100 protein-coding genes and 3 pseudogenes (2 of these 103 running past the window's edge) are annotated in these 115,343 nt (G+C 50.1%); 50 read left to right on the top strand and 53 right to left on the bottom strand.

Annotated features, from left to right (window positions below; genetic code table 11):
• Window positions 1-807, bottom strand: partial view of a hydrogenase small subunit gene (locus EOS97_RS21690; RefSeq protein WP_001194448.1) — the 5' portion only. It extends 297 nt beyond the left edge of the window; the window shows 807 of its 1,104 coding nt (coding positions 1-807); its start codon is at window positions 805-807; its stop codon lies off the left edge, out of view.
• A 428-nt stretch (window positions 808-1,235) separates the two neighbouring features.
• Here EOS97_RS21690 and EOS97_RS21685 point away from each other — a divergent pair, with 428 nt between their 5' ends.
• Both EOS97_RS21685 and EOS97_RS21680 read left to right on the top strand, forming a co-directional pair.
• Window positions 1,236-2,327, top strand: a complete 1,092-nt coding sequence (locus EOS97_RS21685; protein WP_000976503.1) for a choloylglycine hydrolase family protein — start codon at window positions 1,236-1,238, stop codon at window positions 2,325-2,327.
• Between the two features lie 45 nt (window positions 2,328-2,372).
• Window positions 2,373-3,164, top strand: a complete 792-nt coding sequence (locus EOS97_RS21680) for a FadR/GntR family transcriptional regulator (RefSeq protein WP_001518759.1) — start codon at window positions 2,373-2,375, stop codon at window positions 3,162-3,164.
• 58 nt (window positions 3,165-3,222) lie between these two features.
• Here the strand turns inward: EOS97_RS21680 and EOS97_RS21675 are convergent, their stop codons facing one another.
• The 5 genes and pseudogenes from EOS97_RS21675 to EOS97_RS21655 form a co-directional block, all read right to left on the bottom strand.
• Window positions 3,223-4,248: a zinc-binding alcohol dehydrogenase family protein gene (locus EOS97_RS21675; protein ID WP_000864930.1), complete on the bottom strand. Its 1,026-nt coding sequence runs from the start codon at window positions 4,246-4,248 to the stop codon at window positions 3,223-3,225.
• Window positions 4,223-5,509, bottom strand: a complete 1,287-nt coding sequence (locus EOS97_RS21670; RefSeq protein ID WP_000824240.1) for an MFS transporter — start codon at window positions 5,507-5,509, stop codon at window positions 4,223-4,225. The genes EOS97_RS21675 and EOS97_RS21670 overlap by 26 nt, the downstream gene beginning before the upstream one ends.
• 176 nt (window positions 5,510-5,685) lie before the next feature.
• Window positions 5,686-7,241 (bottom strand): annotated as a pseudogene (locus EOS97_RS21665) (PhoPQ-activated pathogenicity-related family protein).
• 69 nt (window positions 7,242-7,310) lie between these two features.
• Window positions 7,311-8,552: an MFS transporter gene (locus EOS97_RS21660; protein WP_001095742.1), complete on the bottom strand. Its 1,242-nt coding sequence runs from the start codon at window positions 8,550-8,552 to the stop codon at window positions 7,311-7,313.
• The gene (locus EOS97_RS21655) at window positions 8,542-10,050 is read right to left on the bottom strand and encodes an FAD-dependent oxidoreductase (protein WP_000199412.1); all 1,509 of its coding nucleotides are present in this window, start codon (window positions 10,048-10,050) and stop codon (window positions 8,542-8,544) included. Before EOS97_RS21655 ends, EOS97_RS21660 begins: the two co-directional genes overlap by 11 nt.
• Window positions 10,051-10,094: 44 nt before the next feature.
• On the opposite strand from EOS97_RS21655, the gene EOS97_RS21650 reads away from it, so the two are divergent.
• Window positions 10,095-10,583 carry a MarR family winged helix-turn-helix transcriptional regulator gene (locus EOS97_RS21650; protein WP_001293634.1) on the top strand — a complete coding sequence of 163 codons (489 nt, stop codon included), beginning with the start codon at window positions 10,095-10,097 and terminating at the stop codon, window positions 10,581-10,583.
• Between the two features lie 192 nt (window positions 10,584-10,775).
• On the top strand, window positions 10,776-11,849 hold the full coding sequence (locus tag EOS97_RS21645; RefSeq protein WP_000954689.1) for an S-adenosylmethionine:tRNA ribosyltransferase-isomerase: 1,074 nt from the start codon (window positions 10,776-10,778) through the stop codon (window positions 11,847-11,849).
• A gap of 57 nt (window positions 11,850-11,906) precedes the next feature.
• Here EOS97_RS21645 and EOS97_RS21640 read toward each other — a convergent pair whose 3' ends face one another.
• The 5 genes from EOS97_RS21640 to EOS97_RS21620 form a co-directional block, all read right to left on the bottom strand.
• Window positions 11,907-12,296 (bottom strand): RidA family protein, encoded by a 390-nt coding sequence (locus EOS97_RS21640; RefSeq protein WP_000194089.1) that lies wholly within the window; start codon window positions 12,294-12,296, stop codon window positions 11,907-11,909.
• A gap of 170 nt (window positions 12,297-12,466) precedes the next feature.
• Window positions 12,467-12,751, bottom strand: a complete 285-nt coding sequence (locus tag EOS97_RS21635) for a type II toxin-antitoxin system RelE/ParE family toxin (RefSeq protein WP_000221347.1) — start codon at window positions 12,749-12,751, stop codon at window positions 12,467-12,469.
• Window positions 12,741-12,989, bottom strand: a complete 249-nt coding sequence (locus tag EOS97_RS21630) for a type II toxin-antitoxin system Phd/YefM family antitoxin (RefSeq protein ID WP_000885424.1) — start codon at window positions 12,987-12,989, stop codon at window positions 12,741-12,743. Before EOS97_RS21630 ends, EOS97_RS21635 begins: the two co-directional genes overlap by 11 nt.
• Before the next feature lie 412 nt (window positions 12,990-13,401).
• Complete coding sequence (locus EOS97_RS27285) at window positions 13,402-13,755, bottom strand: hypothetical protein (RefSeq protein ID WP_000418733.1); 354 nt, start codon at window positions 13,753-13,755, stop codon at window positions 13,402-13,404.
• A 2-nt stretch (window positions 13,756-13,757) separates the two neighbouring features.
• Window positions 13,758-14,147: a hypothetical protein gene (locus EOS97_RS21620; protein ID WP_001044696.1), complete on the bottom strand. Its 390-nt coding sequence runs from the start codon at window positions 14,145-14,147 to the stop codon at window positions 13,758-13,760.
• 861 nt (window positions 14,148-15,008) lie between these two features.
• On the opposite strand from EOS97_RS21620, the pseudogene EOS97_RS21610 reads away from it, so the two are divergent.
• Window positions 15,009-15,761, top strand: a pseudogene (locus EOS97_RS21610) (hypothetical protein); the annotation flags it as partial.
• Between the two features lies 1 nt (window position 15,762).
• Here the strand turns inward: EOS97_RS21610 and EOS97_RS21605 are convergent.
• Window positions 15,763-16,543 (bottom strand): annotated as a pseudogene (locus EOS97_RS21605) (helix-turn-helix domain-containing protein); the annotation flags it as partial.
• A 368-nt stretch (window positions 16,544-16,911) separates the two neighbouring features.
• Window positions 16,912-17,100 carry a DUF29 family protein gene (locus tag EOS97_RS21595; protein WP_001276026.1) on the bottom strand — a complete coding sequence of 63 codons (189 nt, stop codon included), beginning with the start codon at window positions 17,098-17,100 and terminating at the stop codon, window positions 16,912-16,914.
• A gap of 313 nt (window positions 17,101-17,413) precedes the next feature.
• Between EOS97_RS21595 and EOS97_RS21590 the strand changes: the two genes are divergently transcribed.
• Window positions 17,414-18,322, top strand: coding sequence for a LysR family transcriptional regulator (locus tag EOS97_RS21590; protein WP_001176641.1), 909 nt, complete (start codon window positions 17,414-17,416; stop codon window positions 18,320-18,322).
• A 173-nt stretch (window positions 18,323-18,495) separates the two neighbouring features.
• Window positions 18,496-19,476 carry a nitronate monooxygenase family protein gene (locus tag EOS97_RS21585; RefSeq protein ID WP_127836196.1) on the top strand — a complete coding sequence of 327 codons (981 nt, stop codon included), beginning with the start codon at window positions 18,496-18,498 and terminating at the stop codon, window positions 19,474-19,476.
• A 254-nt stretch (window positions 19,477-19,730) separates the two neighbouring features.
• On the opposite strand, the gene EOS97_RS21580 is transcribed toward EOS97_RS21585, so the two are convergent.
• Entirely contained in the window at window positions 19,731-21,197 is a 1,467-nt protein-coding gene (locus EOS97_RS21580) for a hypothetical protein (protein WP_127836195.1), read from the bottom strand.
• A 257-nt stretch (window positions 21,198-21,454) separates the two neighbouring features.
• Here EOS97_RS21580 and EOS97_RS21575 point away from each other — a divergent pair, with 257 nt between their 5' ends.
• The 3 genes from EOS97_RS21575 to EOS97_RS21565 all read left to right on the top strand — a co-directional run bounded on the left by EOS97_RS21575 (window position 21,455) and on the right by EOS97_RS21565 (window position 25,272).
• Window positions 21,455-22,462, top strand: coding sequence for a LacI family DNA-binding transcriptional regulator (locus tag EOS97_RS21575; RefSeq protein ID WP_000201071.1), 1,008 nt, complete (start codon window positions 21,455-21,457; stop codon window positions 22,460-22,462).
• A gap of 143 nt (window positions 22,463-22,605) precedes the next feature.
• Window positions 22,606-24,057 carry a Na+/H+ antiporter NhaC gene (gene nhaC / locus EOS97_RS21570; protein WP_001276629.1) on the top strand — a complete coding sequence of 484 codons (1,452 nt, stop codon included), beginning with the start codon at window positions 22,606-22,608 and terminating at the stop codon, window positions 24,055-24,057.
• Window positions 24,058-24,069: 12 nt separating this feature from the next.
• Window positions 24,070-25,272 (top strand): MalY/PatB family protein, encoded by a 1,203-nt coding sequence (locus EOS97_RS21565; RefSeq protein ID WP_000347163.1) that lies wholly within the window; start codon window positions 24,070-24,072, stop codon window positions 25,270-25,272.
• 113 nt (window positions 25,273-25,385) lie between these two features.
• On the opposite strand, the gene glgX is transcribed toward EOS97_RS21565, so the two are convergent.
• The 6 genes from glgX to EOS97_RS21535 form a co-directional block, all read right to left on the bottom strand.
• Entirely contained in the window at window positions 25,386-27,461 is a 2,076-nt protein-coding gene (gene glgX, locus EOS97_RS21560) for a glycogen debranching protein GlgX (RefSeq protein WP_127836194.1), read from the bottom strand.
• Between the two features lie 56 nt (window positions 27,462-27,517).
• Window positions 27,518-30,046, bottom strand: a complete 2,529-nt coding sequence (gene treY, locus EOS97_RS21555; protein WP_000613160.1) for a malto-oligosyltrehalose synthase — start codon at window positions 30,044-30,046, stop codon at window positions 27,518-27,520.
• Entirely contained in the window at window positions 30,043-31,827 is a 1,785-nt protein-coding gene (gene treZ / locus EOS97_RS21550; RefSeq protein ID WP_000095546.1) for a malto-oligosyltrehalose trehalohydrolase, read from the bottom strand. Before treZ ends, treY begins: the two co-directional genes overlap by 4 nt.
• A 128-nt stretch (window positions 31,828-31,955) precedes the next feature.
• A complete protein-coding gene (locus EOS97_RS21545) occupies window positions 31,956-32,741 on the bottom strand; it encodes an OBAP family protein (protein WP_000698601.1) in 786 nt (261 codons plus the stop codon).
• Between the two features lie 142 nt (window positions 32,742-32,883).
• On the bottom strand, window positions 32,884-33,213 hold the full coding sequence (hdeB, locus tag EOS97_RS21540) for an acid-activated periplasmic chaperone HdeB (protein WP_001032161.1): 330 nt from the start codon (window positions 33,211-33,213) through the stop codon (window positions 32,884-32,886).
• Window positions 33,214-33,564: 351 nt separating this feature from the next.
• Window positions 33,565-33,996 carry an OsmC family protein gene (locus tag EOS97_RS21535; protein ID WP_000152297.1) on the bottom strand — a complete coding sequence of 144 codons (432 nt, stop codon included), beginning with the start codon at window positions 33,994-33,996 and terminating at the stop codon, window positions 33,565-33,567.
• Window positions 33,997-34,507: 511 nt separating this feature from the next.
• Here EOS97_RS21535 and bdm point away from each other — a divergent pair.
• From bdm to adhP, 4 genes are all read left to right on the top strand, one after another.
• A complete protein-coding gene (gene bdm / locus EOS97_RS21530; protein ID WP_000495700.1) occupies window positions 34,508-34,723 on the top strand; it encodes a biofilm-dependent modulation protein in 216 nt (71 codons plus the stop codon).
• 94 nt (window positions 34,724-34,817) lie between these two features.
• Entirely contained in the window at window positions 34,818-34,961 is a 144-nt protein-coding gene (gene sra, locus EOS97_RS21525) for a stationary-phase-induced ribosome-associated protein (RefSeq protein ID WP_000841559.1), read from the top strand.
• 176 nt (window positions 34,962-35,137) lie between these two features.
• Entirely contained in the window at window positions 35,138-36,835 is a 1,698-nt protein-coding gene (locus EOS97_RS21520) for an NAD-dependent malic enzyme (protein WP_000450511.1), read from the top strand.
• A 285-nt stretch (window positions 36,836-37,120) separates the two neighbouring features.
• Window positions 37,121-38,131: an alcohol dehydrogenase AdhP gene (gene adhP, locus EOS97_RS21515; RefSeq protein WP_000642447.1), complete on the top strand. Its 1,011-nt coding sequence runs from the start codon at window positions 37,121-37,123 to the stop codon at window positions 38,129-38,131.
• Between the two features lie 90 nt (window positions 38,132-38,221).
• Here the strand turns inward: adhP and fdnI are convergent, their stop codons facing one another.
• The 3 genes from fdnI to fdnG are packed head-to-tail and all read right to left on the bottom strand — an operon-like array spanning window position 38,222 to window position 42,816.
• On the bottom strand, window positions 38,222-38,878 hold the full coding sequence (gene fdnI / locus EOS97_RS21510) for a formate dehydrogenase-N subunit gamma (RefSeq protein ID WP_000045658.1): 657 nt from the start codon (window positions 38,876-38,878) through the stop codon (window positions 38,222-38,224).
• A complete protein-coding gene (fdxH, locus tag EOS97_RS21505) occupies window positions 38,871-39,755 on the bottom strand; it encodes a formate dehydrogenase subunit beta (protein ID WP_000061599.1) in 885 nt (294 codons plus the stop codon). The genes fdnI and fdxH overlap by 8 nt, the downstream gene beginning before the upstream one ends.
• Before the next feature lie 13 nt (window positions 39,756-39,768).
• Window positions 39,769-42,816: a formate dehydrogenase-N subunit alpha gene (fdnG, locus tag EOS97_RS21500; protein ID WP_077684034.1), complete on the bottom strand. Its 3,048-nt coding sequence runs from the start codon at window positions 42,814-42,816 to the stop codon at window positions 39,769-39,771.
• A gap of 277 nt (window positions 42,817-43,093) precedes the next feature.
• Between fdnG and yddG the strand changes: the two genes are divergently transcribed.
• The 3 genes from yddG (at window position 43,094) to EOS97_RS21480 (ending at window position 46,102) form a co-directional block, all read left to right on the top strand.
• Window positions 43,094-43,975, top strand: a complete 882-nt coding sequence (yddG, locus tag EOS97_RS21490; protein WP_000203786.1) for an aromatic amino acid efflux DMT transporter YddG — start codon at window positions 43,094-43,096, stop codon at window positions 43,973-43,975.
• Window positions 43,976-44,495: 520 nt separating this feature from the next.
• Window positions 44,496-45,578, top strand: a complete 1,083-nt coding sequence (gene ompD, locus EOS97_RS21485; RefSeq protein WP_000769043.1) for a porin OmpD — start codon at window positions 44,496-44,498, stop codon at window positions 45,576-45,578.
• A 143-nt stretch (window positions 45,579-45,721) separates the two neighbouring features.
• Entirely contained in the window at window positions 45,722-46,102 is a 381-nt protein-coding gene (locus EOS97_RS21480) for a GFA family protein (protein WP_014343841.1), read from the top strand.
• A gap of 24 nt (window positions 46,103-46,126) precedes the next feature.
• Here the strand turns inward: EOS97_RS21480 and smvA are convergent, their stop codons facing one another.
• A complete protein-coding gene (smvA, locus tag EOS97_RS21475) occupies window positions 46,127-47,614 on the bottom strand; it encodes a methyl viologen efflux MFS transporter SmvA (RefSeq protein WP_000489743.1) in 1,488 nt (495 codons plus the stop codon).
• A gap of 117 nt (window positions 47,615-47,731) precedes the next feature.
• Between smvA and EOS97_RS21470 the strand changes: the two genes are divergently transcribed.
• From EOS97_RS21470 to EOS97_RS21440, 7 genes are all read left to right on the top strand, one after another.
• Complete coding sequence (locus EOS97_RS21470; protein WP_000121044.1) at window positions 47,732-48,310, top strand: TetR family transcriptional regulator; 579 nt, start codon at window positions 47,732-47,734, stop codon at window positions 48,308-48,310.
• 213 nt (window positions 48,311-48,523) lie between these two features.
• Window positions 48,524-49,912 carry a NarK family nitrate/nitrite MFS transporter gene (locus EOS97_RS21465; RefSeq protein ID WP_000198256.1) on the top strand — a complete coding sequence of 463 codons (1,389 nt, stop codon included), beginning with the start codon at window positions 48,524-48,526 and terminating at the stop codon, window positions 49,910-49,912.
• A gap of 91 nt (window positions 49,913-50,003) precedes the next feature.
• Window positions 50,004-53,744 carry a nitrate reductase subunit alpha gene (locus EOS97_RS21460; RefSeq protein ID WP_000040390.1) on the top strand — a complete coding sequence of 1,247 codons (3,741 nt, stop codon included), beginning with the start codon at window positions 50,004-50,006 and terminating at the stop codon, window positions 53,742-53,744.
• Window positions 53,741-55,285 (top strand): nitrate reductase subunit beta, encoded by a 1,545-nt coding sequence (narH, locus tag EOS97_RS21455; RefSeq protein ID WP_000702580.1) that lies wholly within the window; start codon window positions 53,741-53,743, stop codon window positions 55,283-55,285. Before EOS97_RS21460 ends, narH begins: the two co-directional genes overlap by 4 nt.
• Window positions 55,285-55,980, top strand: coding sequence for a nitrate reductase molybdenum cofactor assembly chaperone (gene narW / locus EOS97_RS21450; RefSeq protein WP_001166287.1), 696 nt, complete (start codon window positions 55,285-55,287; stop codon window positions 55,978-55,980). Before narH ends, narW begins: the two co-directional genes overlap by 1 nt.
• On the top strand, window positions 55,977-56,657 hold the full coding sequence (gene narI, locus EOS97_RS21445) for a respiratory nitrate reductase subunit gamma (protein ID WP_000617103.1): 681 nt from the start codon (window positions 55,977-55,979) through the stop codon (window positions 56,655-56,657). Before narW ends, narI begins: the two co-directional genes overlap by 4 nt.
• 104 nt (window positions 56,658-56,761) lie before the next feature.
• Window positions 56,762-57,655 (top strand): PhzF family isomerase, encoded by an 894-nt coding sequence (locus EOS97_RS21440; protein WP_000804286.1) that lies wholly within the window; start codon window positions 56,762-56,764, stop codon window positions 57,653-57,655.
• A gap of 35 nt (window positions 57,656-57,690) precedes the next feature.
• On the opposite strand, the gene nhoA is transcribed toward EOS97_RS21440, so the two are convergent.
• Complete coding sequence (nhoA, locus tag EOS97_RS21435) at window positions 57,691-58,536, bottom strand: N-hydroxyarylamine O-acetyltransferase (RefSeq protein WP_000200329.1); 846 nt, start codon at window positions 58,534-58,536, stop codon at window positions 57,691-57,693.
• Window positions 58,537-58,820: 284 nt separating this feature from the next.
• Window positions 58,821-59,453 carry a type III secretion system effector SteA gene (gene steA / locus EOS97_RS21430; RefSeq protein ID WP_001147142.1) on the bottom strand — a complete coding sequence of 211 codons (633 nt, stop codon included), beginning with the start codon at window positions 59,451-59,453 and terminating at the stop codon, window positions 58,821-58,823.
• A gap of 512 nt (window positions 59,454-59,965) precedes the next feature.
• Between steA and ansP the strand changes: the two genes are divergently transcribed.
• A complete protein-coding gene (gene ansP, locus EOS97_RS21420) occupies window positions 59,966-61,459 on the top strand; it encodes an L-asparagine permease (RefSeq protein WP_000857114.1) in 1,494 nt (497 codons plus the stop codon).
• 76 nt (window positions 61,460-61,535) lie between these two features.
• Here the strand turns inward: ansP and EOS97_RS21415 are convergent, their stop codons facing one another.
• Together EOS97_RS21415 and EOS97_RS21410 are read right to left on the bottom strand one after the other, a co-directional pair.
• The gene (locus tag EOS97_RS21415; protein ID WP_000732362.1) at window positions 61,536-61,757 is read right to left on the bottom strand and encodes a YgdI/YgdR family lipoprotein; all 222 of its coding nucleotides are present in this window, start codon (window positions 61,755-61,757) and stop codon (window positions 61,536-61,538) included.
• A 144-nt stretch (window positions 61,758-61,901) separates the two neighbouring features.
• Window positions 61,902-62,963 carry a YncE family protein gene (locus tag EOS97_RS21410; RefSeq protein ID WP_000550636.1) on the bottom strand — a complete coding sequence of 354 codons (1,062 nt, stop codon included), beginning with the start codon at window positions 62,961-62,963 and terminating at the stop codon, window positions 61,902-61,904.
• Window positions 62,964-63,226: 263 nt separating this feature from the next.
• Here EOS97_RS21410 and pqqU point away from each other — a divergent pair, with 263 nt between their 5' ends.
• Window positions 63,227-65,347 carry a TonB-dependent receptor PqqU gene (pqqU, locus tag EOS97_RS21405; RefSeq protein ID WP_000692033.1) on the top strand — a complete coding sequence of 707 codons (2,121 nt, stop codon included), beginning with the start codon at window positions 63,227-63,229 and terminating at the stop codon, window positions 65,345-65,347.
• 55 nt (window positions 65,348-65,402) lie between these two features.
• On the opposite strand, the gene mcbR is transcribed toward pqqU, so the two are convergent.
• Window positions 65,403-66,068 (bottom strand): colanic acid/biofilm transcriptional regulator McbR, encoded by a 666-nt coding sequence (mcbR, locus tag EOS97_RS21400; protein WP_001119592.1) that lies wholly within the window; start codon window positions 66,066-66,068, stop codon window positions 65,403-65,405.
• A 333-nt stretch (window positions 66,069-66,401) separates the two neighbouring features.
• Entirely contained in the window at window positions 66,402-67,439 is a 1,038-nt protein-coding gene (locus EOS97_RS21395; protein WP_001537891.1) for an NADP-dependent oxidoreductase, read from the bottom strand.
• Between the two features lie 223 nt (window positions 67,440-67,662).
• Between EOS97_RS21395 and mddA the strand changes: the two genes are divergently transcribed.
• Together mddA and EOS97_RS21385 are read left to right on the top strand one after the other, a co-directional pair.
• Window positions 67,663-68,178, top strand: a complete 516-nt coding sequence (gene mddA, locus EOS97_RS21390) for an L-methionine sulfoximine/L-methionine sulfone acetyltransferase (RefSeq protein ID WP_000155371.1) — start codon at window positions 67,663-67,665, stop codon at window positions 68,176-68,178.
• Window positions 68,178-68,627 carry a DMT family transporter gene (locus EOS97_RS21385; protein WP_001076571.1) on the top strand — a complete coding sequence of 150 codons (450 nt, stop codon included), beginning with the start codon at window positions 68,178-68,180 and terminating at the stop codon, window positions 68,625-68,627. The genes mddA and EOS97_RS21385 overlap by 1 nt, the downstream gene beginning before the upstream one ends.
• 4 nt (window positions 68,628-68,631) lie before the next feature.
• Here the strand turns inward: EOS97_RS21385 and EOS97_RS21380 are convergent, their stop codons facing one another.
• Entirely contained in the window at window positions 68,632-68,865 is a 234-nt protein-coding gene (locus EOS97_RS21380; protein WP_000018720.1) for a YdcY family protein, read from the bottom strand.
• Window positions 68,866-69,088: 223 nt separating this feature from the next.
• On the opposite strand from EOS97_RS21380, the gene srfA reads away from it, so the two are divergent.
• The 3 genes from srfA to srfC are packed head-to-tail and all read left to right on the top strand — an operon-like array spanning window position 69,089 to window position 75,535.
• Entirely contained in the window at window positions 69,089-70,408 is a 1,320-nt protein-coding gene (gene srfA, locus EOS97_RS21375; protein WP_001129950.1) for a virulence-associated effector SrfA, read from the top strand.
• A 4-nt stretch (window positions 70,409-70,412) separates the two neighbouring features.
• A complete protein-coding gene (locus EOS97_RS21370; RefSeq protein WP_000960823.1) occupies window positions 70,413-73,394 on the top strand; it encodes a virulence factor SrfB in 2,982 nt (993 codons plus the stop codon).
• Window positions 73,391-75,535, top strand: coding sequence for a virulence-associated effector SrfC (srfC, locus tag EOS97_RS21365; protein ID WP_000165632.1), 2,145 nt, complete (start codon window positions 73,391-73,393; stop codon window positions 75,533-75,535). Before EOS97_RS21370 ends, srfC begins: the two co-directional genes overlap by 4 nt.
• 44 nt (window positions 75,536-75,579) lie before the next feature.
• Here srfC and EOS97_RS21360 read toward each other — a convergent pair whose 3' ends face one another.
• Complete coding sequence (locus tag EOS97_RS21360; RefSeq protein ID WP_000171943.1) at window positions 75,580-75,753, bottom strand: GhoT/OrtT family toxin; 174 nt, start codon at window positions 75,751-75,753, stop codon at window positions 75,580-75,582.
• Window positions 75,754-75,951: 198 nt separating this feature from the next.
• Here EOS97_RS21360 and yncL point away from each other — a divergent pair, with 198 nt between their 5' ends.
• Window positions 75,952-76,047: a stress response membrane protein YncL gene (gene yncL / locus EOS97_RS21355; RefSeq protein ID WP_001103198.1), complete on the top strand. Its 96-nt coding sequence runs from the start codon at window positions 75,952-75,954 to the stop codon at window positions 76,045-76,047.
• Window positions 76,048-76,151: 104 nt separating this feature from the next.
• Here the strand turns inward: yncL and patD are convergent, their stop codons facing one another.
• The 5 genes from patD to EOS97_RS21330 form a co-directional block, all read right to left on the bottom strand.
• The gene (gene patD / locus EOS97_RS21350; protein WP_000158093.1) at window positions 76,152-77,597 is read right to left on the bottom strand and encodes an aminobutyraldehyde dehydrogenase; all 1,446 of its coding nucleotides are present in this window, start codon (window positions 77,595-77,597) and stop codon (window positions 76,152-76,154) included.
• A 114-nt stretch (window positions 77,598-77,711) separates the two neighbouring features.
• Entirely contained in the window at window positions 77,712-79,136 is a 1,425-nt protein-coding gene (ycdR, locus tag EOS97_RS21345) for a GntR family transcriptional regulator YdcR (protein WP_000760692.1), read from the bottom strand.
• A gap of 135 nt (window positions 79,137-79,271) precedes the next feature.
• Window positions 79,272-80,042: a M15 family metallopeptidase gene (locus EOS97_RS21340; protein WP_000237720.1), complete on the bottom strand. Its 771-nt coding sequence runs from the start codon at window positions 80,040-80,042 to the stop codon at window positions 79,272-79,274.
• A gap of 258 nt (window positions 80,043-80,300) precedes the next feature.
• Window positions 80,301-80,531, bottom strand: coding sequence for a hypothetical protein (locus EOS97_RS21335; RefSeq protein ID WP_001597849.1), 231 nt, complete (start codon window positions 80,529-80,531; stop codon window positions 80,301-80,303).
• 32 nt (window positions 80,532-80,563) lie between these two features.
• On the bottom strand, window positions 80,564-80,962 hold the full coding sequence (locus tag EOS97_RS21330; RefSeq protein ID WP_000747895.1) for a hypothetical protein: 399 nt from the start codon (window positions 80,960-80,962) through the stop codon (window positions 80,564-80,566).
• Between the two features lie 528 nt (window positions 80,963-81,490).
• On the opposite strand from EOS97_RS21330, the gene sifB reads away from it, so the two are divergent.
• Entirely contained in the window at window positions 81,491-82,441 is a 951-nt protein-coding gene (gene sifB / locus EOS97_RS21325; protein ID WP_001122938.1) for an SPI-2 type III secretion system effector SifB, read from the top strand.
• A 271-nt stretch (window positions 82,442-82,712) separates the two neighbouring features.
• Complete coding sequence (locus EOS97_RS21320; RefSeq protein WP_001537894.1) at window positions 82,713-82,943, top strand: YncJ family protein; 231 nt, start codon at window positions 82,713-82,715, stop codon at window positions 82,941-82,943.
• Here the strand turns inward: EOS97_RS21320 and EOS97_RS21315 are convergent, their stop codons facing one another.
• Window positions 82,944-84,908 carry a U32 family peptidase gene (locus EOS97_RS21315; RefSeq protein ID WP_001249753.1) on the bottom strand — a complete coding sequence of 655 codons (1,965 nt, stop codon included), beginning with the start codon at window positions 84,906-84,908 and terminating at the stop codon, window positions 82,944-82,946.
• Window positions 84,909-84,986: 78 nt separating this feature from the next.
• Window positions 84,987-85,523, bottom strand: a complete 537-nt coding sequence (locus EOS97_RS21310) for a helix-turn-helix domain-containing protein (protein ID WP_023165920.1) — start codon at window positions 85,521-85,523, stop codon at window positions 84,987-84,989.
• A gap of 91 nt (window positions 85,524-85,614) precedes the next feature.
• Between EOS97_RS21310 and EOS97_RS21305 the strand changes: the two genes are divergently transcribed.
• Window positions 85,615-86,793 (top strand): benzoate/H(+) symporter BenE family transporter, encoded by a 1,179-nt coding sequence (locus tag EOS97_RS21305; RefSeq protein ID WP_001238501.1) that lies wholly within the window; start codon window positions 85,615-85,617, stop codon window positions 86,791-86,793.
• Window positions 86,794-86,846: 53 nt separating this feature from the next.
• Here EOS97_RS21305 and EOS97_RS21300 read toward each other — a convergent pair whose 3' ends face one another.
• The 3 genes from EOS97_RS21300 to tehA form a co-directional block, all read right to left on the bottom strand.
• Window positions 86,847-87,515 (bottom strand): DUF3313 domain-containing protein, encoded by a 669-nt coding sequence (locus tag EOS97_RS21300; RefSeq protein WP_001259023.1) that lies wholly within the window; start codon window positions 87,513-87,515, stop codon window positions 86,847-86,849.
• Window positions 87,516-87,670: 155 nt separating this feature from the next.
• Window positions 87,671-88,267: a tellurite resistance methyltransferase TehB gene (gene tehB, locus EOS97_RS21295; protein ID WP_000218277.1), complete on the bottom strand. Its 597-nt coding sequence runs from the start codon at window positions 88,265-88,267 to the stop codon at window positions 87,671-87,673.
• The gene (gene tehA, locus EOS97_RS21290) at window positions 88,254-89,267 is read right to left on the bottom strand and encodes a dicarboxylate transporter/tellurite-resistance protein TehA (RefSeq protein ID WP_001243996.1); all 1,014 of its coding nucleotides are present in this window, start codon (window positions 89,265-89,267) and stop codon (window positions 88,254-88,256) included. The genes tehB and tehA overlap by 14 nt, the downstream gene beginning before the upstream one ends.
• A gap of 106 nt (window positions 89,268-89,373) precedes the next feature.
• Here tehA and ydcK point away from each other — a divergent pair, with 106 nt between their 5' ends.
• The gene (gene ydcK, locus EOS97_RS21285) at window positions 89,374-90,354 is read left to right on the top strand and encodes a YdcK family protein (RefSeq protein WP_000599081.1); all 981 of its coding nucleotides are present in this window, start codon (window positions 89,374-89,376) and stop codon (window positions 90,352-90,354) included.
• On the opposite strand, the gene rimL is transcribed toward ydcK, so the two are convergent.
• Complete coding sequence (gene rimL / locus EOS97_RS21280; RefSeq protein ID WP_000229311.1) at window positions 90,351-90,890, bottom strand: 50S ribosomal protein L7/L12-serine acetyltransferase; 540 nt, start codon at window positions 90,888-90,890, stop codon at window positions 90,351-90,353. The two genes, ydcK and rimL, sit on opposite strands and share 4 nt — an antisense overlap.
• Window positions 90,891-91,106: 216 nt before the next feature.
• Here rimL and EOS97_RS21275 point away from each other — a divergent pair, with 216 nt between their 5' ends.
• From EOS97_RS21275 to aac(6'), 8 genes are all read left to right on the top strand, one after another.
• On the top strand, window positions 91,107-92,225 hold the full coding sequence (locus tag EOS97_RS21275; protein ID WP_000144623.1) for a M42 family metallopeptidase: 1,119 nt from the start codon (window positions 91,107-91,109) through the stop codon (window positions 92,223-92,225).
• On the top strand, window positions 92,222-92,503 hold the full coding sequence (gene sgcB / locus EOS97_RS21270) for a PTS sugar transporter subunit IIB SgcB (protein ID WP_000976132.1): 282 nt from the start codon (window positions 92,222-92,224) through the stop codon (window positions 92,501-92,503). Before EOS97_RS21275 ends, sgcB begins: the two co-directional genes overlap by 4 nt.
• A gap of 10 nt (window positions 92,504-92,513) precedes the next feature.
• A complete protein-coding gene (gene sgcC, locus EOS97_RS21265) occupies window positions 92,514-93,827 on the top strand; it encodes a PTS sugar transporter subunit IIC SgcC (RefSeq protein WP_000460835.1) in 1,314 nt (437 codons plus the stop codon).
• A 13-nt stretch (window positions 93,828-93,840) separates the two neighbouring features.
• Entirely contained in the window at window positions 93,841-94,647 is an 807-nt protein-coding gene (sgcQ, locus tag EOS97_RS21260; protein ID WP_000118615.1) for a BtpA family protein SgcQ, read from the top strand.
• A gap of 131 nt (window positions 94,648-94,778) precedes the next feature.
• The gene (gene sgcA, locus EOS97_RS21255) at window positions 94,779-95,216 is read left to right on the top strand and encodes an SgcA family PTS sugar transporter subunit IIA (RefSeq protein ID WP_000606454.1); all 438 of its coding nucleotides are present in this window, start codon (window positions 94,779-94,781) and stop codon (window positions 95,214-95,216) included.
• 11 nt (window positions 95,217-95,227) lie between these two features.
• Window positions 95,228-95,860 carry a ribulose-phosphate 3 epimerase family protein gene (locus EOS97_RS21250; protein ID WP_000600607.1) on the top strand — a complete coding sequence of 211 codons (633 nt, stop codon included), beginning with the start codon at window positions 95,228-95,230 and terminating at the stop codon, window positions 95,858-95,860.
• Between the two features lie 15 nt (window positions 95,861-95,875).
• On the top strand, window positions 95,876-96,667 hold the full coding sequence (locus EOS97_RS21245) for a DeoR/GlpR family DNA-binding transcription regulator (RefSeq protein WP_023197658.1): 792 nt from the start codon (window positions 95,876-95,878) through the stop codon (window positions 96,665-96,667).
• Window positions 96,667-97,104: a cryptic aminoglycoside N-acetyltransferase AAC(6')-Iy/Iaa gene (gene aac(6') / locus EOS97_RS21240; protein WP_000354848.1), complete on the top strand. Its 438-nt coding sequence runs from the start codon at window positions 96,667-96,669 to the stop codon at window positions 97,102-97,104. The genes EOS97_RS21245 and aac(6') overlap by 1 nt, the downstream gene beginning before the upstream one ends.
• 46 nt (window positions 97,105-97,150) lie before the next feature.
• On the opposite strand, the gene EOS97_RS21235 is transcribed toward aac(6'), so the two are convergent.
• From EOS97_RS21235 to EOS97_RS21215, 5 genes are all read right to left on the bottom strand, one after another.
• Window positions 97,151-98,353, bottom strand: coding sequence for a lactate oxidase (locus EOS97_RS21235; protein ID WP_000848089.1), 1,203 nt, complete (start codon window positions 98,351-98,353; stop codon window positions 97,151-97,153).
• A gap of 11 nt (window positions 98,354-98,364) precedes the next feature.
• Window positions 98,365-98,940: a YceI family protein gene (locus tag EOS97_RS21230; protein WP_001024320.1), complete on the bottom strand. Its 576-nt coding sequence runs from the start codon at window positions 98,938-98,940 to the stop codon at window positions 98,365-98,367.
• A 195-nt stretch (window positions 98,941-99,135) separates the two neighbouring features.
• On the bottom strand, window positions 99,136-100,791 hold the full coding sequence (locus EOS97_RS21225) for a glucan biosynthesis protein D (protein ID WP_001081947.1): 1,656 nt from the start codon (window positions 100,789-100,791) through the stop codon (window positions 99,136-99,138).
• Between the two features lie 219 nt (window positions 100,792-101,010).
• The gene (locus EOS97_RS21220) at window positions 101,011-102,519 is read right to left on the bottom strand and encodes a carboxylesterase/lipase family protein (RefSeq protein ID WP_000934003.1); all 1,509 of its coding nucleotides are present in this window, start codon (window positions 102,517-102,519) and stop codon (window positions 101,011-101,013) included.
• A gap of 48 nt (window positions 102,520-102,567) precedes the next feature.
• Entirely contained in the window at window positions 102,568-103,911 is a 1,344-nt protein-coding gene (locus EOS97_RS21215) for a VOC family protein (RefSeq protein WP_000024092.1), read from the bottom strand.
• A gap of 292 nt (window positions 103,912-104,203) precedes the next feature.
• Between EOS97_RS21215 and EOS97_RS21210 the strand changes: the two genes are divergently transcribed.
• Window positions 104,204-105,127, top strand: a complete 924-nt coding sequence (locus tag EOS97_RS21210) for a LysR substrate-binding domain-containing protein (RefSeq protein ID WP_127836193.1) — start codon at window positions 104,204-104,206, stop codon at window positions 105,125-105,127.
• A gap of 60 nt (window positions 105,128-105,187) precedes the next feature.
• Here the strand turns inward: EOS97_RS21210 and EOS97_RS21205 are convergent, their stop codons facing one another.
• The 3 genes from EOS97_RS21205 to EOS97_RS21190 form a co-directional block, all read right to left on the bottom strand.
• Complete coding sequence (locus EOS97_RS21205) at window positions 105,188-106,813, bottom strand: methyl-accepting chemotaxis protein (protein WP_000528502.1); 1,626 nt, start codon at window positions 106,811-106,813, stop codon at window positions 105,188-105,190.
• A 168-nt stretch (window positions 106,814-106,981) separates the two neighbouring features.
• Window positions 106,982-108,100: an S-(hydroxymethyl)glutathione dehydrogenase/class III alcohol dehydrogenase gene (locus EOS97_RS21195; protein WP_000842140.1), complete on the bottom strand. Its 1,119-nt coding sequence runs from the start codon at window positions 108,098-108,100 to the stop codon at window positions 106,982-106,984.
• Window positions 108,101-108,131: 31 nt separating this feature from the next.
• Window positions 108,132-108,407, bottom strand: coding sequence for a metal/formaldehyde-sensitive transcriptional repressor (locus tag EOS97_RS21190; RefSeq protein ID WP_001120770.1), 276 nt, complete (start codon window positions 108,405-108,407; stop codon window positions 108,132-108,134).
• A gap of 518 nt (window positions 108,408-108,925) precedes the next feature.
• On the opposite strand from EOS97_RS21190, the gene EOS97_RS21185 reads away from it, so the two are divergent.
• Window positions 108,926-109,327, top strand: a complete 402-nt coding sequence (locus EOS97_RS21185; protein WP_077908703.1) for an effector protein — start codon at window positions 108,926-108,928, stop codon at window positions 109,325-109,327.
• Window positions 109,328-109,455: 128 nt separating this feature from the next.
• Here the strand turns inward: EOS97_RS21185 and EOS97_RS21180 are convergent, their stop codons facing one another.
• Window positions 109,456-110,172, bottom strand: coding sequence for a hypothetical protein (locus EOS97_RS21180; protein WP_001527697.1), 717 nt, complete (start codon window positions 110,170-110,172; stop codon window positions 109,456-109,458).
• Window positions 110,173-110,597: 425 nt separating this feature from the next.
• Here EOS97_RS21180 and sseJ point away from each other — a divergent pair, with 425 nt between their 5' ends.
• The gene (sseJ, locus tag EOS97_RS21175; protein WP_001131417.1) at window positions 110,598-111,824 is read left to right on the top strand and encodes an SPI-2 type III secretion system effector SseJ; all 1,227 of its coding nucleotides are present in this window, start codon (window positions 110,598-110,600) and stop codon (window positions 111,822-111,824) included.
• Window positions 111,825-111,944: 120 nt separating this feature from the next.
• Here sseJ and EOS97_RS21170 read toward each other — a convergent pair whose 3' ends face one another.
• Window positions 111,945-112,289 (bottom strand): DUF1294 domain-containing protein, encoded by a 345-nt coding sequence (locus tag EOS97_RS21170; protein WP_000281191.1) that lies wholly within the window; start codon window positions 112,287-112,289, stop codon window positions 111,945-111,947.
• 933 nt (window positions 112,290-113,222) lie between these two features.
• Between EOS97_RS21170 and EOS97_RS21165 the strand changes: the two genes are divergently transcribed.
• The 3 genes in view from EOS97_RS21165 to EOS97_RS21155 are tightly spaced (at most 24 nt apart) and all read left to right on the top strand, a layout consistent with a single transcriptional unit that may run on beyond the window.
• On the top strand, window positions 113,223-113,984 hold the full coding sequence (locus EOS97_RS21165; RefSeq protein ID WP_000949383.1) for a transporter substrate-binding domain-containing protein: 762 nt from the start codon (window positions 113,223-113,225) through the stop codon (window positions 113,982-113,984).
• A gap of 6 nt (window positions 113,985-113,990) precedes the next feature.
• Window positions 113,991-114,638: an amino acid ABC transporter permease gene (locus EOS97_RS21160; protein ID WP_000094449.1), complete on the top strand. Its 648-nt coding sequence runs from the start codon at window positions 113,991-113,993 to the stop codon at window positions 114,636-114,638.
• A 24-nt stretch (window positions 114,639-114,662) separates the two neighbouring features.
• Window positions 114,663-115,343, top strand: partial view of an amino acid ABC transporter ATP-binding protein gene (locus EOS97_RS21155; protein ID WP_001196336.1) — the 5' portion only. 51 nt of this gene lie beyond the right edge of the window; only the first 681 of its 732 coding nucleotides appear in the window; it begins with the start codon at window positions 114,663-114,665; its stop codon lies beyond the right edge, outside the window.

The following is a 115,343-nucleotide window of genomic DNA, read 5'->3' as shown; positions in this document are numbered from 1 at the left end:
CGGGCCTTTACAGCCCATCTTGTACAGGCAATACCCTTTTCTGGCGCCTTCGTCATCCCACGCTTCCACAAACTGACCGGCATCGAAATGCGCGCGTCGGTAGCATTTGTCATGAATTCGCTGGCCATAAAACATTTTTGGTCGTCCAAGACGATCAAGGGGAGGGATGCGATCAAATGCCAGCATATAGGTGATAACGGCGGACATCACTTCAGGTATAGGCGGGCAGCCAGGCACTTTAATAATGGGTTTATCGGTAATTAATTTGTGAACCGGCGTGGCTTTAGTTGGGTTGGGACGGGCTGCCTGCACGCAGCCCCATGATGCGCAGGACCCCCAGGCGATAATCGCTTTAGCATCCGCGCTGACGCGTTTTAACTTCTCCAGGAACGGCTCGCCAGCCAGTATGCAAAACATCCCATCTTCATTCAGCGGCGCGTTACCTTCCACGGCAACGATATAATTTCCTTTGTACTCACGCATCACATCCGCCAACGCCTGCTCGGCTTGTTGCCCTGCGGCGGCCATAATGGTGTCGTCATAATCCAGGGAAATGAGCGACAAAATGGCATCTTTTGCCAACGGGTGCGCAGAGCGAATGAAAGATTCGGTACAGCAGGTACATTCAAGACCATGCAGCCATATCACTGGCGTACGCGGTTTATTCTCCAGGGCATAAGCTATCTGAGGAATCATCGAACTGCTCAGGCCTAAAGACGTTGCGGTAAGGCTGCAAAACTTGAGGAAGCTACGCCTTGTCACGCCGTGTCTACGCATAACTTGATAAAATGTATCTTGTGTTTGCATAACGTTTATCCCAAACCACTATAGTTAGTGTGGGCATCATATGTTGCATTTCTTGTCTTTCTCAACGTGTTTTAGTAGCAATTATGTTTCTAATTCGTAACAACCGATTACATGTGTGCTACTCACATTACTCAAAAACATAAATTAATTTAATGTTATCGGTGTTCTAGAGTAAATATAGCGTTGTGATGGTATCTCTTAATGTTGATAAGAAACCGTGTTTTTTATTTATAACATGATGGGATTTTTTAAAATGGTCACACGAATAACGCGTTTTCATGTTAGTTCGCTGTGTTTAACTCTCCTTTAAACCCGTCAGTTAAATTTATTAGCTTGTAAAATAAGATCACAATTAATTACGTGCTGCATAACCATTGATAGGTTTAATTTAATATATTCATCCAATCCATTTTACAAACAAGGAGAGCATGATGAAAAAAAGTAAAGCAATGTTATTTATCGCTCCGGCGCTGTTTTCATACGCCCTGGCTGCACAGGCCTGCACAACCCTTGCTATTCAGGATAAACAAGGCGATATTTTTCATGGGCGTACGCTGGAATATATGCAGGATTTACCCTCATGGTTAACGTATTACCCGGCGGGAACACAGTTTGATAAAAAAACGCCGGATGGCAGCCAGGGAGTAAGCTATCAGGCGAAGTATCCGATACTGGCCATTACTTCCACCATTACTGATGGCGATAGCAGAGACATACTTGAAGGCATGAATAGCGCGGGATTGTCATTTAGTGAAAACATGATCATGAATGCGCAGTTGCCGCCATTGCCCGCGAGTGAATATAAACAGGCAATTCCTGTCACCTCGTTGGGAGAATGGGCGCTGGCCCGTTTTGCTACTGTCGGCGAGGTAAAACAGGCAATAAAAGAGGGCAAATTCTGGTCACCGGAACTGCATCGGTTTGGCGATCTGAAATCGCCATTTCATTACGCGTTTTACGACAAGAAAGGAGGAAGCATTGTCGTTGAAGTGGAAAATGGTAAATTCCATGTCTATGACAATCCCACTCGCGTGATGACAAATGGTCCCGCATTCCCCTGGCATCTGACAAATCTGAATAATTATACGCAATTAACCAATGTGGACCGCTCTTCAGGCACACTGGGCGGGATAAAAGTGATGCAGCCTGATAGCGGGATTGCTATTGCAGACTTGCCATCGTCCGATACGTCGGTTTCCCGTTTTATACGCGGCGTTTATTACACCACATATGCGCCGCAAGCGACATCCGCCCACGACGCAATGAATACGCTTGCACATATTATGAGCCGTTTCGATCGTCCGAAAAATATTACGGTTGATTATATGGGGAGTGAAGGGGAAGGCAACGCCACCCGCAAACCGGTCTCAGAATATACGGTCTGGACAACGCTGTCTGACTTAACGCACGGTGAGATGATGGTGCGCGGCTACAATGATATCAACTATAAAACCTGGTCTCTTTCTCAGTTTAAGAACGCGACAGCGCCCGTGTTCGAGAAAATCAACGTCAAAGGATAAATCGCTCGTCTCGGTTTAGTTTCCCCGGTAGGCTCGGCGAAGGTAATAGAGACTACCGGCGGTTGCTTCTCTTTATCATGCACGGTAATTAATTATCACGATCACCAGCGCCAGGATGGTATGCTAAATCCATTCAAAATCCCCTGGATATGGATTGGAGGGCGCATGGTTATACCTGAGGTCAGGCAGGAGAGGCTCTATCAGAAGATAGCCAACCTCATCATTAAGCTGATCAATGATAATATTTTCCCCCCGGGAACTTTTTTACCGCCAGAACGCGAACTGGCAAAACAGCTTGGCGTGAGCCGCGCCTCCTTGCGAGAAGCCCTTATTGTACTGGAGATCTCCGGATGGATCGTGATTCAGTCCGGTAATGGGGTTATCGTTTCAGATAAAAAACACCTTGCCAGCGACTATACCATCGAAGAAATTCTCTCTACTCGCGAGCTGGTCGATAGCCATTGTGCGCGCTTAGCCGCACAAAACGATAACGTTGACGTCATCAATCAAATAGAGGCGATTTATCATCGTATGGATCAAGCCATTAACGATAATAACGTCCACGGCTTTTACTCGCTGGATAAAGAGTTTCACCTTGCGATCTCTGAGGCCAGCCGTAACCGGGTGTTGTTCGATATGTCCCGTATGTTATGGGAACAACGGATTAATATCCCTTATGCTGGGCTTGATGAGCAGTCTGGAGACAGAAATGTTTTACTTAATCTCAACAAACAACATAAAGCGATAGTGGATGCGATGCGCCAGTCTGATGCTGACAGCGCCTATGAGGGATCTCTGGAACATTTACGCTATGTGAGAAAGATTGTCGGCGGCTAAGTTTGTCGGTAAATAACACCGCATGGCGGATATGCCATGCGGTAGAACTCGCCGTAAATCAATGGAAAACAGCATTAATCTTTAAGTAGCGCTCCGGATAGCGATCAAGTTCTTTAACTGCATCAGGGATCTCATCAAGATTGACGACCTTACTGACAACATCTTGCGGATTAATCTCCAGCGTTGACAGCATGCGTAATGCCTCATCAAATTCACCGGCACTGGTGCGGGAACCGCGTAAATCCAGTTCTTTGTAGGTGATCAGGTTCGTCGGCAGCGACGTTTCCTGTTTTGGCCATCCGGTAAACGAAATACGACCAGCAAACGATGCTAAATCAAGCGTATTTCGAATAGCGCTATTTGCGCCGGAGGCTTCTATCACGACCTGCGCCATGGTACCGTGGGTGATATTTTTAATAACGTCGATAACCTGATCGTCAGCGGCGTTCAGTACATAAGGAACGCCAAGCTTTTGCGCATAGCGTAACCTTTCTTCCACAATATCGATCAGAATAGGCGTTGCCTTGTAATGACGCGCGCTTAATGCCGCCATAAGACCAATGGCCCCCGCGCCGATGATGGCAACATACTCCCCAGCCTTAACGTTTGCCCGATGCAGCGCGTGCAGAGCGATAGTCAGCGGTTCTGCCAGCGGCGCCATTTCAGAAGGCACATTATCTGGTATTTTATGAATTAAATGTGCGGGATGAGTAACCACCTCCTGCATTGCGCCATCGACATGCACGCCAATGACGTTTAAATTTTCACAACAGTTAGTTCTGCCGACAGAGCAAGGGTAGCAGTGACCACAATAAATATAGGGGTCAACAATCACGCGGTCGCCTTTTTTAATATTGTCCGGCATTCCGGCGCCTTCCTGAAGAACAATTCCGGTCACTTCATGCCCGATAATTCTTGGATAAGTAACCAGTGGGTTCGTTCCACGAAAAGCCCCGATATCCGATCCGCAAATGCCTGCAGCATCAACCTTAATTAATACTTCATTTTCTTTCTTATGGGGATAATCCACCCAGCGGGTTTCAACTTCACCAGGCTTATTAATGAACACAGCTTTGACTTTCATTGGCTTTGAATCCTTTACTTTTTACAAACACGAAGACCAACAGGCTTGAAACGATAGCGATAGCACCAGCCAGATAGAACGCATAGTCATATTTACCGCTAAATTGAACGATAAAACCGGTGACAAGCGGACCGATAATGCCGGATATATTAGCCAGGCCATGCATGGCTCCGCCGACGCTCCCTACCTTATCTTTATGAACAACATCCTGAATAACCGCCCAATAAATTGGGCCCGTTAAATAGAGCAGGAAGAGTGAAACTGACATGAGCGTAATTGCGCTACCAATAGTGCTAACGGTACCGGAAACGGCAACACATACCGCCGCGCCTGCCAGACATACGCCCAGAATAAGTCGACGTGAGAGCAGAGCATTACCGGTAATCCGATAAATTACATCAGAACAGACGCCGCCGAGCACCATACCAATGGCGCCGATGACCCAGGGAATTACCGTGGCGATACTAATTTCTTTAATATCGAGATGTAACGAATGGTTCAGGTAACTTGGGAACCAGGTCAGGAAGAAAAAAAGAATATAGTTGTAGCTGAAAAAAGCCAGAGTTGTCGCCCATACCATTGGTTGTTTCATGTAATAGCCGAGTGAAGGCGTAGCCCGGCCATCATCAGATAAAATAACGTCCTCATGATTTTCAAAATCAATGCGTTCTTCCGGCGCCAGGCGTTTACTCATTGTTGGCTTATCGCTAACGATAAAGTACCACAGCAATACCCAGACCAGGCCAAATAAGAAAATAATGCCAAATGCGGGGCGCCAGCCTAAGGATAACGCCAACAGGCCCACAATCGGCCCGGACACCGCGCCGCCGAGCGGGGAACCGGCGCTAAAAATTCCGATCGCCGTGGCAGACTCCTTTCGGGAAATCCAGTTATTGATGATTTTATTTCCGGCAGCGCTGACCGGTCCTTCAGCCATACCGAAAAGAACGCGCACGATAAGCATTGTCCACAATCCGGTGACCAAACCAGTTAAGCCACAAAATACAGACCATAGTAACGCTGCGATGAGAAAAACCGTTTTTGGCCCAACTTTATCGCTGGCCCAGCCACCAATAAAATTAAACAGGGCGTATCCGATAAAAAATGCGCTGAAGATCATTCCCATCTCCGCGGCGTTAAATCCTAACTCCTTTTCGATCAAGGGGGCAGTTATCGACAATGCTGAACGATCCATATAGTTGAGCATGTAAACTATAAATAGAAGAAAAACGATAAGCCATCCCATTGTTTTTCTTTTCATGATTAATCCTCTTATTGTGGTCTAGCGGCCTGACCACAATATTTTAAGGTTATTTTCAAATCACCTCTCTTGTGGTTAGAACGTGATCAATATAACAAAAATTTATCGCAGAGGATTTTTATCCATCGCAAGCGTGATGGATAAAATTATTTAAAATCAGAGAATTACTTGAAAATTCAATCGGGGCTATCGTTTTCCCCTAATCCACGCCCCGGTAACGTTTGACATGCGGCGTTAACGGAAGGTGGTGCTGTCTGTGGGTATTTTTCATCGGGCGTAATATAAACCTGACTCGTGGCGACATAGCCATCATTAAAAGTTGCTTCGATATAGGTAGCTTCCCAACCTGTCTTCGGTTCATTTAGCGTAATACTGATCTTATTGTTGACGGGACTATCTATTGTAAGCGGCTGATAGCGGATACCACAGGCATAACGAAAATCACGCGCATTTGGATTGTTGGCTGTCCAGCGAACGACTTTTACCGGCGCTTCTGAGAAATAGACCGTAAGAAGGTGGTGGTGAATAAGGTCGATCAACTGTGGTAATGTTTTTTACTTTGAAACCGGTTAATAAATGGAACGAGGCTTTCTTCAGCGAACTGGTTAATTGAGTAGTGGTTCATATTAGGCACTATACGTAATGATTTTACGCCAGGAAGTTTGCTATAATAAAAGCGAGTATTGTCTGGTACGAAAAAATCATCGCCGCTTGCATTAATAATATATTTCGGTATTGCAAGGCGGGGTTGATAAATAGTGTTGAGATATCTTAGCGGATCTATTATTTGCCTTAGCTGGGTAAATGTGGGGGATTTTATTTTCTCATCTATGCCTTGCTGGTAGTAGGGGTAGAATGTAATGGGCCAATTTCCACCGTATGATTGATAAATATGCTCAAGTGAAGCATCAATATCAAGTAGATCAATGGCGAAGGGAACAATTGCTTCAACATCAGGATCGGAAATAGCTGACAACCAGGTGGTCCACCCACGCTTTGAAATACCTGTAATGATAAAGGAATTTATATTCCATTGCGTTAACTCCTTTTTTGCTAATCTCATCGCTTGCGATATGGCAGTGACCATAGGAATATTTAAAGGCATTAACTCACGTTTCTCCGGCGCTTCCATAAATAATGCCCAGCTTCGGGAAACGCTTTCGTCCTCTTTCAATGGCTTTTTATCATCCTGAAAGGTTAAATATTGGTTAGGTATATCACTCACTGATATTACGATGGTATTCGTATCACGGGCGATGCTTGCCAGTGTTTCCTGGGGGAAATCACCGGGTTTACCAGTGATTTGTACGCCTTTATCATAATTAATTCCGTTGTTTACAACCACCAAAGCATGGTGCTCTTTTGCCGTTTCAGGGATATAAATATCAACGTTATGTCGCCATTGCGCAGGGGTTACCATGTCATCTGGCGACCAGTGTTGCGATAGTAATTCATAGTGTCTGACTACCACCTGTGCTAATGGAGCTGTATTAATCAAGGTATATTTTAGCGGTGTGCCTGAAATCTGCTCCCGGTAGTCGGGGAGAACATGAGACAAATCACACTCCGGGCTGTTTTGACAAAAGAAGATGTTGTTATGAAGTAGTGTATAAACTTTTGTAGAAATAAAAAACAGTACGATAACAACGAGATATATTTTTTTCATGCTTTCCCCGCGCTTTACAAGGGCAAATGCCAGCCAGCATAATTTCCATAAATACCTCTTAAACATTCAATATAAGTACAATACTTTTGATAAATAACGGAAGAAGGGAACAATAATATTTGTGACGTTGTCACATTATTCTGTTTCTGGTTTCACTATTAGCGGTGAACTTTTTGAAAGGTAAATCATTGCCGTCACCAGACCAATAATGGCGACAGCGATAGCTATACCGATCCAGACGCCATACAGGGCATAACCCAGGACCAATCCGCCCAATACGGGGGATATAAAATCAGCGATTGCGATTAATGCCTGTGCCGTTCCGATGACGATACCTTGTCGGGCAGGCGATACATGGACGGACAAGGCGGCAAGATAAGTGGGTTTGGCTAGCGCATCAGCGATGCTAATACAAACGATAGCAAAAATAAGCACTGGTATGGTCGTGGCGATACCCGCAGTGAGAAATCCAGTACAAAGAAGGGCGAAGATGAGGATAATTAGCTTTCGCTCCGAAAAATATTGGCTCACCCAACCTAACAGAAATAGCTGAACGAAAATATTAATAACCCCGTCCGCCATTAACAGGTAGCTTAACGCTTTTGGCCCAAAGGGAAGCCCATTCCAGATGAAGGTGTCAGAAAGAAAAACAGGTAATTGTGAAGAGTACATGCCATAGGCGAAGAAATGACAAAGCATTACGATGATTAAGACGCGAAGGACTGGCATCTTTAAAATAGCGCGGGCAGAGAACGACGCTATTTTATCTGTGGTACGTGATGTTGTGGAAGGGTCTTTTAACCCCCAAATCGCGACCAGGGCAGCCCCAAGGACAAGTATAAAGGCGGCGTAGATCGGCGCACTCAGACTGATACGCGATAGCCACCCGGAAACGCCTGCCCCGACAATACCGCCTAAACCAATGCAGCCTGTGAGGATACCGATTGCCTGGCGCCGATTTCTGACGTGCGTACAATCGGCAATATAGGCTGCGGCGGCTGACAAATTCCCGGCGCTAATGCCAAAAAGCGTGCGGGCGAGCAGGATAAACAGGATACATTGCGCGTTGGCGAGTAATAGTAAACTTATCGCCGCAATAGCCAGCGTGACAATCAGTATTCGCTTGCGGCCAACGCGATCGGAAAGGTGGCCAATCAGGGGCGCCGCACAAAATTGGCTAAAAGCTTCAGTGGCGATGATGATTCCAATGATAAGCGGCGAACCGCCCATCTCGCGGATATAAAAAGGCAGTACCGACATTACAGCCGCTGTACTGGCGGCGTAAAGGCCGACAAGCAGGAAAACAGGCAAAATACGCCACTTGTTGAGCGGGGTGATAGTTTCGCTGTCGGTGTTCTCATAGACATTAGTATTCATCTTTAATCCCTATGGCAAAACGAGAGAGATAATTTTCAATATCGTTGCTCTGTTTGCCGTGAAAGAATGCGCCGACATAGCCATCGGGTCGGATCAGCACGCATTGACCCGGCGCCAGATGATAGGATTCCCGGAAGTGCCCCAGGGTATCGATGAGCTCGTCCTGCTCGCCAATGTGATGAATACGCAGTCCTCGCCGCGCATCGATGACCTTACCGTGGGTTTCGTAGGCCAACAGATTCCAGTCCGGACCTTGTAGTAACTGAAATAATCGTAATGATTGGCCGCCAGCGCCCAAAAGAGGAGCATCCGGAGCTCTTTCTCCCGCTTGTAACCCATGCTGACGTTCGGGCAACGTGTGGGCTAAGGGGGAGTTGGTATACTGGATGTCAAGTTGTTGAACGTCGCGTTCTCGTTTGATGCCACCCTGTTTTTGAGAGTCAAGTAATCGGGTAGAAAGGTGGAGCAGTGATTCGGCTACCGGGCGGCGTTCCTGTTCATAGCTATCGAGAAGCTCTTCTCCTGCGCCCCGCAGCGAGGCTGCCATTTTCCATCCCAGGTTATAGGCATCCTGGATGCTGGTATTTAACCCTTGCCCACCCGTCGGCGGATGCACATGAGCGGCATCACCGGCTAAAAATACCTTACCCACACGGTAATGTTCCGCTATGCGCGCATTCATCTGGTACTTCGATACCCAGGGAATCGAATGGATGCGAACATCCGTCCGCCCGATTCGTTCAGTAAGAAAAGCCGTGAGCACGTCGGCTGAGAAATTCTGCGAGTCATCCGGGGCCAACAATGCCTGGATTTGAAAGAGCTGCGTGCCGGCGAGAGGGCAAATCGTTATCATCCGCGCCATATCGCCATCGTTAAAATGGTGCCATACATCCCGGTTCAGACCGGAAAGTGAAGCGTCAGCCACAAGCGCATGGATTCCCAACGTACGACCGGGGAAGCTGACGCCTAATTTTTTTCTGACAAAGCTTCCGCCGCCATCCGCACCTATCAAATAATGCGCGATGATGACCTCTTCTCCAGCCGGCCCGGCAACATACGCGGTGACTGTGCGTGGGGTTTGCGCAAAATGTCGTAACTCGCAGCCGAACTCCACCCGATGTCCCCATGCTTTTAATTGCTCTCGCATAATCGTTTCTGTCACGTTCTGTGGAACCATCAATGGCAGATGGTAGGGTTCGGCATGGGTCGGTTTTGTATGATGCGCAATATCTGAATCTACATAGCTTCCGTCGTGACGGTAGGTTCGTAATCGGGGATAGAGCCCGCCGGCGGCGACCACTTTATTGAGTATTCCAAGATCCTCGAAGATTTCTTGCGTTCGCGGCTGAATACCTTTACCGCGAGAACCGATAAAAGGCGTCGTTCTTTTCTCAATCAGGCGAAATGAGACCCCGTGACGCGCCAGTTCGATGGCTAAAGTAAGCCCGGTAACGCCAGCGCCGCAGATCAGTACATCTGTAGTGGTGTATCTTGTCATCGTCTCTCCGATATGTGTATTATGCACATAAGAGGAGACATGCTATGTCAGAAAATAAAAATGTGCAAGATACACATATTTCCGAGCAAATGAAGGCGCTTCACGGTGCGTTGATTCGCGTGGTGAGCGCGCTTAACCGGCCTCGTAATGATGAGAAATTAATTGCAGAGGCGGGGATTCAACTCGATCGCGCGCTATTTTCGATCCTTATTAGTATCGAACGTTTAGGGCCGATTGGCGTTGTTGAGTTAGCCGAACGTGCCGGTCGTGATTATACGACGGTAAGCCGACAGGTCGCCAAACTGGAGAAGCTGGGGTTGATAATACGGCAGCATAATGCCATCGATCGTCGTATACGCGAGGCCGTTATCTCCCGGACAGGAAAGGCGATGACGGAGCGTATAGACGCCGCTCGAGAGCAAATGGGCAAAGTTGTTTTTAAAGACTGGCCTCAGGATGAACTTGATGTCTTTGTTCGGTTAATGCAAAAGTTTGCCGATGCAATGGATAGCGATGCTTCAATGCCGGAATAAGCAAAAGAAAAGGGCGGTCAAATCCGATCGTCCAGGCTAATATCGGTATCTGACATTGATTAAATATCCAGCAAAGTAAATATAACAACAACATTTATTGAGTTAATTTTCACCCTTTGAAAGGCCAACGTATACTGCAGAATACGGCTATATAACAATCGCCGTATCAATGGTTTTTCAAAGGGTAAATATATGCTTACCGAAAAATATGATTTTCGCATTACCGATCAGATGACTATCCCACTCAGACCTCATTGGATAGCCAATGATTCATACAGGGAAAAGTGTAAAATGCTTGTCCTCAACCGGAGTAAAGGGGAAATTCATAAGGTAGACTTTAGTAAATTAACAGATTATATCAAAGAAGGTGATGTAATCTGTTTTAACGACAGTACTATAATAAACCATATGTTTATCTGTAAAACAAGACAGAATAGGTTAATTAAAATTGTTTTAGAGGGATTTTTACCAAATAATAGAGTAATTATTTCCGGACTTTTAAAAGAAAGGCTTAACGCGAATGATGTTTTCTATTTGGTTGATAACCCTGAAATTTCCATTAAGATAGAACAAAGGTTTAGCGAGGAGAGCCAGTACCGGGCCGTCGTGGAAAATCATGAGGCCTTAATTTGCTATTTAGCCAGTCATGGTGAGCGTCTTGATGAGTATGTGGACTCCAGCTTGTTTTATAAATATCCAGATGCTTACCGTTCCGTTTTTTCTAAAAAGTATGGTTCTTTGGAAATACCTTCTGCCGGCATTCATTTTACCTGGGATCTTATCCAAAGAATCAAAGATAAAGGTGGGTTAATATCCTTCATCACTTTACATGTTGCATCAACAGAAATGTTGTCCAACAGAAAAATACAAACAAAATGTGTAGAGGAAGTGACTATCAACGAAGAATACTACGAGGTTCCACAAGCTACAGCGGATATCATTAATACTGCGAAGCAAAATGGCGGACGTATTTTTGCCGTAGGAACTACCGTTACACGATGTCTGGAATCTGCGTATTCGAGGGAACACAATTGCCTCAAAGCAAGTTCTGGCTGGACTGCGCTTTATATACATCCAGGTTATCAACTTAAAGTGGTTGACTGCCTGCTAACGAACTTACATCAGCCAAAAACGACGCATATGGTGTTAACTGGTCAGTTTGCTGGGGTTGATCTACTCATGAAGGCCTATGCCTCAGAAGATATCCAGTCATGTCAGTTCGATATGTTTGGTGATTGCATGTTAATCATACAGGATGTAGGGTAGGGATGAATAAAATAAAACCGGTACACATAATGCTACCGGTTTTACCGAGAATAAGCATCAGGGGATTCGGGCAATAACCTTTATTTCGAAATCAAAGCCAGCCAGCCAGGTAACGCCAACAGCGGTCCAGTTAGGATAAGGGGGATGGGCAAATATCTCCTGTTTCACCGCCATCACGTCGTTAAGTTGTTGCTCTGGATCGGTATGGAAGGTGGTGACATCCACTATGTCATCGAATGTGCATCCTGCTGCAGTCAGTGTTGCTTTCAGGTTTTCAAAAGCAAGCCTCACTTGTTTTTGAAAATCAGGCTCCGGCGTTCCGTCTGTGTGACTGCCTACCTGGCCTGAAACAAACAGTAAATCACCAGAACGGATGGCTGCGGAATACCCATGTTCCTCATACAGAGAATGGCGGTCAGCAGGAAAAACCGCGATACGTTGCGTCATAATGTTATCCTCAGATAGCGTAAACACTCCGGGCGGGAATAAAATGAATGTCACATACACAACGTAGGCCATAGTTTCATATACGTGGCATATGTCAAGGTGCCGTCACATAAAAGAACTGAGCCTGTTTGTCGTATCGCTTGACGGGAAAGAGAGCATTTCCTGAGTAATTAGCTTCTGTGTCGTGTCATTTTGTAGACGGCATCATTTTCACGCTTTCCAACACCAATGACAGTTACCGTGATAATTTCATCTTCGACGCTGTACACCAGTCTGTATCCTGCACCACGCAGCTTAATTTTGTACTGATTCTTTCTTCCATGTAATTGAGAAGCCGGAACCCGAGGGTTTTCAAGCCGTTCCCTTAGCTTTTTTTTAAACTGTTCCTGTATGGTATGACCCAGTTTTTTCCACTCTTTTAGTGCTGATTCGTTAAATGCCAGCTTATAAGTCATCAATGTTGACCTCAATGACGCGTTCATTCGCACGCTCATCGATAATACGACCGAGTTCTTCATCCTCAAGAATATCCATAAGATGAGCATAAAGTGCCGGAGGCACACAGTAGAAAGCCGGTTCATTGCGGTTAAGAATGGCAACTGGAGCGCCATCTCCGGCATTGAAAGTTCCCATTGGATCACGTTTCAGTTCTGTAATGCTTGCTGCAGTAGTCGTTAAAATTTGAAATGCCATAATTTACCTCCTGGTTGATGACTAAATATAGCATCTTTAATAGTACTAATAAAAGCATCCTTCACGAAGGGGATTCAGCTCCAGCCCGGTCAGTGATGCGGGCAGCTGACGGTTTTTTCAAGGCTAATTTCAGATGTCCAGAACCTCGCTTAGAGCGTCCACATTATGTGAGTAAGATCACACTCGGAAGTGACGGACAGAGATACCCAGGCGCAGCGCGGCCATCTGGGTGCTCAGGACACTGGTCGACAAACCTGGACAAAAATGGCTACAAATAGGCATTAGCATTGGGCCTCTACAATTTAAATGCGCATAATGTACGGCTGTTGAAAAGGCCGCTGCGAAAATCGGATCCCGCAACGGCCTTTTTAGCATAACGTCATTGGGCGAACCAATTGCTATTTTCCAATACCTAATCACCCCTGGAATGATAATAATAAAGATATGCCAATCCAACTGGAGCGATAAATATTGAAAATATCCAACATAAGCACATTGTGATGACCTTAGCCATTAACATCACTATCGCATTGATGAAGAAGACATTTTCACCCATTATGAACGAAACAACCTGCTCATATACGAATCTTGCATATGGATAAAGTAACGCATTGATAACAAAGAATATTACATTACCCACCTTCATCCCAGAAGGATTCTGCATAGAGATGTAAATAAAGAATGTTGAAATTATCGCGCCAAAAATGAAATGGCGAATATAATAACTTGCTTTTAAACCCCCTAAAGTTTTTCGGAATAACTCCATATTTAATAAGCTCCCTTTTCCTTTGCGAGGATTAAAACACCTTCGGTATAAGAGTAACCATATCCGTAACCATATCCACCTCTGCCGGTTCCATTGTTGATAGACCCTGAGTCATATTTAAATCCCCAGTTTCCGGACGTTACTGGCGTTATGCTAATAACTTCAAATCCGTCTTGGTTGAGCTTATCTACTGTGCGTGTAATATCTTCATTCAATCTTTCACCATCAACCTGGCAATCTGACCATCCTTCCTGTACTACCTCTTTTTTGCGGATTTTTTCCTCAATATCAATAAATCCAAGAAATCGTTTTGTATTTCCGGTGGGAACTTTGACCGTTACCTCTTTGTAGATAGGTTGGAAGTAGCTTGGTACATACACGGTTTTGTTCATAATTTACCCTTTCCTTGTGTTTAAAAATCACCCAACCAAGAACATTCAGTGTTGGTAATACTGCACGTTTGTCTCATTCCTGAGGCTGTTAATTTTTTTACACCTCTCCAGACATCGCTTTTTTCATAAATCTTTTGTACTAGTGGTGTATGATTCTCGTGTATCAGGTGCAGATTTACCAATAGCAGCAGGATGATATAGTGAAGTGGCGAATATAATAACTTGTTTTTAAACTCCCTAAGGTTTTTCGGAAAAACTCCATGTTTAATAGTTATCTACTGCGCGTGTAATATCTTCATTCAATCTTTCGCCATCAACCTGGCAATCTGACCATTCATCCTCAATATCAATAAATCCAGGAAATCATTTCGTTGCCATCAAAACAGTTGAGCAGTAGGATATGAAGGCTCTTCGAAGCACTCGTCAGTTGATGGTGGAGCAGCGGACTGCACTGGCAAACTTCAGAGGAGTGCGCGGAGTGGGAGGGGGCTAACATTTAAGGCTGGTTCTGAACTCTTCAGGATTCACTGGCCCAGGATTAATGGTTCTCAATTACTTCTGAAACACCTTTGGCGTACAGAGATAAAATCTGGCTGTCCATCTGCGTAAATTGCATCGTCCTGACCAGGATCGGTATCAAAGTAGTCATACGTATGACGAAGACATGTTAAAAGATCCTTTTTTGCCTTTTTTGGTCCTGCCGTAAAAAGAGAGAAGAAGGGATAGGTAACACATATCCATATGTCCTGCATCTGCTACATATATAATCTGCATATACTGACCCTATGCGGAAACGTATTGGCTGCAGAAAATAGCCGGCATCGGCACGGTGTCGGAAACACATCCGGAAGGGGTAACTTTCAGGCTAATGGCACGCTCTATTTTGATGGTTGCTATAAAACAGGGAAAGCAGATAACTCGTTGCTTTGTACCAATCTTGCTCTATGGAGTATCGAGCTAGCCTGCGATCATTTTGATATTCGGGAAGAACGGGGATATACCACGAAGTTTAGCCAGCAGGGAGAGAGTTGGTTAACACTATTCGCCTGCAATCAATTCTCTTTAGTTCCTTACTGCTATCCGGCCATTCAGCGCGGGTTTCAAAGCGGCGTATTGAAAGAAATTGTTCCGTTTTATCGTGAACAGAAATTGGGTATCCTGGCGATGGAGATAATGGCGCGTGAACGGGGGGATACAATCAACTGGGAAGCAATGCAAGTGCGTGTTGATCCTGTCTATCTGGACTTTTGCCAAAACATTTTATTGTCATCAGATGATGAACTAGTCCGCACCGGATTGATTACGCTATGCGATAAGCATCTTGAGTGGACTGATTTTCATAATAGCGATAAGCGTTGTTGCTTGACTGGCTATGAAATTCAGCGTCAGGATCTATTACTCTGGCCATTTGAATATCAGGCGGTAAAAAACTGGCGAGCACGTCAAGGGTTAAGTACACCAATGATTGAACATCCATTGATGAATAGTCCGATGACGACAGCGAATTGTCCTGACTTTTCGCAGTGGCAGCGTCCAGAGTGGTTCAATCCGTTAGTTGATTTTTTGGCGCAGCGCAGGCCTGAGCTGGCATTTTTACGACATCTCTTTATTTAAGTGAGCGATTATTGTCCCGTTTTCTCTGGACCTGGCGCGCAACTTCAAGCACATGACCCAGTCTTTTATTATCAATAATTGCGACGGGGTCCACCTCCGATAACAGGTCGAAGGTGGAATAGGGGAGCAGAACGTCATTCAGCCGCAGCTCCTTATGCTCGTCAGTATAATGCCAGACTTCGATATATTTACCGATGGCCCGGCGACTGTGCTCGCTGTCCTCAATCTGTGGATTCAGATTTCACAAACAGCAGGTGCATCAGGCGACTGGTGGCATCGTCAACATAGACAAGAGCAGTACAGGGTCGCCCCCGGTTTTCAAACCAGTGATGGTCACAGCCATCAATTTGTATCAGTTAGCCAGTACAAGACCGCCGGTAACGAGGCTGATGAATTTTCGGCGCACGTTGTCTGCGAGGGATCCAGATTCCGGCTTTTATCATGAGGCGTCGGATAGTTTCCTTGCCAAGAACCAGACCGTGAACTTCCTCCAGATTTTCCCGCGCCAGCGTGGGGTCAAAATCACGGTAGTGCTCCCGGATTATACGGAGTGCCTGATCTATCAGTGAAGTTGGCAACAGACGGTTACCAGCGCGGCCACGACTATGGTTGCTCATGCCAAGTGGTCCGAGTTGACGATAACGTTTCAGCAGCTGGCTGCAATGGCGTGGCGTAATGCCGGGCATCTCAGCAGCCTGACCGGGACGTAAATTGCGGTCGATGACATCCTGCAGGATTTTGAGGCGGTTGATTTCTTTCACTGGTGAACATCCCGGCGTCATGTATAGCCATAGAAAACGTCTCATCAGGAAAATGCGAGTCGTTGTTTAGACATACAGATCTGAGAACTATAGCCTGGACATTCCTATAAAATGAGCCACAAATAGACATTAGCATTGAGCCTCTACAAGATTAGTGCGCATAATGTATATTATGTTAAATGCACCAGAACATTTAAAAGACATGTTAAGGCGGCTGGATTCGTGCATGTCAAAAAACTTCTGGCCGATAAGTTTGATCCCTTCCCTGCCGTGACGCTGCGCGAATTCTGTTGATTTGCACCCGCTATCCTGCACACGATTTCACGCAGCACACGCCGCGCAGGCATAAAAAAACCGGCCATTGTGACCGATTCGTCACTGTCAGTGTGTCAGTCCGGGATGAAATCGTCGCGCAGCGCATCAGCGAGCACCCACGGCATTTCAGACGGAAAACTCTTTTCACGCGCTGCAGATAACATGGCATCGCCGTAGGACTCAACAGCCATTTCCGACAGTTCCCGTTTTAATGACGAGCTTTTTTCCAGACGACGGGCAATTTTCCTGCGCTGCGCTGACATGGACTAAAAAATCAATGGGAACCTCATTTCACGAGGTTTGATTATTCACTGTCTGCCAATGTCTCGCATTCACACTCGCCACCTACACTGGCGGCGGTCAAACATAATCGGCTCGTATTTTAGCGTCGCGCCTGGCATAGCGATTCTACAAATGACATGTCTTACCTCAACCACCCGGTAAAAGTCATATATCGATAGCAGTATGTTACTCCAGATGAAACAATCGGTTCAGAAAGGGATATGTTCCAGCAGACAGGAATGTTATAAGGAGCTTCCCCCTTCGACACAAATAATGGTTGAGGACTGAGAACAGATGCAGCTGAATATGCTGGAAGCCATGAATATTTATGTCAATGTGGTAGAGCAAGGGAGCTTTATCCGCGCGGCGGAGGTGCTTGAGCTGCACCGCCCTGCTGTTACCCGCGCCGTTCAGAATCTGGAACATGATCTGGGCGTTAAGCTCCTGCATCGTACAACACGACAGGTCAGTATGACGGATGAAGGGGAAGAGTTTTACCAGCGTTGCCTGTCGCTCTTAAGCGAGCTGGACGACGTCCGGCGATTATTTTCCAGCACGCAACCGCCGAAAGGCCGCCTGCGCCTTGACGTCCCTATTACGCTCGCCCGGGCAGTCATCATTCCGGCTCTTGGAGATTTTCAGAACCGATACCCGGATATTGAGATTGTACTTGGCACGTCCGATCGCAAGATTGATTTGATTGCCGAGCGTGTGGACTGCGTCATCCGACTTGGTGAGCTTAATGACTCCAGTTTTGTTGCCAGACGTCTGGGAACGGCAGCCATGGTGACCTGTGCTGCGCCATCTTATCTTGCGAAGCATGGCACGCCGCACTCTATCGATGAGCTGATGAAGTCCCACCGGGCTGTAAATTTTTTCAGTAATCACAGCCTGCAGATAATGGAGTGGAAATTCACGGTTGATGGCAGTATCGCGTCAATAAAAATTCCCTCCAGCATCCTGGTAGACAATTCAGAAGCGTTTCTTTCATGCGGGCTGGCGGGGTTGGGGGTTCTACACGGATTGCGTCCGTCTCTTGCACCCTTTATTGCCAGTGGAGAGCTGACAGAGATCCTCACTGATTTCCCGCCCCCGCCAAAACCGGTTTCACTGCTTTACCCGGATCGTCGGTATCTGGCACCTAAAGTTCGCGTATTCATCGACTGGCTGTGCGAGGTTTTTGGTCCGGATGCACATCTCTGATAACGCTCTTTCGTGCATACCCGACCTGAAGATTGTTACTTTATCAGTAATTCTGTTTTAAAGATTGGATGGTTTTTCGTAACAATAAAGAGGTTTAAGATCTTCTTCAGATTAATTAACTACCACAGTCGCCTAAAAGGCTGGCTGAAAATTTGTTCGAAGGAGATCACGTCATGAAGTACAACCGTATCTGCCAGATCCTGGGTATCGAAAAACCTGTTATACAAGGCCCACTGTCCTGGCTTACCGATGCAAGACTGGTTGCAGCCGTAAGCAACGCCGGTGGTTTGGGTGTGCTTGGCCCAAATGCGGGCTTAACAGCGGAAACTGCTGTATCAACGCCTGAAGAAACAGCAGAAAAAATGCGTGAAGAAATTCGTAAAACCAAAAAACTTACCGAAAAACCATTCGGGGTGAACCTTATTCCAACCCCTGAAAACGACATCTGGACTCCGCCTATCCTACAGGTAATAAAGGAAGAGGGAGTAAAAGCTGTTGTTTATACCGGTTACGGAGAGGGAGCTATTATCACTTCGCTGTTTAATGAACTAAAAGCGTCGGGTATTGCAATTATTTACCGCGATATTAATCCGACACCTGAAAATACACGTTTAGCGGAAAAAGCCGGCGCCGACATTATTGTTGCAACAGGTTTTGATGAAGGTGGCACATTGCCGGGCACCGCGCTTGGCACCTTTTCGATCGTGCCGCTGATTGCGGACTCGGTGAAGAGTGTTCCCGTCATGGCTGCAGGCGGGATTGCCGATAGCCGTACCGCCCGTGCTGCCCATGCGCTGGGAGCAGAGGGTGTCTTTGCTGGTTCGGTGTTTATTGGGACAGAAGAAAGCCGTGTGCCGCAGTCAGTAAAGGATAAAATCATTAATGCTAACGGCCTGGATTTGCTGCTTTTCCGTACCCTGCCAGATTACTACCGCTCACTTCCTGGCAAGCTGGCTGACAAGCTCGTGTCGATGGATAAAGCTGGTGCAAGCAATGAAGAACTGGCCCAGACGATGGGAGGTTTACGAGGGTTGCGTATCGGCATGCTGGAAGGTAATACAGATGAAGGATACATTGCGCTGGGCACGGGCATTGGAAATATCCGCAGCATCAAGAGCGTAGCTGAGGTCGTGAACGAGCTGGCTATTTGTTAAGGGCAGTACTGACTGCAAAAGCAATCGAACTTTGCGAAACGGCCTGGCGCGCAGCGGCCCTCTGACACAAGATGTGGTAGTGTTTTCAGACATTGAAACGCCATAGGATGTATTCCTCCCCTACCCTGTGACTACCGGCTCACCACCGGACAAGCCGCTGTGCTTATCAGCAAAGCCGAAATGATTGTTTGAGTAACTTTACGACAATTGCTTCAAAAACTGACTTCCGCTACCAGACGGTATACACAGTATGACTATTTCTTTTTATATGCCCCATACAAAAGCGATACGGGTGTTTTTTCTAATATCTGGATTTCATTTTTATGTGCTTTATGTTCACTAAAAATATCTGCCAGACTTTTACCTCCAAAGGCCAGGCCAATTCCCGTTGCTGCTGCTGAAAGTAATGTCAATTGCGGCATGGCAAGTGAAGCTATACCTAACGTGGCTGTTCCTGCAAAAATTAATCCAGATGAGATCTTTTTTTTCTTTGAATTCTTAATGGCTGATTCATGCGATTTTCCATACTCTTCGACCACATTGATTAAATGTTTTGAAAAATTATCTGCCGCATCTTGCATTTGATCTGGTGTTTTTCCTTGCAAGTCATGCCTTGAGATTCTTAGTTCATGCCTTAAGGATTCCAGTTGACCTCTTTCTCTAATCTTTTTTAATTCCAGATCGGAAAGCGCAGTAAGGAATTTTACTTCCGCGGCTGAAAGGCCCATTGTAATCGCTTGCTCTTCAGAAGAAAGAGGATTTAATTTACCATAATCCTTGACCAACTGCTCCGTAGTCCATTCATGTAAAAACATATGGTTACTATAAATAACCGGATCAATGCCTAATAGTGTTGCCGATAATTGAGTTGATCGTTGTGCATAAATTGCACCTTCAACCTTACCCAGTAAGGTTGCTATAGCTGACGGCAGATCGTAATCCAGAAGATCTACCTCTCTTGTTGTAAAACTCTTTAAATCTGTATCGTAAACCCAGACTTCTTTTTCGATGTTATTGAAATTATTAAGCAATGTTTTTAATAATTCTTTATTTGTTAGGAACTTCTGGAATGTTTCTTCATTTCTCCCAAAGTGCTCAAGAAACGCTAAATAAGTAGCGTAATCCATTTTTCTATCTTTAAAAAAGAGCTGGCTTAGAAAAGCGGCAGATTGTTCATGATTGCGTTCTTTATCAAAATCCAGTAATTCAGGAACGATTAGAAAAATTGGATAATCATCATCAATAGTCATAAACGGGATGGCGCGAAATAGATTAGAAACATGTTCAAGTAATACCAACCTGCGCATGCGGACATAACTATTATCTGGTGGCAATGACAAAAATGAATGCAGTGAGCTAAGAGAAGGAAAATGTAATGGATCAACCATTATGATGCTATCAAAATAAATCCCCAAAGATCTAAGGTGATTAGATATGTTATAACCAAAGCGTTGAATCGGAAGTAATAATCGATAACTTTTAGACGCCCGCACTTCTGTTATAAGCGCCGCGGCGTGAGTATCCCAAAATTTATTTAGCAACACGATTAGGTTTGTAAGTTGATTATCTAACTCGGGAGAGCTAATTAGCTCCTTCAGGATGAATCTACGTAATTCTTTCAGTTCTAAATTTCTAAACGCATATTTATATTTTTCAGAAAAAGCGTTTTCCATCAATAAAACATATTCATTCTGTATGCTTTTTGTAATACTACTCATCATCTATCTCCGAACCACCACGCAACGATTTCCCAGTGTAGTGGTTCTTATCATGTGTATATTGTTAGTCATGTTATCGTAGAAAATTCAGTGGTCAATAACTCATTGAGGTAGCTACTAAAATTTGCAGTTACCAGGATTTAGGATGATTTTAAAAATGTTTATAAATTCAGGCTGCGCCGCAGTGATTGCACTGATTTCCACGTAACATGATAATCAATGGCTTTGATACCCTTTAAACGAACAAATATGAGCTTAACATGGCGACAATAAAGGATGTTGCATCTTTGGCCGGTGTATCAACCGCGACTGTATCACGTGTCATTAACCAGACCGCGTGGGTTGAACCCGTCACGCGCGAACGTGTAGAGAAAGCCATGCGCGATCTCAATTATCGCCGGAATGCCGCCGCTATCGCGCTGGCGAAACGTAGCGGCGATATGCTCGGATTGTTAACCGGCAATCTGGCTGATCCTTTTTTTGCCCACCTTGCTCGCGGCGTAGAAGATGTTTCTCGTAAGCAGCAGTATCGCTTGATGGTATGTAGCGGCGGCCACGACGAAGAAATGGAAAAAGCGGGACTGGATTTTCTGGTTAATCAAGGTTGTGAGGCTATTGTTGTACACGCCAGCCGATTACCGGATAAAGAGCTGCTGCGCTACGCAGCCCACTTTCCAGCGCTGGTTGTTGTGAATCGTTATATCGCCGGTATGGCCAACCGGTGTATCTGGCTGGAAAATCGCAGCGCCGCCAGGGAAGCGACCCGATATCTCCTGGCGAACGGGCATCGGCGCATTGCCTGTGTGACATCTGACTTGCCAATTATCGATCGTCAGGAACGCCTTGATGGTTACCGTGAGGCGCTGGAAGAATATGGTATTTCTCCAGACCCTCGCTGGGTGATTAGCGTTCCGTTTAACGAAGAAGGCGGCGAGCGGGCCGCGCATCAACTTATTAATAGCGGGCTTCCCCTTACGGCAGCGGTCACGTTTAACGATGTGATGGCCGCTGGCATTATGCGTATTCTTCATCAACGCGGCGTTCAGCTTCCGCAACAGCTCTCTATTGTCGGCTTTGATGATGTGGTGCTGGCCCGGTATCTTTATCCGGCGTTAACAACAATGCATTATCCGGTCGAACAAATGGCGCGTTGTGCCGCGCAACTGGCGATACAGTTATACCAGGGCATTACGCCGCCGCCCAGCAGCAATCATTTCAATGCCGAACTGGTGATCCGCGATTCTGTCGCGCCCTATTTTTCACGGTGAATGCGTCGTCAACAGTAAAAACTGTGATGGCTATCAAATTAACCCCTCTCATGTAATCGGTTACATGGACGAAAGTAATGGATCACAGTAGTGGGAAGCGTATCCCCCTACCCTTGAGCTACCTTACTGACCGGAGCTCCATTATGAGTGCATCACAAAACAAGAAGAAAACGCTGTCATTGGGTTTAGCGCTAATCCCAGTCATCTCCATGTTGTTATTGTTGATTATCGGTTACGGCATCATGGGGCTACGTATCGAACCGCTCCTTCTGTGCTCTGCGGCGGTAGCGGCAGGCATTGCATGGTGGCAAGGATACTGTTGGGAAGACATCATCAACTCAGTGGTGGATAAGCTGGCTAAAGCAATGCCGGTTATCATGATCCTGATCTGCGTGGGCGGTTTGATTGGCACCTGGATGTTTAGCGGCACCATTCCCTACATGGTGTACTGGGGGCTAAAACTCATAAGCCCGGAATATATTTTGATTGCAGCCTTCTTTTTAACCAGCGTGGTCTCCGTCTGTACCGGTACATCGTGGGGGTCCGCAGGGACGGTTGGCGTTGCGTTAATGGGGGTTGCCGCCGGGCTGGACGTGTCTCTTGCAGCAGCAGCTGGCGCCGTCGTTTCTGGCGCTTATTTCGGCGACAAAATCTCACCGTTGTCCGACTCGACTAACTTTGCCGCGATTGTCGCAGACACTACTCTGTTTGAGCATATTCAGCATTTACTTTGGACGACCCTGCCAAGTTTCCTGCTTGCCGCCGTGGTTTATCTTATCGCCGGACACAGTAATATGCTGGGCGAGGTGGCCACGCCGCAGCGCGTTACGGACATCATCCACTCGCTGGAGTCGCTATACCATTTTAATATTGTTCTTATTTTGCCGCCGGTGATCGTACTGTGGGGCGCAATTCGCAAGAAGCCTGTCATCCCATTAATGTTAAGCGCCTGCGTACTTGCCTTGTTCCTCGGCGTCATCATGCAGGGACTGAGCATCAAACAGGGACTGGACGCTTTCATTGATGGATTTGATATCGCCATGTTCCCACAAGGCGCAGAAGGTGTCGTGGCCGATGTTCCGCGCCTGCTAAACCGGGGCGGAATGTTCTCGATGATGGGAACAATACTGTTAGTTTTCTGCGCTTTTTCATTTGCCGGAGCGCTAACGTTAACCGGCGCGTTAACGATCATCATTAACCGGCTGCTGACTATTATTCATAGCGTTGGTCAGCTCATTGCCGCCACTATCGGCACCACAATTTTGGTCACAGGAGCGACCAGCGACGGTAAACTGGCATTGTTAGTTCCCGCCGAACTGTTTAAAGATGCCTATCGTCGTATGGGGCTGGATACTAAAAACCTTTCACGGACGATAGAAGATGCCGGTACCGTTATCGAACCTCTCCTGCCGTGGACCTCGGCTGGCGTCTACATGGCAACCACGCTGGGCGTTAGCACGCTTGATCTTCTGCCCTGGGCTATCCAGTGCTATGCGGCAATCTTCTTCGCATTAATTTATGGTTTTAGCGGAATTGGTATTGCCAGAACCGCCCCCGCCTCAGAAAAGTCGCCGCAATCGTCAGTGACGGAATAATAAGGAAACAAGATGGATTTTAACCAGATTATCAATCGCAACAATACTGGTTCGGTAAAGTGGGATTTTATTGAGCGCCACTTTGGCGACGGCGCTGGAAAACTGCTGCCGATGTGGGTTTCTGATTTCGATTTTGCCTGCCCGCCTGAGGTTCAGGCGGCATTACATCAGCGAATCGAGCACGGCGTATTTGGCTATAGCGAACGCGATGAGGCCTATTTTAACGCCCTGCTTCACTGGTTTTCGTCACGCCACCAGCTCACGTTAAAACAGGAATGGGTATGCAGCGTGGAAGGCGTCGTACCAGGGTTGGCGCTCTTGGTGCAAATGTTGACGCATTCAGGCGACGGCGTAGTGGTACAGGGACCATACTATGGCTCCTTCGCCAAAATAATCACGCTTAATGGTAGAAAACTGCTGGAGAATCCCCTTAGCGAGTCGCCGGACGACGGCTACCAGATGGATTTTTGCCAACTGGAAAGGCTGTTTCGCCATGAGCGCCCTCCGCTGATGATTTTGTGTAATCCACATAATCCAACCGGGCGTTGCTGGTCGGCCAACGAGCTGGAGCAACTGCTTTTATTATGTGAAGCTTATGATGTCACTCTCATCTCGGATGAAATATGGGCCGATCTATTGCTGCCCGGCGAAACCTTTACCTCGGTACTGCATTTAGGGGAGCGCTGGCATAAACGGGTCATCTCCGCCACTGCGGCCAGCAAAACGTTTGGCTTATCGTCGTTGCGAATTTCTAATTTTCTCATTCCCGATCCTACGCTTCGCCAGCGTTTCCTGTCTCGTCTGGACGCTCATGGGTTGGACGTCTTTAACGCTCTCTCCGTTCAGGCGGCGACTACCGCATGGAATGAAAGCAGACAGTGGCTGGATTCGCTACTGGATTACCTGGCGGAAAACCGCCGCTGGTTTGTTGAACAGGCGACAGAGCATCTCCCCTGGGCAAGAATTGTCCCGGCGCAGGGAACCTATTTATTATGGATGGATTGTAAAAAACTGGGACTGGATGACGAACAGCTAAAATGGGTAATGGCGGATGTCGCGGGTATTGCTCCTTCAATGGGCAGCAGCTTTGGCCCGGCGGGCAGCGGATTTATCCGTTTAAATCTGGGATGTCCACGTACCTACCTTGAAATGGCAATAGACGGCCTGAAGCGAATATCGGTGAAGACAATCAAAGGAATACCAACAGGCGGATGAATTTTTCGGGCGGTAAACTGACACCGGTGTTATTTCTGCGGCATGATATCGCCTGAGCGCTAGTAAAAAAACCGGCCATCAAGGCCGGTTGGGTCCGGAGCGCAGTTTTACTATCAGGGGCGTCTGAATAATACGATGCTGCGCCCGGCCAGATCGAAATCCATTTCTTCGGTAATCCGCATTCCCTGCTGCGCGTTATCGGCAGTCGTCAGTTCAAGTACCCAGCCGCCTTCTCCCCACATCGGAATACGGAACGGTACGCTGCCTTCAAACGGATTGAAAAGCAGTAAGGCGTCATGCCCGATCTCCGCTTCCGGCTGGAGATCGGGACGACTAATGCATACGCCTATGGTCGATCCCTCATCCCATTGTTCGGATTGCTGCGCCCCTCCGCCGGCGTTAAACCAGCGGATCTCCAGACCGTCACGCCAGCTCTCTCGGCGCAGCAACGGTTGCGTGGCGCGCAGTTGAATCAGATGACGGGTAAACTCTCGTAGCGCATTGGCGGTTTCCGGCAAATTATCCCAGTGGACCCACGATATTTCACTGTCCTGACAGTAGCCATTGTTATTGCCCATCTGACTGCGGCCAAACTCATCGCCCGCTAATAACATCGGCGTGCCGTGCGAGAAAAGCAAGGTGGTCAGGAAATTGCGTTTCTGTTGCTCGCGTATCGCATTGATGCCTTCGTCGTCGGTTGGCCCTTCTGCGCCATAGTTACAGGAGCGGTTATCATTATGCCCGTCATTATTATCTTCGCCATTGGCTTCATTATGTTTGTCGTTATAAGACACCAGATCGTTCAGCGTGAAGCCGTCATGGGCAGTAATAAAGTTAACGCTTGACCAGGGGCGACGGCCGCGCAAATCATAGAGATCGCCGGAACCCAGCAGGCGTGCGGCGAAATCATTTGTGACGTTGTCACCTTTCCAGTATTCGCGTACCGTATCGCGGTATTTATCATTCCATTCGCCCCACCCTGGTGGAAAGCCGCCAACCTGATAGCCGCCCGGTCCGATATCCCAGGGTTCGCCAATCAGTTTCAGTTTTGCCAGCACCGGGTCTTGCGTTACCGCATCAAAAAAGCCGCCTCTCTGATCAAAGCCTTCCGGCTCACGACCAAGAATGGTGCCCAAATCAAAACGAAAGCCGTCGACATGCATTGACTCCGCCCAATAGCGAAGGGAATCCATCACCATTTGCAGTACCCGTGGATGAGAGGTATTGACGGTATTACCTGTCCCTGTATCGTTAATGTAATAGCGATGCTGATCGGGCATGGTGCGATAGTAAGAGAAGTTATCGATACCTTTAAATGACAGCGTGGGGCCAAGCTCATTCCCTTCTGCCGTATGGTTATAGACCACGTCCAGTATCACTTCGACGCCGGCATCATGGAAAGCGCGCACCATATCGCGGAATCCCTGAATACCTTTTGGACCATAGTAGCGCGTCGCCGGCGCAAAAAAGCCCAGCGAGTTGTATCCCCAGAAATTTTTCAGTCCTTTATCGAGCAGATGCTGATCGTCCGGGAACCAGTGAACGGGTAAAAGCTCGACGGAGGTAATGCCCAGGCTTTTAATGTAATCCACGCTGGCTTTATGCCCCATGCCCTCAAACGTACCGCGTAGAGGCTCAGGGATCGCGGAATTAAGCTGGGTAAAGCCTTTTACATGCGTTTCATAAATAATGGCGTTCGACCACGGTATGGAAGGCCGTTGTCTATCCTCCCAATTCGCCTCAGCCGGATCAATCACCCGGCATTTAGGCGTAAATGGCGCGCTATCCTGGTCATCAAAGGTCAAATCTTTATCGTCATGAAGTAATTGATACGCGAAATGCGCATCGTTCCACTGAATATCGCCCACCAGCTCACGGGCATAAGGGTCAATAAGCAGCTTGTTGGGGTTAAAACGATGACCATTTTCCGGGTCATAAGGACCGTAAACGCGGTACCCATACAGCGCGCCGGGCTGCAACTTCGGGACATAGCCGTGCCATATTTCGTCGGTATATTCCGGTAACTCCAGACGAGCGATTTCATGCTCCCCGCTCGGATCGTAAAGACAAAGCTCGACGCGTTCCGCATGGGCGGAAAAAATAGCGAAATTCACGCCTTCGCCGTCATAATTCGCGCCAAGCGTATGGCTGTATCCTGATCTGATTTCAAAAGCCCTGTTTGTTGTCATTCTCTTTCTCCACCCACGGTAAACGTTGTCCTGTCACGGCACATCAACACATAAACTCAGTCGCTCATTAAAACCAGTACGCCGCCCTGATGTGAGGCCAACGACAGGCGTTCACCAGGCATTAACCTCTCCTGGGTAAGCACATTGCGATAACGATGCTGATTAAGCTGTCCGGGTATAATAATGTCGGTTCCTGCCCAGAAACCGCTATGCGATTGTGACAATAAGCCGTCACATTCGGCGAACACCAGTCGGGGCGCAACAACAATCAGCGCATCATCATGATTGGCTCTGGCGTAAGCGATGACTTTGTCGGCACGCTGGCCAACAGCCCGCAGCGGTATATAGTCGCCAAAACGGAAGAGCTCATGATTCTGCTGACGCAGACGCAGTAATGCAGCGGTGACATACTGATTCACCTGCCCGTTCAGCCAACTCTCTTCGCGCGAGAAAACTCCCGGCGTTAGTTGGTCTAACTGCTGCGCCAGCGTGGCGAAATCCGGTTCGCGGCGGTTGTCGGGATCGACAAGACTAAAATTCAACGCCTCGCTCCCCTGATAGATATCAGGTACCCCCGGCGCGGTTAATTTGATAACGGTCTGCGTCAGGCTGTTAACCAGCCCTGCGCGGATGAAGGGTTGCAAGGAACGATAAAAATCCTGCAAAAATGTCTGATTATCCGGCGCCAGTAAATAACGGGCGTAATCAAGCATTGCCGTTTCGTAAGCCTCATTACTGTCCACCCAATCGGTACGTAGCTTCGCTTCGCGTAGCGCTTTCTCCACAAAGGCTTCAAAGCGTATTTTCAGCGCGTTTAAACCTGTTTCGTCCTGTGGTTGTAGCATCGGGGGCCAGACGCCGGTCAGCGCCTGATATAACATCCACGTATCCGCCGATTTTGGCGCAGTGCCATCATTCAAAAATTTGACATGGGTCTGGTTCATCTGCCGCCAGCGGGCAAGGCATTCGCTCCACTGTTCCGGCGCTTCGGTAAGCGTATACAGGCGTGCTCGCGCATCCTCGCCTCGCTTGGTATCGTGGGTCGACGTACCGGATAACGCATCAGGCTGTCGCGCCTGTCGGGTTTTCATCTCATGGTGAAAGCGTTCGATGGAGAAGTGATGCGTGACGGGCTCGGCGCCGACTTCATTTAACGCCAGTCCCATGTTTTGACGAAAGAAAAGCGTATCCTCTACCGATTTCGCCATCAGCGGACCGGTGAGTTGTTGGAACCGAACACGAAACTGTGTCGCCTCCTCCTGGCTGGAGGTGGGAACATCGCCGGTAAGAAGACGGCTCAGAAATGTAAGCGCTTCTGGCTGCGGAGGGTTTTCAAGCGTCTTTACCCGTTCCACAATACGGTGTAACAGGCAAATATCGGTCGGCGGTAGCCCTTCTGCCGTGCCGTAAGTGCGATATACGGGAAAGGCAATTAATAACTCGCGTAACGCCTGCCGAACGACGCTCTCTTCCTGTGCGATCTGTAGCTCGCTGGCAATCGACAGCGCAAGCGCGAGCAGCCGGGTAAATTCCCCCTCGAAATTGCGATCGACCATCAGCAATTTAGCCGCCCGTAATTCCGCCCGCATATCCACTGGCGCGCCTTTAACGGTCTCGTAAGCCTGGCGCAGATTGTCTATCTGCTCATCGTCAACCAGCACCTCCGCCAGCGAGGCGATAAATTCATAGCCTGTGGTGCCGGAAACCGGCCAGTCATCAGGAAGTTGCTCGCCTTTAGCGAGAATTTTTTCCACGGTGATATAGCACGCCGGCCCCACTTCCTGACGTAAACGCGCAAGATAGGCTTTCGGATCGGCAAGGCCGTCGATATGATCGATACGTAAACCGTCAACCGCCCCCGTTCTGACCAGCTCCAGAATCAGCCGATGTGTATCGTCGAAGACGGTTTTATCTTCCACCCGCATTCCTACCAGCCCTGTGACCTCAAAGAAACGCCGATATGAAAGCGAGCGAGCGGCCTCGCGCCAGGACATTAATTTCCACGGCTGGCGCTCATGCAAATCAGCAATAGCGGCTTTATCGGTAAGCGCTAGTATTTCGGCCTCGCGCCCCTGCCACGTCGCCGGCGCAAGCGGATAATAGTTATCATAATAGGCGAACGTGGGTTTACCCGTAGCGGGATCGGGCTTGATCGCAATTTCTCCGTTTTCCAGCACGGCGTCAAACGTGTCGCCTAAAAAAGGCAGCGTCAGTCGGCGCGACCAGTCAATATCGAAATGGCGCGCGTAACGGCTCTCCTTGCCATATTCAAGCACGTCGCGCCACCAGGCGTTTTCCAGCGAGCTGGCCATGTGATTAGGCACAATATCGATGATCAATCCCAGCCCTTGCGCTTTAAGTTCGGCCACCAGTCTTTCAAATCCTTCGCGCCCGCCAATAGAGGGCTCAATCTCATTCGCATCGGTGACATCATAACCATGCGTTGACGCTTTGGTGGCGGTAAAGATGGGTGAGGCATAAAGATGGCTGATACCCAGATTTTTAAGGTAAGGCACCAGCGCCGCAGCGCGATCGAAGGTCATGCCATTGCGAAACTGAAGACGATACGTTGCAGTTGGGATCATGATGCAGACTCTCCCTGGGCTAAGCGGACAATAAGAGAATGTTGGGAAAGCGACCCGGTGGATTCATTCGGCCAGGCGAAGAGAGTCTTACCCGGTAAATCGGGCAGCAATACCGTCGTGGCGCTAATATTCAGCGCCAGTGACAGTGTTCCTCCCGGAAAACGCCAGCTAACGGCAATAAACCCGGGCGCGGTTTGCAATACCGTTCCTGAGCTCTCACGGGCAGCGGACAACAGCGGCACGATATGCTTCTGGCGCAAAAGCAGTAGTTCGCGGGTAAACGCCAGCCACGCTTTACCCTCTTCACTGTGCTGTTGCTTCCAGTTAAGTTTTGAGCGTTGAAAGGTCTCTGGCGCATTCGGGTCCGGAACATTTTCCCCTGCATGATCGGCAAACTCTTTTGCGCGACCTTCACGAACGGCGCGGGCTAAATCCCCATGGAAATCGGTAAAAAAAAGAAAAGGACGGCTTTCGCCATACTCTTCGCCCATAAAAAGCAGCGGAATATGCGGTGAAAGCAGCAACGTGGCGAGCAATACTTTTGTTCGTTCAGCACCCGCCAGGGTTATCAGTCTGTCGCCCTGGGCGCGGTTACCGACCTGATCGTGATTCTGAATAAAATCCACAAAAGCGACCGGGGGTTGTCCGGTACTTTTTACGCCGCGAGGTTCGCCGGTTTGTGGTGAAATTTCTCCCTGATAAGCGAATCCTTCGGCCAGCGCTCTTGCGAGGTGTTTTTCCGGGGCATCAGCAAAATCGTTGTAGTAGGCCTGGGTCTCTCCGGTCGCAAAAACGTGGACGGCATTATGAAAATCGTCATTCCATTCGGCGGTAAACAGAGGCGCATTGCCATCCTGATCTCGGGGATGCAGAGAAATAATATTGCGGCTATCTTCGGTGGTCAGATGAATGGATCTGTCGGTAATGTCTTCCCGAATACGTTGTGCGATTTCAACCAGCACATGCCTGGCGCTACTGTCCTCAATCTGATCGATAGCGTCAAAGCGTAAGCCGTCGAGATGGTATTCTGTCAGCCAGTATAACGGCGCCTCGATGATATAGCGCCGCACGGCGTCGACATCATAGGCGATACCATTTCCCCACGGCGTCATGCGCTCTTTGTGGAAAAACGCTGGCGCCAATAGCGGTAAATAATTTCCCTCCGGGCCGAAATGGTTCAGCACAATATCCAGGACGACGGAAAGACCATACCCATGCGCGGCGTCAATAAACGCCTTGAAATCATCCGGCGTCCCATAGGCAGAATGCGGCGCGTAAAGCAGTACGCCGTCATAGCCCCAGCCACGCTCGCCGCCAAATTGCGCAACGGGCATCACTTCAATAACGGTAACGCCGAGTTCAGCGAGATAAGGCAGCTTCGCTATTGCGGCGCGGAAGGTGCCTTCCGGAGTGAACGTGCCTGTATGCATCTCATACACCACGGCCTGCTCCCAACGGCTACCTTTCCACCCGGTGTTGCGCCACGTGTAGCTGCCTGGATCAACCACATATGACGGACCGTTGACGTCAGTTTTTTGAGCGCGGGAAGCCGGATCGGGGACCACCATGCCATCGCTGAGTACAAAGTTATACTCCGTACCTGGCCTCACCCCGGAGACGTCCAGCGTAAACCAGCCGTCACCGCTCGCCTGCATTTCCTGGTCTTTACCCGCAAGCCTGAGCATAACCTTTTGCTGACCGGTGGCCCAAAGACGAAAGCGGACAACATCAGCGGCGATATATTCAGCTCCCCAGCTTTTGCAAAAAATTTTTGAACTCATTTGTCGCTCCGTTTAACCCATAACCTCTACAGCATCCGAAAAACAAGCATAGACTATGGGGCTAATTTTTACGTGACACTGTCACTTAACAGGCATTCTTTTTCCTATCTGCGTGTAAAACCGTGGAATTATTGTCGGGATTGCTCAGATGTACCGAAGTGCGCGGTATCGCCTCGCCCGTGTTCGCCAGAGCCCTGAACACGCTGTAGCTGGATAACCTCCCCCTGCTCCCAGGCGTTAGCCCCCTTAACAACGGGATGTTCAGGCAGATCCTGCCGCTCGCGTTTAATGGCCTGGGTATCAATTCCCAGACGGCGATCCCGATCGGCCAGCAGCACGGGGTCAAGCTGCCCGTCGCCAGTAAAGCCCATCATCAGCGCAGGGATACCCATTGGCAGGGTTTTATCCCGGTCGGTATGCCAGGTGTGCCAAGTCTTGCCATAAGTATTAACAATCTTACTCATCAACGCCTTATCAGCGACCTGCGGTAAGCCAGGCGCCACCAGGCTACCGGATTTCACCTCGTACTGGTGGCTGTGCCACAGTTTTTTCTCCTCGGGAGGAAGCGTTTTAAATAAACGTTCGCTGATAATGTACTCCACCCCCATCAGGCGCGCGTTTTTCGTATTGCCGTCGTAAATCACCGCCTGCATGACATCTTCGTTCAGGACGGTAACGTAATGGTGCGCTTCCATCTGTCCGTTTTTATCACCGCTATAAAAATGGAACCCGTCAAGGTAGGTACTGATGGCATCGACAGGTGGTCTGGATTGAATAGCCGCCGCGCCTGTTTCCAGGGTACGTAATTTGGCAGAGGTTTTTTCCCCGGGAATAGGCGTTTGCGGCGGCGTATTATTGGCGCCGCATCCGGCCAGAAAAGGAATGATAAAGAGTGCCAGCGGTAAAATTTTCATTAGGTCTCCATATAGTGAAAGGGCTCTAATGAAAATAGTGCAATACCACGTGATTGGTAGAAGAAATGGAAGATGTTATTTGTGACGGCGTCACAAATAGTAAAACCCGACACACAGGCCGGGTTTTGATATCAGTTTACTCTTATTTTGAGAGTTCTTTCTTGATTTCGTCTTTTATTTTGCTTAATTCACTCTGCGGGTTTTTCTTACAAAGCTCAACGGCCAGCGGCACTGCTGTCGTCTCAGTTTCCTGGAAATCAACGTAGTCCCCGCCTTTAAAATCTTCATCTTCATTCAGCACCCAGAAAGCGACTGGCGCCATCGTCTGCGGATTGAGGTCAACAAACTCCTGGCAGCTCATACCTTTAGGCGTAACGTTTGTTTTAGTAGTATCTGTTGCCGCATTCACGCTAACACTGGTTACCAGCGCTGCCACGATAATACCTGCTGTAGCAAGGGAGAATTTATTCATTGTTGTTGCTCCAATAATTATATAAATAACCTCTACATCTGCGCGTTAACCCGTTAATGTAGAACGCAGAAAATAATACCCCTCCTCTCTCAGGAATAAAGATCACCCTCCGCGATATGGCTATTATTGATATTTACGTTGACTGATTTTGATGTTTGATGAATAAAGCAACATGGCGAGCAGATTTTAAGGCGAAAAAGTAGACCACGACAATAGCCACAGACGTGGTCTACGGCGCGTTGAGGTGATAAAAATACGGCAGGATCTCAGATAGACCGGGAGCGAGCCCTCCGCCTGAAGGTATATTCATCAGCCCGATAAACAAGAGTCGTTACCGGGCTGGAGAGGTTATCAGGCGTTAAGCTGGTAGTCGAGGGTGATTTCCGCATTCAGAACCTGCGATACCGGGCACCCGGCTTTTGCTTTCTGGATGATTTGATCGAAAGTTGAAGCATCAATATCTGCTACCGCAACTTTGCTTTGTAGCGCAATTTTGGTAATGGCGAAGCCCGCCTCCACCTTATCAAGCGATACGTCAGCGGTGGTGTCAATGGATGTCGGCGTAAATCCAGCCTCTCCCAGCATAAGTGATAGCGCCATGGAGAAACAGGCCGCATGTGCGGCGCCGATTAACTCTTCCGGGTTGGTTCCCTGCGCGCCTTCGAACCGGGTATTGAATCCATACGGTTGTTGATTAAGCACGCCGCTTTCTGTTGATACAGTACCTTTACCCCGTTTGATGTCGCCTTCCCAGTGTGCCTGACCTTTCTTATGGATTGTCATTTTTGCTCTCCTGTTGGCTCAAAAAATAAAGTATAGACCATGCTGCAAATCTGCGTTGTCCATGCCGATGGAGGTAGCATGTTGTCGATTACCCGCACTTCAGATATAGAAAATAGTTGTATGCTTTTTCAGTGATGAATATTAAACCAACAGGCCTCCCTTTCTTTAAAGAATATATCCCTCCTTTTATCCTTACTTTTTCTTCCGGAAGCGTATTCCATTATGTATATTTTCATTCAAATTAAGATTTGTCTTATCTCGTTGTAATAAAGGATAAAAATCGCAATAAGTAGCCTTTTAAATGTATATTTATTGTCCACTACTCGTATGAGGATATGTAATTGGCAAACGTAATATATTTTCTTCTGGGGTAAACAATTAGAGTTCCGCCTTGCGTTAAAATAACTCCAGGACTAATCTTAACCACAGCCGCAAAAATATTTGCCATGCTGAATACGAATTAATTTTCTGCGAGCCGTACTAAATAAATACATGTTCACGGAGGCATTATATGTTTACTTATCACTCAGCAAATACCTCAGCAGCACAACCGGCCCTGGTCAACGCGATTGAACAAGGATTACGCGCGGAGTTAGGCGTTGTCACCGAAGATGATATTTTAATGGAGCTGACCAAATGGGTTGAGGCTTCCGACAATGACATCCTCAGTGACATCTACCAGCAGACCATCAACTATGTGGTAAGCGGGCAGCACCCGACTCTGTAAAACCTGCTATGCTGTATCGGCAACCTTAGGGGTTACGTTTCTTTCGCGTAAGCGAATTTGTCCTTAAAACTAGCAACAGGATTGAGGAGTTAACATGAAATCGAACCGTCAGGCTCGTCATATACTTGGACTGGATTACAGAATTTCCAACCAGCGTAAGGTTGTTACTGAAGGCGACACCAGCAGCGTGGTGAATAACCCAACCGGCAGAAAGCGCCGCGCCGATAGCCAAAAGTAATCGTACAGTCCTGAAATGACGTTAAACACCATTGCATCTGCAATGGTGTTTTTGTTTATAGGAATGACCTTAACGTCTCACAATGCTTTATACTCAGGGTCGGTTCCCTGGTGGAAGGCAATATATGATGATAAACGACGGTGCCAGGGACAGTTATTCGAAAAAGAGTGAGTAACATGGAAACTACAACCAAGAAAGCACGTTCCCTTTATATCCCTTACGCTGGCCCTGTATTGCTGGAATTCCCCCTGTTAAACAAAGGCAGCGCTTTTAGCGTAGAAGAGCGCCGCAACTTCAATTTGTCAGGGCTGCTGCCAGAGGTCGTCGAGTCGATTGAAGAACAGGCCGAACGCGCCTGGCTCCAGTATCAGGGGTTTAAAACAGAAATCGATAAGCATATTTACCTGCGTAACATCCAGGATACCAACGAAACGCTCTTTTATCGACTGGTGCAAAACCATCTTGAAGAGATGATGCCGGTTATCTATACCCCGACCGTGGGCGCGGCCTGTGAGCGCTTCTCTGAGATTTATCGCCGGGCGCGCGGCGTATTTATCTCTTATCCGAACCGTCACAATATGGACGACATTTTGCAGAATGTGCCTAACCACAACATTAAAGTTATTGTGGTGACGGATGGCGAACGGATTCTGGGGCTTGGCGATCAGGGCATCGGCGGGATGGGGATCCCTATCGGTAAGCTGTCATTATACACAGCCTGCGGCGGCATTAGTCCGGCCTATACCCTTCCCGTTGTGCTGGATGTCGGCACCAACAATCAACAGTTACTCAACGATCCGCTTTACATGGGCTGGCGTCATCCGCGCATTACCGACGATGAGTATTATGCGTTTGTCGATGAGTTTATTCAGGCCGTTAAGCAGCGCTGGCCAGATATCCTGCTACAGTTTGAAGATTTCGCGCAGAAAAACGCAATGCCGCTGTTGACGCGCTATCGTGATGAGATTTGCTCCTTTAACGATGATATTCAGGGCACCGCAGCCGTGACCGTCGGTACGTTGATCGCCGCCAGCCGCGCTGCCGGCAGTCAGCTTAGCGAGCAGAAAATCGTTTTCCTCGGCGCGGGTTCCGCCGGATGTGGGATTGCTGAACAAATCATCGCGCAGACTCAGCGTGAAGGTTTAAGCGAAGATGCCGCCCGACAGAACGTTTTTATGGTCGATCGCTTCGGCCTGTTGACGGACCGGATGCCTAATTTATTGCCGTTCCAGGCAAAACTGGTGCAGAAATGCGACAATCTCCAGCACTGGGATACCGAAAATGACGTTCTGTCGCTGCTGGATGTGGTGCGTAACGTGAAGCCGGATATTCTGATCGGGGTTTCCGGCCAGACCGGGCTCTTTACTGAAGAGATCATCCGCGAGATGCATAAGCATTGCCCTCGCCCGATCGTCATGCCGCTCTCTAATCCCACCTCTCGCGTGGAGGCCACGCCACAGGACATTATCGCCTGGACGGAAGGCAACGCGCTGGTGGCAACCGGCAGTCCATTCTCGCCGGTCATCTGGAAAGATAAGGTTTATCCGATCGCACAATGTAATAACGCCTATATTTTCCCCGGCATCGGTCTGGGGGTTATCGCTTCCGGTGCATCGCGCATTACTGATGAAATGCTGATGTCAGCCAGTGAGACGCTGGCGAAACATTCTCCGCTGGTGAATAACGGCGAAGGGTTAGTGTTACCAGCGCTTAAAGACATCCAGGTCGTGTCGCGCGCTATCGCTTTTGCCGTAGGTAAAATGGCGCAGCAACAAGGCGTAGCGGTGAAAACCTCAGCGGAAGCGCTGCAACAGGCGATTGACGATAACTTCTGGAAACCGGAATACCGCGACTACCGTCGGACTTCCATTTAATACGTACCCGGCGGTGAATGCCGCCGGATATCACTTTCTTCTTTAGTTTTGGCGAGTCTGTCGACACACCTGAATTCCTTTTCCTGCTTATTTGTCAAGCTACTAATATTAGCCACCTTTATGTATTGAACGGGGATTTATCAGGATAATCCTGGCTAAACTATTACATTGTATTTCTGCCGCCTTGCATAACTCATCAGAAATATTAATCCTAAAGAGGTAATAGCGCCTTACCTGCTATTACTTACCTGCTATGCAGTTCACTATTAATAAAAGGAGAAGGTTATGAAAGCTGCTGTTGTCACACAAGATCATCAGGTTGATGTTACTGAGAAAACGCTGCGTCCCCTTCGCCACGGTGAAGCTTTGCTAAAAATGGAGTGCTGCGGCGTATGCCATACCGATCTACACGTGAAAAACGGCGATTTCGGTGACAAAACCGGCGTCATTCTGGGACACGAAGGCATTGGCGTCGTGGCGGAAGTCGGTCCCGGTGTCACCTCGCTGAAACCCGGCGATCGCGCGAGTGTCGCGTGGTTTTATGAAGGATGCGGACACTGTGAGTATTGCAATACGGGCAATGAAACCTTATGCCGCAACGTGAAAAATGCCGGTTACACGGTAGATGGCGGCATGGCCGAAGAGTGTATTGTCGTCGCGGATTATGCGGTGAAAGTACCGGAAGGTCTGGACTCTGCGGCGGCAAGTAGTATTACCTGCGCGGGCGTTACCACCTATAAAGCGGTGAAGATTTCTCATATTAAACCTGGCCAGTGGATTGCCATCTACGGTCTGGGCGGTCTGGGTAATCTGGCCTTGCAGTACGCGAAAAACGTTTTCAATGCGAAAGTGATCGCCATTGATGTCAATGATGGACAACTGAAACTGGCCGAGGAAATGGGCGCAGATCTGACCATTAATTCACGTACGGAAGATGCGGCTAAAATTGTGCAGGAAAAAACCGGTGGCGCGCACGCAGCGGTGGTTACCGCGGTCGCTAAGGCGGCGTTTAATTCCGCAGTAGATGCCGTTCGCGCCGGAGGCCGCGTGGTGGCAGTCGGGCTGCCGCCAGAAGCCATGAACCTTGATATCCCTCGCCTGGTGCTGGATGGCATTCAGGTTGTCGGTTCGTTGGTGGGGACACGCCAGGATCTGACCGAAGCCTTCCAGTTCGCGGCGGAAGGAAAAGTCGTGCCAAAAGTCGCTTTACGTCCGCTTGAAGATATCAACGTTATTTTTAAAGAGATGGAACAAGGGCAAATTCGTGGCCGTATGGTCATCGATTTCCGTCGTTAAACGATTTGCTGTGGTCGTCTGAGTATACAGACAGCAGATGAAAACAAGGCGCTACGAGGATAGCGCCTTGTTTATCAGATCGCGAAAGAATTACTGAATACCTTTTTCGCTCTCTTTTTTTGCTTCCGCCTTCTCGATTTCACGATACCAGCGTGGATGATGTTTCTTCGCCCAGCGACGGCTGACCTTCCCTTCGATCATGCCTTTAATCGAGCCTTTCACCCAAAATGCCATATACATATGGATGAGGATCGCGTGCATTAAAATAATGCCCGCCGCCGCATGAATTAACAGGCTATAACGCACCACCTGCATGGGGAAATACTGCGCGAAATACGGACGCCAGATAATCACGCCAGTCACCAGCAGCACAAAAATCATGCTCATAATGGACCAGAACATCATCTTCTGTCCGGCATTGTATTTACCGACATCCGCCACCTTATGCTCATTGCCTTTCAATACTTCGACAATATTTTTCAGCCACGGAATGTCTTTTTTATCCGGGATGTTGTGGTGGACGAAACGCACGAACATAAACATCAGCGCGATGAAGATGGCAATACCGAAGAACGGGTGCAAAATACGTCCCATCTGCGGCGTGCCGAAAGTTTGCGTCAACCATTGTAGCGTCGGGAAGAAAAACGAAATCCCCGACAGCGCTACCAGGAAGAAGCAGATCACCACCGTCCAGTGACAGGCGCGGTCGACAAATTTCGTGCGCACAATCATTTTCGACTTACTCATGATGATCCTCCTCATCGTCGTCCGTTTCTTTATTCGGGCCAATACCGATGTAGTGGTAAATCAGACCGGCGAAAGTGGCGATAAAGCCCGCTGCGGCCAGCGGTTTTAGCGCCCCTTTCCACAGATTGATTGAGGTATCGATCTGCGGATCTTTCGGCAAGCCGTGGTACAACTCCGGCTGATTGGCATGGTGCAGCACATACATGACGTGCGTACCGCCAACGCCCTGCGGGTTGTAGATACCGGCATGTTCAAAGCCGCGCGCTTTTAACTTCTCCACGCGTTGCTCACCCAGTTCCAGCATCTCTTTTTTGGTGCCGAAATGAATAGCCCCGGTCGGACAAGTTTTGACGCAGGCCGGTTCCTGGCCCACGCTGACGCGATCGACGCAAAGCGTACATTTATAAACGCGGTTGTCCTCTTTGTTGAGGCGCGGAATATTAAACGGACACCCGGCGATACAGTAACCACAGCCGATACAGTGTTCAGATTGAAAATCAACAATCCCGTTCGCGTACTGGATGATAGCCCCGGCAGATGGACAGGCTTTAAGACAGCCTGGATCTTCACAGTGCATACAACCATCTTTACGAATCAGCCACTCCAGCTTGCCGTTCTGCTCGGTTTCGGTAAAGCGCATCACCGTCCAGGACTTGGCGCTGAGATCGGCAGGGTTATCGTACACCCCGACACAATGGCCAACGTTATCGCGAATATCGTTCCATTCAGAACAGGCTACCTGGCAGGCTTTACAGCCGACACAGGAGGAGACGTCGATCAGTTTCGCGACTTCGGCTTTGTAATCACGCGCCTGCGGAGGCGGCGTGATGGCGTTTGTTGCGGACCGTTTAATAATGTCCTGCGTTTCCATAGACATATGTTCGCCTCCCTTACGCCTTCTCGATGTTAACTAAAAACGCTTTGTATTCCGGCGTTTGCGAGTTGGCATCACCGACATTTGGCGTCAGAGTATTGGCGATATAGCCTTTGCGCGCGACACCCTCAAAGCCCCAGTGAATCGGGATCCCCACCGTTTCAACCTGCTGACCGTTGACATGCAGGGTGCGAAGACGACGAGTTACCACCGCGACCGCGCGAATAAACCCGCGTTTACTGCTCACCTTCACATAGTCGCCGTTAGCGATACCTTTCGCTGCCGCCAGCGTCTCACTGATCTCCACAAACTGTTCCGGCTGAGCGATAGCGTTAAGTAGCGCATGTTTGGTCCAGGTATGGAAATGCTCTGTGAGGCGGTAAGTCGTGCCCACGTACGGAAACTGCTCCTTCTTACCCATGCGCAGCGCATCTTCTTCATACAGACGCGCCGCCGGGTTCGAGACCACATTCGGGTGCAGCGGGTTAGTGCCCAGCGGCGTTTCCATCGGCTCGTAGTGCTCAGGGAACGGTCCTTCCGCCATTTTATCAATAGCAAACAGACGTCCCAGCCCTTCCGGCTGCATGATAAACGGATTGGTCCCGCTCCCCGGCGCCGCGTTGTTAAAGTCCGGAATATCGTTCCCTGTCCACTTCGCGCCGTTCCACTGGATCAGCATCCGTTTTGGATCCCACGGTTTACCCTGCGGATCCGCCGAAGCGCGGTTATACAATACGCGACGGTTTAGCGGCCACGCCCACGCCCAACCCAGTGTATTGCCAAGCCCTGACGGGTCGGCGTTATCACGTCTGGACATCTGGTTGCCCTGCTCCGTCCAGCTACCGGTATAAATCCAGCAGGAGGAGGATGTCGTACCGTCATCGCGCAGTAATGCAAAACTGCTCAACAACTGGCCTTTCCTGGCAAGCAGTGTACCGTTGGCGTCATAGAGATCTTCCAGCGCATAGCCGTTGTTCTCTTTCGCCACTTCTTCCGAATGCGGTTCATCCGGCTGCTTGTAGTTCCAGCTCATCTTCAATAGTGGTTCGGCGCCTTTACCGCCTTCTGCGCGATACATTTCACGCAGACGATGGTAAATACCGGCCAGAATCTCGCCGTCGTTACGCGCTTCGCCCGGCGCGTCCTGACCTTTCCAGTGCCACTGTAACCAGCGACCGGAGTTAGCGATAGAGCCATCCTCTTCCGCAAAACAGGTAGACGGCAGACGGAAGACTTCGGTCTGAATCGTTGTCGGATCGACATCATTAGATTCGCCGTGGTTCTGCCAGAACGTTGATGTTTCAGTCACCAGCGGATCGATAACGACCAGATACTTCAGTTTGCTTAAGCTTTGCACCACTTTGTTTTTGTCCGGGAAGGACGCCACCGGGTTAAAGCCCTGACAGAAATAGCCGGTGACTTTCCCGCTATCCATCATGTTGAAATATTTGATCACGTCATAGGACTGATCCCACTTAGGCAGCCAGGCAAAGCCCCAGTCATTTTCTTTCTGCGCCGCATCGCCATAGAAAGATTTCATCAGGCTGACGAAGAACTTAGGATAATTACCCCAGTAGTTGACCTGATCGGCCAGCGTCGCTTTGGGGGTATTCGCGGCCAGATAAGTTTGCAGATCGGCCTGTTTTTCCGATGGCAGCGTCAGATAACCCGGCAGGCTGGTGGAGAGCAGTCCTAAATCCGTTAAGCCCTGAATATTAGAGTGGCCGCGCAAAGCGTTCACACCGCCGCCAGCCATCCCCATATTGCCGAGCAGCAACTGGATCATCGCCATAGTACGGATGTTCTGCGCCCCGACGGTATGTTGCGTCCAGCCCAGCGCATACAGGAAGGTGGTAGTGCGATCCGGAACGCTGGTAGAGGCCAACACCTCACACACCTTCAGGAAGTCTGCTTTCGGCGTACCGCAGATGTTTTCCACGACGTCCGGCGTATAGCGCGAAACGTGCTGCTTCAGCAGATTCCACACACAGCGTGGGTGCGTCAACGTTTCATCACGTTTGGCATAGCCGTTTTCATCGAACTGGTAGTTCCAGGAGGATTTATCGTACTGACGCTTTTGGGCGTCATAGCCGCTGAAAAGACCGTCATCAAAGGCAAAATCATCCCGCACCAGCAGGCTGGCGTTGGTGTAATGCTTAACGTATTCAGCGTTGATTTTGTTATTTTCGATCAGGTACAGCAAAACGCCGGACAGAAAGGTAATGTCTGTACCGGAACGTATTGGCGCATAGATATCCGCCACCGACGCCGTACGCGTAAAGCGTGGATCAACGACAATCAGCGTCGCATCGTTATTGTTTTTCGCTTCCATCGCCCAGCGGAAACCCACCGGATGCGCTTCTGCGGCATTGCCGCCCATCACCATCACGACGTTGGCGTTTTTAATATCCACCCAGTGGTTGGTCATCGCACCGCGACCAAATGTTGGAGCAAGACTTGCTACCGTTGGTCCGTGTCAGACGCGCGCCTGGTTATCTACCGCCAGCATACCGAGAGAACGCGCAAACTTCTGCGTCAGCATACCCGTTTCATTGCTGGCCGCCGAGGCGCACAGCATTCCGGTAGAGAGCCAGCGGTTAACCGTGACGCCCTGCTCATTCTTTTCAATAAAGTTGGCGTCGCGGTCGGCTTTCATTAATTTAGCAATACGAGTGAAAGCGTCATCCCAGCTAATGCGCTGCCACTTGTCGGAACCCGGCGCGCGGTATTCCGGATAGCGTAGGCGATCTTCACTGTGAACATAGTCCAGCAAACCGGCCCCTTTCGGGCACAGCGCGCCACGGCTTACCGGATGATCCGGGTCGCCTTCAATATGGTAAATCGCTTCTTTCGCGTTTTTTGCCCCATCTCCCAGGCTATACATTAATAGCCCGCAACCTACGGAACAGTATGTGCAGGAGTTACGGATCTCTTTTGCGCGCAACAGCTTATAGTTTCGCGCCTGAGCCAGGGCCATTTTAGGGGTAAAACCCAGTGCGGCCACCGTTGTTCCCGCCATACCGCCCGCGCAGATTTTAAAAAATTGTCTGCGGCTGACGTCCATTGCTTTCCTCTTTTTTCCACGGATGCACGCCTCCTTCGAACTGCAGCAAAACCTCAGCCCAGGATGCGTGTATAACTTCGCGAGGAAACTAACAGCAAAATCGATAACTTTTTTGCGTCAAATCAATATTGAAACGGTTCCGCTATTAAATAGCCCTATTTTTAAACCGCAATAACTCCAGGGAGGTACTAAAAAATGACACTGCATGGCATCGCCCTCGGAAAAAGTGCTATAAGTGGCAGTTTATTTTGCGCGGTATTCAGGACAGTCACAAAGCATGACATCACAAAAAGCAACGCTAATAGGGCTTGTTGCCATCGTTCTGTGGAGCACGATGGTTGGGTTAATTCGCGGCGTCAGCGAAGGTCTCGGACCGGTAGGCGGCGCAGCCATGATCTATTCATTAAGCGGCCTGCTGCTGATTTTTACCGTCGGATTACCTGATATCCGTCGTTTCCCGGGGCGATACCTCATCGCAGGCAGCGTACTGTTTGTCAGTTATGAAATATGCCTGGCGCTTTCTCTCGGTTATGCCGCCACTCGCCATCAGGCTATCGAAGTCGGCATGGTTAACTATTTATGGCCCAGCCTGACCATTCTGTTTGCCATTCTTTTTAACGGGCAAAAAACTAACTGGCTTATTGTTCCTGGATTGCTTATTGCACTTACTGGCGTTTGCTGGGTTCTGGGGGGAGAGAATGGTCTTAATGCCGGAGAAATTATCAACAATGTCGCCACCAGTCCGCTAAGTTATTTACTGGCATTTCTTGGGGCGTTTATATGGGCGACATACTGCACCGTCACCAATAAATATGCGCGTGGTTTTAACGGTATCACCGTCTTTGTGTTACTCACCGCCGTGGCGCTGTGGTTCCACTATTTTCTTACACCGCAACCTGCCATGATATTTAGCCTACCGGTGATTGCTAAACTTTTTACCGCGGCATTAACGTTGGGGTTTGCCTACGCAGCATGGAATGTGGGCATACTTCATGGCAATGTGACTATCATGGCCGTAGGGTCGTATTTTACCCCCGTCATGTCCTCTGCTCTGGCAGCGCTGTTACTCAGCTCGCCACTGTCATTCTCCTTCTGGCAAGGCGCAGTCATGGTTTGCGTAGGTTCGCTACTTTGTTGGCTGGCAACGCGGCGGCGCTAAGCGACGGGCGGGCCGATGTTGATATAAAATCCGCCCGCTGTACCTTGACACTCTTCATAACACAACTACGCTTTTATCTATCGCCTGTGTGTATTTGACGATTTTTCATTTTCACGTGCTCTCCCTGCGCCATACCAGGATGCGCTGGTAAAAATGGATTTTATAAAATCGTTAAATATGTTAATGCAATGATATAATCATATTAACAAATATATAATCAACGCTAGCTGGCAACTGTATTAGTGCATATAATAATCAATCGTTACTACCAAAAATAAAATTATAAACAGATCAATAATCCCCTCCGAAAATATATCTTATTAGACAGTCCCTATTTGAATTAATACTCTCAAATGTATTAAGGAGATCTCGATCACACAAATTAAAATAATTTGTAATCTTATGAAACTTATTATTGAACTTATGCCACTCCGTCATTTAAAAATAGTCTGCCATTGACAAACGCCTCGTTTAACAATGGTTGAGGAAACACGCTAAGAAAATTATAAGGATTATTAAAATGAAACTTAAGTTAGTGGCAGTGGCAGTGACTTCCCTGTTGGCAGCAGGCGTTGTAAATGCAGCCGAGGTATATAACAAAGACGGCAATAAACTGGATCTGTACGGTAAAGTTCATGCTCAGCATTATTTCTCTGATGATAACGGAAGTGATGGTGACAAAACTTACGCGCGTCTGGGCTTTAAAGGCGAAACGCAGATCAATGACCAACTGGTTGGTTTTGGCCAGTGGGAATATGAATTCAAAGGCAACCGTACTGAATCTGAAGGTTCCGACAAAGACAAAACCCGTCTGGCATTCGCTGGTCTGAAATTCGCTGAATACGGTTCTTTCGACTACGGTCGTAACTACGGCGTTGCTTACGACATCGGCGCATGGACCGACGTTCTGCCAGAGTTCGGTGGCGATACCTGGACCCAGACTGACGTATTCATGACCCAGCGTGCTACCGGCGTTGCCACCTACCGTAACACCGATTTCTTCGGTCTGGTTGAAGGTCTGAACTTTGCCGCGCAGTATCAGGGCAAAAACGATCGTGACAATGAAGTAGAAGCAAACGGCGACGGTTTCGGTCTGTCCGCAACGTATGAGTACGAAGGTTTTGGCGTGGGTGCGGCCTATGCGAAGTCTGACCGTACTGACCGTCAGGTGCGCAACGGCACCAATGGCCTGTATGCTTCTGGCCAGAATGCGGAAGTGTGGGCTGCTGGTCTGAAATATGATGCGAACAATATCTATCTGGCGACCACCTACTCCGAAACGCTGAATATGACCACATTCGGTAAAATCGACGGTATTGCTAACAAAACTCAGAACTTTGAAGCTGTTGCTCAGTACCAGTTCGACTTCGGTCTGCGTCCGTCCATTGCTTACCTGAAATCCAAAGGTAAAGATCTGGGTGCTTACGGCGACCAGGATCTGGTTGAGTACATCGATGTCGGTGCTACCTACTACTTCAACAAAAACATGTCCACCTTCGTTGATTACAAAATCAACCTGCTGGATGACACCAACTTCACTAAAAATGTTGCGCAGATCAGCACTGACAACATCGTTGCTGTTGGTCTGAACTACCAGTTCTAATTTTGTTGTAGTCTGAATACAAAGCCAGTCCTTTCAGGGCTGGCTTTTTCTCTTGATGTAGACTCGGTCATAAGGAGTATGCCGTGCAGACGTTCACTGGTCGTTGTCTTTGCGGACAGAGCCATTTTACCGTTGACGTCGAAATGCTGGATGTCTATGCCTGCCATTGTACGCTGTGTCAAAAATGGTCGGGTGGAATAGCCATGTATCTGGAAGCCTGCGGGCAACCACAGCTAGCCCCCCTTTCCCCGGAACCGCCATACTTTTCATCCTCTTCGCGCGGCGAACGCTACTTCTGTTCCGGCTGCGGGTGTCCGCTGTGGTTTCGGCTTACCGATACCGATCGCTATTTTATTCCCTGGACCTTACTGGAACTGAACGAAGTTGATCGCCGTCGGCTGATTCTGGCTGCGGAAATCTATACCGAAACCCAGCCTGCCTTCTGGCGACTGACGGGGCAATACGCACGCCTCAGCGGTAAAGAGGTTGAGGAAATGGACTCCCCCTGCCAGCTAGCGCATTAAGCGCTTATCTCACCAGGCGTTATGTTATCGGCGTTGGGCTTTTGCCAGGCTGAACCACATCCCTACCGCCAGCAAAAGAAGCATACTCCCGGCGCTGCTTAACGCCACGCTATGCGACCAGATAAAGGCATGTCTGGCGGCGTCCAGTATTGCCTGCCCCTGCGTGGGCGGTAGGCTATTCGCCAACTGCACGGCTTCTCCCATTGAAGATGACGCTCTGGCAATCTCTTGCGCCTCAAGCCCGGCAGGCAGACGGATAGACGCGGAGAAGCTACGGCTTAACAACAGACCGAAAATGGCAATGCCCAGTCCCGCGCCCAGTTCATAAGCCATCGTTTCTATCGCGCCGGCCGCCGCCGCTTTTTCTGCCGGCGCAGCGGCCATAATTGCCGACGTGGAAGCCAGCAATGCACTGGCGGCGCTAAATCCCAGCAGCGCCATCAGCCCCCAGGCCTGCCATTGTTGGGTACTGAAATCCGTCATCGCCAGGCCATAAAAACTCAGCGCGCTTAACGCCATGCCGCCCGTCGCGACCAGCCGTAGTCCCAGACGCGAGACCAGCACGCCCGCAATCGGCCCGCTGAATCCACTGGCGACCATCACCGGCAGCATAAATACCCCGGCCTCATAAGGCGATAGCCCGTGAACAAACTGTAGCTCTTGCGCCATCAGCAGCTCAAAGCCCACCAGAGTGATCATCGCGGTCATCGCCATCACGACGCCGCTCAGGATAATGCGATGGGTAAATAGCCGCATATCAATCATCGGACGCGATGTCGCAAGCTGTGTGCGGATAAAGAGTCCCAGGAGCAGCGCGCCGGTAAGCAGGGTAAGCGAGATGACCCACAGCGACAGATGCCCTTTCAGCGCGGTTTTAGCGCTATAGACCAACAGCAAAATAGCAACAATCAGCATCACCGCATGGCCAAGATTGAGCGGTTGATCGCGACGGCCCGCCTGGCGAGGAACATAGCGGGCGGTTAAGCCCATGACGACCAGCACAATCGGCACGTTGATCAGGAAAACCGATCCCCAGTAAAAATGCTCTAATAATATGCCGCCGATGAGCGGCCCAAACGCCGCTCCGCCCGAACCTACCGCTGCCCAGACGCCCAGCGCCATGTTGCGATGCTTCTCTTCGCAAAAGGTGGCGCGTATCCCGGCCAGCGTCGCCGGTACAATCATCGCCGCGCCAATAGCCAGTAATACCCTGGTGGCGATAAGCCAACTGGCGGTATGCGAAAACGCCGCCGCCAGTGACGCCAGGCCAAAGAGCGTCCCGCCCAGCATCAGCAGGCGTTTAAAACCGATACGATCGCCAAGCGCGCCCATCGGCAACACCATGCCAGCCATGACCAAAGAATAAATATCAATGATCCACAGCAGCTCGTTGCCGCTGGCCCCCAGTGTCATACTCAGTGTCGGCGCGGCGACATGCAAGACCGTGGCATCAATGGCGACAGGAATATAGACCAGCACAATAATGACTAACGTTAACCACTGACGAAACATAACTCTCCCTTCAAAAACTCAAATTTGGACGCTTGTCCAGCTTCAGGATCCTACGGTAAGTTGAACGAATGTCCAGCTTTTTGTTACACTGCGCGCATTGGCTAATGTGGGGAAAATATGAGTTACCTTAACCGGGATGAACGCCGCGAAGTGATCCTGCAAGCGGCGATGCGCGTGGCGCTGGCAGAGGGGTTTGCCGCCATGACGGTGCGACGAATCGCATCAGAAGCCGATGTCGCCGCCGGCCAGGTGCATCACCACTTCAGCTCGGCGGGCGAGCTCAAAGCGCTGGCCTTTGTCCATTTGATCCGCACCCTGCTTGATGCCGGGCAAGTTCCGCCGCCCGCCACCTGGCGTGCACGGCTTCACGCTATGTTGGGTAGCGAAGACGGCGGCTTTGAGCCTTACATAAAATTGTGGCGAGAGGCGCAAATTCTGGCCGATCGGGATCCGCACATCAGAGATGCTTATCTCCTCACGATGCAGATGTGGCATGAGGAAACGGTCACAATTATCGAGCAGGGCAAACAGGCAGGAGAATTTACGTTTACTGCTAACGCCACGGATATCGCCTGGCGGCTTATCGCACTGGTGTGCGGGCTGGACGGTATGTATGTGCTGGGTATTCCGGAAATGGCCGATCCCGCGTTTAAATACCATCTGGATCGTATGATTACGCTTGAACTCTTTGCGTAAAGTTACAAATAATTTAATAAAAATCACTTTTAGTTTACAAATAGTAACAATTAAGAAACATCATATCTCCTCTTCGCGCCGCGCTGGCCTGGTTTTTTATCTATTCTTTCACTCAATATTCTAAAAAAACTTCAATAAGTTCTCAAAAGAGCGCGTGACGCTCTGTCTCTTTTTTGTGTTTTTTTCAAATGATATGCGCATGTGAGGGGTAAAATGACACGACAAAACGAGAATTATAACCGTTATCTCTTGAGTGACTGGCGACCCGAAAATCCAGCCTTCTGGGAGAATAAAGGGAAAGGCATCGCCAGAAGAAACTTATGGATTTCAGTAAGTTGTTTGCTCCTGGCATTTTGCGTCTGGATGTTGTTTAGCGCTGTTGCCGTCAACCTCAATAAAATTGGATTTAATTTTACCACCGACCAACTCTTTTTATTAACCGCATTACCTTCTCTTTCCGGCGCAATATTACGCGTTCCCTACTCCTTTATGGTGCCACTGTTTGGTGGTCGTAAATGGACCGTATTAAGCACCGTAATATTGATTATTCCCTGCGCCTGGCTGGGATTCGCCGTGCAAAATCCCGCCACCCCTTTCGGGGTATTTATGCTCATCGCTCTGTTGTGCGGTTTTGCGGGGGCAAACTTCGCGTCCAGTATGGGCAACATCAGTTTTTTCTTTCCAAAAGCCAGACAAGGTAGCGCGTTGGGTATTAACGGCGGACTGGGAAATCTTGGCGTCAGTGTGATGCAGTTGATTGCGCCGCTGGTTATTTTTCTGCCGATATTTACTTTTTTAGGCGTCCGGGGCGTGCCGCAACCTGATGGCTCCCTGCTCGCCCTCACTAACGCCGCCTGGATCTGGGTGCCGTTACTGGCTGTCGCGACGCTTGCCGCCTGGTTTGGTATGAACGATATCGGCAGTTCAAAAGCGTCTGTCGCCTCGCAATTGCCGGTGCTAAAACGTCTGCACCTGTGGCTGCTTAGCCTGCTGTACCTGGCGACATTCGGGTCATTCATCGGCTTTTCCGCAGGTTTCGCCATGCTCGCCAAAACGCAATTTCCCGACGTAAACATTCTGCAACTGGCGTTCTTTGGCCCCTTTATCGGCGCGCTGGCGCGATCGGCAGGCGGCGTGATCTCCGATAAATTCGGCGGCGTTCGCGTCACGCTCATTAATTTTATCTTTATGGCGCTGTTTACCGCCTTGCTATTCCTCACGCTGCCAGGCTCCGGCGCAGGCAGCTTTAGCGCGTTCTATCTTGTTTTTATGGGCCTGTTTTTGACAGCGGGTCTCGGCAGCGGTTCTACCTTCCAGATGATTGCGGTGATCTTCCGTCAGATCACGCTCTACAACGTCAAACTGCGCGGCGGGAGCGATGAGCAGGCGCAGCGCGAAGCGGTGACGGATACCGCCGCCGCGCTCGGTTTTATCTCCGCTATTGGCGCTGTGGGCGGCTTCTTTATTCCAAAAGCGTTTGGCACCTCTTTGGCCTTGACCGGCTCGCCGGTGGGCGCCATGAAAATCTTTTTGCTGTTTTACCTCGCTTGCGTCCTGCTGACCTGGCTGGTCTACGGGCGTCGTAAGCCTAAACAACAATAACAACATACGCACCTGTAGGACGGCCATCCGGCAATGGTTTAACGCCAAATCGACAGGGTGGCGGAAAATTTATCGAAGCAGGAGAAATGTCATGAGTAAACTGTTGGATCGCTTTCGTTACTTTAAACAAAAAGGCGATACCTTTGCCGACGGCCATGGTCAGGTGATGCATACCAACCGCGACTGGGAAGACAGTTATCGCCAGCGCTGGCAGTTTGATAAGATCGTGCGCTCAACCCACGGCGTCAACTGCACGGGCTCCTGTAGCTGGAAAATTTATGTCAAAAACGGTCTGGTGACGTGGGAAACCCAGCAAACCGACTACCCGCGCACGCGTCCCGATTTACCGAACCATGAACCGCGCGGCTGCCCGCGCGGCGCCAGCTACTCCTGGTATCTCTATAGCGCCAATCGTCTGAAATACCCTCTGGTGCGTAAGCGGCTGATAGAACTGTGGCGCGAGGCCCTTTCCCGGCACAGCGATCCGGTACTGGCATGGGAATCTATAATGAACGACCCGCAAAAATGCCAAAGTTACAAACAGGTGCGCGGACATGGCGGCTTTATTCGTTCGAACTGGAAAGAGCTGAATCAGCTCATTGCCGCCGCTAACGTCTGGACAATCAAAACCTATGGTCCGGATCGTGTGGCGGGGTTTTCACCTATTCCGGCGATGTCGATGGTTTCTTACGCCGCCGGAACACGTTATCTGTCATTGCTTGGCGGTACTTGTCTGAGCTTCTATGACTGGTATTGCGATCTTCCACCCGCGTCGCCAATGACCTGGGGCGAGCAGACTGATGTGCCGGAGTCCGCCGACTGGTATAACTCAGCCTACATTATTGCCTGGGGCTCTAACGTGCCGCAGACGCGTACCCCGGACGCCCACTTCTTTACTGAAGTGCGCTACAAAGGCACTAAGACGATCGCCATCACCCCGGACTATTCCGAAGTCGCTAAACTGTGCGATCAGTGGCTGGCGCCAAAGCAAGGTACCGACAGCGCGCTGGCGATGGCCATGGGTCACGTTATTTTAAAAGAGTTTCATCTCGATAATCCCAGCGACTATTTTCTTAACTATTGCCGCCGTTATACCGACATGCCAATGCTGGTCCTGTTGGATGAGCGCGCAGACGGCAGTTATGTGCCGGGGCGTATGATGCGCGCATCGGATCTGGTGGATGGACTGGGAGAAGCCAATAATCCGGAATGGAAAACCGTCGCGCTCAACAGTACGGGCGAACTGGTCGCGCCCAACGGTTCTATCGGTTTTCGCTGGGGCGAAAAGGGAAAATGGAACCTGGAACCGGTGGCGGCGGGCGTCGAAACTGAACTGTCGCTCTCTTTACTTGGTCAGCATGATGACGTGGCGGGTGTCGCCTTCCCCTATTTTGGCGGTAACGAAAACCCACATTTCCGCAGCGTGCGGCAGGAACCGGTGCTGGTACGTCAGTTACCGGTGAAACGCCTGGCTCTGGCGGACGGTAGCGAGCGGATGGTCGTCAGCGTTTACGATCTGGTGCTGGCTAACTATGGGCTGGATCGTGGTCTGGATGACTGCCATAGCGCCAATAATTATAACGACGTAAAAGCCTACACGCCGGCCTGGGGCGAACAGATTACCGGCGTGCCGCGTCGACATATCGAAACTATTGCGCGTGAATTTGCCGAGACCGCCCATAAAACTCACGGTCGTTCGATGATCATCCTCGGCGCGGGAGTGAATCACTGGTATCACATGGATATGAATTACCGTGGGATGATTAACATGCTGGTGTTCTGCGGCTGTGTTGGACAAACCGGCGGCGGCTGGGCGCACTATGTCGGCCAGGAGAAGCTGCGGCCGCAAACCGGCTGGCTGCCGCTGGCCTTCGCGCTGGACTGGAATCGCCCGCCGCGTCAGATGAACAGTACCTCGTTTTTCTACAACCATGCCAGCCAGTGGCGCTATGAAAAACTGACTGCGCAAGAGTTACTGTCGCCGCTGGCCGATCCGGCTAAATTTTCCGGACACCTGATCGATTTCAACGTGCGCGCGGAACGTATGGGCTGGCTACCCTCGGCGCCGCAGCTTAATCTTAACCCGCTCAGCGTGAAAGCGAGCGCCGATAAAGCCGGGCTGTCTGCGGCGGATTATACCGTGCAGGCGTTGAAATCAGGCGCTATCCGTTTTGCCTGCGAACAGCCTGACAGTGGTCATAATCACCCGCGAAATTTATTTGTCTGGCGCTCTAACCTGCTCGGCTCCTCCGGGAAAGGTCATGAGTACATGCTCAAATATCTGCTGGGCACCGACAGCGGTATCCAGGGCGAAGCGCTGGGTTCCAGCGAAGGAATTAAGCCTGAAGAGGTGGAATGGCAGTCCGCCGCGATTGAGGGCAAGCTCGATCTGTTGGTCACGCTTGATTTCCGTATGTCCAGTACCTGTCTGTTTTCCGATATCGTCTTGCCGACCGCCACCTGGTATGAAAAAGACGATATGAATACCTCGGATATGCATCCGTTTATCCACCCCCTTTCCGCCGCGGTCGATCCTGCCTGGGAATCCAAAAGCGACTGGGAGATCTACAAAGGCATCGCTAGCGCCTTTTCTGAAGTGTGTGTCGGACATCTCGGACAGGAAACCGATGTGGTGTTACACCCGCTCCAGCATGATTCCCCGGCGGAACTGGCGCAGCCATTTGATATTCTCGACTGGCGTAAAGGCGAGTGCGAACTTATTCCGGGCAAAACCGCCCCCAATATCGTCGTGGTTGAACGCGATTATCCGGCCACCTATGAACGTTTTACCTCGCTGGGTTCCCTGCTGGATAAATTAGGCAACGGCGGTAAGGGTATTGCCTGGAATACGCAAGATGAAGTCGATTTCCTCGGTAAGCTCAATTACACCAAACACGATGGCCCGGCGAAAGGACGTCCGCGAATAGACACCGCGCTGGATGCTTCGGAAGTGATTCTTGCCTTAGCGCCGGAAACCAACGGCCAGGTGGCGGTGAAAGCCTGGCAGGCGTTGGGCGAGATGACCGGGCGCGAGCACACCCATCTGGCCATCAATAAAGAAGATGAGAAAATTCGCTTTCGTGATATCCAGGCGCAACCGCGCAAAATTATCTCCAGCCCGACCTGGTCAGGGCTGGAAAGCGAGCATGTCTCTTATAACGCCGGCTATACCAACGTACATGAACTGATCCCGTGGCGCACGTTGTCGGGGCGGCAACAACTCTATCAGGATCATGCGTGGATGCGCGCTTTTGGCGAAAGCCTGGTGGCATATCGTCCGCCGATTGATACCCGCAGCGTCAGCGAAATGCGAGAAATTCCGCCCAACGGTTTCCCGGAAAAAGCGCTTAACTTCCTGACGCCGCACCAGAAATGGGGAATTCACTCCACCTACAGCGAAAACCTGCTGATGCTGACCTTGTCGCGCGGCGGGCCGATTGTCTGGATCAGCGAAGCCGATGCCCGTGAATTGGGTATTGAAGATAACGACTGGATTGAAGCCTTCAACGCTAATGGCGCCCTTACCGCTCGTGCGGTGGTCAGCCAGCGCGTCCCGCCGGGTATGACCATGATGTACCACGCCCAGGAGCGGCTTATGAACATTCCGGGCTCGGAAGTGACCGGGATGCGCGGCGGGATCCATAACTCCGTGACCCGGGTCTGTCCAAAACCGACGCATATGATCGGCGGCTATGCGCAACTGGCTTACGGCTTCAACTATTACGGAACCGTGGGTTCGAATCGCGATGAATTCATCATGATCAGGAAGATGAAAAACATTAACTGGCTGGATGATGAGGGCCGGGATCAGGTACAGGAGGCGAAAAAATGAAAATACGCTCACAGGTTGGGATGGTACTGAATCTCGATAAATGTATTGGCTGTCACACCTGCTCCGTCACCTGTAAAAACGTCTGGACCGGACGTGAAGGGATGGAATACGCATGGTTCAATAACGTCGAAACTAAACCGGGCATCGGCTATCCCAAAAACTGGGAAGACCAGCAGGAGTGGCAAGGCGGTTGGGTTCGTGATGTTAATGGCAAGATAAGGCCCCGTCTGGGCGGCAAAATGGGGGTAATTAGCAAAATTTTCGCCAACCCGGTGATTCCGCAAATCGATGATTACTACGAACCCTTTACCTTCGATTATCAGCATTTACATCATGCGCCGGAGAGTAAGCATCAGCCCACTGCCCGTCCTCGTTCACTGATTGACGGAAAACGGATGGACAAGGTGATCTGGGGGCCAAACTGGGAAGAGCTGCTCGGCGGCGAGTTTGAAAAACGCGCCCGCGACCGTAACTTCGACAACATACAAAAGGAGATGTACGGTCAGTTCGAAAACACCTTCATGATGTACCTGCCGCGCCTGTGCGAACACTGCCTGAACCCCAGTTGTGTCGCCACCTGCCCAAGTGGCGCTATTTATAAGCGTGAAGAAGACGGCATCGTGCTAATCGACCAGGATAAATGCCGGGGCTGGCGTTTGTGTATCAGCGGCTGCCCGTACAAAAAAATCTACTTTAACTGGAAGAGCGGCAAGTCTGAGAAATGCATATTTTGCTATCCGCGTATTGAATCCGGCCAGCCGACCGTTTGCTCGGAAACCTGCGTCGGGCGCATCCGTTATCTTGGCGTTCTGCTCTACGACGCCGACAGGATTGAAGACGCGGCCAGTACCGAACACGAAACAGATTTGTATGAACGTCAGTGCGATGTGTTTCTCAATCCGCACGATCCGGCGGTCATCGAAGAGGCGCTTAAACAAGGCATCCCTCAAAACGTCATCGACGCCGCCCAACGGTCGCCGGTGTACAAAATGGCGATGGACTGGAAGCTGGCGCTTCCGCTGCACCCGGAATACCGTACCCTGCCGATGGTTTGGTACGTACCGCCGCTGTCGCCCATCCAGTCATACGCCGACGCGGGCGGGTTACCGCACAATGGCAATATTCTGCCGGCGGTGGAGACGCTGCGTATTCCGGTCCAGTACCTGGCCAATATGCTCAGCGCGGGCGATACCGGTCCGGTCATTCGGGCTCTAAAGCGGATGATGGCGATGCGCCACTACATGCGCTCGCAGACGGTTGAAGGCGTGACGGATACCCGCGCGATTGACGAAGTGGGTCTGAGCGTACAACAGGTTGAAGAGATGTATCGCTACCTGGCGATTGCCAATTATGAAGATCGTTTTGTCATTCCCACCAGCCACCGGGAAATGGCTCGCGACGCCTTTCCGGAGCGCAACGGCTGCGGCTTTACTTTTGGCGACGGTTGCCACGGCTCGGATACCAAATTCAACCTGTTCAACAGTAGTCGTATTGATGCCATCAATATCACCGAAGTGCGTGATAAAGCGGAGGGGGAATAATGCAAATCCTCAAAGCGATTGGCCTGTTGATGGAGTATCCGGACGACGAGTTGTGGGAATGTCGGGATGAAGCGCTTGCCCTTATCCAGCACGATGCGCCAATGCTGGCCGACTTCACTCGCGAGCTGCTTTATGCGCCGTTACTGGATAAACAAGCAGAATGGTGTGAAGTGTTTGACCGCGGGCGCGCCACTTCATTGCTGTTATTCGAGCATGTTCATGCGGAGTCCCGCGATCGCGGCCAGGCGATGGTCGATTTGTTAAGCCAGTATGAAACCGTGGGCCTGCAGCTCAACTGCCGCGAACTGCCGGATCACCTGCCGCTCTATCTGGAGTACTTAAGCGTGTTGCCGGAAGCGGAAGCGCGCGAGGGATTACAGAATATTGCCCCTATTCTGGCGCTGCTGGGCGGTCGTCTGAAACAGCGAGGAGCGCCGTGGTATCAACTGTTTGACGCCCTGCTGACGCTGGCGGGCAGTACGCTTACAAGTGACAGTGTCACCAAACAGATTGTTCAGGAATCGCGGGATGATACCCGTCAGGCACTGGATGCCGTCTGGGAAGAAGAACAGGTGAAGTTTATCGAAGACAACGCCACGACCTGTGACAGTTCACCGTTACACCATTATCAACGACGCTTTAGCCAGGACGCGGCGCCGCAGTACGTCGACGTCAGCGCGGGAGGCCCGAAATGATACAGTACCTGAACGTCTTTTTTTACGACATCTACCCCTATATTTGCGCCACGGTATTCTTCCTCGGCAGTTGGCTGCGCTATGACTACGGACAATATACCTGGCGCGCGTCGTCCAGCCAGATGCTGGATAAGCGTGGGATGGTGATATGGTCGAATCTGTTCCATATTGGCATTCTGGGGATCTTTTTTGGCCATCTGTTTGGAATGCTGACGCCACACTGGATGTATGCCTGGTTCCTGCCGATTGCGGTAAAACAGCAGATGGCGATGATCCTCGGCGGCGTGTGCGGCGTATTAACGTTGATCGGCGGCGCGGGATTACTGTGGCGTCGTCTGACCAATCAGCGTGTGCGGGCGACATCCACTACACCTGATATTATCATCATGAGCATTTTGCTGATTCAGTGTCTGCTTGGCCTGAGCACCATTCCGTTTTCGGCGCAATATCCGGATGGCAGCGAAATGATGAAGTTGGTGGGCTGGGCGCAAAGTATTGTCACCTTCCGCGGCGGGTCTTCGGAAATGCTGAACGGTGTGGCGTTTGTTTTCCGCGTTCATCTGGTGCTTGGAATGACTATTTTCCTGCTCTTCCCGTTCACCCGTCTGGTTCATGTCTGGAGCGCGCCGTTTGAGTATTTCACCCGTCGCTACCAGATTGTTCGTACCCGCCGCTAATTCTCTTTGCCCGGGGGTACGCTTACCGGGCAAAGAAAACACATGGGCGTCGTCATTCGGCAACGCACAGGCTATGATGATTCTTCAGTCAAAGGAGAATATCAATGAAACCGCAGATTTACCATGTTGACGCCTTCACCAGCGACCCCTTTCGCGGCAACTCTGCTGGCGTTGTCTTACATGCGGATACGCTAAGCGACGCGCAGATGCAGCTGATTGCCCGTGAACTTCGTCACTCGGAAACCGCCTTTTTGCTAAAAAGCGAAGAGAGTGATGTGCGCATACGCTATTTTACACCGACAGTGGAAGTCCCCATCTGTGGTCATGCCACCGTGGCCGCGCATTATGTTCGGGCAACGGTACTGGGGTTGGGAAACACCACCGTCTGGCAAACCTCGTTAGCGGGCCGTCATCGCGTTGAAATTCATGCCGAACACAACGACTATCGCATCACGCTGGAACAAGGTCAGCCCTCTTTTGAACCACCGCTAGTCGGAGAGATTCGGGCTGCCATCATCACAGCACTGAACCTGACTGAAGATGATATCGTGCCGGGAGCGCCAATTCAGGTGGCTTCAACAGGACATGCAAAAGTGATGATCCTGCTCAAACCAGACGTTGATATTGATGCCCTTTCTCCGAATCTGGCAGCCCTGACGGCAATCAGCCAGCAAATTGGCTGTAACGGCTTTTTTCCTTTCCAGATTCGTCCGGGAAAAAACGAAACCGATGGGCGAATGTTTTCCCCGGCGATAGGGATTGTGGAAGATCCGGTAACGGGAAACGCCAATGGCCCGATGGGTGCATGGCTCGTCCATCATGGTCTGATGGCGCATGACGGTAAAACGCTGCAGATTCAAGGCCATCAGGGGCGCGCTTTAGGCAAAGAGGGTACTGTTGATGTTACCGTCACCATTCGCGATAACCAGCCGGAAAACGTCGCCATCTCCGGCCAGGCGGTCATTCTGTTTCATGCCGAATGGGCCATTACTTTTTAATCTTTGTCAGGCCCGCAAATCCTCGCGGCAAAAAATTATTTTCCCGCCTCCGGATGGGTATCAAATGCAGCCATTACCGCGGCCAGCTCCGCCTCGGTAAAACCGTGCTTTACATCATTTACGCCGAGACCAAACTGCTGCTGAAGTAACTGATACAACGACGGTACATCCGGTACATTGACCTGTTCAACGGCATGTCCCTGGTGGTAACGCGTGAAGTGGAAATTCGTTAATGTCAGCTTGCCGCCATCAGGCAAATGGCGGCACATCAACAAATGATGACGAAAATGGGATTGCGGCCAGTGAGCCGACCAGAAATTGCCCATCACATGATCGCTCTGCTGCTGCACCCCCAGATCAAAACAGTACATCGACTGCCAGTGCTCATGGTGGCGGAATTGTAAAATCCATGTGCTCCCCTCCTGCATCAGGCGGTATTCGCCATGCGGCGTTTGCTGAGCAATTTCAGCCTGCAGACGAAGCGGCGCGGTTAGCGTTTGGCCGCCAAACCCCACGTCCGCGATCCACTGCTCGTCCTCAACATCAACCAGCAGCAAACGGTGCGTGCGCGGCGGTAAACTGGCGGGATGAGACAGAATGACCCGCCCCAATAAGCTTCGGACGTTAAAACCGATGTCGCGTAACGCGCGTTCAAACAGGCCATTCAGTTCAAAACAGTATCCACCGCGTCGGGCATAAAGCAGTTTCTCCTCTAATGCCGTCTCATCGAGCTGTATTTCACGAGGCAGTAGCACATCCAGATTTTCAAAAGGAATCGCGCAGTTGTGCGCTAAGTGAAGCGTTCTGAGCGCTTCAACCGTAGGAACCCCCAACGGCTGACAATGTAATCGCGTAAAATAAGCATGTAAAAAAGAGGTCATCTGAGGCTTCCATTAACATTAATGCTTGCGTTCGGCACACAGGCTGAGGCGGATATCGCTGCGCAACAGGATACCCTATCCGTGGAATAGCGTTGGATACTTTTGAAAAAAATAAGACAGGCCGGCTACAGCCGCCGGAGGTACGTGGGATTTTGGCGTACAAACGGAAATCGGGTTCTGAGAATCTCTTTGCGACACGCCGCCAAAATAGCGGCGTGTTAAAATTTTTAACGCCAGCTCAGCGAGTCTGATTTCTAACAAAACTGGCTAAACATAAGCGCTTTTTAATACTTGTCTAAATAGTTATGGTAACGATCTTTTATGTCGGCCGCCCATTGCACTTTCGCCTCGCCCATGCTGTTGGCCCGAGCGATATAATGTTCTAAACTCGGAATGGCGCCTAATGCCTGAGGTAAGGCATTATATTCTGCTATTCGCTCTCTGACGGTTTTATATTTTTCATCAATATCATAATTATAGTACGCTGGCGCCTCAAAAAAGCCCTCTTCCAGTCTCATACAGATATCTTCAAAGGACCCCTTAACCTCAACGGTATGTTCGCCATCCGATATCCTGACGATTGGCTCACGTCCAGCCATCAGCGAGAGTTGTTCGAATGTTAACATCCGACCATCAGAAAGCTCGACATCTATAATAAATTGTTCATCACGTACAGCATCTGCAAGGTGATTATGGATATTCCCTGCATTGGCACAGAACTCATCAACTTTAGGCGTAACATTGCAATAATGTTCAATTACTCGCGTAAATCCGTAGGCCAGTCCTGCGGTAAGCACATACAAGATGCCTTTCATGATTTTTGTTGATAATTTATTTTCATAATCTCCTGCAGCAACATGAGGTAGCTTATTTCCTGATAAAGCTCTGGCATAGGTAGAAACTGATGTATATGGCATATCCTGCTCCTTCAAATTTTGCTCAATAGCTTTATATGTCCTACTCCTCTCTCATTATGACGATATGTCAATCAACAAAATTGCTCAAAGGCATACATTTTCAGGAGAAAATGAGAATAACAGGCGCAACGGCCTGATCTTATGCTGCTTCAATATCGTCAGGTGGTTTATCGTTCGAGGTCATATCTATGACCATAAATCCCACCAGGGATTAACGCTGGTTAATTATTGCGCAACGCAATCACTGCGGATTTGTGCTGAAAGCTTATCTGGCTGAATCGTGACCACACCGCACCACATCTGACCGCACAAATAAACACGACATCCTCATTTTCTTCTTTCCGTATGTTTTGCGTCATTTAACAATTGCAGGTAGGATGCTCCGCCGGCGGTTTTATCCCTGTCACAGAATCAGGGAAAAGCGGCATTCGCCATTGCAGGCAATCGATTGGTGAGCGCCCGTCGCGGCATAAGGAATTTTTCTGTCAGGACAGGCTATAACAGGTAACGTAATGAAAACACAGACTACGCACGCCGCAGAACAACATGCGGCGAAACGACGCTGGCTGAACGCCCATGAAGAGGGGTATCACAAAGCGATGGGGAATCGTCAGGTTCAGATGATTGCTATCGGCGGCGCGATTGGCACCGGTTTATTTTTAGGTGCAGGCGCCCGATTGCAAATGGCCGGACCGGCACTGGCGCTGGTCTATCTGATATGCGGCATTTTTTCTTTTTTCATTTTACGCGCGCTGGGCGAACTGGTATTGCATCGCCCTTCCAGCGGGAGCTTCGTCTCCTACGCCCGTGAATTTTTGGGTGAAAAAGCGGCCTACGTCGCAGGCTGGATGTACTTTATTAACTGGGCGATGACCGGGATCGTCGATATCACCGCAGTGGCGTTATATATGCACTACTGGGGCGCATTTGGCGACGTTCCGCAATGGGTGTTTGCGCTCGGCGCGTTAACCATTGTCGGTACCATGAACATGATCGGCGTAAAATGGTTTGCCGAAATGGAGTTCTGGTTCGCGCTGATAAAAGTACTCGCCATTGTTATCTTCCTGGTGGTAGGCACGATTTTTCTCGGTACCGGTCAACCGCTTGAGGGTAATGCCACCGGTTTTCACCTGATTACAGATAATGGCGGCTTTTTCCCGCACGGCCTGTTGCCCGCGCTGGTACTGATTCAGGGCGTGGTGTTCGCTTTTGCGTCGATTGAACTGGTCGGTACCGCCGCTGGGGAGTGCAAAGATCCACAGACGATGGTGCCAAAAGCCATCAATAGCGTGATCTGGCGTATTGGTCTTTTCTATGTAGGATCGGTCGTATTGCTGGTTTTGCTGCTGCCGTGGAACGCCTACCAGGCGGGGCAAAGTCCGTTTGTCACCTTCTTTTCTAAACTTGGCGTGCCTTATATCGGCAGTATTATGAATATCGTGGTGTTAACCGCCGCGCTTTCCAGCCTGAACTCCGGGCTTTACTGTACGGGGAGAATTTTACGTTCAATGTCGATGGGGGGTTCCGCGCCGAAATTCATGGCGAAAATGAGCCGTCAGCATGTGCCCTATGCGGGTATTCTGGCGACTCTGGTGGTTTACGTGGTCGGCGTGTTCCTGAATTACCTGGTCCCCTCCCGCGTGTTTGAGATCGTTCTTAATTTTGCCTCGCTCGGCATTATCGCGTCGTGGGCGTTTATCATGGTGTGCCAGATGCGTTTACGCCAGGCGATAAAAGAAGGCAAAGCCGCAGACGTCAGTTTTAAACTGCCCGGCGCGCCTTTTACCTCCTGGCTAACGCTGCTGTTTTTACTAAGCGTGCTGGTACTCATGGCGTTTGACTACCCGAATGGAACTTACACTATCGCCTCGTTGCCGCTGATCGCCACTCTGCTGGTTGCCGGCTGGTTTGGCGTGCGACGTCGCGTGGCGGAGATCCATCGCACTGCGCCAGTGACGGCGGATTCGACAGAGAGTGTCGTATTGAAAGAAGAAGCAGCGACATAACATTCCCCTTCCCCGGCAGCCCCAGGCCTGCCGGGTTTAATGCGCGTTGCCGCCAACACCGCATCGCGCCCAATGCTTAGTCAGCCTTAATCAACTGCGCCACATCATTGCTGTTAATTTCCCGCTGGTTGCCTTCCTGATCGGTATAACTGGTCATTCCCGTCTCTTTATCTAACTGCGGCTTACCCTGAGTTACGATCGTTTGCCCATTCTTCGTCGTCATCACATAGTTGGTTGTGCAACCCGCAAGCATAAAAAACATCATGCCCAAACCTGAGCATATAAATAACTTTTTCATATTTTCCTCGTGAATATAATGAGTTAACTACAGCAAAAAGGCAGTGTAATTCTCACAGAATCATCAGGCTATCGGCGGGGTGTAACGAGGCGTATCGGTGCGTTTAAAGAGATGACTGGAGGGGTTTCCCCCTCCATACCCTATTTACAGAGCAATGCGAATAACATCATCCGGCTGCGTCGCTTCCTGTTCACGTGTCGATTTCTGCTTCACGCTGACGTAGAGCGTTTTACCGTCTGCCGATAGCGCCAGGCTATTCGGGTACGTCGGCGTATCGAACGTTTTAACAACGTTATAGGTCTTCGCATCGATCACGCTGACCTGACCTGCCTGACGATGTGTCACATACGCCTCGTTACGTGTCGGGTTAAACAGGACGGCCAAAGAAGCAGGCGCCGCGATTTTGGCAAGAATATTGCCATTACGGGTATCGACAACCAGGACTTCAGTCGCCTTCGAGTCGGTGATAAACGCGCGATGACCTGCGGTATCGAGACTCAGGTTAATAAAGAAGTGTTCTTTACCGTCATCCAGCAACTTCTTACGACTGAGAATTTTATTGCTGGCGGTATCGATGGTGATAAATTCGCCATCCGCATTGGTGGTGTACAGGCGTTGCGCTTTACTGTCGAGCGCCAGACCCGTACTCATTTTGCCGGTATTTTCGATCGTCGTTTTCAGTTTGATGGTTTCGCCATCCACTACCCAAATAGCACTCTCTTTACCAACACCGCTAATGTAGATCGTGTTGGTCGCCGCATCGGCAACCAGCTCACGGGGCTGTAACGGACGAACCTCTTCAGTACGTTTGCGCGCATCAAGTACCAGACGACCTTTTACATCACCCGTTTTGGCATCAATCGCGGTAACTGCGCTGTTAATGGTATTGCCAAACCACAGCGTTTGGGTCGCGGCATTGATGGTGGCGCCGAACGGCTTGAGATCGTTATGAATCGCTTGCGTGATTTCCAGCGTCACCGGGTCGAGACGATAAACTACGCCGCCTTTATCCAGTTTACGGCTTTGCGATGTAGCCAGCCAGAGCGCGTTTTCTTGCTGACTCCAGGCCATCTCATAAGCGCCTTTGCCTACCGCTTTACGCAGCATGTCTTCCGCCGCCAGCGTGCTAAATGAGGATGCGACGAGGAGCGAACCTAACAATAAAGAACCACGCAGGCGCGGCGAAAAAAGATGACGTAAGTGCATGACGACTCCCTTTGATCAAAACGTGTATAGCTGCTTCACACTACTTCGCTGCGCGGGATCTTCGTTCCGCACTTATTATAAGTTGAGAATAATAATCATTATTTATCAGAAAGTGGAGCTTTTCCTCGCCTGCGAATGTCATGGCTCTTAAATACCGCACATTTTCTTAACTTAATGTGCGATTAAAATTTCAAAACTTTACATATTGACTACCCTTAATGTCACGTTTTCCGTTGATACGCTTACATTTATCCGGCATTTTCATGAAAATTATTTCCGTTAGACAGCGACTTTATCCCGCCCTCTTATTGCCTCTGACCTTCTCCCCGGTCCTTCAGGCCGCCAGCGCGCCCAATGAACAAACCATGATAGTCACCGCAACGCCGCAAACCGTATCCGAACTGGATACACCTGCCGCCGTTAGCGTCATTGAGGGAGAAGACATGCGTCTGGCGACGCCGCGCGTTAATTTATCTGAGTCTTTAACCAGCGTCCCGGGATTGCAGGTGCAGAACCGGCAGAACTACGCGCAGGATCTGCAAATCTCTATCCGTGGATTTGGCTCGCGTTCCGCCTTTGGCGTGCGCGGCATTCGTCTGTATGTTGATGGCATTCCCGCCACCATGCCGGATGGACAAGGCCAGATTTCGAATATTGATATTAACAGCATACAAGACGTTGAAGTGTTACGCGGCCCCTTCTCAGCGCTATACGGCAATGCTTCCGGCGGCGTAATAAATGTCACCACCGAAACCGGGAGACAGCCGCCAACCCTTGAGGCCAGCAGCTACTACGGCAGTTATGGAAGCTGGCGCTATGGGCTAAAAGCCACGGGCGCGATGGGTGACGGCACACAGCCAGGCGACGTGGATTACACGGTATCGACTACCCGTTTCACCACCCACGGCTACCGCGATCACAGCGGCGCGCGAAAAAATCTGGCTAATGCCAAACTGGGCGTGCGCCTTGACGATGTCAGTAAACTCTCGCTGATTTTTAATAGTGTGGACATTAAGGCGGACGATCCCGGCGGACTTACCGAATCTGAATGGAAAGCCGATCCGCAACAGGCGCCCCGCGCTGAACAGTACAATACGCGTAAAACCATCAAACAAACTCAGGCAGGATTGCGTTATGAACGTCAGCTCAGCGCGCAGGATGATATCAGCGTGATGGCCTACGCCGGAGAGCGGGAAACCACGCAATACCAGTCTATTCCCCTGGTGGCACAGCTAAAACCTGCTCAGGCTGGCGGCGTAATTACACTGCAACGCCACTATCAGGGCATTGATTCCCGCTGGACTCACCGGGGAGAATTAGGTGTGCCGATCACCTTCACTGGCGGAGTAAACTATGAAAATATGAGCGAAAACCGCAAGGGTTACAATAATTTCCGTCTCAACAACGGCACCCCTGAGTTTGGGCATAAAGGCGATTTACGGCGGGATGAGCGTAACCTGATGTGGAATGTCGATCCTTATCTGCAAACCCAGTGGCAGCTTACGCAAAAACTCTCGCTGGATGCTGGCGTGCGCTACAGTTCCGTGTGGTTCGATTCTAACGATCACTATATCGCGCCCGGCAATGGCGATGACAGCGGCGACGCCAGCTATCACCACTGGCTACCCGCCGGATCGCTAAAATATGCGTTAACTGACGCCTGGAATCTCTATCTTGCTGCCGGTCGCGGATTTGAAACTCCCACTATCAATGAGCTTTCTTATCGCGCTGACGGCCAAAGTGGGTTCAACTTTGACCTCAAACCGTCGACCAATGATACGGTGGAAGTCGGCAGTAAAACGCGGATTGGCAATGGCTTGTTGACCGCCGCGTTATTTCAAACCGATACCGATGATGAAATTGTTGTCGCCAGTAGTATGGGAGGACGCACTACCTACAAAAACGCGGGCAAAACGCGCCGCCAGGGCGCAGAGCTCGCGTTGGACCAGCGCTTCGCCGGCGACTGGCGGGTGAAAGCATCATGGACCTGGCTGGATGCGACCTATCGCAGTAACGTTTGTCAGGGGCAAAACTGTGATGGAAACCGGATGCCCGGCATCGCCCGTAATATGGGATTCGCCTCATTAGGTTTTATCCCGGATGAGGGGTGGTACGCCGGAACAGACGTTCGCTATATGGGCGATATCATGGCCAATGATGAAAATACCGCCAAAGCGCCTTCGTATACCGTTGTTGGACTAAATACAGGGTATAAATTTAATTACAGTCAGCTTACCGTCGATATTTTTGGGCGGGTAGATAATCTATTTGATAAAGAATATATCGGTTCGGTGATCGTTAATGAATCTAATGGCCGATATTATGAGCCAGCGCCAGGGCGTAACTATGGCGTGGGGATTAATCTGGCATGGCAATTTGAATAAATATCCGGCAATAGCGGGGAATCCCCGCTATTGATAAGTCATAGTTGCATGAAGGTTACATGAAGTACTGATTTTTAATCGTCGCTACGTTTTGTTGCAAAACGTTCTGTAGACAGTGGCGACTGGCTTCTTTATCACCAGTCACTAACGCATTAAGCAATTTTCTGTACAGATTAACGCCGTTTTGATAATCATCAAGTTTAAAATTATCATATAAAAAATGCAGGCTTGGCCCCAGGCGTACCCATAATTGCTCGATCATGGCATACAGCGTTGGCATATCCGCGTAGTGGTAGATCTCAAAGCGGAATGCGCGGTTGGCCAAAAGAATTTTCTCCATAACGCCACTTTCCAGCGCCTGTTGAAATTCATCTAATAGCGCATTCAGCGTCTGCTCGCGATCCGGAGTAATCTTACCCGCAGCGGCGACCACCGCCATCTCCTCCAGGGCAGTACGAATCGTATTAATTTCCAGCAAACTTTCCAGCGAGATCTCCGGCACCATAAACGCCTGTGCTGGCGCCACCGCCAAAGCACTGGAAGAGACCAGCCTTAACAGGGCCTCACGCACCGGCGTAATACTGACGCCTAACTCTTGAGCGATATTTTTAGTGATAAGCCTTGCGCCTGGTTTTAATGCGCCAATAGACAATTGATGCTTTAACCGATTTTCAACCTGTGTGGTCAGGCTTATATGTTGTGTTTTTTCCGTACCCGGCATTTTCCTTCCTTCACCTCTTGGCAGAACAACATCGCAATCGAGTCCCGAAGAAGTTTCGGAACTTAATTGTAAAAAAGATAATCCAGGCCTGAACGGCCAAATAAATAAAAGTGATAATTTACTTGCGTGATATTCTCATCTTTTACAACAATACAGGTTTCTTTATGGCAACCGTTTTATCTCCGTCATTCCTTCATGTATCGAGATTTTTGACCGGTTCAGGCCGCTGAGGGAGATAAGCTGCCCCACCGCGATCTGAATGATGAATATAAGTAAAGCCGGAATTTTAAAATTTGCACATTTTTATGGCGACATAATGCCGCCATTTTTTCTTTACGCATCGTCCGCTAAACGTATCACGACTTTGCCAAAGTTCTTCCCCGCCAGCAGCCCCATAAACGCTTCTGGCGCATTTTCCAGCCCATCAGTAATCTGCTCCCGGTAATGTATTTTCCCTTCTTTAATCCAACGCCCCATTTCTTGCTGAAACTCATGTATCCGGTGACCATAGTCCTGGTTGATGATAAAACCTTGCAGGCGAATACGCTTTTTAAGTAATGTCGCCATCAGCAGCGGCAGTCTGTCTGGACCGTCCGGCAACGTTGTCGCATTGTAGCCGCTGACCAGACCGCAGAGCGGAATTCGCGCCGACGTATTCAGTAGCGGTAAGACGGCGTCAAAGACTTTACCGCCGACATTCTCATAATAGATATCGATACCCTGCGGGCAGGCCTGCGCAAGCTGTTGTGGGAAATTATCAGCGTGATGATCAAGGCACAGATCAAATCCCAAAACGTCTGTCGCATGACGGCATTTTTCCGCGCCGCCAGCAATACCCACGACCCGGCAGCCCTTCAGCTTGCCAATTTGCCCAACCGTTGCGCCTACGGGGCCGGTGGCGGCGGCGACAACCAGCGTTTCGCCCTCTTTCGGCTGGCCGATATCCAGTAACCCCATATAGGCGGTAAACCCCGGCATCCCTAAAACTCCCAACGACCAGGAAGGATGTTGCGGATTATCACCCAGCTTTACCAACCCTTCGCCATCTGAAATGTCATAATCCTGCCAACCATTGTAACTCAACACCCATTCGTCTGGTCGGTAATCAGGATGGTTTGACGCGACAACGCGACTGACCGTACCGCCAACCATAACGCAGCCAGGTTCAACAGGCGGCGCATAAGAGGGTTCATCGCTCATGCGGCCACGCATATAAGGGTCGAGTGATAAAAAAACGGTTCGCAATAGCACCTGCCCTTCACCGGGTGTCGCGACGTCATCTTCTTCGAGGCGGAAGTTATCCATCTGCGGCGCGCCGTGGGGACGCGAGGCCAAAACCCAACGACGATTTCGGTTGGTCTGTTGCTTCATTCTATTCTCCTCATGCCTGGCATAATCCATCAATAATAGTCGAACATTAGCTTTCTGAGGGAGTTAAACACTCTCAGATATCAGGCGGCTTTCACCGAGGGACTCTTTTATGAACGACTTTCTTCCCCCTCTCGCTAAATATGAATTCTTGCGCTAATTCGTTGATTTATGCCGCCTTCAATAGTATTTCTAACACTATCATAAACATTCCCTGGGGTTCCCTATGACGATTCGCTTTGCCGATAAAGCAGACTGCGCCGCGATTACCGAAATCTATAACCATGCGGTATTACATACTGCGGCCATCTGGAACGATCGGACGGTCGATACGGATAATCGCCTTGCCTGGTATGAGGCCCGTCAATTACTGGGCTATCCGGTGCTGGTAAGCGAAGAAAATGGCGTGGTGACTGGCTATGCATCATTTGGCGACTGGCGCAGTTTCGACGGTTTTCGCTATACCGTCGAGCACTCGGTTTATGTTCATCTGGCGCACCAGGGGAAAGGACTGGGGCGAAAACTGCTCAGCAGACTGATCGATGAAGCCCGACGCTGCGGCAAGCATGTGATGGTGGCCGGTATTGAGTCACAGAATGCCGCCTCGATACGCCTGCATCATTCGCTGGGATTTACCGTTACCGCGCAAATGCCGCAGGTCGGCGTAAAATTTGGCCGTTGGTTAGATCTTACGTTTATGCAGCTCCAGCTTGATGAACACGCCGCGCCGGACGCCTGCTGATGAACCAGTCTTTGACGCTTATCTTTTTGATCGCCGCCGGCGTCGGGCTGGTGGTACAAAACAGTATTATGGTGCGTATTACGCAGACATCATCGACGATTCTGATCGCTATGCTGTTGAACTCGCTGGTAGGGATCGTTTTATTTGTGACGATATTGTGGTTTAAGCAAGGCGCTACGGGCTTCGGCGAGCTGGTCGCCAGCGTGCGCTGGTGGACATTGATCCCCGGTCTGCTGGGGTCATTTTTTGTATTTGCCAGCATTAGCGGGTATCAGAACGTTGGCGCCGCGACGACTATCGCGGTACTGGTCGCCAGCCAGTTAATCGGCGGACTGGCGCTGGATATCGCGCGTAGCCACGGCGTCACGTTACGCGCAATGGTCGGGCCGGCGTTTGGCGCGCTGTTGCTGGTCATTGGCGCATGGCTGATTGCGAAGCGCCAGTTTTAATGGGTTACAGGATCGTGCCGCCTTTGGTGAGCTGCTCGCGGCGCGCGTCCCGATCTTCTTGATATTGCCTGCCGTGATGCGCGATAGCCGTGCGTAAGCGCTGCTGCTGCACATAACGATCTTCGCGACGTAATTCAGCGTCATCGCTCAAGGCAATCAGCAATTCATTCATATGGGCAATTACGCTCTCCGCGATGGCGGCATCCACGCGGGCGCTCACTTCCTCCAGGTGCGACATAAGCTCTCCTACTCTTTATTCTGTAACAGCATGATTCGCCTATTATACGCGTTATTGTCGCCCGATGCGGTAATTCGCCGCCGCCACCCTGATTTAACTTACGTCAAGTGGAAACACGGGGCTTAATAGACCGAGAATTCGCGCCTTTTTGCCTTTCTTCCGCCGTTTGCTTGCGTATAGACCCCGTAAAGTAGACGCGTGAAGAAGTCTAAGGGATAACAACGTGGCAAAATCTCTCTTGCGCAGCGGCAATCTGGATGATTATCAGGCCGTGGGCGGCGGCGGTCAGGCCGTATTTGAATCAGCATTGCAAATTCGCGAAACGCTTCGTCTGCGTAAACAGCAGGCGATGGTTGACTGTCTGGCGATTCCGCAACTTAACGATAATGGCGATCGGGTTGACTGGTATTCGCCGATTGAAGGTCAGGCGATAGCGTGGAAAGCGGCTGACGAAGAGACACGTTCTCGGGCTTTACGTTATTTAGCCAGCACTTTTGAAAGCGCGGCTGCACTCAGTCGCAAAAGTCTGCAATCCGGTAAAACAGCGCTCCAGCTATTTGGGTCGCTACTTGAGAAAGCGACGCAATTTCCCGGCGAAAATCATGTTTTCCTGGTTAACGGCAAACCGGTTATCACCTTCTGGGGATTCGTTAATCTCAACGAAAATACACGCGATGATGTGCTGGACTGCCTGCGGGTAACCGAGGCAATCCCCGACATCCCTCTGGTCGAGCCGGAGCCCGAAGAAAAGCCGCTGGTAGAGGCGGCGTTTAGTCAGGCGGATGAACCCTTGTTAACGTCTGTCATTGAGCCGCCGAAAATGCCGGAGGAACCTGTTGCGCCGCCCGTTATCGTTAGCGAGCCGAAGCCGGCCACACCCATCCCGGTCGCTGAGGCGAAAAGAGCTCGCCGCCTACCGCTGTGGAGCTTACCTGTCGCTGCCGTGGTTATCGCCGCCGTCGCCACGCCTTTTTTCTGGCCATCTTCATCCGTTGACGGGGCCTCTCCTGTTCGCGCCGCGCCTGTCGCTACCGCGAAAACTGACGTTACCCCCTTGCCTGAACTCACCGCGCATTTGCCGCTGCATCGCGCTGAGGTGACGCCCGCCCCCAAAGCGGCGCCGCTGCCGGAAGCGCCTGTTATCATTGCCGCTATCCCCAAAGACGCGCTGGTAATGGACAGTACGCAGATGAAGCTTGGAACCACGCGCTTTTTAAACGGTAGCTGGCGCGTCAGTGTGGATGTCAAAGATCCGATTACCGGCAAGCCGCCCTCTCTGCGTTATCAGATCCAAAATAACAAAGGCATCGCGCGCGTAGTACATGGCGATAACGTGGTTTGTCGGGCGGAAATTTTCTCTGGTCTGCATCAAACGGGCGAGCTGATGATTAAAAGTCGCGGCAATGCGCGCTGCACCGACGGTTCACGTTATCCGATGCCGGAAATTACCTGTAAAGCAGGCGTCAATGACGTCGCAACCTGTACCGCCCGTTATGGCGACCACGCGGCAATTCCGTTGACGTTTAAAAAGATAGGTGCCTGATTTTATGTTGGTCAATCTGTGTGATTACAAACAGAGCGTCACGCTCATTGCAAACAGCGGCGTCCAGTTTCTTGATTTTGGCTTAACGCCGCAAGAGTCGGCCCACTACGGACGTTTTGTGCGCAAAACGGCAAACGGCCCGCTACTGCGCCTCGATTTTGATCTGACCAGCGGGCGCTACACGTTGCCAGGACGTGCTGGCGGCCAACCCGAAGTCGTGAAACCGGAAAGCACTCAGACGCTGCACTATTCTCTGGATGTACTCGACGGAATATGGCTCCCCCTGCCGTTCCTGCGTTTTAATCCGCCGCGTACCTTTATTGACGGGCCGGATAACTGGGCGCGCATTCAGGTACGTAAACTCAGCGAGCCAGATAGCGCCGGAAACACACACCGCATCACCCTCGCCTTCGACAGTCAACTGGCAAAAAATATGCCTGCGGCGTTGGCGCCTTGCGAAAACGATCTGCTCAATGGCACACGTTTTGCGCTCGCCTGGCGCGATGAAGAAGTTGCCGATTTTCTTGACCAGACATGGATTGACGGCTGGCTGCGCGAGTCGTTTCTTCAGTATGCCTCACAGGTGGAAAACCGTCCGGAACAGGCCATACAACAAGCGCTGCGTAGCTTTGAGTATCAGGCGCACTGGTTGAATTTACTGACGCTGTTAGGCGAACAGCTTACGGTGCCGGAAGTAAAGTTTGTGACACATACGTTAAGCACGCCCGCAATCCCGGTCGATCTGATTCTGGATGTCGGCAATACGCATACCTGCGGCGTCTTGATCGAGGATCATGGCGATGCGAATGACGGGTTACGCCAGACGGCAGAGCTTCAGGTGCGTTCTTTAAGCGAGCCGCAGTATCTGAACGATCCTTTATTTACCAGCCGGGTGGAATTCTCAGAAGCGCGCTTTGGCAAGCAACACTTTTCTGTCGAAAGCGGACGAGACGACGCTTTTGTCTGGCCTTCCATTGTGCGTGTGGGCGACGAGGCTCGCGCCCTTGCTATGCAGCGTGTGGGCACCGAAGGCAGCAGCGGCATCTCCAGCCCGCGCCGCTACCTGTGGGATGAAACCCCCGCCTTGCAGGACTGGCGCTTTAGCCAGATCCACGGTAAAACGCAGCGCGAACCGCTTGCCACCGCGTTTCCGCTGATGAATCTGATGAACGACGACGGACAGCCGTTATTCCGCCTGCCGCATGAAGAAAGGCTACCGGTTTTTTCGCCGCAATACAGCCGTAGCACCTTGATGACGCATATGTTGTGCGAAATTCTGGCTCAGGCGCTGGGGCAAATTAACAGCGTCGCCACCCGGCTGCGGCTCGGCTTTCCCGCCTCGCCGCGCCAGCTACGCACCCTGATTTTAACGCTGCCTTCCGCCATGCCGAAACAGGAGCGAGAAATTTTCCGCCAGCGAATGTTTGAAGCGCTGGCGCTGGTCTGGAAAGCCATGGGCTGGCATCCGCAGGATGAGGATTTCACCACGCCTAAGCAGCGTGAAAAAAGCGTGGTGCCGGTACCAGAAATACAGATGGAATGGGACGAAGCAAGTTGCGGCCAACTGGTATGGCTTTATAACGAAGCCATTTCGCATTACGCCGGGCGTACCGAATCCTTTTTTAATGCGCTGGCCAGACCGGATCGCCAGCCTGAACCCGGCCTCGTCCCCGGGCGCGCGTTGCGCGTGGCATCGATTGATATCGGCGGCGGCACGACGGATATGGCGATCGTTCACTATCAGTTAGATGACGGCGTGGGGGCCAATGTAAAAATTACGCCTCATCTCCTGTTTCGCGAAGGTTTTAAAGTCGCCGGGGACGATCTGCTATTAGATATCATTCAGCGTTGCGTACTCCCTTCCCTGCAAACGGCGTTGCAACGGGCAGGCGTTACGGATGCCGCCGCCCTGCTGGCGACCTTATTTGGCGATTCGGGACGAATTGATACTCAGGCCATTTTGCGCCAGCAAACGGCGCTGCAATTATTTATGCCGCTGGGCCACGCGGTACTTTCCGCCTGGGAGCAAAGCGACATTAACGATCCGTTTGCTGGTTTACATGCAACATTTGGCGATCTGCTGATCCGCCGCCCAACGAGCAACGTGATGAACTATATCCAGCAGGCGATCGATCATGCCTTACCGTCTGGTTCGCCGACATTTGATATATTCAATGTGCCGTTGCAAATCCAGTTTAGCCAGCTTCAGGAGGCTCTGCTGGCCGGTCAGTTTACGCTGACAACGCCGCTTCATGCGGTCTGCGAAGCGATATCCCACTATCACTGCGATATCTTGCTGGTGACGGGGAGACCGACCTGCTTACCCGGCGTACAGGCGCTCATCCGGCACTTACAACCGGTGCCGGTTAATCGCATTGTGTGGATGGATAAGTATCAGGTACATGAATGGTATCCCTTCAGTCAACAAGGGCGTATCGGTAATCCAAAATCCACTGCCGCGGTGGGCGCGATGTTATGCAGCCTGGCGCTGGACTTACGTCTACCGCGTTTCAATTTTAAAGCGGCTGATATCGGCGCGTATTCGACTGTGCGTTATCTTGGCGTACTGGATAATACCGTTAATACCCTTCGCGATGAAAACATCTGGTATCACGAGATCGATTTGGATAAACCCGGCGCGACGCTGGACGCTCGCCTGCATTTTCCGCTACGCGGCAACGTGACGTTGGGCTTTCGTCAACTGGCGAACAGTCGCTGGCCGGCAACCCCACTCTATTGCCTGAGCATTAATTCCGCCGAACTGGCGAAAACCATCGCTGGCGACGGCGTACTGAATGTGCGACTGAAATTACGCGGCAGTAGTAAAGATAGCGCTCCGGAATCGTTCATATTAAGTGATGCCTGGCTCCAGGACGGGACGCCGGTCGCCGCCGATGCGCTGACATTAAAATTGAATACGCTGGCTGACCGTCGCCACAGCGGCAGCCACTACTGGATAGATAGCGGGAGTGTATACCTGAAATGACAAAACCGTTAAACGCCACCCAGGCTGTTATCGAGTGGGTTAACAACACGCGCCGTTACGCAACGCGACTGGATGACGAAGCCGACGCTCTGCTGGCGCAACTTACGCTTGCCGCGGCGGATGAGTCAGCGCTCAACGCCGCCTGCGCATCACATGGCTGCGTCGGTCTGTACGGGTATGCGCAATCCGCAAAAGCGCATCTGTTAACGACGCTATGCGGTAACGAGAATGGCAAGCTGGAAATTATCACGCCGGACCGTGACTATGATTATTTCAGCCACATCAATCCGGGTCATGCGCCAGCGAATATGGCTATTCGCTTTACGCGCGACATTTTTTCAAACGAGAGCGGCTGGCCGTTGCGCCTGCGCTTGATCAGTGAAGCCGAACTGGTGCAGATCTTTATTGCCTGGACCAGCTCGTCCCCCGTTTGTCGCCAGGTCGAAAAATCCATTATCACATCACGCCTGGAGAAATGGCAATCGCTTCGCCAACCGCAGCCCGTCCCCGGCGTTACCGCTGAAGAGGTAGCGACCATCGCGAGTTTCTGGCGCTCTTGTCTTCCGTCCGCCAGACAACATATTGATGATGCGACATGGCAACACTTTGCCTCGCTCTTGCCTGCGCTGGATCTCACGACACGGGCGCACGCCTGGGCATTACTGTGGGGAGAGCAGCCGGAGATCACCCAGCAATGGCTGGCGCTGGCGCATATGTTGCAACAAACCGGCCATGCCGGGGAACTGGCGGCGCCGCTCAGCCTGCTGGTCGATCATTTTGGCTTACCGGCGGAAAACTTCCTGACGCAAATGGCGCTAACCGCCAGCGATACGCAAAGCGATGTGGTGGTGCATCCGGTTAAGGAAGGCCGACTGCTCAATGCGGTCAGCCTTTCGCTTGATTCTCTGGCGCTGCTTACCCGCGAACTGGTGCTAACCGTTGAAAACAGCGTACTGGATAACGTTGATTTACTGGATATTCCGGTCGCGCCAGACAGTCATCCTCATCCGTTATGGCGGGCGAAATTAGGCTGGATGCTGGCCCATTACCGTCAGCAGGTACAGCCCGATGTTCTGGTGATTTGCAATGCTCTGGCATCTCGCTCGCAAACATCCGCCGCCGCCCGTCACTTACTGGAGTGGGTTAACGCCACGCAGCCGCAGCATGAATCAGCGTTACCCGGCGTCGTCTGGGCTATTACTCCACAGGATGCCCGTTTTGCCACCCAGCAAAATCTGGATGAAGCCGTCCAGCAGTTGATGGGTAAACCTGGCGTGCATTGGGGAACGTTGCAGGCGCTGGATAAACACAGTATGCAGCGTTTGGTGGAGTGGTTATCGCAGGCGACATCGGCACCACAGCGACAGGCGCGCTTACAGGCGTTACGCGAACAACTGCGAGGCCGCGTGCGCGATCTGTTACCGATGTTTGATGACGCGCGGCTACCGGTTGAAACCGTGATCCGGCGTCTTCAGGCCCAGGCCGCCAGACATGGCGACCTGCTGGCCGGGCTGTTACCGCCGGTACAGAACTTCGAAGCGTTGCTGCGCACCCGACAGTCGCGAGAAGAACAGGTCAGCGGTTTATTTAATGACGCGATCGATCTCTTTGCCGACGAACCAACGCGCGCTTCAGCGTCAGAAGGTCATGAAACAGGCTACCAGGCGCACAAAATGTGGATCAATCATCTGCGCCAGTGGGCCCACTGCCGGGATAATGCGCAGCGTCTGGGACTGGAACCGCAGATGCTCAACGCCGTGGCGGAGATTTTAATTACCGCCAGCTATCGCCTCGGTTTACCTCAGCAGTTACAGAAAACCATGCAGCGCGAGGAGGTTAGCGGCGCGCAGCTTCATGCCATCATTGGTAACTTCATCGCCTGGCTCGGCTACGCAAATATCGAGGAGGCCCAACGCCCGGCCAGCCGCGTTCAGAAAGGCGCAGCCATTTTCGCCGCAACGCCGCGTTCGACAATGTTGCGTCTAACAAAGCTTGACGAACAGCCCGTTCACGCCGCCAGCCGCTATGTCTATGACTGGCTTGTTGCGCTGTATACCCTGGCCAATGAGAACGCAGGATATCGGCATCCGCAGGACGTTACCGACGTAGACAGAGCGCAATTAATTGCCCTGATAGCCTGACCTGGCGGAAAAACCATGCCCGGTAACCTGTATCGGGCTTGAAGTCAGAAAAGCGAAAACAGCAATGCGACGGGGAAACTTATCGGCCATGTCGCGCCAACCAAAAAGGCGCTCAGGAAACGAATTCGTTTTTTGTCATGAGTCAAAAACCAGGTGATCAGGGATGATATCACCGCCATGACGGCGTAAAAAATTAATATCTTTTGAAAGAGGGTCATATCAGGCATCCGCGCCAACCAGAGGAAAAAACGCGCGCAATATGCTCTTTTTATTTGACACACATCAAGGTTTATCAGCCTTGACAGCAAAACGTTCTCAATGCACGGCTCCGCTCACAGAATATCCTGTTTACGTATTATTGCGGATCTCGCCAACCCGTACTATACCCATAGGGGTTATGATGAAAGGTGGCGAAAATGAATGTTTCCAGTAAAACCGTCGTGCTGATTAATGTCTTTGCTGCTGCAGGACTTTTGGGTCTGATCTCGTTGAGATTCGGCTGGTTTGCTTGAGGTGTTCAACCTTTGAGTACTTGCTGCGCATGTTGGCGGGGAGGTCCCCCTCTCCGCCGACACCCGCCTATTTTTTCACGATTTTTCTGAACAGTAAATGATCCTTAATGCTTAACCATGATGTGGCGGACAAGGGTGTAGTCTTCCAGACCATACAATGACATATCTTTGCCGTATCCCGACTGTTTTTGCCCTCCATGCGGCATCTCGCTAACCAACATGAAATGGGTATTAATCCAGGTACAGCCATACTGCAATCTGGCGCTAAGCCGGTGCGCCCGCCCGACGTCCTGAGTCCAGACGGAGGATGCCAGACCATAGCGAGAATCGTTGGCCCACCTCAGAACCTGATCTTCATCATCAAAGACGGTTATACTGACCACCGGGCCGAAGACTTCGCGTTGCACGATGGCATCTTCCTGTTTTGCGTCTGCCAGCAACGTCGGAGCGAAATAGTAACCTTTACCTTCCGTTTGACTTCCGCCAGTAATCACACGGATATGGCTGAGGGCCTTCGCCTCCTCTACAGCCGCTGTGACGCGCTTCAGGTGCGCCAGCGAACTTAACGGCCCCAGCTCTGTCGACTCATCCTCCGGCGCGCCCATTTTTAGGCTGCTCACCGCGTTCCCTAGCTTTTCGACCAGCGCATCATAGATACCGCGCTGCGCGTATATACGGCACGCCGCAGTACAATCCTGTCCGGCATTATAGAAACCAAAAGTCCGGACGCCCTGCGCCACTGCATCCAGATCGGCGTCATCAAAAACAATCACCGGGGCTTTACCACCGAGTTCCATATGCGTACGTTTTATCGCTGGCGCAGTATGGCGCAGAATATGCTCCCCGGTCGCGATAGAACCGGTTAAAGAGACCATGCGTACTTTTTCATGACCGGTCAATACATCGCCAACAGTCTGCCCTCGTCCGAACAGGACATTGAGCACCCCCGGCGGAAAGATATCCTTCGCCAGCGCGGCAAGTTTAAGCGCCGTCAGCGGCGTGATTTCAGAAGGCTTAATCACCACGCAGTTACCTGCCGCCAGCGCTGGCGCCAGCTTCCAGGCCGCCATCATGAGCGGATAATTCCACGGCGCGATAGAGGCAACCACGCCAATCGGATCCCGGCGGATCATCGACGTATGTCCTTCCAGATATTCGCCCGCCGCCAGCCCACTCAAACAACGGGCCGCGCCGGCAAAAAAGCGAAAGACATCCACGATTGCCGGAATTTCATCATTAATTACGCAGTGCAAAGGCTTACCGCAGTTTTGCGATTCAAGCCGGGCGAACTCAAGGGCGTTTTGCTCGATGCTGTCCGCCAGTTTTAACAGACATTCCGCCCGTGCTTTGGGTGTGGTCTGCCCCCATTCGGCAAACGCGCTATCGGCGGCCAGCACTGCGGCGTCAACCTGCGCGGGCGACGCTTCCGCAATCTCAAGTATGACCTCGCCTGTCGCCGGGTTATAAACAGACTGCCTTTCTCCCTCGCCGTCCACCAGCACGCCATTAATCAGTAATTGATATTGCATAGCATTTTCCCATATCGTCATTAATCGATTTCCGGCGAACGGGCCGCCGCTTTCCTAAAAATAGACGGCGCGCCAGATGCTCACCCGGCACACTCGGGAAATTTAGTCAGGTTGTGAGCTGACACGCATTCCACCTCACACAAGGCTTTTAGCGCTCAGCATCTCGCGAATCAGGCTGCCAAGCTGTTTTACGGCCTGTTCTTCCCGTTCTCCCCAATGCCATGCGGTGTTAAAACGAAAGAAACGCGTCCAGGCGCCGGACGTTGAAAACATTTTCCCCGGCGCGATACTGATAAGGTGTTCAAGCGCTTTGGCGCTAAGTTCACCGGCATCAAGCTGCTCAGGTAGCTCCAGCCAAAGAAAATAACCGCTATCGTTATGGTGAATTTTTACTTCCGCCGGGAGATGGCGCAAAAGGGTTTGCCAGGCTTGCTGTTTACGTTCGGCAAGCTGCCTTCGCAATCGGCGCAGATGCGCGTCATATCGACGTGTCGAGAGATAATCCACTAACGCCAATTGCATGGGGGAACTGGTGGATAATGTGCTCATTAACTGCAAACGCTGAATTTGTCTGGCATGGCTTCCTCCCGCAACCCAGCCAATGCGAAAACCGGGAACCAGACATTTGGAAAAAGATGAACAATGCAACACGGTATCGTCGCGATCCCATGCTTTGGCAGGCAGAGGTTTCTCGCGGCCAAAGTAGAGTTCGCTATAAACATCGTCTTCAATTAGCGTCACGTTATGGTGCGTGAGTAACGCGACCAGCCGCGCTTTTTTCTCAGCACTCAGCGTGAACCCTAATGGATTCTGACTGTTGGTCATTAACCAGCACGCTTTCACCGGATATTCCTGTAACGCCTGTTCCAGCGCCATAAGATCGATACCTTCTTTAACATCGGTGGGTATCGACAACGCTTTCAGGCGCAATCGCTCCAGGGCCTGTAGCGCACCGTAGAAACAGGGGTTCTCCACCACCACCCAGTCTCCCGGAGCCGTCACCGCCTGTAAACTAAGATTCAACGCTTCCAGCGCGCCGGCGGTAATGACAATCTCGTCAGGAGAAACGGTAATCCCCTGCTGCGCGTAACGGCGTGCTATCGCATAGCGCAATTCTGCATTACCTGGCGGCAAGTTTTCGATGACGCTCATTGCCGTCGCGGTTTTACTGACCTGCGCCAGAGAGCGGTTCAATTGCGGCAAGGGAAACAGACGCGGATCGGGAAACGCTGAGGCAAAGGGCACCACAGAGGTATCACGGCTCGCCTGCAGCATCTCAAAAATATAGGTATTGATATCTACGGCTTCATCCCGAATAACGTGCGCTGCCGTCGCGACTGACCGACAAACCGGATGCGGCGCGACATAATAACCAGATTGCGGACGGGCGATAATCCGTCCCTGACTTTCCAGCAACTGGTACGCATGACCGACAGTCATAAAACTCATGCCGCTACTGGCGACCTGCTCCCTCAGCGAGGGTAATCGATCGCCGGGTTGCCAAACGCCAGAGGCGATTTGTTCTCTAATTTGCTCCGCCAGACGTTGATATTTTTTCATTATTCGATCTCATTGAGCGCTGCTTGCAGGTGGCAACCGCAGTGTATATCAGTTGTTAAAATTAACAATGATTTGCTAACTGTTATGGTGCTTCCCAACAGGCGTAATGATTAGATTTCGCAACAAAACGCCGTTTCAGGGTCTCTGCTTAACGGGAAAGTCAAACCAGGTGTTCGGGTATGGTTCATGAGTAAGGGAGAAGTGCCACCATTCAGTATCCAGTGGCGTAAAACCCGCATCACGCATCAATGTTTGTAATAACAACCTATTTGCGCGTTGCTGAGCGGTAAGTATGACATTATCGGGATGGGATAACGGACTAAAACAGTCAAAGCCGGTACCAAAATCCAGACTATTATCTGGCGAGCGTTGCGCCGCGGACGCAGTACAATTCACCAGTGGTCGTCCGGGATCGTATATTGGTATTTTACTGTCAAGTGGAACAATCGTTAGATCAAGCGTACTTCCCCGACTGTGGCCGGATCTGGCGGCAAGATAACCTTCCTCAAACAGACGATTTTTCTCTACCTGCGGATAAAATTCGTTTTTCATTTGGTTTTGAGAAGGATCTTTGGCCCACGCGATAAAGTCGTTCACTGCGCTTTGCGGACGGTAGCAATCATATATTTTTAAGGTAAGTCCGAAGGGGCGTAAACGATCGGCGACCTGCTTCACTGCGTTCGCGGCTGGTCGTGTTAACAGGCAAACAGGCGCGTTATAGCCTTTAATGGGGCGACCAATAAAGTTATGGGAAGTGAAGTATCGCATGTCTACCTGTACGTCGGGGGCGACCGTAGTAATATCGACAAAGTCTTTTGGCTGGTGGAGATCAATATGGTTTTCAGCTGACATTGCCTGAACGGACAACAGGCTGAACAGGAGGAAAGAAGATACGCATTTTACCATATGTTACACCTCGCGAGAGTCACAGGGGTGATTATGTATTTGAGCAGGTAAAGATTAGCGGACACCGCTTAAACAGATGGTTAAAATAAACATCATTCCCCCTGTAATCTGTGCCTTATCACAAACGGAGAGTTTATATTTTGCTTATACGACCACTGCGCCTCCTGTTCTATACCCAAAATAATTCGAGTTGCGTAAAGGCGGCAAGGGAGTGAGTCTCAGGAGCACAGATAACGATGTGTTTTCACAAAGGCGAGTCTACCTGACCAGAAAGGTCATTTGATAATCAGTAGTACAGTTGTTGTCGCCTTCCATAACTAAATAACATTGTTTCGCCAAAGATAAGACCACTATATAGTCAGGAAGGCAATTAGTGAGGAACACGTCGATTGTCGGCGATAATGCACTGAAATTACGATTCACTGCAGTTGTGCAAACACATAGAATCCCCCTCGAACCGAGATAATTCGGTCTGCTGGTCATAGCCATTATTCAGTAAGACCGCAGGTTGCAGCGGCGGATCACGGGCGTGAAGAAAAATCCTGTGCCCCAAATTTTTTGGACAAGCGCTGAACCTGCCGTATACTTTTACTTAACGTACACTCCGCCATAAAAATAAACCCTGCGATGATACCGTAATGCCATAGGCATAACTTAAGGATATGCCATAAATCAAGCGAAGCATGATTTAACTTCTCAGTAATTGCGATAGTCTGTACAAATATTATGGGATGAAATAATAAGATGCCTAACAAAAATATCCCTGCCACGATCATGGCAAGTAACTGAAAAAAAGCCCATCCGATAACGAAACGGTAAAGTAACAGCAATAATAGCCGTCCACATTTCCTTAGCCATTCTGACTGCAAAATGCCCCAGGATGCTGTCTTTTCGTGAATTTCACCATCTGATTTCTTCATTTTGAGCCTCCTCGCAGGTTTTTATAGTCTTATCACCCAACTGGAAATAAACCCGTCAGCTAATCGTTACAACAAATATAATTAAGACAAAAACTAAAGAGTAAGGTATTTATATCATAAGTGCTATCAGTATTGGCCTTCTGCCCTGCCGCTAAATATCTCATTGTTGTTAGCCTAATAATACTTTTAGTTTAACTTCTTATAAGACAATTTCTACACGGTTGAGCAACTATTTACTTTCTCTAAAAATAATATAGCGCGTAATTAATCATTACTCATGGTACATGATGATGTGAGAATTAAGAAAACCATTTTACTTTCATTCGTTTTACCTGACATACTTCATGGCCAGGAGACGTGGGCATGACTAAAGCTACGGGTCGATATTAACAATAATGTTGACGGTTCAGGACAAAGCAAAAATCAGGTATTTCACTGATAAGCAAATCGATGGGCAACATGGTATAATATTTCGAATACCACCTATTCCAGTAATGAAGTCTCATATAATCACTTGTGGTCTACATTATGCCAATTACTATCGGGAGAGGATTTTTAAAAAGTGAGATGTTTTCTCAAAGTGCCATCTCTCAACGCTCCTTCTTTACGTTACTATGGGAAAAGATTAAAGATTTTTTCTGTAGCACGCGAAGATCTGCTGCCGATCAATATATAAAGGAATTATGTGATGTTGCCTCTCCGCCTGACGCGCAACGTTTATTTGATTTATTTTGCAAGTTATATGAATTATCATCACCGTCATGCAGAGGAAATTTCCATTTTCAGCACTATAAAGATGCTGAGTATCAATATACAAATCTCTGCATTAAAGATGGCGAAGATATTCCGTTATGCATTGTGATACGCCAGGATCACTACTATTATGAGATAATGAATAGAACAGTACTCTGTGTTGATACTCAGTCTGCCCACCTGAAAAGATATTCTGATATTAATATAAAAGCTAGCACTTATGTTTGTGAAGAGCTATGTTGCTTGTTCCCTGAGCGGTTACTACTCTCGCTATCCGGCGGTATAACATTTCCCGTCGACCTAAAAAATATAAAAGAGACGCTTATCGACATGGCAGAAAAGGGTAATTTATGTGACTGGAAGGAACAGGAAAGAAAAGCCGCCATCTCCTCCAGGATTAATCTGGGCATCGCCCAGGCAGGTGTACCACCTATTGACGACGCTATTAAAAACAAAATAGCCGCAAAGGTTATTGAGAATACTAACTTAAAGAATGCAACATTTCATGCAAATCATACACAAAGCTCAGTTACTCAACTAGTTTATTCATGTTTGTTTAAGAATGAGATATTAATGAATATGCTTGAGGAAAGTTCCTCTCATGGCCTGCTATGTTTAAACGACCTTGTTGAATATGTAGCGTTACAAGTTCATAACAGCCTTTTTTCTGAAGATTTATCTTCACTCGTTGAAACAACAAAAAATGAGGCTCATCACCAGAGTTGACCACACCATAAATAGTATGGTTTACAATCCCCTGGCAATACCAAAACCATCGAATAGAATAACTTTAAAATATACTTCCAGGAAATAATGAATTTCGCATGGAGCGAATTGGCTCGTTATTTTTATAATTGAGATACTGAGTATAAGTATATTTTCTCATACAACTTATCGCACTTATTGACAAACCGTTTTCGCTAATTTGAAGTGTTGAATAATAACTCAAAGAAATTATTGGCATCATAGCCTTACGACGTAACTGGAAGGTGGCATGATGTTTACAAAAACGTTATCAGTAGTTTTACTGACCTGTGCGCTGTTTTCAGGCCAGTTACTGGCGAAACAGCAAGACCACGCATTCGTATGGTTTGCGACGGGAGGGCACCAGCTTAGACACGAAGCCGACAGTGATGAATTACGGGCGGCAGCGGAAGAATCCGCGGAAGGCTTGCGCGAGCACCACAACTGGCAGAAATCGCGCAAACCAGAGAGCTATTTTCGTTAATTAAACGCCCCTGCGCTTCGGCAGCGTTTTCATCAGCGCTTCAGGGCTCACTGAAGCGACAACGCTGCCGGGCTGGGGCATTTTTAAAATGTGGTTTTTAATTTTGCCAATGACATGCATTTCGCAAGGGCGGCAGTCAAATTTTAGCGTCAGTACCTCATCGCCATGCACCAACTGCATCGGCGTGGCTTTCCAGCTCTTAATATTTCCTTTCGCCTGCTTTGGACAAAGGTTGAACGCAAAACGCAGGCAGTGTTTGGTGATCATGACCGGTACCTCGCCCTTCTCCTGATGCGCCTCATAGGCCGCATCAATCAATTGTACGCCGTAACGGTGATAAAATTCCCGCGCTTTGTGGTTGTAGACATTAGCGAGAAAGCTGAGATGCGTTTGCGGATAGACCGGCGCAGGCTGCGCCACGGGTTTCCGACGACCTCGTTGATAATGAGCCAGCCGCGCCGCGTCAAGCATATCAATCGCCTCCCGACGGAACTGATTGAGCAGGCTATTTGGCACGAACAACGCCGCCGGTAATGTCACCTGCATATCACGCGCGTAGTAAGGCGTCTGTCCCAGCTTCGCCAGTCCGGCTTTTAGGTTATTCAACGCTTTTTCAGAGTTATTGGCTTCCTCAAATACCCCGTCAAGCGTATGCGTGATGCAGACACCGTCTTCACTGGTCAGCGTCAGAATAAGCTGTTCCTGCCAGCCGCCCAGCATGATATCAACCGCCACACGGCGCTCACTGGAGGTTTTTGTCAGCGCTTGCTGCCAGTTATGATCCAGATTACGATTCAACGGATGATGCGGACGGACTTTATGCAGGTCGGCAGGCATATCATTTGGCCAAACGCGGTAGCGGTTATGACCGGTTTTCTCCACCGTATTGGCGCGAAAACCCACCACTTCACGCTTAATCAACACGTTCAGACCATCGCCATTCGCCAACGGCTCCGTAGCTTCTACGTCGAGATAATCCTTCGCCACATTCAGCACCTCGCCTACCGGCAAGCCAATAAATTTTGGTGAATCAAATGCGCCAATATCACCTTTACGCGCGTTAACAAAATAGTCGGTGCTGCCGCGATGGAAGGTTTTCTCCGTGGAGGGAACAAAAAAATGCTCGGTCCGACCAACCGACGCACGCGCCAGATCGCCACGTTGCTCGATAATCGCGTCCAGCATCTGACGATAATGCGCGGTGATGTTTTTGACATAGCTCATGTCTTTGTAGCGCCCTTCAATCTTGAAGGAACGTACGCCTGCATCGATCAACGCGCCGAGGTTAGCCGTTTGGTCGTTATCTTTCATCGATAGCAAATGTTTTTCGTAAGAGACCACCCGCCCCTGATCGTCTTTTAACGTATACGGTAAGCGACAGGCTTGCGAACAGTCGCCCCGATTGGCGCTGCGCCCGGTTTGCGCATGAGAGATATAACACTGCCCAGAATAAGCGACACACAGCGCGCCATGAATGAAGAACTCAATCGTGGCGTCAGTAGCCTGATGAATAGCCGCTATCTGACTCAAATTAAGCTCGCGCGCCAGTACAATCTGTGAAAAACCGACATCGGCAAGAAACTTCGCTTTTTCCACGCTGCGAATATCACACTGTGTACTGGCGTGAAGCTCAATCGGCGGGATATCCAGTTCCAGAATGCCCATATCCTGCACAATCAGCGCATCCACCCCGGTGTTGTACAAATCGGTGATTAACCGCTGCGCGGGCTCCAGCTCATCATCATGCAGAATAGTATTCAGCGTGACAAAAATCCTGGCGCCGTAACGGTGAGCAAACGGGACCAGATCGGCGATATCGCGCAGACTGTTACTGGCGTTATGACGTGCGCCAAAACCGGGTCCGCCGATGTAGACTGCATCTGCGCCATGCAAAATCGCTTCGCGAGCAATTGCGGCGTCACGGGCCGGACTTAACAATTCGAGATAGTGAGGTTGCTGGCGCATACAGTCTTTCTTATCCAATAGCAGCGAAATGGCGGCTATTGTAGTCAGAAGCGCAAACTAACGAAATAGTTTTCCCGCTTAATCACGCGGGTAATGGATCAGCGAGTGAAAATGAACCGTCTGGTCACTACTGTTGCGATAGGTATGCGCCGTATCGCCGGCAAAACGCAAACCTTTACCGGCGTCTATGGTTTGCCATACCCCACCAGTACACATGTCCAGCCGACCCTGAATCACCACCACATGTTCGATAACGCCGGCTTTATGCGGCGCTGATTCGCTGCACGCGCCAGGCGCCAGCAATAGGGAAAAATAGTCAAAACAGAGTTCTGGATCCCATGGAAACAACGGTGTGATTACCATCGCTTGCTGCTGGGGATCGAAGGTCGGAGGAAATTCGGCCTGCGGCGGCGAAATAAACACTGAGAATGGAACGTTCAGGCCCGTCGCAATTTTCCACAGCGTTGCGACTGTCGGACTGGATTCATTACGCTCTATCTGCCCCAACATGGCTTTTGAGACGCCGGAGATCTCCGCCAGACGCGATAAACTCCAGCCTCGCTGATGGCGTAACGTTCTTAACGTGGTCGCCAGATAGTGTGTCAGGTTATCCATTTTCCCCCCCTGTAAGACCATAGCGTATCACTTGTACGCTATAACGCACAATGCTACATTGACTGACCGTTATAACGCACAAGAGGCGATCATGCGTCTGTTATCACTGCCGTTACCTACTGTATTATCTGGTCTGGTCGCCGTTCTGGTCGGCTATGCAAGTTCCGCCGCCATTATCTGGCAGGCGGCGCTTGCCGCTGGCGCAACACCCGCAGAGATCGCCGGCTGGATGACCGCCCTCGGTATAGCCATGGGCATAAGCACACTAACGTTAACCTTGTGGTATCGTGCGCCGGTTTTAACCGCCTGGTCAACGCCTGGCGCCGCTCTGTTGGTAACAGGGCTTCAGGGATTATCGTTGCCAGACGCCGTGGGCATATTCATTGTCGCCAATGCCCTGATTGTGCTGTGCGGCGTCACGGGATTGTTTGCGCGTTTGATGCGGATAATCCCCCATTCTCTTGCCGCCGCAATGCTGGCGGGAATACTGCTACGCTTCGGCCTGCAGGCGTTCGGGACGCTCAACGGAGAGTTTGTCATGTGCGGCGGTATGCTATTGGCGTGGCTACTCTTTAAAGTATTCGCGCCCCGCTATGCCGTTATTGCTGCCATGGTAATGGGAATAACGGTGGCGCTCATCCAGGGTAAGGTGGCGATGAGCGGTATTCATTTCGCGCCGGTGTGGCCCACCTTCGTTCCCCCCCACTTTTCATTCGCTCAAAGCCTGAGCGTCGCGGTACCGCTCTTCCTGGTGACGATGGCATCGCAAAACGCCCCCGGCGTCGCCACAATGAAGGCATCTGGCTATCAGCTTCCTGTCTCTCCGTTAATGATTTTTACCGGGTTGCTGGCGCTGCTGCTTTCGCCATTTGGCGTTTATTCTATCTGCATTGCCGCCATTACAGCCGCCATTTGTCAAAGCCCGGACGCGCACCCCGATCCAACGCGTCGCTGGTTAGCGGCCGCCGCCGCAGGCGTTTTTTATTTACTTGCCGGGTGGTTTGGCGGTTCGATAACCGCGCTGATGGTCGCCCTGCCGGTTAGCTGGGTGCAAATGCTGGCTGGTCTGGCATTGTTAAGTACGATTAGCGGTAGCCTGTATCAGGCGCTTACTCACGAAAGTGAGCGTGACGCGGCAGTTATCGCATTTCTCGTCACCGCCAGCGGGCTAACGCTGATGGGCATCGGATCGGCATTCTGGGGGTTGATCGCTGGCGGGATAGGCTACGCTGTATTAACGAGAACGCGCCGCCCATCGTTGTCTGGCTGATGGTGACCGCTAATCTGCCGGGGTTTGCGCCATCTTGCGATGGCGCCGCAGAATTATTTTTTGTTAACGTCAAACATAGAGGTATCCGTCGCCATATCATCCACGACCTGTTTCAACGTCTCAAACGCCATTGGCGTACTGGAATTGCTCAGGTCTTTACCTTCACCCTGGCGTACTACCTTGACGACCGGCTTGTTGGTCGCGGCATCTATCAGCTCACCTTCAAAATAGAGGTGGGTATCCATGGTCCGGTGGCCCGTCGCCATTTGCGTGCCCGCCACAATCAGCGCTACAGGGATTACCTCATAGAATTGCAGCCCTTCTTTGCTGGTATCCACGCCCGTAATCGCCCCGCGGAAAATCAAACTGCGCGGCCCTGGCGTCGAGACCAGCGGTTTGCGCTGTTCAATTGCTGATTTTACTTTAGTGTTCGTATAAGCCAGCAGTTTATCAAGAACTTGCTGCCCGACCTGGGTCGTTGGTTTGGGGACGGGATAGTATGTTATCGGATTGTAAACAATACTGTCATAGTTAGAGTCATTGAAATGTGGATCTACCCAGCGCAACACCGGTTTCCCCGTGGCGGAGGTAGTTTCCTGCAGGTCCGAATAATTTTTTAAGAATCCAGAATACTTATCCGGCTGTGTGACTTTGGACGCACAGCCGGATAACGCCAGCAAGCCAGTAAGCACTGCAACTTTAAATAAAGTATGAGTACGCATGAAACGATCCCTTTAGTCTTCGCAATGATGCAAAGGAAATAATAGCAAAACGAAATCATTCTGGATGCACTAAAAATGGTAACGACAGCACAATTTGAACGCGGCGCCCGACAAAAAAATGCCGAACGCTGCGAGACTTACAGAACTTGCATCGCTCAGGCCGTTTTTCTCGCCAGCATCGTAGCAAAGCGCAGTTTGATACGGTTGCCGTTTTCGTCCGTGCGGTGAAGCTCGCCGACATCTTCGTTGTATTTCAGCATGTCCCATCCTTCGTAATAGCGGCGTAATTCGCCTTCTTTAAAAGCGAACGGGAATCCCACCGTACAGGGAAAGTCCGGCGTATCCATTGCCGCAACAATCAAATTATACCCGCCGGTTTTTGTGCAGCGTTGCATATTGGCAATTAAACCGGGAATGGTTTGCGCCTCAAGAAACATCATAACCACCGTCGAGAGAATAAAATCGTACTCGCCGTCAAAGGTCAGTGTATTCAGATCGACAATGTCGGTTTGCAGATTATCCAGCCCCTCTGCCGCTTTAATACGCTCAAGGTTAGCCATACTGGCCGGATTTTTATCCCACGCGGTAACGTCATAACCGTTCGCGGCCAGATACAGACTATTGCGACCATTGCCACATCCCAAATCCAGCGTTCGGCCTGGCGCGACAACCTTTGCCGCCGCCAGCACATCCGAATGCGTGCGGGTTAATCCGTATTTCTCAGTAAAGTAATTTTCGTCACGAACGGTCATTTTTTTCCTCCGTTTTCAACAGTGCAGCGCGCTCAGTGCGAATAAGCAACGTCCCCTGCACCAGCAATAGAAATGTACGAACCAGCAATAAGGCGATAATAGCGTTAGTGAAAATAAACAGCGGGACGGCCAGAATATGGAAAAGCCCTGATTCACTACCGTGACCAAGATGTAACCCAGTGGTCGCCAGCGCGGAAACGCCGAACGAAAAACTCCAGAAGGAAGCATTAAACGGTTGTGATAAATACCAGGGCATTAATCGCAGCATAAATAAAAGTTGTAACAGACCGTAGCCGAATAGCATTTTCGCCAGCGTGTCGCCCTCCCCGCCATTGACGCTCAGCCAGGCGCTACAGGCGACCAGAGCAGGCGCCAGTTGGATACCCAGCGACGTACGCAGCACCGCCGGTAATTCGCCGCAGCTACGCAGTCGCTGCAAAATAACCGGCTCCAGACTTAACCACGAAAAGACGCCTGCGCCTAAAAACACCAGTCCGGCATCATTGTAACCGAGCGCTCCACAGGCCATAGCGCTGATAAAATTATTCGCTACCGTGGGCAGATAAAGTCCTGGGGTTGTCGCTTCTTCCGGATGCGCTCCGCGCCAAAGTCCCGCCGTCTGCCAGGCGGCATACGCCAGTTGTATGACGACCCCCACGCTGAATAGCGCAACGGCCAACGGGCGATACCAGGGAACGAAACCGATCGCGACCAGCATCGTGGTGGCGGGAAACAGGCTGACAAAACTGCTCATTACCGGATGTCGCACTTCAGCCATCACGCTATGGGGAAAGCGCACCAGACGGCTAAGGAACGCCAGGGTCAAGAGTGCCCAAATAATCATCGCCAGGATCACCATGATGTCTCCGGGCCAGTGGCTTATTGCCCATATCTGGCTGGCATAACGCCAGGCGAATCCCATACCGATAGTGCCAAGGACGATGCCAAAATAGCCCGCAGGCAGATTGAGCACGCGATCGCTCTGCTTGTGATTACGCATTTTGTTTAATTTATAAAGTATATTTGAAATGCATTTTATGGAATTTCTGGTTGTTTCGCCAGTACCTTTGCTACGGTTATCTTAATCGTTCACACGGAATTTCCCTATGATCAAATATCGACTGAGTGAGGAACCTCGTGCTTTTACTTATCAGGTAGACGGTGAGAAGAAAAGCGTCTTATTACGACAAGTTATTGCCGTAACGGATTTTAACGATATTAAAGCCGGAACCTCCGGCGGCTGGGTTGATGCCGATAATGTGCTGTCACAACAGGGGGATTGCTGGATTTATGATGAAAACGCGATGGCCTTTGCGGGCACGGAAATTACGGGTAACGCGCGTATCACGCAGCCGTGCACGCTCTACAATAACGTGCGAATAGGCGATAACGTCTGGATTGATCGCGCTGATATCAGCGATGGCGCGCGGATAAGTGACAACGTCACCATTCAGTCCTCTTCCGTGCGCGGAGAGTGTGCGATTTATGGCGATGCCCGCGTGTTAAACCAGTCAGAAATTCTCGCCGTTCAGGGACTAACGCATGAACATGCGCAGATTTTACAAATTTACGATCGCGCCACCGTGAACCATTCGCGGATTGTCCATCAGGTACAGCTTTATGGCGACGCCACTATCACTCACGCTTTTATTGAGCACCGGGCGGAGGTCTTTGATTTCGCGCTCATCGAAGGCAACAAAGACAATAATGTCTGGATCTGTGACTGCGCCAAAGTCTATGGCCATGCGCGGGTTATCGCCGGCACAGAGGAAGATGCTATCCCTACCCTTCGCTACAGCTCGCAGGTAGCGGAACATGCGTTAATCGAAGGCAACTGTGTGTTAAAACATCATGTGCTGGTAGGCGGACATGCTGAGGTACGCGGAGGCCCGATTTTACTGGACGACCGCGTGCTGATTGAAGGCCATGCCTGTATACAGGGCGAAATTCTGATTGAGCACCAGGTCGAGATTAGCGGACGGGCGGCGGTGATAGCCTTTGACGGCAATACTATTCACCTGCGCGGCCCAAAAGTGATCAATGGCGAGGATCGTATTACGCGTACCCCCTTAGTCGGTTCCCTTTAATCCGCATCAATAATGCGGGCATACATATTAACGTCGTGATAGTCGCCGTTAAGATACTCCGCCTGCTTCATACAGCCCTCCAGCGTAAAATGGTTGCGCCGTGCGACCGCATTACTGGCCTGATTATCAACGCGGCATTTAATGACGAAGCGCCGAATATCGCCGCGCCGGGCATAATGTGTCATCAGCGCCTGTAATGATTGCGACATTATCCCTTGTCCCTGGAGGGACTCATCCAGCCAGTAACCGATATAGGCGGCTTTGTTTATCGGTTCGATGGCATTAAATGAGAGTACGCCCGCCATCTCATTCTGGCAGAAAATCAGGTACATTTTGGCGTAACCACGCTGGTGCAACAGCATATTACCCTGCACATGCTTACGCGTTTCCTCCTGCGACGTGACATATTGCGGCCAGTCGAGCGACTGTTGTAGCCACGCTTTGTTTTTGAGTACCAGTTGGTGCAGCGCCGGAACATGACTTTCATCTGCCGCTCTCAGTTCCAGCGTCGTGCTAACAGGAATAATTTCCACCATCGCGTTGCCCTTCTTCGTTGTTGGTCGTGATCACATAAATAGCCTGGTTTACCGATAACCCGCAGGTGATATGAGCGTTTTTATTGTATCGCCATCACATTATTTTTTATTGGCCATATTTAGCGTATTTCCGCGTGACACATTTCACACTTATCCAACCATTCTCCGCCTATAAAACGCTCAACGACTGATTGTTTTATCACCACGGAGACGCCAATGACCTTTTCTGTGCAGGAAACGCTTTTTTCTTTACTGCGGCTAAACGGGATTTCAGGACATGAAAGCAGTATTGCAAACGTTATGCAGCACGCGTTTGAACAGCAGGCCAAAGACGTCTGGCGGGATCGCCTAGGCAATGTTGTCGCCCGTTATGGCAGCGATAAATCCGACGCGCTTCGCCTGATGATTTTTGCGCATATGGATGAAGTGGGTTTTATGGTACGCAAGATCGAACCCTCCGGTTTTTTACGTTTTGAACGCGTGGGCGGCCCGGCGCAAATTACTATGCCCGGTTCGATTGTGACGCTTGCCGGACGTTCAGGCGATATCATGGGCTGTATCGGTATTAAAGCATATCACTTCGCGAAGGGTGACGAGCGCACCCAGCCACCCGCTCTCGATAAACTCTGGATTGATATCGGCGCAAAAGATAAAGCGGATGCCGAACGAATGGGTATTCAGGTGGGGACGCCAGTAACCCTTTACAACCCGCCGCACTGTCTGGGCAACGACCTGGTATGCAGTAAGGCGCTGGATGACAGGCTGGGGTGTACGGCGCTACTGGGCGTCGCCGAGGCCCTCGCCTCCACACCGCTCGATATCGCGGTATTCCTGGTCGCGTCGGTACAGGAAGAGTTCAATATTCGCGGCATTATTCCCGTTTTACGACGCGTGCGCCCCGACCTGGCGATTGGTATTGATATCACCCCATCCTGCGACACGCCTGACCTGCAGGATTACTCAGATGTGCGGGTCAACCACGGCGTCGGCATCACCTGTCTGAACTATCACGGACGCGGTACGTTGGCGGGACTGATTACGCCGCCGCGTTTGCTGCGGATGCTGGAGACCACCGCGCACGAAAATAATATTCCCGTACAGCGAGAAGTCGCGCCAGGCGTCATCACCGAAACCGGCTACATTCAGGTTGAACTGGACGGTATTCCCTGCGCCAGTCTTTCTATTCCCTGCCGCTATACCCACTCGCCAGCCGAAGTCGCCAGCCTGCGCGACCTGGCTGATTGTATCCGTTTACTGACTGCGCTGGCCAATATGTCGCCAGAACAGTTTCCCATTGAGCCTGAAACAGGCGCTACACAAGAGGCACGACCATGATGAAGAAGATCCTTGTGGCATGTGGTACCGGCATGTCGACATCAACCATGATTGCACAAAAACTGCAGGACTTTCTTGCGGAGCAAGGCATTGCGGCAACCACGGCGCAATGTTGTCTGAATGAGATCCCGTTGAACTGTAACGGTATGGATCTCATCGTAACGTCCATGCGTACGCACAGTGACTATGGCATCCCGACGCTCAACGGCGCCGCCCTGCTGACAGGCATCAACGACGACGCATTAAAACAAGAAATCAAGGCGCTGTTAACACAATAAAGGGGGCATTATGTTTGATTACATCCTGTCTCTCGGCGGCACCGTTTTTGTGCCCATCATTATGATTATCATCGGCTTAATCTTTCGTATTCCCTGGCTGCAGGCGGTGAAAGCCGGGGTGACGGTCGGCATCGGTTTTGTCGGCATGGGGTTGGTGATCGTCATGGCGATCGACAGTCTCAGTCCGCCGATTAAAGTGATGATTGAGCGTTTTGGCCTGACGCTGCATGTGTTTGACGTCGGCGCCGGGCCCGCATCCGGCGTCGGCTATGCGACGGCCATCGGCGCGATGATCATTCCCGTTATCTTTCTGCTCAACGTCGGTATGCTGGTGACTCGTCTGACCAAAACCATGAACGTTGATATTTATAACTACTGGCACTACGCCATTACCGGAACGGTCGTCCAGTTGATGACCGGCAGTCTGATTTATGGCGTACTGGGCGCGATTTGCCACGCCGCCTTGTCGTTGAAAATGGCCGACTGGACGGCGAAACGAGTACAGAACATTGTGGGTCTGGAAGGGATTTCTATTCCGCAAGGGTATGGCTCCAGTTCCGTGCCGTTGTTCGTATTACTGGATGCGATATACGAAAAAATACCGTTTATGAAAGGACGCAATATTGATGCTCAGGAGATCCAAAAACGGTATGGGATGGTTGGCGACCCGGTGATCATTGGCGTTGTTCTCGGGCTGATCTTCGGACTTGCCGCAGGCGAAGGCTTTAAAGGGTGCGCAACCTTAATGATTACCGTGGCGGCGATTATGGTGCTGTTTCCGCGCATGATTCGCCTTATCGTTGAGGGATTAATGCCCATTTCCGACGGCGCGCGTAAGTTCTTCCAGAAACACTTTAAAGGGCGCGAAGTCTTTATCGGTCTGGATACCGCAGTGACGTTAGGCCACCCGACCACCATCGCAGTTGGACTGCTGTTAATTCCCATCATGTTAATTCTGGCGAGCATACTGCCGGGCAATAAAGTCCTGCCGCTGGCTGATTTACCGGTTGCGCCGTTTTTTATCTGCATGGCCACGGTTATTCATCGCGGCGATCTGATTCGTACTCTGCTCAGCGGCATCATTGTCATGATTACCGTTTTGCTGATCGCCACCCAGTTCGCGCCGTACTTTACCGATATGGCGCTCAAAGGCGGCTTTAGCTTCGCCGCTGAAAACGCGCAAATTACCGCGCTGTCGGTGGGAAATATGTTTGGCTGGTCAATATCTGAATTGATGTCGCTGGGCATGATTGGCGTGGTTATTGTGGTCGGCATTGTCGCCAGCATCATACTTGTCTTACGTAAACGTGAACTACCGGAATAAGGAGCAACCCAGAATGAGTTGGCTAAAAGAGGTAATAGGAACAGAAAAAGCCGTTATCGCCATGTGCCATTTACGGGCGTTGCCGGGCGATCCCGGGTTCGATACCAGGAAAGGCATGAACTGGGTAATTGACCGCGCCCATGACGATTTAATGGCGCTACAAAATGGCGGCGTGGATGCGGTGATGTTCTCCAACGAATTTAGTCTGCCTTATTTAACGAAAGTCAGACCGGAAACGACCGCCGCGATGGCAAGAATCATCGGTCAGTTAATGAGTGAAATCCGCGTACCGTTTGGGGTAAACGTGTTGTGGGACCCTGTGGCCTCGTTTGATTTGGCGATGGCGACCGACGCAAAATTTATCCGCGAAATTTTCACCGGCGCTTACGCCAGCGATTTTGGCGTCTGGGATACGAATGTCGGCGAAACCATTCGCCATCAGCATCGCATCGGCGCAGGCCACGTGAAAACGCTGTTTAACATCGTGCCGGAAGCGGCGGTGTATCTGGGAAACCGCGATGTCTGTTCAATTGCGAAATCGACCGTATTTAACAATAACCCCGATGCCCTGTGCGTCTCGGGGCTGACGGCGGGCGCTCGCACGGATAGCGCCATACTGAAGCGGGTAAAAGAGACCGTCCCCGACACGGTCGTGCTGGCGAATACCGGGGTGTGTCTGGAAAACGTCGAGGAGCAGCTCTGCATTGCCGACGGATGCGTAACGGCAACCACGTTTAAAAAAGACGGCGTCTTCGCCAACTTTGTCGACCAGGCGCGCGTGGCGAAGTTTATGGAGAAAGTACGCCATATCCGACAATAAAATGGGGATAAGCAAAACGCTTATCCCCTGCAGAGAGCGATAACTCTTCTGCCGATCTCCGTCGCCTTCGCCAAAAGACACGCCGGGGATCGGTTTCAGAGTAACCCGAACCGGCAAGGAGTCAACGATCGATGATTAATGATGTTAAGTGGGTTCAGGCGCAACGCCATGCCAGCGACTGGCGACACGCGCTGGATATCGCCGTTCGTCCGCTGATTACCTTCGGCGCGGCGGCCCCCTGCTACCTGGACGGTATTATTGAGAACACCCTTAAATGGGGGCCATATTATCTTATCGCGCCGGGGATTGCGCTGCCTCATGCCAGACCGGAGCAAGGCGCTAACCATAATCAAATCAGCGTCACTACGTTAGCAACGCCGGTCGCTTTCGGCAATGCGGATTGCGATCCCATCTGGCTGTTGCTTTGCGCCAGCGCCACGGATGCCGAAGCACATATTCGCACCATTCAACGCATCAGCCAGTGGCTCGACTCGCCGGAAAGCGTCGCGATGCTGCAAGATGCGCCAAATGACGCCGCGCTTTTCGCGCAATTAACCGCATTGCGCTGATGGAGGTTCCGATGATCCTGCACCCTTCACTGGCCTCCGCCGATCCGCTGCGCTATGCCGAGGCGTTGACCGCTTTACACGATGCGCCTCTCGGCTCGCTGCATCTGGATATCGAAGATACCAGTTTCATCAACAATATTACCTTCGGTATGAAAACCATTCAGGCAGTCGCACAACACACTCGCCATCCGCTCTCATTGCACCTGATGGTCTCATCACCGCAACGCTGGTTACCCTGGCTTGCAGCTATCCGCCCCGGCTGGATTTTCATTCATGCCGAAAGCGTGCAAAACCCCTCGGAGATTCTGGCGGATATTCGCGCTATCGGGGCGAAAGCAGGACTGGCGCTTAACCCGGCAACGCCGCTATTGCCTTATCGTTATCTGGCATTGCAACTGGATGCGCTGATGATCATGACCAGCGAACCCGACGGGCGCGGGCAGCAATTTATCGCCGCGATGTGTGAAAAAGTGAGTCAGAGCAGAGAGCATTTCCCTGCTGCGGAATGCTGGGCGGACGGCGGTATTACACTTCGCGCCGCACGGCTGCTTGCCGCCGCAGGCGCACAGCATCTGGTGATTGGCCGGGCGTTGTTCACGACGGCGAACTATGATGTGACGTTGTCACAATTCACCGCGCTATAAAGGAGTCATATGCTGATGAGCCAACAGCGCCCCGACCGTATCAAACAGATGTTGCATTACCTTTGGCAACACAGGCACCTCTCAACACAACAAGCTATTGAGCTTTTTGGCTATGCAGAGGCAACCGTGCGCCGGGATTTTCACTATATCGCCAGCCGTTATCCCGGTATGGTTCGCGGCCATGGTTGTATTGACTTCGACGACAGTACGGAAGATAAAGAATATGTTTTCGACGTTAAGCGAACGTTACAAAGTGAGGCGAAACGCGAAATCGCCGCCCTCGCCCGCACGTTCATCAAAGATGGAGACTGCTTTTTTCTCGACTCCGGCTCCACCTGTCTGGAACTGGCAAAATGTCTGGTTGACGCCAAAGTAAAAGTCATTTGCAATGACATCAAAATCGCTAATGAACTGGGTGGCTTCCCACACGTAGAGAGCTACATTATCGGCGGACTGATCCGCCCCGGCTACTTTTCGGTGGGCGAGAGTCTGGCGCTGGAGATGATTAACGCCTTTGCCGTTGAACGCGCCTTTATCTCCTGCGATGCGCTGTCGATTGAAACGGGCATCACCAACGCTACCATGTTTGAAGTGGGCGTTAAAACGCGCATTATTCAGCGCTCACGCGAGGTCATATTGATGGCCGATCACTCAAAGTTTGATACTGTAGAACCCCATGCGGTGGCGACGCTGTCCTGTATTACTACCATTCTTAGCGACAGTGCGCTCCCGTCTGCTATCGCGCGACGTTATCAGCAGGCGGGATGCCGTCTCATCATGTCAACCCCCTCATCAGGAGCGCGTTAATGGACATCAGGCAAATGAACAAAACCCATCTGGAGCACTGGCGCGGATTGCGAAAACAGCTCTGGCCTGATCACCCGGACGACGCCCATCTGGCGGACGGCGAAGAAATCCTGCAAGCCGATCATTTGGCATCATTTGTTGCGATGGCAGACGGGGTGGCGATTGGCTTTGCGGATGCCTCAATCCGCCACGATTATGTCAATGGCTGTGACAGTTCGCCCGTGGCTTTCCTTGAAGGTATTTTTGTTCTCCCCTCATTCCGTCAACGCGGCGTAGCGAAACAATTGATTGCAGCGGTGCAACGATGGGGAACGAATAAAGGGTGTCGGGAAATGGCCTCCGATACCTCGCCGGAAAATACAATTTCCCAGAAAGTTCACCAGGCGTTAGGATTTGAGGAAACAGAGCGCGTCATTTTCTACCGAAAGCGTTGTTGAGGGAAATCATACAGGAAAAGGTCGGGTATAGTACCCGACCTTTATATTACTGGGGCAGATCTTTTTCAGTTAACAAGCGTGTCGTTTTCACTTGTTCAATATTTCTGGCGCCACCCAACATCATGTTAATTGTCAGCTCTTTGTTTAGCTGTTCAATCACTGATGCCACACCCTGAGCGCCGCCAAGATTAAGACCGTATAATACAGGCCGGCCAACCGCCACAATATCCGCCCCGCTGGCTAACGCTTTGAATACGTGCGAACCACGGCGTACTCCACTGTCAAAAATAACAGGCACTCGCTTGTTGACGACTTTTGCAATCGCAGGAAGCATATCGAATGAGGACGGCCCGCTGTCTAATTGACGGCCACCATGGTTAGAAACCCATATTCCTGCGGCCCCGGCCTGGATAGCAATTTCAGCATCCTCCGGCGACTGAATGCCTTTTACGATAACCGGCAGACCGGAAATACGATGTACATAGGCAATATCCTCCGGCGTAAAGGCTTGTTTAGCCTGCGCGTAAATTTCACTTATCCCTGCCCCTTTGCCGGTTTTTGAACCATCGTCATTTTTTCTGGCGAACATTTCCAGGTTTGCAAAGCCCAACGGGAACTGGAAGTTATTTTTAATATCTTCTTCCCGATAACCACCGACAGGCGAATCTACGGTCAGAATAATCGCTTTAGCGCCATGCTTTACCGCTTGTGCAAGAATAAATTCGTTAAATTGATTATTCTTACTCATATAAAGCTGGAAGAAGAACGGATTTTTCCCGGAAACGTTAGCCACCTCTTCGATGGTCTTGTTGCCATAAGTGCTCAACGAGAAAATCGAACCGACCTGCGCCATGCCTTTCGCCGTCGCCAACTCTCCGGAGGCGTGGGCCAGGCCCTGCGCCGCCATCGGTGCCTGGATTATAGGCGTTTTAAGCGGAATACCCAGTAGCTGCGTTGATAAATCGATCTCTTTTAACTCAATGCCCTGTAATACGCGCGGCATAATATATTTTTTGTCAAAGCTTTCGGTGTTGCTGCGAAGGTTATTCTCATCTTCGGCTCCACCGCGAATATAACCAAATGCCCCTTTCTCCATTCTGGCCTGAACGCGTGCTTCCAGAGAGGCTACGTTCGTCATTTTTATTGCTTTTTCGTCCGTGCTGGCTTTGTACTCTTCAGCATAAGCCAGGCCTGATGTTGCCAACATTACCAGCGAGGCCACTACCCGAATGAGGTGATGAGTTTTCATCATCATTCCCTTTATTGCTTAACCGCTTCTGCCTGGATTTTTATATCGACAACTTTCGTCATCCCCATATCGACCAGATAATCTATCCCCCACTGGGTGCGATCTATTTGCGTGACAAAATCACCACCGCAAACCTGCGCCTTGAATATCGGGCTCATATAACAGCCAAACTTGGTGGTGGTTAAGGTGACGGACTTAGTTACTCCCTTCATTGTTAACAAACCGTCAATAGAAACTGGTTTATTATCTTCAAAATGCCATTTTGTCGATTTAAATACTATTTCTGGATATTTTTCCGCATCCAGAATATCGCTACTGCGAATATGGTTATCAAACGCATCCACCCCGGTATTTAAGGCGCTCACGGGAATCGTCACACGCATCTCTGCGACTTGCTTTTCCGGCTGATATTTCAGTTCGCCGCTAATAGCATAAAACCCGCCATGATTGGTTGAGGTCTGGAAATGATCGATATTAAATACCGCATTGGTATGCGTATTATCAAATTTATATACATCTGCATGAGCAGCACTTAATAAACCCAGAGACAGGACAGCACCAAGAAAACTCTTTTTCATTATATTCACTTTATATCTTAAATAAGGTGAAGCTATCTTAATGTCCTCTGTCCGCAGGATCGAGAGGGATAAACAGGAAGGACTGTTGCAAAAATAGAACGATGAAAAGGCCGTGTCACAAAAACAGCAGCTCACGAATGAGTTTATGCCAGGGCAATTTCCGCAACCTGTACCGCCTTTGTGGCGGTACAGAAGGCAAACTGACTAACGCATGATACGATCGTCGACATAACGGCGCTTATCCGGCGCGGGCGGGAAATACTGATACAGCCAGGTTTCGCTGATAGCCTCCCCCTGGCAGCGCAGGAACATACGCATATCCACCGGTGCCGTAGAATCCGAGGTCGGATACCAGTCAAACTGGATACGATAACCGTCGAAAGGCTCTACGTAGAGGATCTCAATCTGCTTCGCCTCGCCACTGGAGAGCGTAATTACCGGCTCAATGCCTTTTGGCGCGGCCGCTTTCAGATCGCCGCCGACAAAATCAATAGCAAAACGGCGCGCCCATTTATCCGGGTAATGCTCGCCCGGCGCCCAACCTTCGGGAAAGCCGCCCATCCCTGTACGGGTCGCCATGACCCGCGCAAGCGGCGATTGTACCGGCGGCTGCGCGCTCCAGTACAAACGATAATTGAACGCCAGCGTATCCCCGGCTTTGATCGCTTTTTCCGGCTGCCAGAAACAGACCACATTATCCAGAGTTTCACCAGTGGTTGGGATCTCCATCAGGCTAACTGCACCTTTCCCCCACTTACTGCGCGGCTCCACCCACAGGCTCGGACGTTTGTTGTACCAGCCCATCACATCCTGATAATGCGAGAAATCGCGATCGAGTTGCAGCAGGCCGAACCCTTTCGGGTTATCGTCCATATATGCATTGAACTGCAATTTCTGCGGATTATTCAGCGGGCGGCAAATCCACTCGCCGTTACCCCGCCACATCGCCAGCCGATCGGAATCGTGAATTTGCGGATGAATGGTGTCGCATACCCGGCGTTCATTATTCCCACAGCTAAACATACTGGTCATCGGCGCAATGCCAAGTTGCTTAATATCTTTACGGGCGTAGAGATGGTTTTCTACATCCATGATCACCTGCGATTTTTCGCAATGAATCACAAATTTATACGCGCCCGTCACGCTGGCGCTGTCCAGCAGAGCGTAAACGGTAAATGTAGTATCGCCCGGCTTCGCGGTGTCAAACCAGAATGCGGTGAAGTCAGGGAACTCTTCCTGACCGTCAGTATAGGTATCTATCGCCAGCCCGCGAGCCGACAGGCCATACTGATAAGTATCATCTACCGCCCGGAAATAACTGGCGCCCAGGAAGGAGACGACATCGCGCCGCGCCAGTTCCGGCGCTTTAAAGACACGGAAACCGGCGAAACCGAGATCGCTCTGCCCTTCCAGTTGCGTCGTATCGACGCCGGCATCGTTGTATTTAAACAGTTCCGGGCGAAAATGAATCTCGCGAGCAAGATGCGTCGTCGTATCAACGGAAAACATGCGTACGCGACGACGAAAGCCCATCCCTACGTGGAAAAACTGAATATCGAGCTGCCGGTTGGCAACACCGTTCCAGAGTGAATGCGCCGCGTCATACTGAATGCTGTTATAGGCCTGCGGCGTCAGATTGGCGAGCGTATCCGGCAAGGGGCCCGGCGCGCCGCCCCAGGGCTTTTTCGCTAACGCCTGGGCCATTGATTGCAGACCAGCAAAATCAAAACGGACAATTTTACCATCCGCAATATCGGATTCCGCGGCAAACGCCGCCTGAGAAAAGAGGGAAGCAATACCGCTGGAACCGCACACGGCGGCCATTGCCATTGAACCTTTAATAAATCGTCTACGATTCATACCTGAAAATGAGTCCTTCTGGTCTTGTGAATGGTCCCGCGCTGGTTTTTTCAGCAGCAAGAATGTGCCCGTTTCTGACCGCTCACTCTAGACAAAATTCATTAATAATCCAATTGTTGGTCGCCTGGAAACTGTGCAAAAGCGTAAATATTTTATGTCGATAAGAACCGACCTAATCGGATGTAAACCTCACGCAGCATTCTTCAGGTTATGAAAAGTTTATTCCAGACTAACGTGATGTTTCATGACTCGTTTAAACAGCGCCAGACGCGCACGCATAAAGCGGTTTTCCACTTTAAAACCGGCAAGTTTGTTCAGCCCAATCCGCAACAGACGATCTCGCCCCCGAATGCTGGCGGGCCAGCGAACCGGGCCGTGCAGCACGTCGCGCGTGCGGCTGGCATGACGAGCGAAATTCACCCAGTAATCCGCCACCTGCGAGGCAAAGGCCAGGTCATTCTCATTCACATAATGGCATGTGGGCTCAGCCCGCGTTAACGTATCGAATACATACGGTATTTCATTGCCATGACAGGCACCATTCGCGTAAGTGTTATGCTCCGCTTCGGCGACATAATCAAACCAGTAACGCCAGCACGGTTCGCCGATCCGCTGCTGCGCTTGCATGACGACATAACCCAACGTGGTAAATACCATATCCCGACAGACCTGCCGCCCTAGCGCTTCGTCGCCTTTCACTCGAGGATAAAGCAGTCGGATTAACCCCAGGCCAACACGCCGCTCACGGCGCATTTTTTGAATTTGACCGGCAATATCGACGCCAAAAACTGCCAATACGCTGGCTTCATCGCTATTCGAGCCAATCATCACCGGTATCGGATGCTGTTTCGCCGCAAAGAAGGTTTCCAGCATCGGATGCGGCAGCACGACGTCGCCGGAAATCGGCGTCGGCGCAATTTTAAAAGGCGCGTCCAACGGCCAAAACGTCTCTGCCGGTAAAGCGCGTAGCTGTTCGGCAGTGGCATGGGCTAAGCCAAGATGTTCTGCCAGCGCAACGCCTTTTTTTAGCGCCACCTCGCGGGGCGTATCCGGCAGCGTATAACCACTCTGAATAATCGCTTTATGAAAAAGCCCCTTCGCCAACGGCGAAGCCATCAACGACAGCACGCTGCGGGCGCCGGCGGATTCGCCAAATAACGTCACATTCTGCGTATCGCCGCCAAACGCGGCAATATTGTCCTGCACCCAACGCAGCGCAGCGATTTGATCGAGTAAAGCGAAATTATGAATACACTCCGCCTCTTCGCCTTCCAGCGCCGGATGCGCGAAAAAGCCCAGATGGCCAAGCCGATAATTGACCGTCACCACGATCGCGCCGCGCTTCGCCAGCGCTTGACCGTCATAGGGCGGCAAACTCCCCGCGCCAATGGTGTAACCGCCGCCGTGTAGCCAGACCATGACCGGCAACGGTTCATGACGCACGGCGGGAGCCCAGACGTTCAGATAGAGACAGTCTTCGGAAAAATTTCCCGGATCGCCGCCGCCGAGTTCGCGACACCAGGTAATATCCTGCCAACTGGCGCAGGAGAAACAATCCGCCTGGCGCACATCCTGCCAGGGCGTAACAGGCTGCGGCGCACGCCAGCGTAGCTCCCCTGTTGGCGGCGCGGCATAAGGTATACCGCGCCAGATATGGATTTCTTCCTGTACGACGCCCACGATTTTACCGTGACGCGTCGACACCAGCGGGATGGAGGGATTCAACATAACGCCTTCCTTTTACAGTATCCTCACAGCCTGTGAAGCTTACCGCTTTTAAAGCAGACCGCAACGGCGTTTACTGCGTTCTTCCGCTTCCTGATATAACGAAAATTCATCCCGTACAGCACATCCCAGCGCCTGTTCAAAGGCGTCGCGGCTGGCATTGCCGTGGCTTCTGGCCAGCGTTTCATTTCCCAAATTCGACTGAAAAATGCCGGCTGCGCTGACCGGAAGAAAATCTTCATAGGTAATCGGCTGCGCGATCACCCAACCGCGCTCAATAAGCGGCTGCGGATCGTCGCCAGGATGGATCGCCTGACGATGCGCCTCGCCGGATGGCGTTAAGCGATAGCGGAACCAGGCAAGCCCCTGCTGGCGAAGCAGAAATTCGCTATCCGGAAAGGCGTTAAAGACCTCCCGCAAATGGAGTTGATGCGTGAAGTTATCCTTACCCGTTCCCGCCTTGTGCAACAGTTCGTCATATAATCGACGACCTTTTGGCGTCAGCGCGACGCCACGTTGCTCAATTTCGCCGAAGCGCGCCGTGTGCGTACCCTGCTTTTCATCAACGAAGAGCACCTGCTCTTCCAGGGCTTTGAAACTGGTTTGCCGCAACAGAATAGGCACTTCGCGGCGAGGCGGACCTTCGATAAGAATTTTAGGCGTAATGCCGCACTCCGGCATCATGGCCTGTACCCGGTCGATATCCAGAGTACGCGGCGTCAGATGGTTAATGTGACATCCCGGGAAACAGACCACGTCGGCAATTAAACGATGCTCACGATGCAGGCTGCGGTACGTTTCTTCATCAACGGTAGCCTGACGATGCCAGCGAAAAGTCTCCAGCGTTTCACGGACGAACTCTTCGGCCTGAGCAGCACTAAAACCGCCCTGCTCGTCGTACTCATCCAGCAATTGTCGGCAGCGCGATGTAAAAATATCCCGCTGCGATAAGATTTCCGCCGCCCGCTGGCGTAATGCCGCGTTTTCAATGAGCTCCAGGCGTAATAGCGAAGTGAACATGCGAAAGGGATTACGCGAGAGCGAAGCCTCGTCAATGGGACGAAATGCCGTGGAGTGCACAGGCACGCCCGCCTGAGAGAGATCGTAATAACTTACTGGGTACATCCCCATGATGGCGAATATCCGACGCAAGGTAGAAAGTTCTTCTGCGGTGCCAACACGAATGGCGCCATGCCGTTCCACGTTCAATCGCGCCAGTTCATCGGCATTAGCCAACTGCTCATGCAGTTTGGGATTATTTTCCAGCACCGCCAGATTCACGTCAGCCACAAGTTCCAGTAACGTACCGTACTGCGGAACTTCCTGCTGGTACATTGCCGACATTGCCTGCGAAAAGTGTTCCCGAATCTCATCTGCCGTGATGGTGTTCGCCATAATGTCATGCCTCCAGTGAATGTTACCTGGAGTGTAGAAAACCTCATCCATTCCGGGGAGAAGAATTTATAAAGTGTGATCCGGTCTGAATTCATTATGCAGAACGGATTGACATGAGCTGGCATATCCCCGACCAGATCGCGGCTTAACACGCTTAACGGCAGTTGAATCATCAGTAAAATAAAACAGTTGTAACTTGAAATGGTAAAATGTTAATAATATTTTGCTATCAGGTTATCAAAAACAAACAACTTTACTTGTCACCTGCACGGCTCTGTTTTTAACATCGCTTATGGAAAAAAATGGTCTGTTTAGTCAGCGCATTCGGTTGCGCCACCTTCATACATTTGTCGCCGTTGCGCAACAGGGAACTCTGGGGCGCGCGGCTGAAACCCTTAACCTGAGCCAGCCAGCGCTTTCTAAAACGCTGAACGAACTGGAACAACTCACCGGAACCCGGCTGTTTGAACGCGGGCGACTGGGCGCGCAATTAACGGTTCCTGGCGAACAATTTTTGACTCATGCGGTAAAAGTATTAGATGCATTAAATACCGCCGGGCAGGCGCTGAATCGCAAAGAGGACGCCAGCGCCGATGTGGTACGTATTGGCGTGCTCCCCACCGCTGCGCTGGGTATACTCCCGCCGGCTATTGGGCGGTTCCATCAACAGCAAAAATCGACCTCGTTACAGGTCGCTACCATGAACAATACGATGTTGCTTGCAGGTCTGAAATCAGGCGAGATCGATCTGGGTATTGGCCGTATGTCGGACCCGGAATTAATGGGCGGTTTAAATTACGAACTGCTGTTTTTAGAATCGCTTAAATTAGTGGTACGCCCCGGCCATCCCCTGTTACAGGAGACGATCACGCTCAGTCGGGTTATGGAGTGGCCGGTAGTCGTCTCGCCAAAAGGCACGGTACCGCGCCAGAATGCGGAAGCCCTGTTGCAAAGCCAGGGGTGTAAAATGCCTGCCGGATGTATCGAAACGCTATCCGCATCGTTATCACGACAACTGACCGTAGATCACGATTACGTCTGGTTCGTCCCCTCTGGCGCGGTTAAAGAAGATCTTCGCCAGGCGACGCTGGTCTCATTACCCGTGCCGACCCAGAGCGCAGGCGAACCGATAGGTATTCTTACGCGAGTTGATATCCCGCTCTCAACCGGGGCGCAAATGCTGATTGCGGCGATCCGTAAATCGATGCCGCTGTGATAGCGGCTGTCGGACATTAACCGCGCCCGCGGCTAAAATAGCCCGCTGGCGCGACGCTTACTAAAGGAAGGATGATCGCATCGTCGCGCCAGTATCCTGTAAATGAAACGCATCAACGGCTTGCGTCAAGCGGGCGGCCTGTTCTTCAAGCGAAGCCGCCGCCGCGGACGCCTCTTCGACCAGCGACGCGTTTTGTTGCGTAACCTTGTCCATCTCAGAAATCGCCTGACTGACCTGAACAATACCGCGACTTTGCTCATCAGAGGCTGCCGCGATATCGAGCATAATATCGGTGACGCGTTTGACGGCATCCACAATCTCATTCATGGTGCTCCCCGCAGCGATAACCTCTTCAGATCCTTGTTCAATCAGGCTGACCGATGCGCCGATCAAGCCTTCAATCTCTTTTGCCGCCTGCGCGCTGCGACTGGCGAGGGTACGAACCTCACTGGCGACCACCGCAAAACCGCGTCCTTGTTCCCCGGCGCGTGCCGCCTCGACCGCCGCGTTTAGCGCCAGGATGTTGGTCTGGAAAGCGATACTGTTAATGACGGCGGTAATTTCCGAGATTTTTTTCGAGCTGGTGGAAATATTCCCCATCGTTTGTACGACCCCGGAAACCATCTGGCCTCCGCGACTGGCTTTACCGGAAGCATCTTCCGCCAGTTTGCTGGCGTGATGCGCATTATCCGCATTCTGTTTAACGGTTGCCGTCAACTGTTCCATACTGGCCGCAGTTTGTTCAATGGCGGCAGCCTGCTGTTCAGTACGAGAAGATAAATCCGTATTACCAGCAGTAATTTCGCTGGTGCCTCGATAAATTTCCTCCGCCCCCTGACGCACCGCCCCTACCGTTTGTTGCAACGCATGCTGCATCTGCTGAAGATGATGACTCAGGCGACCAATTTCACTGCGTCCTGTGGGCTCGTCAGCCATGGTCAGATCGCCGGCCGCAATGCGTTCGATACGTGACGCAGACTGCTGCAAGGGTTGTATCACCGTGCGACGCAGCACCATGAAGGTCATTAACGTCAATACCAGCGCCAACGTAAATGCGCCAATCATAAACATCATACCGAGCCGGGTACGTTGGTAAGCCTGCTCGCTAAGTAGTCTTGCCCGCTCGGTGCGCAGTTCAATCGCTTTCAACAGGACATGGTTATATGCGGCATCCAGTTGTTTTGCCTGCTCGTTTTCATGATTAATGATCGCTTCGAACATGCCATTTTTGGCAAATTTCAGCATCGGTTGCAGGCCGTTGATATAGGCGGTGTAGCGGGCGTTTAACTCGTTATCCAATGCGTCATCGGCGGGTGTTTTCACCGCTCTGGACATATAAGCGTTAAAGCCGTCCTGAGACTGCTTGATCCGCGTTTCCGCAGCGGCAATATTGGCTTTCATTTCATCCATTTCAGCAATCCGGCTCGCCGCGCCAGCGTGGATCATATTGATACGTGCGGTACGTAAGTGGTTAGCGCTGTTGGATAATCCCATCCGTACCTGAATCTCGTCCGTGACATCACGCTGATCGCGATCGGCCTGTAACAGAAAATAGCCTGCCAGCCCGGCGCTCAAAGCAAAAAGAAGAAGGATGCCACCGAGAATGGAGGAAAACAGCGGAACCAGCCGAATATGATGCAGGAAGCTCAGTTTATGCGAGGCTTGCATCGAGAATGTGTTGCCCATGACCGTCGACTCTCTTGTAGGTTTTATGCGTAAAACACGCCCGTTAGATAGTCATCGGCACTTCGTGACGTTTGCTTACCGCGAAAAGCATCGCCTTCGTCACATTTTCACAACATTCATTCCAGAAAATTCAGAAAAGCGCCAGCGGAAAATCCGCTGGCGGATGAATCAGTTATCGCCAAAGTGGATAACAGTACGGATGGATTTACCCTGATGCATCAGTTCAAAGGCATCGTTAATCTGCTCCAGCGGCAGGCGGTGAGTAATAAAAGGATCTAAATGGATTTTACCGTTCATCGCATCTTCTACCATCCCTGGCAGCTGCGTGCGCCCTTTCACGCCGCCAAAGGCGGAGCCACGCCAGACGCGACCGGTCACTAGCTGGAAGGGACGGGTTTTGATTTCCTGCCCTGCCCCCGCTACGCCAATAATAATGCTTTCGCCCCAGCCTTTATGACAACATTCCAGCGCTGCTCGCATCACGTTAACGTTGCCGATACACTCAAAACTGAAATCTACGCCGCCATCAGTAAGCTCAACAATAACGTCCTGGATCGGTTTGTCGTAATCATTCGGATTAATAAAGTCCGTGGCCCCCATTTCGCCCGCCAGCGTAAATTTTTCCGGATTCGTGTCGACAGCTAAAATACGCCCGGCTTTAGCCTGAACCGCGCCCTGAATAACCGCCAGCCCAATACCGCCTAAACCAAAAACGGCAACGGTGTCGCCCGCTTTCACTTTAGCGGTGTTATGGACGGCGCCAATACCCGTCGTCACGCCGCAGCCCAACAGACACACTTTATCCAGCGGCGCCTGCGGGTTCACTTTCGCCAGAGAAATTTCCGCGCAAACGGTATATTCGCTGAACGTGCTGGTTCCCATATAGTGATAAACGGGTTCGCCGTTATAAGAAAAGCGGGTAGTGCCATCCGGCATCAGCCCTTTTCCCTGAGTGGCGCGTACGGCCTGACAAAGGTTAGTTTTACCGGACTTACAGAACTTACACTCGCCGCATTCCGCCGTGTACAGTGGAATAACATGGTCGCCGGGTTTCAGGCTGGTTACCCCCTCGCCGACCTCGACTACCACGCCGCCGCCTTCGTGCCCCAGGACTGCCGGGAATACGCCTTCCGGATCATCGCCGGAAAGGGTAAAAGCATCGGTATGGCAAACGCCGGTATGGGTGATTTTGACCAGAACTTCGCCTTTTTTCGGCGGCGCAACGTCAATCTCGACAATTTTTAGCGGCTGACCGGGACCAAAAGCAACTGCTGCACGTGATTTCATATATCTCTTCCTGTTACGGTGAGGGAAATTGTTATTTTAGATAAGCGCGAAGAAGATGGCCGATTTCCGCCATCCGGACCGCGCGCTGATCTGGCGTAGTTTCCCCGCTGACCAGCTCATCTTTCAGATGGATTTCAACCATTTCACTCATCAGGCCATTAGACGCGCCGCGCACGGCGGCAATCTGTTGCAGAATCGCCAGACAAGGTTCGCCAGACTCAAGCGCCCGCTCCAGCGCTTCGACCTGCCCGCGTATGCGACGAACACGGGTAAGGATACGTTTTTTATCTTCAGGTGAATGCGGCATTCGACCTCCATATACTATAGGGGGGTATACTATCAGAATTTTTACGTAATTGTAAAATTAAACACACTATAAAAATCAACCTCTTATAACTTGTCGGCATAGGCCATCAAGAATCAGTTCACATTCAGCATATTCAGCTTACGGGAACTTTTTCTGGCCACAGACAATAAACGCCAAAGCTTCCTTTCTAAGCTGCAATGTTCTGCCCGACTGGGGCACAGAGGTAATGCCGTGTGAATCCAGTCCCATTACCCGGAAGTAAATATTTGCTCAATAGTTTTTACTTACTCACCAGGTGGTAATGAATAAAGGTTATGATATGCAGATGTCAGTCTTGTAAGAACGTAACATCACAACTGCGATACACCGCCGACGGGTAGCAAAAATATCTCAACTCTGTGTCTTTCCAGGCTTAGTCAATGTGGACAAAAAATCAAATGAGCGTTATTTGAAAGATTTTTAATACCCAAAAGCGTCATCATTATTGTTAATTTGAAATCAATCTCAGGTAATAATCCATGCCTATTTCGATTTGTAAACATGGTGCTCCTTTTGTTGTTCAACATGAAAATCGGTACGGTTCCGGGGCAAGTCAGTCATCATTACTTTCAAAATCAATCCACCATATTAGCAACTCTCATGAGGCAATAAACTTTATAAGTTGCTATAGTGCAAATGGAAGCTGTTTTTCCAATGCACAGATGCTAGCCAATGCCTCAGGGAGCCCTGTTATAGGTTACTATGGGAAGGTAAATAAGTTAACAGCCAGTCTGGCTAATAGCGGTCGTATATTTCGCCCACAGCATAAGCTTGCGGCCAATATTTGTTATGTAGGTAATCGGCTTCTGAGCGCTCCAGTTCAAGTTGGGTTTGGCCTGAAACATCTGCTAACCTGTCACTCAAATGGTAATGTCAGATAAAGTGTCATGCCATGCCCTTCCCGGCATTGCTATTCCACAGCCTACAGATATGGGCGCTCAGTTCTTTCTCTAATCTCTGCTATGGGAAGCTCTGGCGTCATTTCACGCTCTTGCCAACCAGTATTTTATTAAAGTCTGACTTTTACCAGGGTAATTTCATAAGAGTGTCCATCTTCTGGTCTAAAAATAATAAATCTATTGTTATTTTTAGTAAAGGATTTCGACAAAATAAAACTATCATGATATCTGGCCAGGACGTAGTACCAGCCTCCATCATACAATATCATTTCGTATTCTTTCTTTAATTGTGGCTTATAGATCCCAACAAAAAAAGAAAATATAAAAAAATATATAATAAAACCAATCATAACTATAGTGAAACAATGTCTTCGCACCCAACTGAGTTGCGTAAAACAAATCACTGGCATCAATTTACTATAAAAACGCATCCCCACCGATAGGCATAAAGCCACCAGTAAAATGATAAAAAAAAGCTCCCACAAAAACGATTCTGTTAAGAGAGAAAACTCGATAACAATTGGAATAAAGAACAAAACCGCTGCCAAAAAAAGGCGTAAGAAGCTAAGGTCGTGGATACGTGCTTTTTGCTTTACTAAAAAAAATAATAGAATACCCACTCCCCACGCTATTATGAATATAGCCATCAGGCTAATCGCATGGAATAGACTTCGGGCAATGTTGTCAGGGCCGACGCCTACATACCACCACGGGAAACCATAGTACGCGGAGACGCCCCAGCCATAAAAATAGGCGCTCCCCCATCCCAGACCACCTAAATAGGCCAAAAGCATTGAAGAATTTTTAATAATTGAATCATCACTCATTATAGTTAACTCACTTAAGAAATATTTAATATGAAAATAGAAATCAAAACGTTACACAAAACACTGGCACTTTAGCAATAATAGTCTGGTGATAAGTTTATCTGTTTTTCCTGAGTATCAAGCCAGCTCATACTCACGCCAGCACACTAAAATCAGGAGTGACTGCTTTTTTAGATCTTTGCCTTAGCCAAGCGCATACTCAATAATGATAGCAGTCAGATAATATGTACCAGGTATTAACCTCACGTTGTTGATGATATATTTACTTCGTTGAAAAATAATAAATATTGTATGTATTTTATTGGCGGCGACAAACTGTTAGAGAAGCGCAATTCCATATACACCATTTACCTGATTACTTTTCTTGCTAATATTTGCTAGTTAATGCTTTGCTAAAGTGTGTGTAATAGAGTAAGGAGGACACTATGCCATTGAGTGTTGGACAGGGTTATTTCACATCATCTATCAGTGCTGAAAGATTTAATGTGATAAAAGAAAGCGCACGCCCTCCGGAATTAAGTTTATGGGAGAAAATCAAAGCATATTTCTTCACCACTTACCATGCAGAGGCGCTCGAATGTATCTTTAAACTTTACCACTATCAGGAACTGAATCTAACACCGGTACAGGTTCGCGGAGCCTACATCAAGCTTCGAGCCTTAGCGTCTCAGGGATGTAAAGAACAGTTTATTATAGAATCACAGGCACACGCCGATAAGTTGATTATTAAAGATGATAATGATGAAAATATTTTATCTATTGAGGTTGAATGTCATCCGGAACCTTTTGGTCTTGCCAAAGAAATCAATAAATTATATCCCAAGCCAAAAAATATTTCTTTAGGTGATATTACCAGACTGGTATTTTTTGGCGACAGTTTATCTGACTCCATGGGGCGTATGTTTGAAAAAACACATCATATCTTACCCTCCTATGGTCAATACTTTGGCGGAAGATTTACTAATGGATTTACCTGGACTGAGTTTTTATCATCTCCACACTTCTTAGGTAAAGAGATGCTTAATTTTGCTGAAGGGGGAAGTACATCGGCAAGCTATTCCTGCTTTAATTGCCTCGGTGACTTTGTATCAAATACGGACAGACAAGTCGCATCTTACACCCCTTCTCACCAGGACCTGGCGATATTTTTATTGGGGGCTAATGACTATATGACACTACACAAAGATAATGTAATGATGGTCGTTGAGCAACAAATTGATGATATTGAAAAAATAATTTCCGGTGGAGTTAATAATGTTTTAGTCATGGGGATTCCCGATTTGTCTTTAACGCCCTATGGCAAACAATCTGATGAAAAAAGAAAACTTAAGGATGAAAGCATCGCTCACAATGCCCTGTTAAAAGCTAATGTTGAAGAATTAAAAGAAAAATACCCCCAGCACAAAATATGTTATTTCGAGACTGCCAATGTATTTAAGATAATAATGGAGGTGGCCAGTAATATTGGTTATGATACGGAAAACCCTTATACTCACCACGGCTATGTACATGTTCCCGGGGCTAAAGACCCTCAGCTAGATATATGTCCGCAATACGTCTTCAACGACCTTGTCCATCCAACCCAGGAAGTCCATCATTGTTTTGCCACAATGTTAGAAAGTTTTATAGCTCATCATTATTCCACTGAATAATGTTCCATCGGCTGCGGTACGCCTTGAGCAAAACACCGCTCAATATCATAGTGCCGGTGGCATGAAAATATGAGGTTGTCTTTGCTGCCGGTTGGTCAATAAGTGATCCATACTCTATGTTCAGTAGGACAAAAATGGATAGAGTCGATAGATCGCCACCGTAACTACAATACTCACTATCACACTGACGATAAAGTATGTTTTGAATGGCTGCTTTTGCGTTTTATGACGGAAGAGTTGTTGACCAACAATCGCACCAGGCCACCCACCGACAACCCCAAACACCAACAAAGTGGATTCCGGCACTCTGCGCCAGGTTTTACGTGCCGCCGTTTTATCTACACCGTAGATCGCCAGCGTTAGCACATTGGCGAGCAGGAACCACATCGCGACGGGATGCGATGTAAAAATGCTTCCGACCGCAGCGGAGATCAGGAGTAAATAACAAAAGCGGTTAAGATACATATTATTATGTCATAGCAATGATTAGGGACATCGGAGCCCATTATACGCGATACATGCGCCTATGTGATGCAGAATTTTCTTTTCATTCAGCCAACGAGTCATCGAGTCATCGAGTCATCGAGTCATCGAGGATTCATTTTTAATTACCATGGTAATCATAAGGTAATTAACGTGTTGTGAACACGATTAAAATGGGTAAAGCCATCAAAAATGTTACCACCTTAACCATTGCCAGGATAACTTAATGGAGAGCCCTCTTTATTGCTGTTTGTTATCCGGTTGGCAGTCTCAGTTTTGGATTTATTTATCGTATTTATATTTATTACATAAGATGTACGATGTTAATTTGAGAATTTTATCTCGACAACCGTATATATTCAGACATTTCTGAATTAAGATTATCATCGATTAAAACAAGTTAACGTTTTGATAAACATAACAACATCATCAAAAATCCTGACTTGTTGTCGTTTGTTCATGAGACAAATAATTTATATGCTTGCAAATATAGATAGCACGCAAATCAACTTAGCTCAGAAAATGTATTTGACAAGCAAAGATAAGTCTTTATATTGGCCCTGGATAGAGTGGTAAGATGATACTTAGAGACATTAAATACACCGTCACTGAAGCATTTATCTGCTTATCATGTAAATATGTATGCGTAAATGGAGCATAAACTATGTCCAGTATACTAATGTCTATGGTATCTTTACATTTTCACCTTTCATGGGGTCGCTGCACTCATATCCAGTTGATATCTCATGGTATATTCAATCCATTCCCTTTGATGATTCCTGTCAAACCTCCTGATTAAATTAGTTAACAGCGATGGAATACATAACGTTAAGTACTTTACGCCTGCAAATGTCAGGTTCACGCCCTAATGCTTAATTTATAATACGCATTACCTTACCACAGGAAATAGATAGCATGTTATCCAAAAAAATTGGCTTATCGATGATAGTGTTGGGAATAATGTCGTCTTCAGCTTTTGCTGATAGCATCGTTGAAGGGAGAACACTCAATGTCGCAGTATCACCGGCCTCTCCCCCTATGTTATTTAAAAGTGCTGATGGCAAATTGCAGGGGATAGATCTGGAGCTTTTTTCGTCTTACTGTCAGTCACGGCATTGTAAGCTAAACATCACCGAATATGCCTGGGATGGAATGCTTGGCGCAGTGGCGAGTGGTCAGGCAGATGTAGCATTTTCGGGAATTTCAATCACAGATAAACGTAAGAAAGTTATTGATTTTTCTGAACCTTATTACATCAACTCTTTTTATCTGGTCAGTATGGCCAATCATAAAATAACGCTCAATAACCTCAATGAATTAAATCAATATTCTATTGGATACCCTCGAGGAATGGCTTACTCCGACCTTATCAAAAACGATCTGGAGCCCAAAGGATACTACTCGTTAAGTAAAGTAAAATTGTATCCAACCTATAATGAGACGATGACTGATCTAAAAAATGGTAATCTTGATCTGGCTTTTATAGAAGAGCCGGTTTATTTTACCTTCAAAAATAAGAAAAAGATGCCCATAGAAAGTCGTTATGTTTTCAAGAATGTTGATCAGCTTGGCATTGCCTTTAAGAAAGGCTCTCCCGTGCGCGATGATTTTAACTTATGGCTTAAAGAGCAAGGGCCACAAAAAATATCTGGCATCGTCGATAGCTGGATGAAATAGTAAGCTATGTCATCAGGTAATATGCTGGCTATCTTTTATTTCCTATTGGAAGGGATTGGTAATACGCTGCTTGTAACATTTACCTGTTTTCTCTCAGCGTTTTTGTTCGGGCTTACAGTCGCCGTATTACGGCGACTATCCCCTCTTCCACTACAGAAGATGCTCGACGTACTGGTCTTTATTCTTCGGGGAATTCCAATACTTATTGCTGTTTTTCTTGTTTATTTTGGATTGCCATCGATTGGCATATATGTTTCACCTCTGGTGGCCATGAACCTCAGCGTCGGCTTAATCAGCGGGAGCTATCTTGCCGAGGTGTTCAGAGGGGCGCTTAAATTAGTTGAGCCATACGAAATTACGGTAGCGAAAGTAGCAGGAATGCGTCAATTACAGGTTATAATAAATATTGAACTACCACAGATGTTGCGATTTTCTGTGCCCGGTATTATCAATGAGTTTTCTTCTGTATTAAAAGCGACGCCCTTTGCTTATACTGTAGGTATCGCTGAAATAACGAAGCAGGCAATGTCACTGACAGCCATCACGCTGAACGGGTTACAGATCTATACTCTTGCCGGGGTATTATATTTCATTATTTATAAAGTTTTTACTCTTCTGGCCGGAGTGTTTGAGAAAAAATATCGCATCAGTTGAAGCATAAAAATAGAGGTGATACTCATGGCTTTACTGAAACTAAAAGAGATAAGTAAGGAATATTCAGGAAAAAAGGTTCTTGATACGGTTAGTCTGAAAATTCAATCGGGAGACATGAAAGTAGTCATGGGGCCATCGGGTTGTGGAAAAACGACGCTTTTACGCTGTCTGCTTCGATTAGAAGAGCCTGATTATGGTGATATTTATTTTCACGGGAGAAATATTTATGACAAGGAATTTACTATTCTTGAGTTCAGAAAAAAAGTTGGTTGTGTCTTCCAGAATTACGCTTTGTATCGCCATCTTAACGTCATGGATAATATTACCCTTGCCCTATGTAAAGTGTTTGGCATGCCGGGACAACTAGCCCGGGAGAAAGCCTTACATGAGCTACAAAAACTTGATATGGTCTCGCATAGCGCGAAATACCCTTCGCAATTATCGGGCGGCCAGCAACAGCGCGTCGCCCTGGCCCGTACAATGGTCACCGACCCAGAACTCATTATTTTTGATGAGCCGACGTCTGCGCTTGATCCGCTCATGACTCGTGAAGTCGGAATGTTGATCAAGCAACTTCACGACAATGGCGTCACTATATTATGCGTCACTCATGATATTCGCCTCGCCAGATTACTAAGCGATAACGTAACGTTTCTTAATCATGGCAAGATTCGTGCAGAAGGCGCTTTTACCGATCTTGCCTTA

Source organism: Salmonella sp. SSDFZ54 (assembly GCF_004010735.1).
GTDB lineage: Bacteria > Pseudomonadota > Gammaproteobacteria > Enterobacterales > Enterobacteriaceae > Salmonella > Salmonella enterica.
Note: the sequence above shows the minus strand (reverse complement) of the source record. Positions and strands in the feature narration are given on the sequence as shown.

Excerpts from the sequence above, each read along its gene's own strand:
- EOS97_RS21685 (WP_000976503.1), top strand. The coding sequence starts at position 1,236 with ATGATGAAAAAAAGTAAAGCAATGTTATTTATCGCTCCGGCGCTGTTT.
- EOS97_RS21675 (WP_000864930.1), bottom strand. The coding sequence starts at position 4,248 with ATGAAAGTCAAAGCTGTGTTCATTAATAAGCCTGGTGAAGTTGAAACC.
- EOS97_RS21670 (WP_000824240.1), bottom strand. The coding sequence starts at position 5,509 with ATGAAAAGAAAAACAATGGGATGGCTTATCGTTTTTCTTCTATTTATA.
- EOS97_RS21660 (WP_001095742.1), bottom strand. The coding sequence starts at position 8,552 with ATGAATACTAATGTCTATGAGAACACCGACAGCGAAACTATCACCCCG.
- EOS97_RS21655 (WP_000199412.1), bottom strand. The coding sequence starts at position 10,050 with ATGACAAGATACACCACTACAGATGTACTGATCTGCGGCGCTGGCGTT.
- EOS97_RS21650 (WP_001293634.1), top strand. The coding sequence starts at position 10,095 with ATGTCAGAAAATAAAAATGTGCAAGATACACATATTTCCGAGCAAATG.
- EOS97_RS21645 (WP_000954689.1), top strand. The coding sequence starts at position 10,776 with ATGCTTACCGAAAAATATGATTTTCGCATTACCGATCAGATGACTATC.
- EOS97_RS21640 (WP_000194089.1), bottom strand. The coding sequence starts at position 12,296 with ATGACGCAACGTATCGCGGTTTTTCCTGCTGACCGCCATTCTCTGTAT.
- EOS97_RS21635 (WP_000221347.1), bottom strand. The coding sequence starts at position 12,751 with ATGACTTATAAGCTGGCATTTAACGAATCAGCACTAAAAGAGTGGAAA.
- EOS97_RS21630 (WP_000885424.1), bottom strand. The coding sequence starts at position 12,989 with ATGGCATTTCAAATTTTAACGACTACTGCAGCAAGCATTACAGAACTG.
- EOS97_RS27285 (WP_000418733.1), bottom strand. The coding sequence starts at position 13,755 with ATGGAGTTATTCCGAAAAACTTTAGGGGGTTTAAAAGCAAGTTATTAT.
- EOS97_RS21620 (WP_001044696.1), bottom strand. The coding sequence starts at position 14,147 with ATGAACAAAACCGTGTATGTACCAAGCTACTTCCAACCTATCTACAAA.
- EOS97_RS21595 (WP_001276026.1), bottom strand. The coding sequence starts at position 17,100 with ATGTCAGCGCAGCGCAGGAAAATTGCCCGTCGTCTGGAAAAAAGCTCG.
- EOS97_RS21590 (WP_001176641.1), top strand. The coding sequence starts at position 17,414 with ATGCAGCTGAATATGCTGGAAGCCATGAATATTTATGTCAATGTGGTA.
- EOS97_RS21585 (WP_127836196.1), top strand. The coding sequence starts at position 18,496 with ATGAAGTACAACCGTATCTGCCAGATCCTGGGTATCGAAAAACCTGTT.
- EOS97_RS21580 (WP_127836195.1), bottom strand. The coding sequence starts at position 21,197 with ATGATGAGTAGTATTACAAAAAGCATACAGAATGAATATGTTTTATTG.
- EOS97_RS21575 (WP_000201071.1), top strand. The coding sequence starts at position 21,455 with ATGGCGACAATAAAGGATGTTGCATCTTTGGCCGGTGTATCAACCGCG.
- nhaC (WP_001276629.1), top strand. The coding sequence starts at position 22,606 with ATGAGTGCATCACAAAACAAGAAGAAAACGCTGTCATTGGGTTTAGCG.
- EOS97_RS21565 (WP_000347163.1), top strand. The coding sequence starts at position 24,070 with ATGGATTTTAACCAGATTATCAATCGCAACAATACTGGTTCGGTAAAG.
- glgX (WP_127836194.1), bottom strand. The coding sequence starts at position 27,461 with ATGACAACAAACAGGGCTTTTGAAATCAGATCAGGATACAGCCATACG.
- treY (WP_000613160.1), bottom strand. The coding sequence starts at position 30,046 with ATGATCCCAACTGCAACGTATCGTCTTCAGTTTCGCAATGGCATGACC.
- treZ (WP_000095546.1), bottom strand. The coding sequence starts at position 31,827 with ATGAGTTCAAAAATTTTTTGCAAAAGCTGGGGAGCTGAATATATCGCC.
- EOS97_RS21545 (WP_000698601.1), bottom strand. The coding sequence starts at position 32,741 with ATGAAAATTTTACCGCTGGCACTCTTTATCATTCCTTTTCTGGCCGGA.
- hdeB (WP_001032161.1), bottom strand. The coding sequence starts at position 33,213 with ATGAATAAATTCTCCCTTGCTACAGCAGGTATTATCGTGGCAGCGCTG.
- EOS97_RS21535 (WP_000152297.1), bottom strand. The coding sequence starts at position 33,996 with ATGACAATCCATAAGAAAGGTCAGGCACACTGGGAAGGCGACATCAAA.
- bdm (WP_000495700.1), top strand. The coding sequence starts at position 34,508 with ATGTTTACTTATCACTCAGCAAATACCTCAGCAGCACAACCGGCCCTG.
- sra (WP_000841559.1), top strand. The coding sequence starts at position 34,818 with ATGAAATCGAACCGTCAGGCTCGTCATATACTTGGACTGGATTACAGA.
- EOS97_RS21520 (WP_000450511.1), top strand. The coding sequence starts at position 35,138 with ATGGAAACTACAACCAAGAAAGCACGTTCCCTTTATATCCCTTACGCT.
- adhP (WP_000642447.1), top strand. The coding sequence starts at position 37,121 with ATGAAAGCTGCTGTTGTCACACAAGATCATCAGGTTGATGTTACTGAG.
- fdnI (WP_000045658.1), bottom strand. The coding sequence starts at position 38,878 with ATGAGTAAGTCGAAAATGATTGTGCGCACGAAATTTGTCGACCGCGCC.
- fdxH (WP_000061599.1), bottom strand. The coding sequence starts at position 39,755 with ATGTCTATGGAAACGCAGGACATTATTAAACGGTCCGCAACAAACGCC.
- yddG (WP_000203786.1), top strand. The coding sequence starts at position 43,094 with ATGACATCACAAAAAGCAACGCTAATAGGGCTTGTTGCCATCGTTCTG.
- ompD (WP_000769043.1), top strand. The coding sequence starts at position 44,496 with ATGAAACTTAAGTTAGTGGCAGTGGCAGTGACTTCCCTGTTGGCAGCA.
- EOS97_RS21480 (WP_014343841.1), top strand. The coding sequence starts at position 45,722 with ATGCTGGATGTCTATGCCTGCCATTGTACGCTGTGTCAAAAATGGTCG.
- smvA (WP_000489743.1), bottom strand. The coding sequence starts at position 47,614 with ATGTTTCGTCAGTGGTTAACGTTAGTCATTATTGTGCTGGTCTATATT.
- EOS97_RS21470 (WP_000121044.1), top strand. The coding sequence starts at position 47,732 with ATGAGTTACCTTAACCGGGATGAACGCCGCGAAGTGATCCTGCAAGCG.
- EOS97_RS21465 (WP_000198256.1), top strand. The coding sequence starts at position 48,524 with ATGACACGACAAAACGAGAATTATAACCGTTATCTCTTGAGTGACTGG.
- EOS97_RS21460 (WP_000040390.1), top strand. The coding sequence starts at position 50,004 with ATGAGTAAACTGTTGGATCGCTTTCGTTACTTTAAACAAAAAGGCGAT.
- narH (WP_000702580.1), top strand. The coding sequence starts at position 53,741 with ATGAAAATACGCTCACAGGTTGGGATGGTACTGAATCTCGATAAATGT.
- narW (WP_001166287.1), top strand. The coding sequence starts at position 55,285 with ATGCAAATCCTCAAAGCGATTGGCCTGTTGATGGAGTATCCGGACGAC.
- narI (WP_000617103.1), top strand. The coding sequence starts at position 55,977 with ATGATACAGTACCTGAACGTCTTTTTTTACGACATCTACCCCTATATT.
- EOS97_RS21440 (WP_000804286.1), top strand. The coding sequence starts at position 56,762 with ATGAAACCGCAGATTTACCATGTTGACGCCTTCACCAGCGACCCCTTT.
- nhoA (WP_000200329.1), bottom strand. The coding sequence starts at position 58,536 with ATGACCTCTTTTTTACATGCTTATTTTACGCGATTACATTGTCAGCCG.
- steA (WP_001147142.1), bottom strand. The coding sequence starts at position 59,453 with ATGCCATATACATCAGTTTCTACCTATGCCAGAGCTTTATCAGGAAAT.
- ansP (WP_000857114.1), top strand. The coding sequence starts at position 59,966 with ATGAAAACACAGACTACGCACGCCGCAGAACAACATGCGGCGAAACGA.
- EOS97_RS21415 (WP_000732362.1), bottom strand. The coding sequence starts at position 61,757 with ATGAAAAAGTTATTTATATGCTCAGGTTTGGGCATGATGTTTTTTATG.
- EOS97_RS21410 (WP_000550636.1), bottom strand. The coding sequence starts at position 62,963 with ATGCACTTACGTCATCTTTTTTCGCCGCGCCTGCGTGGTTCTTTATTG.
- pqqU (WP_000692033.1), top strand. The coding sequence starts at position 63,227 with ATGAAAATTATTTCCGTTAGACAGCGACTTTATCCCGCCCTCTTATTG.
- mcbR (WP_001119592.1), bottom strand. The coding sequence starts at position 66,068 with ATGCCGGGTACGGAAAAAACACAACATATAAGCCTGACCACACAGGTT.
- EOS97_RS21395 (WP_001537891.1), bottom strand. The coding sequence starts at position 67,439 with ATGAAGCAACAGACCAACCGAAATCGTCGTTGGGTTTTGGCCTCGCGT.
- mddA (WP_000155371.1), top strand. The coding sequence starts at position 67,663 with ATGACGATTCGCTTTGCCGATAAAGCAGACTGCGCCGCGATTACCGAA.
- EOS97_RS21385 (WP_001076571.1), top strand. The coding sequence starts at position 68,178 with ATGAACCAGTCTTTGACGCTTATCTTTTTGATCGCCGCCGGCGTCGGG.
- EOS97_RS21380 (WP_000018720.1), bottom strand. The coding sequence starts at position 68,865 with ATGTCGCACCTGGAGGAAGTGAGCGCCCGCGTGGATGCCGCCATCGCG.
- EOS97_RS21370 (WP_000960823.1), top strand. The coding sequence starts at position 70,413 with ATGTTGGTCAATCTGTGTGATTACAAACAGAGCGTCACGCTCATTGCA.
- srfC (WP_000165632.1), top strand. The coding sequence starts at position 73,391 with ATGACAAAACCGTTAAACGCCACCCAGGCTGTTATCGAGTGGGTTAAC.
- EOS97_RS21360 (WP_000171943.1), bottom strand. The coding sequence starts at position 75,753 with ATGACCCTCTTTCAAAAGATATTAATTTTTTACGCCGTCATGGCGGTG.
- yncL (WP_001103198.1), top strand. The coding sequence starts at position 75,952 with ATGAATGTTTCCAGTAAAACCGTCGTGCTGATTAATGTCTTTGCTGCT.
- patD (WP_000158093.1), bottom strand. The coding sequence starts at position 77,597 with ATGACGATATGGGAAAATGCTATGCAATATCAATTACTGATTAATGGC.
- ycdR (WP_000760692.1), bottom strand. The coding sequence starts at position 79,136 with ATGAAAAAATATCAACGTCTGGCGGAGCAAATTAGAGAACAAATCGCC.
- EOS97_RS21340 (WP_000237720.1), bottom strand. The coding sequence starts at position 80,042 with ATGGTAAAATGCGTATCTTCTTTCCTCCTGTTCAGCCTGTTGTCCGTT.
- EOS97_RS21335 (WP_001597849.1), bottom strand. The coding sequence starts at position 80,531 with ATGGCTATGACCAGCAGACCGAATTATCTCGGTTCGAGGGGGATTCTA.
- EOS97_RS21330 (WP_000747895.1), bottom strand. The coding sequence starts at position 80,962 with ATGAAGAAATCAGATGGTGAAATTCACGAAAAGACAGCATCCTGGGGC.
- sifB (WP_001122938.1), top strand. The coding sequence starts at position 81,491 with ATGCCAATTACTATCGGGAGAGGATTTTTAAAAAGTGAGATGTTTTCT.
- EOS97_RS21320 (WP_001537894.1), top strand. The coding sequence starts at position 82,713 with ATGTTTACAAAAACGTTATCAGTAGTTTTACTGACCTGTGCGCTGTTT.
- EOS97_RS21315 (WP_001249753.1), bottom strand. The coding sequence starts at position 84,908 with ATGCGCCAGCAACCTCACTATCTCGAATTGTTAAGTCCGGCCCGTGAC.
- EOS97_RS21310 (WP_023165920.1), bottom strand. The coding sequence starts at position 85,523 with ATGGATAACCTGACACACTATCTGGCGACCACGTTAAGAACGTTACGC.
- EOS97_RS21305 (WP_001238501.1), top strand. The coding sequence starts at position 85,615 with ATGCGTCTGTTATCACTGCCGTTACCTACTGTATTATCTGGTCTGGTC.
- EOS97_RS21300 (WP_001259023.1), bottom strand. The coding sequence starts at position 87,515 with ATGCGTACTCATACTTTATTTAAAGTTGCAGTGCTTACTGGCTTGCTG.
- tehB (WP_000218277.1), bottom strand. The coding sequence starts at position 88,267 with ATGACCGTTCGTGACGAAAATTACTTTACTGAGAAATACGGATTAACC.
- tehA (WP_001243996.1), bottom strand. The coding sequence starts at position 89,267 with ATGCGTAATCACAAGCAGAGCGATCGCGTGCTCAATCTGCCTGCGGGC.
- ydcK (WP_000599081.1), top strand. The coding sequence starts at position 89,374 with ATGATCAAATATCGACTGAGTGAGGAACCTCGTGCTTTTACTTATCAG.
- rimL (WP_000229311.1), bottom strand. The coding sequence starts at position 90,890 with ATGGTGGAAATTATTCCTGTTAGCACGACGCTGGAACTGAGAGCGGCA.
- EOS97_RS21275 (WP_000144623.1), top strand. The coding sequence starts at position 91,107 with ATGACCTTTTCTGTGCAGGAAACGCTTTTTTCTTTACTGCGGCTAAAC.
- sgcB (WP_000976132.1), top strand. The coding sequence starts at position 92,222 with ATGATGAAGAAGATCCTTGTGGCATGTGGTACCGGCATGTCGACATCA.
- sgcC (WP_000460835.1), top strand. The coding sequence starts at position 92,514 with ATGTTTGATTACATCCTGTCTCTCGGCGGCACCGTTTTTGTGCCCATC.
- sgcQ (WP_000118615.1), top strand. The coding sequence starts at position 93,841 with ATGAGTTGGCTAAAAGAGGTAATAGGAACAGAAAAAGCCGTTATCGCC.
- sgcA (WP_000606454.1), top strand. The coding sequence starts at position 94,779 with ATGATTAATGATGTTAAGTGGGTTCAGGCGCAACGCCATGCCAGCGAC.
- EOS97_RS21250 (WP_000600607.1), top strand. The coding sequence starts at position 95,228 with ATGATCCTGCACCCTTCACTGGCCTCCGCCGATCCGCTGCGCTATGCC.
- EOS97_RS21245 (WP_023197658.1), top strand. The coding sequence starts at position 95,876 with ATGAGCCAACAGCGCCCCGACCGTATCAAACAGATGTTGCATTACCTT.
- EOS97_RS21235 (WP_000848089.1), bottom strand. The coding sequence starts at position 98,353 with ATGAAAACTCATCACCTCATTCGGGTAGTGGCCTCGCTGGTAATGTTG.
- EOS97_RS21225 (WP_001081947.1), bottom strand. The coding sequence starts at position 100,791 with ATGAATCGTAGACGATTTATTAAAGGTTCAATGGCAATGGCCGCCGTG.
- EOS97_RS21220 (WP_000934003.1), bottom strand. The coding sequence starts at position 102,519 with ATGTTGAATCCCTCCATCCCGCTGGTGTCGACGCGTCACGGTAAAATC.
- EOS97_RS21215 (WP_000024092.1), bottom strand. The coding sequence starts at position 103,911 with ATGGCGAACACCATCACGGCAGATGAGATTCGGGAACACTTTTCGCAG.
- EOS97_RS21210 (WP_127836193.1), top strand. The coding sequence starts at position 104,204 with ATGGAAAAAAATGGTCTGTTTAGTCAGCGCATTCGGTTGCGCCACCTT.
- EOS97_RS21205 (WP_000528502.1), bottom strand. The coding sequence starts at position 106,813 with ATGGGCAACACATTCTCGATGCAAGCCTCGCATAAACTGAGCTTCCTG.
- EOS97_RS21195 (WP_000842140.1), bottom strand. The coding sequence starts at position 108,100 with ATGAAATCACGTGCAGCAGTTGCTTTTGGTCCCGGTCAGCCGCTAAAA.
- EOS97_RS21190 (WP_001120770.1), bottom strand. The coding sequence starts at position 108,407 with ATGCCGCATTCACCTGAAGATAAAAAACGTATCCTTACCCGTGTTCGT.
- EOS97_RS21185 (WP_077908703.1), top strand. The coding sequence starts at position 108,926 with ATGCCTATTTCGATTTGTAAACATGGTGCTCCTTTTGTTGTTCAACAT.
- EOS97_RS21180 (WP_001527697.1), bottom strand. The coding sequence starts at position 110,172 with ATGAGTGATGATTCAATTATTAAAAATTCTTCAATGCTTTTGGCCTAT.
- sseJ (WP_001131417.1), top strand. The coding sequence starts at position 110,598 with ATGCCATTGAGTGTTGGACAGGGTTATTTCACATCATCTATCAGTGCT.
- EOS97_RS21170 (WP_000281191.1), bottom strand. The coding sequence starts at position 112,289 with ATGTATCTTAACCGCTTTTGTTATTTACTCCTGATCTCCGCTGCGGTC.
- EOS97_RS21165 (WP_000949383.1), top strand. The coding sequence starts at position 113,223 with ATGTTATCCAAAAAAATTGGCTTATCGATGATAGTGTTGGGAATAATG.
- EOS97_RS21160 (WP_000094449.1), top strand. The coding sequence starts at position 113,991 with ATGTCATCAGGTAATATGCTGGCTATCTTTTATTTCCTATTGGAAGGG.